The organism is Parendozoicomonas sp. 209JJ7-1 (assembly GCF_058147085.1).
Genome location: NZ_JBYVJU010000005.1, coordinates 1 through 115,343, shown reverse-complemented (window position 1 = coordinate 115,343; position 115,343 = coordinate 1). Strand labels below are relative to the sequence as shown.

103 protein-coding genes, 2 tRNA genes and 3 pseudogenes (1 of these 108 running past the window's edge) are annotated in these 115,343 nt (G+C 51.2%); 70 read left to right on the top strand and 38 right to left on the bottom strand.

Translation table 11 applies throughout. The annotated features are described in order from the left end of the window. From ACY2RQ_RS06725 to ACY2RQ_RS06710, 4 genes are all read right to left on the bottom strand, one after another. Positions 1–494, bottom strand: the 5' portion of a protein-coding gene (locus tag ACY2RQ_RS06725; protein WP_490112194.1) for a 5-oxoprolinase subunit PxpA. The gene continues 280 nt to the left of window position 1, outside the view; the window shows 494 of its 774 coding nt (coding positions 1–494); it begins with the start codon at positions 492–494; its stop codon lies beyond the left edge, outside the window. A 338-nt stretch (positions 495–832) separates the two neighbouring features. Beyond that, on the bottom strand, positions 833–1,774 hold the full coding sequence (locus tag ACY2RQ_RS06720) for a tetratricopeptide repeat protein (protein ID WP_490112193.1): 942 nt from the start codon (positions 1,772–1,774) through the stop codon (positions 833–835). Positions 1,775–1,993: 219 nt separating this feature from the next. Further along, positions 1,994–2,197, bottom strand: coding sequence for a hypothetical protein (locus ACY2RQ_RS06715; protein WP_490112192.1), 204 nt, complete (start codon positions 2,195–2,197; stop codon positions 1,994–1,996). A gap of 330 nt (positions 2,198–2,527) precedes the next feature. After that, the gene (locus ACY2RQ_RS06710; RefSeq protein WP_490112191.1) at positions 2,528–4,084 is read right to left on the bottom strand and encodes a long-chain-fatty-acid--CoA ligase; all 1,557 of its coding nucleotides are present in this window, start codon (positions 4,082–4,084) and stop codon (positions 2,528–2,530) included. A gap of 198 nt (positions 4,085–4,282) precedes the next feature. Between ACY2RQ_RS06710 and ACY2RQ_RS06705 the strand changes: the two genes are divergently transcribed. Next, a complete protein-coding gene (locus ACY2RQ_RS06705; RefSeq protein ID WP_490112190.1) occupies positions 4,283–4,867 on the top strand; it encodes a lysophospholipid acyltransferase family protein in 585 nt (194 codons plus the stop codon). Positions 4,868–4,881: 14 nt separating this feature from the next. Here the strand turns inward: ACY2RQ_RS06705 and ACY2RQ_RS06700 are convergent, their stop codons facing one another. The 5 genes from ACY2RQ_RS06700 to ACY2RQ_RS06680 all read right to left on the bottom strand — a co-directional run bounded on the left by ACY2RQ_RS06700 (position 4,882) and on the right by ACY2RQ_RS06680 (position 10,269). After that, entirely contained in the window at positions 4,882–5,532 is a 651-nt protein-coding gene (locus ACY2RQ_RS06700; protein ID WP_490112189.1) for a hypothetical protein, read from the bottom strand. A 236-nt stretch (positions 5,533–5,768) separates the two neighbouring features. Next, positions 5,769–6,440, bottom strand: coding sequence for a peptidylprolyl isomerase (locus tag ACY2RQ_RS06695; RefSeq protein ID WP_490112188.1), 672 nt, complete (start codon positions 6,438–6,440; stop codon positions 5,769–5,771). A 20-nt stretch (positions 6,441–6,460) separates the two neighbouring features. Next, entirely contained in the window at positions 6,461–7,321 is an 861-nt protein-coding gene (locus ACY2RQ_RS06690) for a CvfB family protein (RefSeq protein WP_490112187.1), read from the bottom strand. Between the two features lie 91 nt (positions 7,322–7,412). Next, positions 7,413–8,867 carry a Na+/H+ antiporter NhaC gene (gene nhaC, locus ACY2RQ_RS06685; RefSeq protein WP_490112186.1) on the bottom strand — a complete coding sequence of 485 codons (1,455 nt, stop codon included), beginning with the start codon at positions 8,865–8,867 and terminating at the stop codon, positions 7,413–7,415. A 343-nt stretch (positions 8,868–9,210) separates the two neighbouring features. Further along, entirely contained in the window at positions 9,211–10,269 is a 1,059-nt protein-coding gene (locus ACY2RQ_RS06680) for an SGNH/GDSL hydrolase family protein (protein ID WP_490112185.1), read from the bottom strand. A 144-nt stretch (positions 10,270–10,413) separates the two neighbouring features. On the opposite strand from ACY2RQ_RS06680, the gene ACY2RQ_RS06675 reads away from it, so the two are divergent. Next, positions 10,414–10,490, top strand: a tRNA-Pro gene (locus ACY2RQ_RS06675). A gap of 217 nt (positions 10,491–10,707) precedes the next feature. Here ACY2RQ_RS06675 and ACY2RQ_RS06670 read toward each other — a convergent pair. Then, positions 10,708–11,763 (bottom strand): porin, encoded by a 1,056-nt coding sequence (locus tag ACY2RQ_RS06670; RefSeq protein ID WP_490112184.1) that lies wholly within the window; start codon positions 11,761–11,763, stop codon positions 10,708–10,710. A 315-nt stretch (positions 11,764–12,078) separates the two neighbouring features. Between ACY2RQ_RS06670 and ACY2RQ_RS06665 the strand changes: the two genes are divergently transcribed. Continuing rightward, positions 12,079–13,029, top strand: a complete 951-nt coding sequence (locus tag ACY2RQ_RS06665) for a Bug family tripartite tricarboxylate transporter substrate binding protein (RefSeq protein WP_490112183.1) — start codon at positions 12,079–12,081, stop codon at positions 13,027–13,029. Positions 13,030–13,088: 59 nt separating this feature from the next. On the opposite strand, the gene pcaF is transcribed toward ACY2RQ_RS06665, so the two are convergent. Genes pcaF through ACY2RQ_RS06645 form a run of 4 tightly spaced genes read right to left on the bottom strand, consistent with a single transcriptional unit; the run spans position 13,089 to position 18,266 of the window. Further along, complete coding sequence (gene pcaF, locus ACY2RQ_RS06660) at positions 13,089–14,297, bottom strand: 3-oxoadipyl-CoA thiolase (RefSeq protein ID WP_490112182.1); 1,209 nt, start codon at positions 14,295–14,297, stop codon at positions 13,089–13,091. 2 nt (positions 14,298–14,299) lie between these two features. Further along, positions 14,300–15,490, bottom strand: a complete 1,191-nt coding sequence (locus ACY2RQ_RS06655) for a CaiB/BaiF CoA transferase family protein (RefSeq protein WP_490112181.1) — start codon at positions 15,488–15,490, stop codon at positions 14,300–14,302. Between the two features lie 8 nt (positions 15,491–15,498). Continuing rightward, positions 15,499–16,707 (bottom strand): acyl-CoA dehydrogenase family protein, encoded by a 1,209-nt coding sequence (locus ACY2RQ_RS06650; RefSeq protein ID WP_490112180.1) that lies wholly within the window; start codon positions 16,705–16,707, stop codon positions 15,499–15,501. Between the two features lie 17 nt (positions 16,708–16,724). Then, positions 16,725–18,266: a class I adenylate-forming enzyme family protein gene (locus ACY2RQ_RS06645; protein WP_490112179.1), complete on the bottom strand. Its 1,542-nt coding sequence runs from the start codon at positions 18,264–18,266 to the stop codon at positions 16,725–16,727. 284 nt (positions 18,267–18,550) lie between these two features. On the opposite strand from ACY2RQ_RS06645, the gene ACY2RQ_RS06640 reads away from it, so the two are divergent. Then, positions 18,551–20,635 carry a 3-hydroxyacyl-CoA dehydrogenase NAD-binding domain-containing protein gene (locus ACY2RQ_RS06640; RefSeq protein WP_490112178.1) on the top strand — a complete coding sequence of 695 codons (2,085 nt, stop codon included), beginning with the start codon at positions 18,551–18,553 and terminating at the stop codon, positions 20,633–20,635. Between the two features lie 55 nt (positions 20,636–20,690). Further along, entirely contained in the window at positions 20,691–22,139 is a 1,449-nt protein-coding gene (locus tag ACY2RQ_RS06635) for a sulfatase family protein (RefSeq protein ID WP_490112177.1), read from the top strand. Positions 22,140–22,353: 214 nt separating this feature from the next. On the opposite strand, the gene ACY2RQ_RS06630 is transcribed toward ACY2RQ_RS06635, so the two are convergent. Then, positions 22,354–23,319 carry a LysR family transcriptional regulator gene (locus ACY2RQ_RS06630; RefSeq protein WP_490112176.1) on the bottom strand — a complete coding sequence of 322 codons (966 nt, stop codon included), beginning with the start codon at positions 23,317–23,319 and terminating at the stop codon, positions 22,354–22,356. Positions 23,320–23,772: 453 nt separating this feature from the next. Between ACY2RQ_RS06630 and ACY2RQ_RS06625 the strand changes: the two genes are divergently transcribed. The 6 genes from ACY2RQ_RS06625 (at position 23,773) to ACY2RQ_RS06600 (ending at position 31,363) form a co-directional block, all read left to right on the top strand. Further along, positions 23,773–24,732, top strand: coding sequence for a tripartite tricarboxylate transporter substrate binding protein (locus tag ACY2RQ_RS06625; RefSeq protein WP_490112175.1), 960 nt, complete (start codon positions 23,773–23,775; stop codon positions 24,730–24,732). Next, positions 24,729–25,232, top strand: a complete 504-nt coding sequence (locus ACY2RQ_RS06620; RefSeq protein WP_490112174.1) for a tripartite tricarboxylate transporter TctB family protein — start codon at positions 24,729–24,731, stop codon at positions 25,230–25,232. The genes ACY2RQ_RS06625 and ACY2RQ_RS06620 overlap by 4 nt, the downstream gene beginning before the upstream one ends. A 10-nt stretch (positions 25,233–25,242) precedes the next feature. Further along, positions 25,243–26,760: a tripartite tricarboxylate transporter permease gene (locus tag ACY2RQ_RS06615; protein ID WP_490112173.1), complete on the top strand. Its 1,518-nt coding sequence runs from the start codon at positions 25,243–25,245 to the stop codon at positions 26,758–26,760. Between the two features lie 177 nt (positions 26,761–26,937). Continuing rightward, the gene (gene ydiJ, locus ACY2RQ_RS06610; RefSeq protein WP_490112172.1) at positions 26,938–30,006 is read left to right on the top strand and encodes a D-2-hydroxyglutarate dehydrogenase YdiJ; all 3,069 of its coding nucleotides are present in this window, start codon (positions 26,938–26,940) and stop codon (positions 30,004–30,006) included. A 2-nt stretch (positions 30,007–30,008) separates the two neighbouring features. Next, complete coding sequence (locus ACY2RQ_RS06605; RefSeq protein WP_490112171.1) at positions 30,009–30,899, top strand: amidohydrolase family protein; 891 nt, start codon at positions 30,009–30,011, stop codon at positions 30,897–30,899. A gap of 44 nt (positions 30,900–30,943) precedes the next feature. After that, positions 30,944–31,363 carry a hypothetical protein gene (locus ACY2RQ_RS06600; protein WP_490112170.1) on the top strand — a complete coding sequence of 140 codons (420 nt, stop codon included), beginning with the start codon at positions 30,944–30,946 and terminating at the stop codon, positions 31,361–31,363. Here the strand turns inward: ACY2RQ_RS06600 and ACY2RQ_RS06595 are convergent. After that, positions 31,308–32,303: a LysR family transcriptional regulator gene (locus ACY2RQ_RS06595; protein WP_490112169.1), complete on the bottom strand. Its 996-nt coding sequence runs from the start codon at positions 32,301–32,303 to the stop codon at positions 31,308–31,310. The two genes, ACY2RQ_RS06600 and ACY2RQ_RS06595, sit on opposite strands and share 56 nt — an antisense overlap. Before the next feature lie 35 nt (positions 32,304–32,338). Between ACY2RQ_RS06595 and ACY2RQ_RS06590 the strand changes: the two genes are divergently transcribed. The 3 genes from ACY2RQ_RS06590 (at position 32,339) to ACY2RQ_RS06580 (ending at position 35,009) form a co-directional block, all read left to right on the top strand. Continuing rightward, the gene (locus tag ACY2RQ_RS06590; protein ID WP_490112168.1) at positions 32,339–33,061 is read left to right on the top strand and encodes a sulfite exporter TauE/SafE family protein; all 723 of its coding nucleotides are present in this window, start codon (positions 32,339–32,341) and stop codon (positions 33,059–33,061) included. A 95-nt stretch (positions 33,062–33,156) separates the two neighbouring features. After that, positions 33,157–34,275, top strand: a complete 1,119-nt coding sequence (locus ACY2RQ_RS06585) for a beta-ketoacyl-ACP synthase III (protein ID WP_490112167.1) — start codon at positions 33,157–33,159, stop codon at positions 34,273–34,275. 98 nt (positions 34,276–34,373) lie between these two features. Beyond that, positions 34,374–35,009 (top strand): AMP-binding protein, encoded by a 636-nt coding sequence (locus ACY2RQ_RS06580; protein ID WP_490112166.1) that lies wholly within the window; start codon positions 34,374–34,376, stop codon positions 35,007–35,009. Between the two features lie 39 nt (positions 35,010–35,048). On the opposite strand, the gene ACY2RQ_RS06575 is transcribed toward ACY2RQ_RS06580, so the two are convergent. Next, entirely contained in the window at positions 35,049–35,549 is a 501-nt protein-coding gene (locus tag ACY2RQ_RS06575) for a hypothetical protein (protein WP_490112165.1), read from the bottom strand. A gap of 786 nt (positions 35,550–36,335) precedes the next feature. Between ACY2RQ_RS06575 and ACY2RQ_RS06570 the strand changes: the two genes are divergently transcribed. Then, positions 36,336–38,141 (top strand): DEAD/DEAH box helicase, encoded by a 1,806-nt coding sequence (locus ACY2RQ_RS06570; protein WP_490112164.1) that lies wholly within the window; start codon positions 36,336–36,338, stop codon positions 38,139–38,141. 76 nt (positions 38,142–38,217) lie between these two features. On the opposite strand, the gene ACY2RQ_RS06565 is transcribed toward ACY2RQ_RS06570, so the two are convergent. Both ACY2RQ_RS06565 and ppnN read right to left on the bottom strand, forming a co-directional pair. Continuing rightward, positions 38,218–39,141 (bottom strand): pseudouridine-5'-phosphate glycosidase, encoded by a 924-nt coding sequence (locus tag ACY2RQ_RS06565; protein WP_490112163.1) that lies wholly within the window; start codon positions 39,139–39,141, stop codon positions 38,218–38,220. Between the two features lie 65 nt (positions 39,142–39,206). Further along, complete coding sequence (ppnN, locus tag ACY2RQ_RS06560; protein ID WP_490112162.1) at positions 39,207–40,580, bottom strand: nucleotide 5'-monophosphate nucleosidase PpnN; 1,374 nt, start codon at positions 40,578–40,580, stop codon at positions 39,207–39,209. Positions 40,581–40,823: 243 nt separating this feature from the next. Between ppnN and yfcD the strand changes: the two genes are divergently transcribed. Next, positions 40,824–41,321 (top strand): NUDIX hydrolase YfcD, encoded by a 498-nt coding sequence (gene yfcD, locus ACY2RQ_RS06555; protein ID WP_490112161.1) that lies wholly within the window; start codon positions 40,824–40,826, stop codon positions 41,319–41,321. Positions 41,322–41,396: 75 nt separating this feature from the next. Then, a complete protein-coding gene (locus ACY2RQ_RS06550; protein ID WP_490112160.1) occupies positions 41,397–42,017 on the top strand; it encodes a riboflavin synthase subunit alpha in 621 nt (206 codons plus the stop codon). 34 nt (positions 42,018–42,051) lie between these two features. On the opposite strand, the gene ACY2RQ_RS06545 is transcribed toward ACY2RQ_RS06550, so the two are convergent. Both ACY2RQ_RS06545 and lon read right to left on the bottom strand, forming a co-directional pair. Next, positions 42,052–46,917 (bottom strand): hypothetical protein, encoded by a 4,866-nt coding sequence (locus tag ACY2RQ_RS06545; RefSeq protein ID WP_490112159.1) that lies wholly within the window; start codon positions 46,915–46,917, stop codon positions 42,052–42,054. 379 nt (positions 46,918–47,296) lie between these two features. Then, positions 47,297–49,702 carry an endopeptidase La gene (gene lon / locus ACY2RQ_RS06540; protein WP_490112158.1) on the bottom strand — a complete coding sequence of 802 codons (2,406 nt, stop codon included), beginning with the start codon at positions 49,700–49,702 and terminating at the stop codon, positions 47,297–47,299. A gap of 266 nt (positions 49,703–49,968) precedes the next feature. On the opposite strand from lon, the gene ACY2RQ_RS06535 reads away from it, so the two are divergent. After that, on the top strand, positions 49,969–50,565 hold the full coding sequence (locus ACY2RQ_RS06535) for a chalcone isomerase family protein (RefSeq protein ID WP_490112157.1): 597 nt from the start codon (positions 49,969–49,971) through the stop codon (positions 50,563–50,565). 19 nt (positions 50,566–50,584) lie between these two features. On the opposite strand, the gene rarD is transcribed toward ACY2RQ_RS06535, so the two are convergent. Then, positions 50,585–51,487 carry an EamA family transporter RarD gene (rarD, locus tag ACY2RQ_RS06530; protein ID WP_490112156.1) on the bottom strand — a complete coding sequence of 301 codons (903 nt, stop codon included), beginning with the start codon at positions 51,485–51,487 and terminating at the stop codon, positions 50,585–50,587. Between the two features lie 213 nt (positions 51,488–51,700). Here rarD and ACY2RQ_RS06525 point away from each other — a divergent pair, with 213 nt between their 5' ends. After that, positions 51,701–52,354, top strand: a complete 654-nt coding sequence (locus ACY2RQ_RS06525; protein ID WP_490112155.1) for a MarC family protein — start codon at positions 51,701–51,703, stop codon at positions 52,352–52,354. A gap of 6 nt (positions 52,355–52,360) precedes the next feature. On the opposite strand, the gene ACY2RQ_RS06520 is transcribed toward ACY2RQ_RS06525, so the two are convergent. Beyond that, positions 52,361–52,684, bottom strand: coding sequence for a hypothetical protein (locus ACY2RQ_RS06520; RefSeq protein WP_490112154.1), 324 nt, complete (start codon positions 52,682–52,684; stop codon positions 52,361–52,363). A gap of 266 nt (positions 52,685–52,950) precedes the next feature. On the opposite strand from ACY2RQ_RS06520, the gene ACY2RQ_RS06515 reads away from it, so the two are divergent. Both ACY2RQ_RS06515 and ACY2RQ_RS06510 read left to right on the top strand, forming a co-directional pair. Beyond that, positions 52,951–53,038: transfer RNA gene (locus ACY2RQ_RS06515), tRNA-Ser, on the top strand. A gap of 410 nt (positions 53,039–53,448) precedes the next feature. Continuing rightward, positions 53,449–53,715: a hypothetical protein gene (locus ACY2RQ_RS06510; protein WP_490112153.1), complete on the top strand. Its 267-nt coding sequence runs from the start codon at positions 53,449–53,451 to the stop codon at positions 53,713–53,715. Between the two features lie 56 nt (positions 53,716–53,771). Here the strand turns inward: ACY2RQ_RS06510 and ACY2RQ_RS06505 are convergent, their stop codons facing one another. The 4 genes from ACY2RQ_RS06505 to ACY2RQ_RS06490 are packed head-to-tail and all read right to left on the bottom strand — an operon-like array spanning position 53,772 to position 56,191. Further along, positions 53,772–54,194, bottom strand: coding sequence for a hypothetical protein (locus ACY2RQ_RS06505; RefSeq protein ID WP_490112152.1), 423 nt, complete (start codon positions 54,192–54,194; stop codon positions 53,772–53,774). Continuing rightward, positions 54,191–55,516 carry a recombinase family protein gene (locus ACY2RQ_RS06500; RefSeq protein ID WP_490112151.1) on the bottom strand — a complete coding sequence of 442 codons (1,326 nt, stop codon included), beginning with the start codon at positions 55,514–55,516 and terminating at the stop codon, positions 54,191–54,193. The genes ACY2RQ_RS06505 and ACY2RQ_RS06500 overlap by 4 nt, the downstream gene beginning before the upstream one ends. Continuing rightward, positions 55,513–56,001: a DUF2924 domain-containing protein gene (locus ACY2RQ_RS06495; RefSeq protein ID WP_490112150.1), complete on the bottom strand. Its 489-nt coding sequence runs from the start codon at positions 55,999–56,001 to the stop codon at positions 55,513–55,515. The genes ACY2RQ_RS06500 and ACY2RQ_RS06495 overlap by 4 nt, the downstream gene beginning before the upstream one ends. Next, entirely contained in the window at positions 55,991–56,191 is a 201-nt protein-coding gene (locus ACY2RQ_RS06490; RefSeq protein ID WP_490112149.1) for a hypothetical protein, read from the bottom strand. Before ACY2RQ_RS06490 ends, ACY2RQ_RS06495 begins: the two co-directional genes overlap by 11 nt. Before the next feature lie 200 nt (positions 56,192–56,391). On the opposite strand from ACY2RQ_RS06490, the gene ACY2RQ_RS06485 reads away from it, so the two are divergent. The 12 genes from ACY2RQ_RS06485 (at position 56,392) to ACY2RQ_RS06430 (ending at position 66,117) form a co-directional block, all read left to right on the top strand. Then, complete coding sequence (locus tag ACY2RQ_RS06485; protein ID WP_490112148.1) at positions 56,392–57,567, top strand: hypothetical protein; 1,176 nt, start codon at positions 56,392–56,394, stop codon at positions 57,565–57,567. After that, on the top strand, positions 57,564–58,442 hold the full coding sequence (locus tag ACY2RQ_RS06480; protein WP_490112147.1) for a hypothetical protein: 879 nt from the start codon (positions 57,564–57,566) through the stop codon (positions 58,440–58,442). Before ACY2RQ_RS06485 ends, ACY2RQ_RS06480 begins: the two co-directional genes overlap by 4 nt. A gap of 163 nt (positions 58,443–58,605) precedes the next feature. Beyond that, the gene (locus ACY2RQ_RS06475) at positions 58,606–58,827 is read left to right on the top strand and encodes a DNA-binding protein (protein ID WP_490112146.1); all 222 of its coding nucleotides are present in this window, start codon (positions 58,606–58,608) and stop codon (positions 58,825–58,827) included. Beyond that, on the top strand, positions 58,818–59,039 hold the full coding sequence (locus tag ACY2RQ_RS06470; protein ID WP_490112145.1) for a hypothetical protein: 222 nt from the start codon (positions 58,818–58,820) through the stop codon (positions 59,037–59,039). Before ACY2RQ_RS06475 ends, ACY2RQ_RS06470 begins: the two co-directional genes overlap by 10 nt. Beyond that, on the top strand, positions 59,036–59,908 hold the full coding sequence (locus tag ACY2RQ_RS06465) for an ATP-binding protein (RefSeq protein WP_490112144.1): 873 nt from the start codon (positions 59,036–59,038) through the stop codon (positions 59,906–59,908). Before ACY2RQ_RS06470 ends, ACY2RQ_RS06465 begins: the two co-directional genes overlap by 4 nt. A 2-nt stretch (positions 59,909–59,910) precedes the next feature. Then, positions 59,911–60,615, top strand: a complete 705-nt coding sequence (locus ACY2RQ_RS06460; RefSeq protein WP_490112143.1) for a hypothetical protein — start codon at positions 59,911–59,913, stop codon at positions 60,613–60,615. 54 nt (positions 60,616–60,669) lie between these two features. After that, the gene (locus ACY2RQ_RS06455; protein WP_490112142.1) at positions 60,670–62,961 is read left to right on the top strand and encodes a phage/plasmid primase, P4 family; all 2,292 of its coding nucleotides are present in this window, start codon (positions 60,670–60,672) and stop codon (positions 62,959–62,961) included. A gap of 159 nt (positions 62,962–63,120) precedes the next feature. Further along, on the top strand, positions 63,121–63,498 hold the full coding sequence (locus ACY2RQ_RS06450) for a DUF6362 family protein (protein ID WP_490112141.1): 378 nt from the start codon (positions 63,121–63,123) through the stop codon (positions 63,496–63,498). Between the two features lie 181 nt (positions 63,499–63,679). Next, on the top strand, positions 63,680–65,035 hold the full coding sequence (locus ACY2RQ_RS06445) for a site-specific DNA-methyltransferase (protein WP_490112140.1): 1,356 nt from the start codon (positions 63,680–63,682) through the stop codon (positions 65,033–65,035). Further along, on the top strand, positions 65,007–65,285 hold the full coding sequence (locus ACY2RQ_RS06440; RefSeq protein WP_490112139.1) for a hypothetical protein: 279 nt from the start codon (positions 65,007–65,009) through the stop codon (positions 65,283–65,285). Before ACY2RQ_RS06445 ends, ACY2RQ_RS06440 begins: the two co-directional genes overlap by 29 nt. Positions 65,286–65,302: 17 nt before the next feature. Continuing rightward, on the top strand, positions 65,303–65,749 hold the full coding sequence (locus tag ACY2RQ_RS06435) for an N-acetylmuramoyl-L-alanine amidase (RefSeq protein ID WP_490112138.1): 447 nt from the start codon (positions 65,303–65,305) through the stop codon (positions 65,747–65,749). After that, positions 65,746–66,117: a 3TM-type holin gene (locus ACY2RQ_RS06430; protein ID WP_490112137.1), complete on the top strand. Its 372-nt coding sequence runs from the start codon at positions 65,746–65,748 to the stop codon at positions 66,115–66,117. Before ACY2RQ_RS06435 ends, ACY2RQ_RS06430 begins: the two co-directional genes overlap by 4 nt. A gap of 242 nt (positions 66,118–66,359) precedes the next feature. Here ACY2RQ_RS06430 and ACY2RQ_RS06425 read toward each other — a convergent pair whose 3' ends face one another. Further along, the gene (locus ACY2RQ_RS06425) at positions 66,360–66,782 is read right to left on the bottom strand and encodes a hypothetical protein (RefSeq protein ID WP_490112136.1); all 423 of its coding nucleotides are present in this window, start codon (positions 66,780–66,782) and stop codon (positions 66,360–66,362) included. Beyond that, complete coding sequence (locus tag ACY2RQ_RS06420; protein WP_490112135.1) at positions 66,782–67,267, bottom strand: DUF3489 domain-containing protein; 486 nt, start codon at positions 67,265–67,267, stop codon at positions 66,782–66,784. Before ACY2RQ_RS06420 ends, ACY2RQ_RS06425 begins: the two co-directional genes overlap by 1 nt. Before the next feature lie 112 nt (positions 67,268–67,379). On the opposite strand from ACY2RQ_RS06420, the gene ACY2RQ_RS06415 reads away from it, so the two are divergent. From ACY2RQ_RS06415 to ACY2RQ_RS06385, 7 genes are all read left to right on the top strand, one after another. Further along, complete coding sequence (locus tag ACY2RQ_RS06415) at positions 67,380–67,922, top strand: DUF1441 family protein (protein ID WP_490112134.1); 543 nt, start codon at positions 67,380–67,382, stop codon at positions 67,920–67,922. Positions 67,923–68,327: 405 nt separating this feature from the next. Then, positions 68,328–70,175, top strand: a complete 1,848-nt coding sequence (locus ACY2RQ_RS06410; protein ID WP_490112133.1) for a phage terminase large subunit family protein — start codon at positions 68,328–68,330, stop codon at positions 70,173–70,175. 16 nt (positions 70,176–70,191) lie between these two features. Next, positions 70,192–70,392 carry a phage head-tail joining protein gene (locus ACY2RQ_RS06405; protein WP_490112132.1) on the top strand — a complete coding sequence of 67 codons (201 nt, stop codon included), beginning with the start codon at positions 70,192–70,194 and terminating at the stop codon, positions 70,390–70,392. Continuing rightward, positions 70,392–71,933, top strand: coding sequence for a phage portal protein (locus ACY2RQ_RS06400; protein ID WP_490112131.1), 1,542 nt, complete (start codon positions 70,392–70,394; stop codon positions 71,931–71,933). The genes ACY2RQ_RS06405 and ACY2RQ_RS06400 overlap by 1 nt, the downstream gene beginning before the upstream one ends. Then, positions 71,911–72,960, top strand: coding sequence for a head maturation protease, ClpP-related (locus ACY2RQ_RS06395; protein WP_490112130.1), 1,050 nt, complete (start codon positions 71,911–71,913; stop codon positions 72,958–72,960). The genes ACY2RQ_RS06400 and ACY2RQ_RS06395 overlap by 23 nt, the downstream gene beginning before the upstream one ends. A gap of 46 nt (positions 72,961–73,006) precedes the next feature. Further along, positions 73,007–73,372, top strand: a complete 366-nt coding sequence (locus ACY2RQ_RS06390; RefSeq protein ID WP_490112129.1) for a head decoration protein — start codon at positions 73,007–73,009, stop codon at positions 73,370–73,372. Positions 73,373–73,559: 187 nt separating this feature from the next. Beyond that, positions 73,560–74,552: a major capsid protein gene (locus ACY2RQ_RS06385; protein WP_490112128.1), complete on the top strand. Its 993-nt coding sequence runs from the start codon at positions 73,560–73,562 to the stop codon at positions 74,550–74,552. A 28-nt stretch (positions 74,553–74,580) separates the two neighbouring features. Here ACY2RQ_RS06385 and ACY2RQ_RS06380 read toward each other — a convergent pair whose 3' ends face one another. Together ACY2RQ_RS06380 and ACY2RQ_RS06375 are read right to left on the bottom strand one after the other, a co-directional pair. Further along, positions 74,581–75,204, bottom strand: a complete 624-nt coding sequence (locus ACY2RQ_RS06380) for a hypothetical protein (protein ID WP_490112127.1) — start codon at positions 75,202–75,204, stop codon at positions 74,581–74,583. Positions 75,205–75,229: 25 nt separating this feature from the next. Then, entirely contained in the window at positions 75,230–75,619 is a 390-nt protein-coding gene (locus ACY2RQ_RS06375) for a winged helix-turn-helix domain-containing protein (RefSeq protein WP_490112126.1), read from the bottom strand. 191 nt (positions 75,620–75,810) lie between these two features. Here ACY2RQ_RS06375 and ACY2RQ_RS06370 point away from each other — a divergent pair, with 191 nt between their 5' ends. From ACY2RQ_RS06370 to ACY2RQ_RS06355, 4 genes are read left to right on the top strand one after another with little or no spacing between them, the layout of a single operon-like run. Beyond that, positions 75,811–76,110 (top strand): head-tail joining protein, encoded by a 300-nt coding sequence (locus ACY2RQ_RS06370; RefSeq protein WP_490112125.1) that lies wholly within the window; start codon positions 75,811–75,813, stop codon positions 76,108–76,110. Positions 76,111–76,113: 3 nt separating this feature from the next. Further along, positions 76,114–76,704, top strand: a complete 591-nt coding sequence (locus ACY2RQ_RS06365) for a hypothetical protein (protein ID WP_490112124.1) — start codon at positions 76,114–76,116, stop codon at positions 76,702–76,704. Further along, on the top strand, positions 76,685–77,089 hold the full coding sequence (locus tag ACY2RQ_RS06360; protein WP_490112123.1) for a hypothetical protein: 405 nt from the start codon (positions 76,685–76,687) through the stop codon (positions 77,087–77,089). Before ACY2RQ_RS06365 ends, ACY2RQ_RS06360 begins: the two co-directional genes overlap by 20 nt. A gap of 21 nt (positions 77,090–77,110) precedes the next feature. After that, entirely contained in the window at positions 77,111–77,848 is a 738-nt protein-coding gene (locus ACY2RQ_RS06355) for a phage tail tube protein (RefSeq protein ID WP_490112122.1), read from the top strand. A gap of 10 nt (positions 77,849–77,858) precedes the next feature. On the opposite strand, the gene ACY2RQ_RS06350 is transcribed toward ACY2RQ_RS06355, so the two are convergent. Together ACY2RQ_RS06350 and ACY2RQ_RS06345 are read right to left on the bottom strand one after the other, a co-directional pair. Beyond that, the gene (locus ACY2RQ_RS06350; RefSeq protein ID WP_490112121.1) at positions 77,859–78,425 is read right to left on the bottom strand and encodes a hypothetical protein; all 567 of its coding nucleotides are present in this window, start codon (positions 78,423–78,425) and stop codon (positions 77,859–77,861) included. Then, on the bottom strand, positions 78,422–79,027 hold the full coding sequence (locus ACY2RQ_RS06345; protein ID WP_490112120.1) for an AHH domain-containing protein: 606 nt from the start codon (positions 79,025–79,027) through the stop codon (positions 78,422–78,424). The genes ACY2RQ_RS06350 and ACY2RQ_RS06345 overlap by 4 nt, the downstream gene beginning before the upstream one ends. A gap of 119 nt (positions 79,028–79,146) precedes the next feature. On the opposite strand from ACY2RQ_RS06345, the gene ACY2RQ_RS06340 reads away from it, so the two are divergent. Both ACY2RQ_RS06340 and ACY2RQ_RS06335 read left to right on the top strand, forming a co-directional pair. Further along, the gene (locus tag ACY2RQ_RS06340; protein WP_490112119.1) at positions 79,147–82,005 is read left to right on the top strand and encodes a tape measure protein; all 2,859 of its coding nucleotides are present in this window, start codon (positions 79,147–79,149) and stop codon (positions 82,003–82,005) included. Positions 82,006–82,109: 104 nt separating this feature from the next. Beyond that, positions 82,110–82,394 (top strand): hypothetical protein, encoded by a 285-nt coding sequence (locus ACY2RQ_RS06335; RefSeq protein WP_490112118.1) that lies wholly within the window; start codon positions 82,110–82,112, stop codon positions 82,392–82,394. Positions 82,395–82,397: 3 nt separating this feature from the next. Here ACY2RQ_RS06335 and ACY2RQ_RS06330 read toward each other — a convergent pair whose 3' ends face one another. After that, positions 82,398–83,531, bottom strand: coding sequence for an ankyrin repeat domain-containing protein (locus tag ACY2RQ_RS06330; RefSeq protein WP_490112117.1), 1,134 nt, complete (start codon positions 83,529–83,531; stop codon positions 82,398–82,400). A gap of 43 nt (positions 83,532–83,574) precedes the next feature. On the opposite strand from ACY2RQ_RS06330, the gene ACY2RQ_RS06325 reads away from it, so the two are divergent. The 8 genes from ACY2RQ_RS06325 (at position 83,575) to ACY2RQ_RS06290 (ending at position 94,834) form a co-directional block, all read left to right on the top strand. After that, a complete protein-coding gene (locus ACY2RQ_RS06325) occupies positions 83,575–87,114 on the top strand; it encodes a hypothetical protein (RefSeq protein WP_490112116.1) in 3,540 nt (1,179 codons plus the stop codon). Continuing rightward, complete coding sequence (locus tag ACY2RQ_RS06320) at positions 87,114–88,178, top strand: hypothetical protein (protein ID WP_490112115.1); 1,065 nt, start codon at positions 87,114–87,116, stop codon at positions 88,176–88,178. Before ACY2RQ_RS06325 ends, ACY2RQ_RS06320 begins: the two co-directional genes overlap by 1 nt. 9 nt (positions 88,179–88,187) lie before the next feature. Next, the gene (locus tag ACY2RQ_RS06315; RefSeq protein ID WP_490112114.1) at positions 88,188–88,766 is read left to right on the top strand and encodes a hypothetical protein; all 579 of its coding nucleotides are present in this window, start codon (positions 88,188–88,190) and stop codon (positions 88,764–88,766) included. Positions 88,767–88,768: 2 nt separating this feature from the next. Then, complete coding sequence (locus ACY2RQ_RS06310; protein ID WP_490112113.1) at positions 88,769–89,185, top strand: hypothetical protein; 417 nt, start codon at positions 88,769–88,771, stop codon at positions 89,183–89,185. A 37-nt stretch (positions 89,186–89,222) separates the two neighbouring features. After that, the gene (locus tag ACY2RQ_RS06305; protein ID WP_490112112.1) at positions 89,223–93,233 is read left to right on the top strand and encodes an RHS repeat-associated core domain-containing protein; all 4,011 of its coding nucleotides are present in this window, start codon (positions 89,223–89,225) and stop codon (positions 93,231–93,233) included. A 31-nt stretch (positions 93,234–93,264) separates the two neighbouring features. Next, complete coding sequence (locus ACY2RQ_RS06300; protein ID WP_490112111.1) at positions 93,265–93,792, top strand: hypothetical protein; 528 nt, start codon at positions 93,265–93,267, stop codon at positions 93,790–93,792. Positions 93,793–94,063: 271 nt separating this feature from the next. Then, positions 94,064–94,327: a transposase gene (locus tag ACY2RQ_RS06295; protein WP_490112110.1), complete on the top strand. Its 264-nt coding sequence runs from the start codon at positions 94,064–94,066 to the stop codon at positions 94,325–94,327. Between the two features lie 261 nt (positions 94,328–94,588). Then, entirely contained in the window at positions 94,589–94,834 is a 246-nt protein-coding gene (locus ACY2RQ_RS06290; protein WP_490112109.1) for a hypothetical protein, read from the top strand. 274 nt (positions 94,835–95,108) lie between these two features. Here ACY2RQ_RS06290 and ACY2RQ_RS06285 read toward each other — a convergent pair whose 3' ends face one another. Beyond that, entirely contained in the window at positions 95,109–96,266 is a 1,158-nt protein-coding gene (locus ACY2RQ_RS06285) for an IS4 family transposase (RefSeq protein ID WP_490112108.1), read from the bottom strand. 113 nt (positions 96,267–96,379) lie between these two features. Between ACY2RQ_RS06285 and ACY2RQ_RS06280 the strand changes: the two genes are divergently transcribed. The 3 genes from ACY2RQ_RS06280 (at position 96,380) to ACY2RQ_RS06270 (ending at position 98,176) form a co-directional block, all read left to right on the top strand. Beyond that, the gene (locus ACY2RQ_RS06280; protein WP_490112107.1) at positions 96,380–96,709 is read left to right on the top strand and encodes a hypothetical protein; all 330 of its coding nucleotides are present in this window, start codon (positions 96,380–96,382) and stop codon (positions 96,707–96,709) included. A 195-nt stretch (positions 96,710–96,904) separates the two neighbouring features. After that, positions 96,905–97,735 carry a transposase gene (locus ACY2RQ_RS06275; RefSeq protein WP_490112106.1) on the top strand — a complete coding sequence of 277 codons (831 nt, stop codon included), beginning with the start codon at positions 96,905–96,907 and terminating at the stop codon, positions 97,733–97,735. Positions 97,736–97,828: 93 nt separating this feature from the next. Then, on the top strand, positions 97,829–98,176 hold the full coding sequence (locus ACY2RQ_RS06270) for a hypothetical protein (RefSeq protein ID WP_490112105.1): 348 nt from the start codon (positions 97,829–97,831) through the stop codon (positions 98,174–98,176). Between the two features lie 17 nt (positions 98,177–98,193). Here ACY2RQ_RS06270 and ACY2RQ_RS06265 read toward each other — a convergent pair. Further along, a pseudogene (locus tag ACY2RQ_RS06265) lies at positions 98,194–98,607 on the bottom strand (IS1595 family transposase); the annotation flags it as partial. A 475-nt stretch (positions 98,608–99,082) separates the two neighbouring features. Beyond that, positions 99,083–99,187 (bottom strand): annotated as a pseudogene (locus ACY2RQ_RS06260) (IS6 family transposase); the annotation flags it as partial. Positions 99,188–99,291: 104 nt separating this feature from the next. Between ACY2RQ_RS06260 and ACY2RQ_RS06255 the strand changes: the two are divergent. The 9 genes from ACY2RQ_RS06255 (at position 99,292) to ACY2RQ_RS06215 (ending at position 112,054) form a co-directional block, all read left to right on the top strand. Then, on the top strand, positions 99,292–99,636 hold the full coding sequence (locus ACY2RQ_RS06255) for a hypothetical protein (RefSeq protein WP_490112104.1): 345 nt from the start codon (positions 99,292–99,294) through the stop codon (positions 99,634–99,636). A 316-nt stretch (positions 99,637–99,952) separates the two neighbouring features. After that, complete coding sequence (locus ACY2RQ_RS06250) at positions 99,953–100,291, top strand: hypothetical protein (RefSeq protein ID WP_490112103.1); 339 nt, start codon at positions 99,953–99,955, stop codon at positions 100,289–100,291. An 881-nt stretch (positions 100,292–101,172) separates the two neighbouring features. Next, on the top strand, positions 101,173–101,718 hold the full coding sequence (locus tag ACY2RQ_RS06245) for a type II secretion system protein N (RefSeq protein ID WP_490112102.1): 546 nt from the start codon (positions 101,173–101,175) through the stop codon (positions 101,716–101,718). 34 nt (positions 101,719–101,752) lie between these two features. Further along, complete coding sequence (locus ACY2RQ_RS06240; protein ID WP_490112101.1) at positions 101,753–102,154, top strand: hypothetical protein; 402 nt, start codon at positions 101,753–101,755, stop codon at positions 102,152–102,154. A 115-nt stretch (positions 102,155–102,269) separates the two neighbouring features. Then, complete coding sequence (locus tag ACY2RQ_RS06235) at positions 102,270–109,223, top strand: toxin TcdB middle/N-terminal domain-containing protein (RefSeq protein WP_490112100.1); 6,954 nt, start codon at positions 102,270–102,272, stop codon at positions 109,221–109,223. A gap of 10 nt (positions 109,224–109,233) precedes the next feature. Further along, a complete protein-coding gene (locus tag ACY2RQ_RS06230; RefSeq protein ID WP_490112099.1) occupies positions 109,234–109,683 on the top strand; it encodes a hypothetical protein in 450 nt (149 codons plus the stop codon). 207 nt (positions 109,684–109,890) lie between these two features. Further along, complete coding sequence (locus ACY2RQ_RS06225; RefSeq protein ID WP_490112098.1) at positions 109,891–110,271, top strand: hypothetical protein; 381 nt, start codon at positions 109,891–109,893, stop codon at positions 110,269–110,271. A gap of 356 nt (positions 110,272–110,627) precedes the next feature. Further along, the gene (locus ACY2RQ_RS06220; protein WP_490112097.1) at positions 110,628–111,167 is read left to right on the top strand and encodes a hypothetical protein; all 540 of its coding nucleotides are present in this window, start codon (positions 110,628–110,630) and stop codon (positions 111,165–111,167) included. Positions 111,168–111,706: 539 nt separating this feature from the next. Continuing rightward, entirely contained in the window at positions 111,707–112,054 is a 348-nt protein-coding gene (locus ACY2RQ_RS06215; RefSeq protein WP_490112096.1) for a hypothetical protein, read from the top strand. A gap of 59 nt (positions 112,055–112,113) precedes the next feature. Here the strand turns inward: ACY2RQ_RS06215 and ACY2RQ_RS06210 are convergent. Beyond that, positions 112,114–112,719, bottom strand: a pseudogene (locus tag ACY2RQ_RS06210) (IS6 family transposase). Positions 112,720–112,867: 148 nt separating this feature from the next. Between ACY2RQ_RS06210 and ACY2RQ_RS06205 the strand changes: the two are divergent. The 4 genes from ACY2RQ_RS06205 (at position 112,868) to ACY2RQ_RS06190 (ending at position 114,608) form a co-directional block, all read left to right on the top strand. After that, positions 112,868–113,239: a type II toxin-antitoxin system RelE/ParE family toxin gene (locus ACY2RQ_RS06205; RefSeq protein ID WP_490112095.1), complete on the top strand. Its 372-nt coding sequence runs from the start codon at positions 112,868–112,870 to the stop codon at positions 113,237–113,239. Further along, complete coding sequence (locus tag ACY2RQ_RS06200) at positions 113,232–113,534, top strand: helix-turn-helix domain-containing protein (protein WP_490112094.1); 303 nt, start codon at positions 113,232–113,234, stop codon at positions 113,532–113,534. Before ACY2RQ_RS06205 ends, ACY2RQ_RS06200 begins: the two co-directional genes overlap by 8 nt. A 556-nt stretch (positions 113,535–114,090) precedes the next feature. Further along, the gene (locus ACY2RQ_RS06195; protein ID WP_490112093.1) at positions 114,091–114,243 is read left to right on the top strand and encodes a hypothetical protein; all 153 of its coding nucleotides are present in this window, start codon (positions 114,091–114,093) and stop codon (positions 114,241–114,243) included. After that, positions 114,240–114,608, top strand: coding sequence for a 3TM-type holin (locus ACY2RQ_RS06190; RefSeq protein ID WP_490112092.1), 369 nt, complete (start codon positions 114,240–114,242; stop codon positions 114,606–114,608). The genes ACY2RQ_RS06195 and ACY2RQ_RS06190 overlap by 4 nt, the downstream gene beginning before the upstream one ends. The last annotated feature ends 735 nt before the right edge of the window (positions 114,609–115,343 follow it).

Below are 115,343 nucleotides of genomic sequence, written 5' to 3'. Positions count from 1 at the left end.
TGGTAACGGCTGTTATCAACCATGGCCTGGATGATAACAGCAGGCTTACCGGGTAGAGCGGCTGCAGCGGCCAGGATGGCGATAAAGACCTGCTCCTGGTTCATCATATCGTGGTACAGGGCACCATGGGGTTTGATGTAACGGATATCTGTTCCAGACTGTGAACAGATACCCTGCAGGGCTCCTGCCTGGTAGAGAATCAGGTTGGTGATCTGTTCCGGAGTATGGGAAATAGAGCGACGTCCAAAACCGGTTTTGTCGTTGTAACCAGGATGCGCGCCAACCTGTACCTGGTTGGCTGCAGCCCAGCGTACAGTCTGAGCCATGATGTCCGGGTCTGAAGCATGAAAGCCGCAGGCGATATTGGCCATATCAATAGACGGCATAATCTGTTTATCCATGCCCATTGTCCAGGGGCCGTAGCTTTCGCCCATATCGCAGTTCAGCAACAGGCGTTTGTTACCTGGTTTTTCCGGTATAGTCATAGCCGACATTGGTTTTCTGGTCTGCTTGTATCGGGATAGCTTACCTTGTTTTTCCCGTACATGTTTAATTGTCAATACTGCCTGTGGGAACCTTTTCTCCTGGAGATCCTGGAGCAGACCACGCTTATCATTTGCTGTACAAGACCTTGTTTCATTATCGGAGGCAAAAACATGTGGGATATGCTGGCTTTTATTATTCGCTTTTCTGGCCTTGGGTGCAGGACAGCAGGCATCTGCGTATTACGCTTATTACTGCGATAATTATATTCCCCATCGGGAAATGCGCTTCCCCTGCTGCTTTAATAACTATGTGAGCAGTCAGTCTTTTATTCGTAACTCAAAACCGCTTAGGCCCCCTGTCTGGGTCTTTGGCGGCGAATGGTATCAATAATAGCCTGAGCGCTTTCCTGGGCTTCCTGGTATTCATCTTTGCTTAGCCGGACGGTCACTTTTTGCAGAGGTTCCATGGCCGCAGAGAATCCGGCTGCCAGAGCCACTGTCAGCCAGGCGGCGGCCTGTTGCAGGTCCTGGTTATCTTCACTGTACCGGGCATGAAGAATACCCAGCAGAAACTGGGCCTGGGGGCTGCCCTGAAAGGCCGCCTGACGGGACCAGTCTTTGGCCTGATCCGGGTTTACATCGGTACCCAGGCCCTTGGCGTAGGACAGGCCGAGAATAACCTGGGATTTAATATGGCCCTGCTCTCCCGCCCGGGTAAACCATGACAGGGCTTTTTGGGGGTCTGATTCCACAAGTTCACCACCGGCACGGTACATCTGTCCCATCAGGTACTGGGATTCGGCCAAGCCGTTGTTAGCGGCCTTCTTTGTCCACTTCAGGGCTGTCTGGTAATCCTGTTCAACCCCTTCGCCGTGGGCATACATCAGCGCCAGGTTATGCTGGGCGTGGATATGGTCCTGCTCTGCGGCCTTGTTGTACCAGTTCACAGCCGCGGTATTGTTTTCCTTTGTTCCCTGGCCCATATCCAGCATCACTGCCAGATTGTACTGGGAGTCCGCATGACCACTGGTGGCGGCCTGACGAAACCAGTCCAGGGCTTTGGTTTCGTTCTTCCGGGTGCCCAGCCCCTGGCTGTTCATCTGTCCAAGAAGCCAGGCTGCTTCCATATCACCATTTTGGGCGGCTGAACGGCACTGGATCAGGGCATCGGCGTGTTTGTTACTTTGAAACAGGGACTGGCATTGGTGGGTGTCACCCAAAGTCGGGGGCGACAGGGTGGATAACAGCAGGCTGGAAACGGTAAACAGGGTCAAAAAAGCATGCTTCATAACAAACTTCCTTATGCCATAGGAGGAAAAGGCTGAGTAAGAGCCTTCGGCCATAGGCGGGCACGCTGAATAATTATCTGGAGGAGGGTGGCCAGTATCGGGCTGGGTTGACAGGGCGTCCTGGCAGGAAGAGGGATAAAGCTGGATACAGGTCAAAAAAATGCCGCAGTTTTCATCACTATAAAACTGCAGTACCCACGTTCATTTCTTTTCAATCATTTATGAAATCAGGCTCTTTGCGGAAGACTCCGGGATTTTTTGCCCGGTGGAGCGGCTATTTGTTTTCAGAGCCTGCTCTCGCGGTTGAACCTTATAGATTTTGCGAAAGTATTCGGCTTCTACGCGACGAGGGTCAAGGCTGTTCAGCTTGACTCCGATACGCTGCAGATAGGCGATCATATGATTGATTTGGGGTTTGCTCATAACGGCTCCGGAAGCAGTGGTCCATTAATTAAAGCTACGATTTACTGCAAAAAGGTACCAAAAATGTGCAGGCGACAGAGCTAGCATATCCATATGCCTGTTATTTTTTGTTGATAAATGATAGAGAATCATCAACTCTCCACAGTTCATAACGATTTGTAGCAGGGCTTGTGCCAGTTTTTTCAAAAAAGATATAACGCCCCTGTCATCAGCTACGTTTTGAATGCATTATGCTGGGAACGTATTACCAGATTGTGAAAGTATTATGTTGGAAGTGTGACCCGGGTGTCACCAACAGAAACACCCAGGTAACAGAATCGCCAAAGGCTCTTAGTTAACCCTACGTTCAGAGTCATCCCAGTAGGTTTTGCGCAGATCGACTTTGCGGATTTTGCCCGCTCCGGTGATAGGGAATGGCTCTTCCCGGAACTCAATACTGCGGGGGCATTTGTACCCGGCAATCCACTCGTGGCAATGGGCGATCAGGGTTTTCTCATCCACGCTCTGACCCGGCATCAGCCGGACAATGGCATGGACCTGTTCACCCCATTTCTCGCTGGGAATACCCAGAACCACTACTTCATGAACGGCGTCATGGCGGGCCACGGCGTTTTCCACTTCCGTGGAGAAGACATTTTCGCCGCCGGTCACGATCATGTCCTTGATTCTGTCCACCAGGAACAGGTAACCGGCCTCATCCACATAACCGGCATCCCCGGTAAACACCCAGCCATCCACCAGAGTTTTTTCGGTCTGTTCAGGCTTGTTCCAGTAGCCCAGCATATTGCCGGGGCTTCTGGCGATGATTTCCCCGATCTTGCCGCTGGGCAGGGTTTTCCCCTGTTCGTCGACGATTTTCATATCCACGCCCATCATCGCCTGACCGGCGGAGCGAAGACGGTGAACCTTGTCTTTATCGAAGCAGTGATCTTCGGGGGACAACAGGGTGACAACCGGCCCCATTTCACTCTGGCCATAAATCTGGGCAAAGCTGGCGCTGGGGATCTTTTCCATGGCCAGGCGCAGGGTAGCTTCGGTAATGGGGGACGCTCCGTAACAGACCCGCTCCAGACTGCTCAGATCATGATTTTCCAAAGAAGGCTCGGTGAGCAGCATGGAGATCATGGTGGGAACGAGCAGAACGTTGGTGATCTGGTAGTGCTCAATGGCTTTTACCACACCAGCGGGAGTAAAGCCCGGGATAAAGATATGGGTGTCGCCCATGGCTGTGGCCGCGACGGACACGCAGATGTCAGCCATATGGAACATGGGGGCGGCGTGGAGATAGCGGTGTTCTTTCTCAAACTTCCAGGACACACAGCAACTGATGCTGCTGCTCCAGATGGCCTTGTGTGAGAGCATAACACCTTTGGGGAATCCGGTGGTGCCCCCGGTGTAGACAATGGCCACCAGACTGTCGACATCGCTGTTGGTTTCTTCCATGGGTTCGGCGGATTCAATCAGCTCCTCCATATGGAGCAGACCTTTCGGTGCTTTGTCGCCCATATACACCAGGGTGACCTGCTGGGGACACTCAGCCGCGATGGCTTGCCCCATCTCCAGAAAGTTGTCATCCACAAACAGGAACCGGCTTCCGGAATCCTCCATGGCATAGAGATTTTCCTTCAGGGACCAGCGGGTATTCAGGGGGACAATAACAGCGCCAACCCAGGGGGTGGCATGGAAGATTTCATAATAGTAGTCAGAGTTCAATGCCAGGATAGCGACCCGGTCACCTGGCTGAAGGTCCAGACGGATCACTCCCGCCGCAAGGCTGGCGATTCTGTCTTTGGTATCAGCAAAGGTACGTATACGGTCTCCATCTATAGTAGAGACCTTGTCCGGATGGTTCCTGGCATTCCGGTTTATGGCCTGGGTAAGACGCATGGGAAAACACTCCGTATTATTTTTATACTCGGGAGGTAAGCGACAATAGTTGTTTTTAGTGTCGGCTGACCAATTCATAACCGGTGGGATGGGCTATGTCAATAATGTTGATTATTATGTAACTAAATGTCACAGAAAGAGCAGGGGAGCAAGATATATAATTCATCTCTCTTTTCTTGGGTCACAATAAATAGAAGTATGCGACGCACGATTTTTGATACACCGGTGGTGGCACAGGCTTTTCGGATGATCTGCTGGGTGGCCCTGAAACTGACCGGCTGGAAGGTAGAGGGCAAGGCCCCCACAGAGAAAAAATATGTCCTGATTGCGGTGCCCCACACCAGTAACTGGGATTTTCCTGTCACTCTTGCTGTGGCGTTTCGCCTCAGGATAAAACTGTTCTGGATGGGCAAAGCCTCACTGTTCCGTGGACCTATGGGTCCGATTATGCGCTGGCTGGGGGGGATTCCCGTAGAGCGCAGCAAGAGCAATGGTCTGGTACAGCAGATGGTGGATGAATTTAACCGCTGCCAGGAGCTGGTAGTTGCCATTCCCCCCGAAGGTACCCGCAGCAAAGTGCAGAAGTGGAAGAGTGGTTTTTACCATGTGGCCGCTGATGCCGGTGTGCCAATTGCCCAGGGTTACCTGGACTTCAAGCACAAGGTTGGTGGGATTGGCCCTATGTTTTTCCCTTCCGGGAATTACGATAAAGACTTGGAGAAACTTAAGTATTTCTACCGGAACATTACCGGTAAGCGTGCCCATCACGATAGTACCGCTTAATTTGCTGCTGTGACTCAGGTGCGCAACAGCAGGGTATCCAACTTATGAGGGCTTTGCAGCTGCATGTGATAGTGCATCATGACAGGTGACATCAACGTCCTTGAACCAGCGGGCCTCCTGGGGCTCGCCACTGGGTAAGGGACAGTTGTGCAGTATTTTGCTTCTCTCTCACAGGTAGCGCGCTGCAATTGCTGCCAGCTTGCCATTGGATTTTCCTGGGGGCTGTTTTCAGGCGCATTTTCTACAACAGGGTCGGTGTCTGCAGAGGCAGAAATTTTCACCGGTTGTTTAGTTTCCTGTGGCGCTGATGCAGGTTGGATAAACTGATGCTCAGGCTTAATCCGACGATCCGGCAGAATCTTGGTCTCAATCAGCCAACGGGAAGAAAAAATACTGGTCAGCCAGGATGAGAGTGAGCAGATGCAGATTTTTAAAGCATACGCCATGGTCGAAGTAGTGTTATTGTCCTGGGGCAGTAAGGCCCGGGTGTATGGATACATCTGGTAGGCGACAAAAGACGCCAGTGATAAGATCAGTGTGCTTCTGACTACAGACAGTGGCGTCACCACACGCTTGTTCCATTGGCCTGTGGGGATTGCGCCTCTGCCTTCCCCTGTCACGGGAATTTCGGGGGAGGGGACCCGTACGCCTTGAGCCTTTACCATGATCTGCTTCCTTGAAATCTGTCCGTGATTATTAATTCAGGCAGTCTCCTGCTCTAATTGTTTCGATAAACCGGTAACATGCCTGTCAGACTGGCTGGCAGAGTCACGCCCCCTGGCAGATCCTGGGGTAGATACAGCCCTGGCCTTGAAAGTGACGGCGTTTTTCCCTGATGACGAAGTGGTGACAGTTATGGCACGGTTAATGGCATAACCGCCAGGAAAGTCACTTTAAAGGACTATGTATTGGGTGTGGCCTTATCTTTGCTGGCCCCTGTTGGTGTGGTCACGGTGACCCCGCGAATAATAATGGGTTCTTCAGGCACATCATTGTGCAGGCCCTTGCGACCGGTTTTCACTTTGGCAATCTGGTCAACGACATCCATCCCACTGATGACTTTGCCGAAAACGGCGTAGCCAGGCTTGCCAGGAGTACTGTCCAGCCAGCTGTTGTCCGACAGGTTGATAAAGAACTGGCTGGTGGCGCTGTCAGGGTTATTAGTACGGGCCATTGCAATGGTGCCCCGCAGGTTGCGCAGACTATTGAAGGACTCGTTGCGAATTGGAGCCTGGGTGCTCTTTTGACCCATATCCTTATTAAAGCCGCCGCCCTGAATCATAAACCCGGGAATCACACGATGGAAAATAGTGCCGTTGTAAAAGTCACTGTTCACGTATTCCAGGAAGTTTCTGACCGTTACCGGCGCTTTTTCCTTATTCAGCTCGATAACGATTTTCCCCTTGCTGGTGTCCATGGTTACCTGGGGATTTACCACTTTGACAGTTGAAGCTTTTGCATCAGCCGTTCTCTGGGAAGGTGTGGCATTTTCCGCTGCAAGGGCAGAGATGGCGAACATACTGGCCACAAGGCCGAAAACAACGGTACGAAGGGTGCGCATAGTCTGTTCCATAAATAACCTGAGTTAGGTGATTAGTGTTTATCCAGCAGGCGGATGCCCTTGTCTTCAATGGTGATTTTCCGCTCTTTGTAGAGTCCGCCAATCGCCATTTTAAAAGCTCTTTTACTGGTTTTGAAATACTGGCTGATTTCCTTCGGGGTGCTCTTGTCGTGAAGGGGCAGGAAACCTTTGTTCTTCTTCAGGACTGCGACAATCTGCCCGCCCAGGTCGGTTGAGCGGTAGTTGCTGGGCTTTTCCAGGGACAGGTCGATTTTTTTGTCCGCCCTGACCCGTTTGATATAACCTGTAACCCTGTCTCCCATGCGTACCGGGCGTTCCAGTTCGCCATGGAAAAGTACTCCAAAATGCTTGTTGTTGATAATAGCGGTGTAACCAATATCGGTACGGTCGCAGATCAGCAGGGAGACTTCATCGCCATGGTGGTAGCGGGGGTTGCTGTCCAGGAACTTGTCGATCTTGGTTGAAGCGACGATGCGCCAGTTGCGCTCTTCCTGATAAATATAAACAACGCAGCACTGGCCCGGGCGCAGGGGGTTTTTCTGTTCGCTGAAGGGAACCAGAAGCTGTTTGGGCAGGCCCCAGTCCAGAAACGCGCCGACTTTGTTGACCTCTTCCACTTTCAGGCAGGCGAACTGATCCAGGGTGGCCAGTGGCTGCTCTGTGGTGGCAATAACATCGTCGTTGGAGTCGAGGTAAATAAATACCTTGAGTTTATCCCCGGGCTGGCAGTTTTCCGGGACATAACGCCGGGGCAGAAGAATATCGACATACTGTCCACCTTCCAGAAAAACGCCGAACTCCTTTTCCCGGATAACTTCCAGGGTGTTCCAATGGCCAATCTTTATGTGAAGAAGGGTGTCGGTCGTGTTCATGGTGGCTGTATCGGCAAGGGAAATGGCCGCGGATTATAGCGCCCGCAGGTCAGACCGGAAAGCCGTGGTCTTTCCCGTTTTGAATACTTGCTCAAGACGGCTCACAGGGCTGCTTCTTGGCCAGCAGAGAGTTGTTCTGTAGATGGCTGGTATCACTGTTGTCGGAAAAGGTAGTGGTTGTGCCCTGCTTGGTGCGATATAAAGAGACACAGAATGCGAGTCCGATAGCAATCCAGGACAACCACATAAAAGGCAGGTAACTCAGTGTACTGACGCCGAGAATGCTGCTCATAAATATTCCGTTGTCGCTCCAGGGCACCATGCCAGAGGTAAGGGTGCCGCCAAACTCGGTATTACGGGACAACAGACGCCTGTCCGCTCCCAGGGCATCACTGGTACTGCTCATCAGTTTAGTGGTCAGAATCAATGAAACATACATAGCGCTGCCCAGCATGTTGCCAAGGAAAGCAGTGAGAAGAGTACAGCCGGTTAATCGGGCTTCGTTATTTATGAATTCTTTCATTTTTCCCGCCAGCATATCGACAATGCCCACCTTTACCAGCAGGCTGCCAAAGCCCAGGCCGAAAGTAATCATGGCGACTGATTCCATAATATCCTGCATACCTCCCCGGCTTAGCAGGTTGTCGATAAACTCTATGTCCGTATGCAGAGCCGGTACCTTCCAGAAGCTTCTGATCGCTTCGGGTACAGGGGAACCCTGGAGAATCACTGCGAACACCAGGCCAAGCAGGCTGGCAAAGGCAATCACAGGAAAGGCTGGTTTGCGGAAGGCCAGCAGCAACAGTACGGCAAGAGGGGGGAGAAATGCCAGGGGCGTGACGGTGAACCGGGCGTCCAGCAGGGACATGATCTGGTGGATATGTTCCAGATTATGCTGTCCGCTGAAATATAACCCTGTCATCGTGAACATCAGAGCCGTTATAACATAGGCACTCAGGCTGATGGGCAGCATACCTTTGATATGGGCGCGGATTTCCACCCCGGACGTGGACGATGCCAGCAGTACGCTGTCGGACAGAGGCGACAACTTGTCACCAAAGTACACACCGGAAAGTACCGCCCCCGCCGTTAAGGCTGGTGGAATGCCCAGACCTTCCCCAATACCCATCATGGCAATACCGGCGGTGCCGGCGGCTCCCCAGGATGTGCCCGTGGCAAGGGACGTAATGGAGCAGATCAAAAGAGTGGTAGGAAGGAAAAACACCGGATGAATGGTAGCAAGGCCGTAATAGATAATCCCAGGTACTATGCCTCCGGTAATCCAGGCACCGGTCATGGCCCCCACAGCGAACAGAATCAGCAGGGCGGGCATGCCTTCAAAAATACCGAATGTGGCTGCTTCTTCCAGTTCCCGATACCTGTAACCCAGGCGCAGACCGAGGCCGATCACCAGAAACCAGCCAATAAACAGAGCGAGTAGAACCGGAAGGTGCAGGACAGTGGTAAAGGTACAGGCCAGAAACAGGAAAGATCCCAGCACGATCAAAGTGTGCGGTATGGTGGGAGGGGACGGGTTATGATTCATGGCATATTCCTGTCCAGTGAAAAAGACCTGGGCGCGGCGCTCCATGAGTCATAGTCTGGAGTGCAGATTCTTGAGAGCGATCTGTTAATAATCGGTATACCCGGGCAGCGTGATGCAACCCAGTATCGGGAATGAACAGTGTTCCTGCCAGTCGAAGGGCGGGAAATGTCAGCGGGACAGACGGTTTGGCCAGAGTTTATAACCGGAATCATCTCAGAAAACAGAGAGTCCGGTTTGTTCTACAAAGCTTTTCAGAGCATGCATCCAAGGCAGACTCGCCGGTTTCACCGTAGGTGCTGCAGATCATCAGGGTCTACTGCGATGGCAAATCCATCGTATTAAATCACCAGACCAATTGTTTGTTGTTTACATTTTCACCAAAAATCAGCTGTAGTAAATCCATAGCGAAGATAAAGTTGGTCCGTGAACTGGGATGCATGCTGTCGAAGAACATATGGTCTTCAGGGTTGGAGCACAGGTTCAGAACAGTAGAGAGCCCGGAAGGGAATGCCATGGCGGGGAAATAGCCAAAGGCCGGGAAGCCATCGTTCATTGTCAGGCAGGGGGTTGTGGTATCTGCGAAAGTATAGGTCTGTCCGGCAACAGTAATCCTGCCACTCTGCTTCGCGTCTTTCCCCCTGGTATAAGAGTCATATAACCAGATACGGGCTTGGGGATATTCCTTGCGCAGGCCCGCAATATTATCCGCCAGTTTGCGGTTTTCATGGCGAGCCAGCCATCCCAGAACATATTTGGTTATAAAACCAAAGTAGCGAAGGGGCCAGGCGTGCCCGGTCGAGGTGACCAGGGGACTGACTTCAAGGGAGGGAATATTAAACACAACAATATGTCGTGCGCCTTTGGCGAGAGTGGTAGCGGTAATTTCTGTAAGGTCTTTGGCGACCTGAAGATCCGGCAGGCTGCTGATACCCAGGTGTAAAACCACGTTCATCAGGTTATCTACACCACCGTTAATGAAAACCAGATCTTTATCTGTAAATGGTCCGGGGGCAAGGGAGACTTGCTCCATGACCGAGTAGGTTTTCTGCAGCAGGGGTATACCGGCAAACATGGGATTTGTGGAACCGCTGCGAATGGTCATGGCACCACCACGGGCATAGTTATGATATTCCATGGTAAAGCCCAGAGTATTGGCCAACCGGGCCAGGTATCCGGGCATAACATCCCCGTTGGTGTAATTTCCGTTGTGGTACCAGGGGGCTGGTGCTATTTCATCGGGCGAGAGCCTGTGCATATTGTTACCGTCGAACAGGCTGTCCCCAAACACCAGCAGGCGGTTAAAGTTCGGCTGCTCCGTTCTGGCAATTGTGCTCAGGCAGAGCAGCATTAGTAGACAGAAGAAACTGCAATAACGGATGATATTGGTGGGAAAGAGAATCATGGGTAGTACATCTGGAACGGAGGTTAATGTTGGCAAGTCTAGTTCATTCTGCCGGCGGGGTCGGGGCAGCGTGTTGCATTAACCATAACGAATATGTAGTATGCGCTCCGCATCGACGCAGGACACTGCGCCACGTCGGTCATTCGGCGAGTAGCGCAGCCTGGTAGCGCACAACATTCGGGTTGTTGGGGTCGGAGGTTCAAATCCTCTCTCGCCGACCAAATACAGAAACCGTAACCATCTTTTATCTGGTTCAGATTCAAGAGGTTGCGGTTTTTTGCGTGGCTGTTATACAGAGCATGTAGTGAGCCAGATAGTTAAGGGTGAAAACATCTGGCGTGCCAGAACAACGACTTCAGGGCCTCAAAAAAAGCAGCGCCATAAAGGCGCTGAAAAATCCCATGAGAGGAGTCACAAGCATGGGCAGGAAAGTAAAGCTCAGAATTTAAAACGGATGCCTGTGGTGGCAACGGTAATATCATCAAAACTGGAACCGGAACGATCCAAGGAATGGTGGGCATATCCGGCATACAGATCGATCATTTTATAGGGGGTGTAGACGTAGCCTGCCTGAACACTGCGTGCTTTATCACCTTTCTTAACGAAGTCATCGCCCAGAGAGTAGGTGAGAGAAACTGCGTGATTACCTTTCTTATAACCCACTTTAACGGATTTGAAGGTAGAGTCCGGGTTGGCTTTGTTGCTGTCACTGACCCGGGAAATTGCACCGGTCAGGTTAAAACCGCTGGTATGCAGCCAGGAGACAGAGCCGCCAATGGTTTTTTCGTCTCCGGTTACACCTCCCTTGTTCTCGTTGGAGAAACCGGCAGCGGCTACCAGCTTACCATTCAGAGAGAATTTGCTGCGAACCCCCAGTTCGGTGACATCATTATTGTCTTTCACGCCGCGGCTGACAGAAATAACTGCAGGCCCCAGGGAGGGGGAATCATAACGTAGACGTTTATAGCGGCTTTCAAAATCCTGATCGGTAATGGCTTTACTCAATGTTATTGTTGAATTGCCAAAAGTGCTGGCACCACCCAATAGTGACGGATTGGTAAAAGCAATGACTTTTGTACCGGAAAGGTCGCGTTCCACATTACCATTGGCTGCGCCATCGCCCTGACCCAGGGATAATTTACCGAAGGGGACTTTAACAAAGACATTGAGATGTCTTTCTTTGAATTCTCCTTTGATTGATTTTTCTGAAGGCTTAACTTTATTGGAGGGGTTGGACTGCCACTGGTACTCTATATGGGCACCAACCGTCAGTTTATCACTGAATTTATAGGAGGGTTTAATACCCAGCCTTGTTGCACTGTTGGTGTTGTCGACAAAATAGGTTTCATTTTTATCACCATTATCGACAATCATTAAAGCCTGATTGATATGGCCATAGAAATTAAGGTCTATATCTGGAATCTGAATTTCTGCGGCCTGGGAATAACCCGATGTAAGAAGAGCCAGCGAGCCAATAGCTGTTTTTATTTTCATAATGCGTATCTGCTGTTATTTACTGTTTTTATTAATGTTTGAGCATCGGTCGAAATCCTATCAGGAGAGGTTTGACGTAAGGAAAGACAGTATTTCTATTGCTGCTATATCGTTTTTTTATAGCGGAATGGACAGGAAGTTAGTGGTAGATCAGGCAGTTTTCTGTCCAGATTTTTTCTTTTTATGTGTATATAAAAAAAAGATAGCCAGAATATGAATATACTATTTCTTGCAGTGTCTCTGTGTTTGTTATGGTGAAAATGGATATTAAATGCTTCTACTTGAGCCATTACAAAAATAATTCAGAGGCAAGCTATGAAATACCGTTCCCGAATTACATCTTTTACGACAGCTGTCGCTCTGGCAGTGTCTTCAGTCGTTTCCCTGGCAGCAGAGTTTCCTACACGTCCTATTAATATGGTTGTGGGCTACAAGGTTGGTGGTGGTGTGGACTCCTATGCCCGCGCATTGTCCAAGGTCGCACCTGAGTACCTGAATGATCAGCCTTTGGTGGTGGTGAACAAGCCTGGCGCTGGTGGCCTGATCGGCGGTCGGTTTGTGGCCAGTCAGCCGCCCAATGGCTACGCCCTCTATCTGGCCTCGGCAGGTTCCATGGTACTGCGTAACCTGGCCAAACCTCAGGTAGTGTCCAGCAAGGACTTTAAGCAGGTAGCGACGATTGGTGAGCTGACTGCTGGTTTGTTCGTTCCGGCCAGTTCCGATATTAAAACCCTGGATCAGCTGATTGCGAAGCTGAAGGAAAACGGCAGCCTGCGCTGGGGCCATACCGGCCGTGGTAATACCTGGCATGTGGCCGGTGTTGGCCTGATACAGAAGAATGACCTGAAAGCCAAGGATATTCCCTTTAAAGGCGGTGCCGGCGTACGTTCTGCGCTGATCAGTGGTCAGGTGGACTTTGCGGTAATGGGTGCCCACCTTGGCCGTGGTTTTGAAAAAGATATTCGCCAGCTGGCGGTGCTGTCCGACGAACGTCACCCGGCGGTACCGGACATTCCCACCGCTGCAGAGCTGGGTGTGGAGTTCTCTAAGGTCTCCAGCCCCATTGTGGTTATGGCTCCGAATCGCCTGAGTGACGATACTGTGCAGAAGCTGTCCGCAGCCTTTACTGAAGCGGCCAAAGATAAGCGTTATCTGCAGGTGCTGAATAACTCTGGCCTGCCCGGCAGCAGCCTGGATGCCGGTGAAAGCGAGAAGTTGATCGCCAATATGCGTGACACCTGGAAGCCTTTGGTCAACACGAAGTAACATTCAAGATATAAAAAAACCGGCGAAAGCCGGTTTTTTTATATCTTGAGAAAGGCGAATTACATCCTCTCAATAACCAGTGCAATACCCTGACCGACACCGATACACATGCTGCACAGGGCATAACGGCCATCGGTCTGTTCCAGCTGATGCAGAGCCGTCAGTACCAGCCGTGCACCACTGGCTCCCAGAGGGTGACCAAGGGCAATAGCCCCACCGTTGGGATTTACCCGGGTATCGTCGTCCGCCAGTCCCAGTCCCCGCACACAGGCCAGACTCTGGGAGGCGAAGGCCTCATTCAGCTCAATCACATCCATTTGCTCCAGGGACAGTCCGGTACGCTTCAGTAGCTTCTGTACCGCCAGCACCGGACCATAACCCATAATACGGGGCTCCAGGCCGGCACAGGCCATACCAGCGATTCTGGCTCTGGGCTTCAAACCATACTGCTCAACAGCTGAGCCACTGGCCAGCAGCAGTGCTGCCGCGCCATCGTTAACGCCAGAAGCATTACCGGCGGTGACTGTACCACCCGACCGAAACGGGGTTTTCAGCTTGGCCAGTGCCTCAAGAGTTGTGTCCGGGCGCAGGTGTTCATCCTGGTCAACAACTACCGCCTCTCCCCGGCGTTGAGGAATGGTGACCGGAACTATCTCCTGTCGAAAACGACCGGCTTCCTGGGCCACTGACGCTTTCTGCTGGCTAACCAGAGCGAAACGATCCTGATCTTCCCGGCTGATGTTGAATTGCTCGGCAATGTTCTCGGCGGTTTCCGGCATGGAGTCCACACCGTAGGTCTGTTCCATTTTCGGATTGATAAAACGCCAGCCAATAGTGGTGTCGTAAAGGCCGTTAGGGGTACGGGAGAAGGCTGTTTCCGCCTTGCCCATCACAAAAGGAGCACGGGACATGGACTCACAGCCACCGGCAATCATTAACTCCGCCTCGCCGGATTTAATGGCCCGGGCCGCGGTTCCAATAGCATCCATACCGGAACCACACAGGCGGTTGACGGTGGAACCGGACACATCACAGGGCAGACCCGCCAGCAGGGCGGACATACGGGCGATATTACGGTTATCTTCGCCGGCTTGGTTGGCATTGCCGTAAACGACATCGTCCAGCTGTTTCCAGTTCAGTTCAGGGTGGCGTTCCATCAGGGCTTTAAGAGGAACGGCACCCAGATCATCGGTGCGTACGCTGGCCAGGCTGCCGCCGTAGCGGCCAAAGGCTGTGCGAACACCGTCGCAGATATAAGCTTCGGCCATGGTCAGATAATCTCCTGGTTGCGTAGCTTTGCGATAGCATCCTGATCCAGCCCCAGGCCTTCCAGCAGCTCATCGGTGTGCTCGCCTTTATTAGGGGGAGGCAGGCGCAGATCATCCAGACCGGCAGAGAATTTCACCGGGTAGCGTACCTGGAAGGTTTCATCTTTACCGTCATGGCTGGGTAGAGAACGCATCAGGCCGCGTGCCTGAATATGGGGGTCGTCAAAGAAGCGCATATCCCGTAATACCGGTGCCCATGGCAGGTCGGTGGGACTGAACAGCTCATCCCACTGGGCCAGGGTTTTGCTGGCAAACACCTCGGAGAGCAGGTCATTCACTTCCTGTTTATGCTGGTTGCGCAGTTTAGTGTTAGCAAAGCGTGGGTCAGCAAGGGCAGGGAACTCTTCAGACAGCAGTTCCACCATCTGTTTCCAGAACTTGTTCTCAAACAGGCCAATCGCCAGATGCTCACCATCTGCGGTAGTGAAGATATCGTTATCGGGCATTACAAAAGGCATACGATCAGGGTCGCCTTCGCAGACTTCATGGGCCACCCGCAGCAGCGGGGCAGACCAGGCACTGATGGCATCCAGAATCGCCACATCCAGGTACTGACCCACGCCGGACTGTTTGGCGCTGGCCAGGGCCACGCTCAGGGAGAGGGCGGCATACATGGCACCGGCATAGTCGCTGAGGCGCACCTTGGGGCGGGCTATCTTGTCATTCACCTGAGAAGGAACGCCGAAGTAGCCGGACAGAGCCAGAAAGTCGATATCGTGGCCGGCACGGTTAGCGTAGGGACCGGTCTGGCCGTAACCACTCAGGGAGCAGTATACCAGGCTGGGGTTGATCTCTTTCACCTGTTCGTAGGAAAAACCGAGGCGTTCCATGGCACCGGGGCGAAAGCTTTCTACCAGGCAGTCGGCACTGGCCAGCAGCTGGCGCAGGATATCTTTGCCCTCTTCGGTTTTCAGGTTCACCGTCAAAGACTTCTTGTTGCGGTTCAGGCGGGCAAACATATCTTTACCCAGCACTCGACCTGTGTCGCCTTCTTTCGGTTCTTCAATCTTGATCACTTCTGCGCCCAGATCAGCCAGCAGCTGGGTGGTCATCGGCCCAGGCAGAAGACGTGACATATCGATAATGCGGATATTGTGCAGGAACGACCAGTTATTGTTCATCATGTTATTCATCGATGGCCTCAGACTTCGGTCTGGTTGGCGGTTTTCCAGGCTTTATTAATGCCCTTGGCGATGGTGTTGCGCTGCACTTCGCTGGAGCCGGTCAGCACCCGGAACATACGCAGACGACGGAACACCCACTCCACCGGGTCACCTTGAGTCATACCGACAGAACCATGGATCTGTACAGACTTGTCGGCAATCTGGAAGGCGTTTTCACCGACGAAAACCTTGCACATGGAGGCTTCATTGCGAATATCTTCGCCACGGTCGGCCTTGGCGGCAGTGGCTTCAATCATACTGCGGCAGGCATAGAGACTGGTCTGCATATCCGCCAGCATATGCTGAATGGCCTGGAACCGGGCAATCGGGCCACCGAACTGCTCCCGGCGGTTGGCGTAATCCACTGCCCGTTCAAAGGCGAACTGTGCATGACCCAACATAGTGGGGCACTGCAGCAGACGGTTGATATTGATGCGGCCCATACCCAGCTTAAAGCCGTTGCCCAGACCACCCAGAATATTACGGGCCGGTACACGGACGTTATTCAGGTGAATATCATTATCGATATGCTGGCCGGACATGGGCAGGTATTCGCCAGCAATCTCATAACCATCCGACTTGGCATCTACCAGAAAAGCGGTAACACCATCGGTACCTTTCTCCGGATCGGTGACGGCCATGACAATGGCGTAGTCAGCGGTGCGGGAGGCGGTGATAAAACGCTTGTGTCCGGTAATTAAATAGTCATCGCCGTCTTTGACCGCACGGGTCTGAATGCGGGTGGCATCGGAACCGGCCTGAGGCTCGGTCAGGGCAAAACAGCCGGCACGCTCACCACGGCCGGTGGGCAGGAAGTATTCGTCCAGTTGCTCCTGGGTGGCCTGGCCAAGGATATATCCGATACGCATAGGGCCGCCGTTCTCACCCAGTACACAGCCGTAGAGGGCGGCATTGGAGTGGGTAGCGTCCTCTTTCAGGATACAGAGCTGGCTGATGGAAAGGCCCAGCCCGCCAAACTCCTTCGGTAGGTTGCAGCCGTAAATACCCAGCTCGTGGGAGCGTTTCCAGATTCGTTCCAGTTGTTCCCGGCTGAAGCAGGTCTCCGGGGTCAGTCCCTGCTCTTTCTCCAGGGGAATCAGCTCGTTATAGATAAAGTCGTGCATGGTCTGTCGCAGGGCGGCAAACTCAGCATCCGGAATTCCGGCATTGGCTTTGTTCAGTTTCATTTTCTCTGCTCCTGCCCTTAAACCTGACGTTCCTGGCCCGCCCAATAAGGGTCGCGGACGGCCTTGCGCTGAATCTTGCCGCTGTTGTTCTTGGGCAGTTCGTTGACAAAATCGATGGAATGGGGTTTCTTGAACTTGCCCAGTTCCTGGCCACACTGTTTCACCAGTTCCTCTTCGCTGGCAGAGTGGTTCGGCTTCAGCACCACAACCGCTTTAATGGCTTCACCCATATCAGTATCGGGTACGCCGACCACACAGGCTTCAAATACTGCAGGGTGGTGGTAGAGGGCGTTTTCCACTTCGGTGGGATAAACATTAAAGCCACCGGAGACGATCATCTCTTTCTTGCGGTCGACGATAAACAGGTAACCTTCGTCGTCGGCATAGGCGATATCGCCGGTGTGGTAGAACCCGTTTTTCAGGGCTGCGGCGGTCAGGTCCGGGGCATTCCAGTAGCCCTGCATCACGTCCTGGCCGCGAACCACCAGCTCGCCTTGCTCACCCACAGGCATTTCATTGCCATGGTCGTCCACCACCTTGACTTCGGTATCAAACATCGGGCGGCCACAGGACTTCAGCAGCTCGGGTTTGTCGTTCAGGGCTCGGGCGTGGTCGGCTTCGGTCAGCAGGGTCACGGAAGAACACATCTCACCGCCACCATAGGCCTGGTTCAGAATCGGGCCAAAGAACTCAATGGCTTCCCGCAGGCGGGTGGGGGAGATAGGCGCAGCCCCGTAGCGAATCATGTTCAGGGTGCTGATATCGTACTTGTTCCGATTGGGGGAGGTGACGATACGGTTGATCATGGTCGGCACCAGATAGGCCTGGGTGGCTTTTTCTTTCTCCACGGTTTCCAGGAAGTTATCTGCATCAAACCGGGGCAGAATCACGCTGGTGTCACCCATCACCATCAGTGGCAGCAGGGACATGCCGGACACATGGGTAATTGGGCCGACATGAATACAGACCTGATGATCATCGGGGCTGAGTTTGTTACGGAAAATCAGTTTTCGCAACAGAGTCTGGCGGTTACCGACTGAATGCACCGCGGCTTTCAGTACGCCGGAAGAGCCGGAGGTGTAGTGGTGCACCGCCAGATCATTGAGCTCCATTTCTACGGGTTTGAACTGGCCGTCGACAGTGTCCAGCATCCGCTCGTAGCAACCCTCGTCACCCATCACCAGAAGCTTTTTGATCTGGTCGCACTCGGCCATGGCCTGGCGGGCAGCATCTTCGTGTTCCGGGTCAACAATCAGGGCCTGGACATTGGAATCTTTGCAGGTATGGATCGCTTCTTGAGTTGAGAGCCGAGCGTTCAGGGGGACACGGACAAAGCCGCCTTTAAGCAGGGCGACTTCCACTTCCGCCACTTCATTACGGTTCCATGCGAAAACTGCGACTCGTTGTCCTTTCTTTACTCCCAGTTCTGTCAGTACCTGGGCCAGACGGTTAGTGCGGTCATCCAGCTGGGTAAAAGTCAGGGTGGAGCGGGGATCTTTCAGAGCGATGCGCTGGCCCCAGAAACGGGCGCTGCGACTGACAAGGTTGCCCAGGTTCATGATAAAGCTGTCTCCCTAAGAGTTGTTATTGTTGTGCAGTCATTGGTGACAGGCTAAGTGAAGAGGGGTGTATATGAAAAATAGAAAATAAATCTTTTAGGTATATTAAAAATATATAGCCTGACGGGTGGTTTCAGGTTGCTGTTTCGGTGGGGGGGTATAACGAATGCCGATAGCTGTCAGCAGAAAAAACTATTTTTTTGATAACCGGCGCTTTGTTAATTTCGCTGTTATTCCTGCTGATACCAGCAATCCGGCATACAAAAGCAATAAAGAGACAGGTTATGGCCGAAGTTCAGCTCCAGACAGACGGCGAAGTCGCACTGATCCGTATCAGCAATCCTCCGGTAAACGCCATTTCCCGCAGTGTGCGGGCCGGGCTGCTGGATGCCGTTCACCGTATTCAGCAGGACGACCAGATAAAGGTCGCTGTTTTGTACTGCGATGGTCGTACATTTATGGCCGGTGCCGATATTCGTGAATTTGGCCAGCCAGCCCAGCCCCCCTCACTGCCTGACGTCACCTCCGCACTGGCTGAAAGCGGTAAGCCGGTGATTGCCGCTATTCATGGCCAGGCTTTGGGTGGTGGTCTGGAAATTGCCTTGGCCTGCAGTGCCAGGGTGGCCACGACCAAAGCCCATTTAGGGCTGCCGGAAGTGAAGCTGGGTCTGATTCCCGGGGCCGGTGGCACCCAGCGCCTGCCTGCCCTGGTGGGGCTGGAGAAAGGCCTGTCGATGATCACTAGCGGTAAGCCTGTCAAAGCCCCTGAAGCCATGGTTTCAGGGTTGGTGGATCGTATTGCTGGCACCGGTGAAGATCTGGAGGCTCTTCTTGCTGAAGCCCGCAGTTATGCCGATGAGCTGGTCAGTGGTGGGCAGGCCATCCCGAAACGCACTTGTATCAGTCGCCTGACGGAACAGGCCAGTGAAGAGGTTTTGAATACCTGGCGCAGCAAGTTGAAAAAACGTTTCCCCGGTCAGCCGGCACCGGTGTCAGCCCTTGAAGCGGTCTTTACCGGCGCACGACAGGGGCAGGATTCCGGTCTTAAAGCCGAGCGCAGTGCCTTTCTTGAGCTGCGGGAATCCCCCCAGGCCAAAGCTTTGCAGCATCTGTTCTTTGCTGAGAAAACCGCTTCAAAGCCTGTGCAGAAGCCTGAAGGCAAGGTGATTGATATCCGTCGTGTAGCTGTTGTCGGTGCTGGCACTATGGGCAGTGGTATTGCGCTGGCTTTTGCTGGTGCTGGAGTAAACGTTCGACTGCTGGAAAATTCAAAAGATGCCCTGCAGCAAGGTATGTTCAACATTCAGGGTAACCTTGATAAAGCCGTGCAGCGCGGCGTGTTTGCTCAGCAGAAAGCTGACCAGATACTGGCCCTGATCAAGCCGGTGCAGGACCGTACCGATCTGGCTGCTGTGGATATGGTGATTGAAGCCGTGTTTGAGGATATGGCCGTCAAGCAACAGCTGTTCCGGGACTGTCAGCAGTTCTGCCGTGAGGATGTGATCTGGGCGACCAACACCTCTTATCTCGATATTAACCAAATGGCTGAAGCTGTTGAGAGTCCGGAGAATATGCTGGGCGTTCACTTCTTCAGTCCCGCCAATGTGATGCCCCTGGTGGAAGTGGTGCGGGCTGCTAAAACCAGCCCGGAAACCCTGGCAGCTGTTCAGAAGTTGCTTAAATCTATGGGCAAAACCAGTGTCGTCAGTGGTGTTTGCCATGGTTTTATCGGTAATCGCATGTACCAGTGCTACCAGCGGGAAGCCGGCCTTCTTTTACTGGAGGGCGCCACTCCCAGACAGGTTGACCGTGCCCTGACTGCGTTTGGCATGGCGATGGGTCCCTTTGCGGTGGCGGATATGTCCGGTCTGGATATCGGTTATATGATGCGCCGTTCATTGCCGGAAGGAGCCTATGAAAAGCGGGCTTTCCTGGTTCATGACCGGCTGGTTGAATCCGAGCACAAAGGGCGCAAAACCGGACGTGGCTTCTACAACTATGGTGTCGAGGGTGCCCTGCAGGATGATGCGGACACCCTGGCATTAATCACACAGGTGGCAAAAGAGCAGGGCGTAACCCAAAGAAAAGTTTCTGACCAGGAAGTGGTGGATCGTTGCATGTTGGCACTGGTGAATGAAGCCGGTCATATTCTCGATGAGGGCATTGCTGCCCGGGCGTGGGATATCGACGTGGTATTCACCAACGGCTACGGTTTTCCGCGGGTTCAGGGTGGCCCTCTGTTTTATGCCCAAAGCCGGGGCTTATCCGGCTGTCTCAACAAAATTGAGAGCTATGCCAAACAGCATGGTTCACGGTGGTGGCAGGCATCCGTGTCTTTAAAAGCCGCTGCCGAAATCGGGCAGTGGTAACATGCCTGAATGTGTTGAACCTGATAGACCAATAAATATTTACTCAGGTAATTTGATGAGAAAAGCCAAGAATATCCTGTTTATTATGTCCGACGAGCATGCCGCCAAGGCGTCAGGCTGCTATGGACACCCCATGATTAAAACGCCGAACATTGACCGACTGGCCGCTGAAGGCTGCAAGTTCAATGCGGCCTACACCAACTCACCTATCTGCCTGCCGGCAAGAGCGGCGTTTGCTACCGGCCGCAATGTTCATGAAACCAGTTATTGGGACAACGCCCATCCCTATGAAGGTGCCTTTGAAAGCTGGGGGCATGTACTTAAGCGCAAGGGTATGAAGAGTGTCTCTATCGGCAAGCTGCACTATCGCAGTGATGAAGACGACACCGGTTTTGATGAGCAGATTCTGCCCATGCACGTTGTAGGTGGCCGTGGTGATCTGCTGGGTTCTGTGCGGGATGATCTGCCCCGCCGTCTCAAGTGTAAGGCGCTGTCAGACCAGATTGGTCCGGGTGAAAGCTCCTACACCCGTTATGATCGTAATATCACCGAGCTGAGCTGCAACTGGCTGAAGGAGAATGGCAACGGTGAACAGGGCTGGCTGCTGTTTGTCGGTCTGGTGGCTCCTCACTTCCCGCTGATTGCACCGGAAGAGTTTTATAATATGTACGCGGATCTGGATAAGATCCCCATGCCCAAGGCCTATGCCATTGAAGATCGTCCCAGCCACCCCTGGCTGGACCAGTGGCGCAAATGCTGGATCTCCGATGAGTTCTTTAACGCCGAGAAGGTGAAGATTGCCACCGCCAGTTACTATGGCCTGTGCTCCTTCCTGGATGACAATATCGGTAAGATTCTTGCGGCTCTGGATGAGAGCGGTATAGCTGGCGATACCCAGGTGATTTATACCTCTGACCATGGTGACAACCTGGGTACCCGCGGCCTTTGGGGTAAATCTACTTTCTATGAAGAAGCTGCTGGTATTCCCATGATTATCAAGGGGCCGGGTATTGATGCAGGCAAGGAGTGCAACACCCCTGTAACCCTGTTGGACGGCGCCGCCACCATTACCAGTGTGCTGGCTGATGAAATCCCGGAGAAATGGTCCGGTGAGTCCCTGAACGAAATTGCTGCCAACCCGGATGATGATCGCGTGATTTTCTCAGAATACCATGCCGCCGGTGCCATCAGCGGTGCCTTTATGCTGCGCAAAGGCTATTTCAAATATGTTTATTATGTCGGCTTCCCGCCCCAGCTGTTTGACCTGAAGAAGGACCCGGAAGAACTGCAGGATATTGCCGGCGATCCGAAAATGGCCGATATGCTCACCATGTTTGAGGCTGAACTGCGGAAGATCTGTGATCCGGAAGAGGTAGATGCCAGAGCCAGGTCAGAACAGGCCAGGCTGGTGGAAGAGAATGGCGGTCGTGAAGCTGTAGTGGCTCGTGGAGGATTTGGTGCCACTCCTGCTCCCGGTGAGAGCGCTGTGTTCAAATCCGAGTAAGGAAAAATCTATTCAGTTAAGTGCATGTGTGATCTGGATGGATTTGAAACCTTGTTCATTCAACTCTTGTTCATTCAGCTCTTGTTCATTCAACTAAGGCAGTCGTTGACTGCCTTAGTTATTAGAGGGAGACAATGCAGACAATAAGAAAAAAGGGCACCCCGAGAAAGTAGCCATGTCAGTTGGTGAAGCCGACCTTGGCTGCGGATAGCAGTCATGCTTCTTCAGTTTCAGTTTCCGCAGTAATTATTTCCTCCCCTAGAATAATGCCTTCTTCATGGAGAGTGTGGACTTCCCGTATCAGTAATTCCTTAACGATGGAGGATGCGGTATTGAGAGGAGTATTTTTCAGCCACAGCAGAAAGATTGTGCGGCGAATATCAGGCTGAACAATCGGCCGGGTAATAATCTCACCGGCCTTATACATGGAGTGAATTGAGGGCCAAGGCATCACGGAGTCGGCGACACCATAGCGAATATAGCTGCGAATCAGCGCCGATGATTCATTTTCCAGAGTAATATTCAGTGGTTGTTTCTTTTTCTCCGACGCTTCTTCCAAAGAGGAGCGCATAGCGTGTTGTTCCTGGCTCAAAGCCAGGGGTTTGCGGGCCAGATCACGAAACCGAATGGGTTTCATATGTTGTTTTTCGGTACTCGGGTTTTTCTGGGTGATATAGAACAGCGGCTCTTGATAGAGCTGGCAGCTGTGCAGATGGCTGGGAGCAGAAGTTTTGGCGCTGGCCACCAGGCCAAGGTCTACCCGGCTGCTTTCAACCAGAGTAAAGCCATCCAGGCTGCGGGCCTCCAGAACCCGCAGACGAATCTGGGGATATTGTTTGCCAAGCAGGGTTATCAATCTTGGGGCCAGATGCACTGACAGCATCGGGGGCAGGGCGAGGGCCACTTCCCCTTTTGGAGTATTGGATTCCAGTCGTACGTCATCCTTCGCCTGCTGAAACTGTGCGGTGATTTTGCGGGCATGCATCAGCAGCACTTCGCCGGCGCTGGTGGGAGTAATACCCCGGGGAGTTCGAATCAGAAGATGGGTACCCAGCTCATCTTCCAGATTGGCAATGTGTTGGCTCAGGGCTGGCTGGGCAATCCGAAGCACCTTGGCAGCCTTTAAGAAACTTCCCTGTTCAACAATGGCAATAAAATAGGTGAGCTGGCGCAGATTCACGGATTGAATACCTTTTCTGGTTCTTGTTTGTCGGCATCTTAGCACCCGGATTTACAAGAATCCTTAGGTGTTCTCACGCAGGCGTTTTTTAGAATGTCTGCATTTTCACGAGAGTTCCAGAGCTATTTTCGGTGACCGTGGGAGGTGCTACGGTATCGGGTGTGTTCCCATAGTTTTTGGCCGTTTCGTTTTTACTCATACTTTTTTCTTATAGTTGGGATAGTCATATAGTATTTCTTTCGTATTTTTGTCCTTTGTTACTATCCCGACAACAGAAAAACAATTGCTTCTCTAATTGAAAGGGTTGATGAGTCCACTAACTGGGCTTAGTCGCCCACCCAAAGCCACCGCCGTTGATGGGATCTGTCCTTTAGGTGTTCTGATACACGACCCGGTAAGGGTCATTTGGACACGGCTGGTTCCGATGGATGGCCCCGGATGAGGATAATAATAATGTTCCGATACCTTCGAACCTGGTGTTCCCGTATTTCACTACTGTTGTTTGCCGTTGTTTCCGTTTCAGCTTCTGCAGCAGACTTCCCCAGTCGCCCGGTCAACCTTGTCGTCGGCTACAAAGCTGGCGGCGGAGTTGACACCTACGCTCGCGCGCTTTCCAAAGTCGCTTCCAAGTACACCGATGGTCAGCCTGTCGTGGTCGTCAACAAGCCTGGTGCCGGTGGTCTTATTGGAGGTCGCTTTGTGGCAGACCAGCCGCCCACTGGTTATGCGTTGTACCTGGCTTCTGCCGGTTCAATGATTCTGAAGAATCTTGAGCACAGACAGGTTGTGGGCAGTGATAACTTTAAAATGGTGGCCACGGTCGGTGAACTGACCGCCGGCGTGTTTGTCCCTGCCTCTTCTCCTGTTAAAACCCTGCCGGAGCTTTTTGAGAAAATGAAACACTCCCGGCTCAGGTTGCGCTGGGGGCACAGTGGTCGAGGGGGTGTCTGGTATGTTGCTGGTCTTGGGTTAATTGACAGCAATGGTGTATCTGCTCGGGATATACCTTTTAAAGGCGGGGCGGCTGTGCGTTCAGCACTGGTCAGTAAACAGATCGATTTTGGCATTATCAATGCCAATATGGGCAGGGGCTTTGAGAAGGATCTGCGCCTGTTGGCGGTGCTCTCTCCTGAGCGCCATATTGCCGTACCGGATGTTCCCACCGCTAATGAGCTGGGAGTTAAATATACACAGGTGAACTCCCCCATTGTGGTGATGGCTCCCAAGCGTATCCGTGAAGACACCCTCAAGACATTAGAGAGGATGGTGCTGGATATGGCTAATGATCCAGAATATAAGGGCTTGCTCACGGCCGCTGGTCTACCTGGCGAAAGTTTAGGTTCGGAAATGACCAAAACTCTGTTACAGCAAGATAAAGTCAGTTGGAGTTCATTAATTGGAGCAGGCAAGTGACTGCCGAAAGCGCGACTACCGCGCGCCACAATCTGATTGCCGGCCTGGTTCTGATGGGGCTGGCGGGCTTTTTGTTCAATGCCTCCTTCTCTATCCCCATGGATAGTTATGATGAGGGCATTGGCCCCCGTTTCTTCCCGCAGGCGGTCTGTCTGCTGCTGGAACTTCTGGGCTGTATTATGGTGGTCCAGGGTGTCAAAAAGCAGGAGGCTCCCGGTGATATCAGTATCTTTAAGGGGGGGCTGTTTCTGCGCAAGGTTGTGCCGCTGGCGCTGACCTGTGCTCTCTACCTGTGGCTGTTTAACCTGTTTGGTTATGTGATTTCGACTGTGGTTGCTCTGCTGGTCGCCTGCTTCCTGTTTGGCGTTCGCGGTATCGCCCTGTTCGTGTTGCCGGTTGTTCTGTCTCTGGTGTTTTACTACCTGTTCTTCGGTCTGATGGGGGTGTTTGAGCCGCCGGCAGAGATTTTCAATCTGATGAATCTGTTCAGGGATCAGTGAGGGAAACATCATGGAACTTCTTAACGGCTTTGCAGCCATTTTTTCCCAGCCCATCACTCTGCTGTTTATCGTTTGTGGTGCTTTGCTTGGGGTTGTTGTCGGTGCTATTCCCGGGTTAACCGCTTCGGCGGCTATCGCCATGCTGGTACCGATAACCTATTACATCGATCCTCTGTCTGCGCTGGCTTTCCTTTATGTGATTGGTAAGGCTGGCCGTTTTGGTGGCTCTATCTCCGCCATCCTGTTCAATACACCAGGAACCACGGCGGCAGCGGCCACCATTCTGGATGGTTACCCGATGACCCAGAAAGGCCAGGCGGGTAAAGCCCTGAAAACGGCCTCCCTGGCATCGGCCATTGGTGACTTTACCGGTGAAATCCTGCTGATCTGTGGTGCTCTGGCTATTGCCAGCTTTACCCGCCAGCTGGGGCCGCCCGAGTACTTTGCCATCTACGTGTGTGCCTTCCTGATTATTGGCAGCGTTATCTCCAATTCCATCGTCAAGGGTATCGCTTCCACGCTGCTGGGTGCCATGCTGGCGATGGTGGGTATCGACCCGATTACCTCTGAGCCCCGTTTTGACTTCGGCATGATCGAACTCTACAACGGCTTCTCCCTGGTCCCTCTGCTGATCGGCCTGTTTGTTATCTCCGAAGTATTTACCCAGGCGGTGAATAATTTCGGCAACAGCAGCGCTCATGATGAGGTTAAGGCGAAGAATCCTGATGACGACAAGCTGACTGCTGCTGAAGTCAAGCGTTGTCTGCCGTTTATCGGTCGTGGTGCGGGCATTGGTGCGGTTATCGGTCTGCTGCCGGGTATCGGTTCTGCGGTGGCCTGTTTTGTGGCCTACGGCTCTGGCCGTAATAAAGCCAAGAACGGCGACAAGTGGGGAACCGGTGTCGTAGAAGGTATCGCAGCTCCGGAAGCTGCCAATAATGCGGTATCCGGTCCCAGTATGATTCCTCTGCTGGCTCTGGGAGTACCGGGCAGTACTATTGCCGCGATGCTGATGGGTGTATTTATGATCCACGGTATCCAGGTTGGCCCGCAGATCTTTGAGACCTCCGGTGATATTGTTTACGGTCTTTTTGCCGCGGGTCTGATCGGTATTGTCCTGTACTTCCTGATTGGCTGGTTTGGCAGTGCTTACATTGGCCGGATTATCGACAAGATTCCCCCCAGGATGATTTATCCGTCTATTCTGGCGATCGCTTTTGTTTCTGCTTACACCGCACGTTCCAGCCTGTTTGATGTGCTGGTGGCCTGTATCTTCGGTGTGGTGGGTTACTTTATGCGAACCCTGAATTTCAGTACGGCGGCCACGGTGATTGCCTTTGTTCTGGCCCCGGGAGCTGAGCAGGCCCTGCGTCAGTCCCTGCTGCTGACTGACCAGGGCGGCATGGTGTTCTTTGACCGTCCTATCGCTCTGGCCTTCTTTGTGATTCCGGTACTGGCCATTGTGATTCGACTCTATGCCAGACTGAGAACCCGTGATCCCCATCCTGAAATTCTGGATACCCCTTAAACGCCTTTCGGGCACCTGGCTTGACCAGTGTGCCCGGCCTAACACTTGATGTTCCGTATGCTGGCGCAGCTGAGATTGTGCCAGCAGGGGACTCTCTGTCTGGCTCTCTACCTATCTGAACTCTCTGCCTCCGGTTGTGTTGCGAAGTGGTGGTGAGTGTTCGGGATGAATATAACCATGATACCGAAACTGGATAAAATCGAAGACACCCGGCGCCTGTATCTGGAGTTTATCGAACAGCTGAAAGTCCGGGGATTCACAGGTGATCTCAGTGCTGACTACGGCGAGCGGACGGTTCTCTCCACCGATAACAGTATCTATCAGATTCTGCCGGAAGGCGTACTCTACCCGCGCAACATTGATGATCTGCAGCTGATTGCCCGTCTGTGCAGTGAGCCGGAGTTTCATACTGTGGAGGTTTCCCCTCGAGGAGGAGGCACTGGCACCAATGGTCAGTCTTTGACCGATGGTCTGGTGGTGGATATCTCCCGGCATATGAACAATATCCTGGAGATTAATGCTGAAGAGCGCTGGGTACGGGTGCAGGGTGGTGTAGTTAAGGACCAGCTCAATGCTGCCCTGAAACCTTATGGGCTGTTCTTTGCCCCGGAACTCTCCACCAGTAACCGGGCCACCGTCGGCGGCATGATTAATACCGATGCCAGCGGTCAGGGTTCCTGCCTGTATGGCAAAACCCGGGATCATGTTCTGGAACTAAACAGCGTACTGCTGGACGGTACCCTGTGGCACTCGCAGGCCATAGAACAGGCGACACTGAAGGAGTATCAGCAGCGTCAGGACCTGGTAGGTGAGCTGCATCGGTTGGTGGATGCTATTCACCAGGATCACCACGGGCTGATTGAAAGCCGTTTCCCCAAGCTCAATCGCTGCCTGACCGGATATGACCTTGCTCATATCTATGATGAGAGCGGCCGTTTTAACCTTAACTCGCTGCTGTGCGGCAGTGAAGGCACTTTGGCGTTTATTGCTGAAGCCAAGTTGAATGTGCTGCCGATTCCCAAACAGTCGGCCCTGGTGACGGTGATGTATGAAAGTTTTGACGCTTCCCTGCGGGATGCGCAACAGCTGATGCAGGCCGGACCTACCTCTATTGAAACTATCGACGCCCGGGTTCTGAACCTGGCGATGAACGATATTGTCTGGAATACCGTCAGCGAGTATTTCCCTGAAGTTCCCGGTTACACCACCCAGGGTATCAATCTGGTGGAATATACCGCTGATACTCCGGAGCATCTGGCACAGAAGCTTAAGGTTCTGACAGAAACACTGGACCGAAGTACGGGTTCTCCGGGCAAGTGTTTTAGATACACCCTGGTGCATGGTGCGGACAATATTAAAAAGATCTGGGGTATGCGCAAAAAGGCTGTTGGCCTTTTGGGTAACAGTGCCGGTGAGAAACGACCAGTGCCGTTTGTGGAAGACTGCGCTGTTCCTCCGGAAAACCTGGCGGACTTTATTGCCGGGTTCAGGGCACTGCTGGATGCCCGGGGCATGGATTACGGCATGTTTGGTCATGTGGATGCCGGTGTGCTCCATGTGCGGCCGGCTCTGGATATGAAGGATGAGCAGCAGGTTCAGGAAGTTCGTTTAATTACCGATGGCGTAGTAGCCCTGGCGAAAAAATACCACGGCCTGCTGTGGGGTGAGCATGGTAAGGGTGTGCGTTCAGAGTACGCCCCGGAATTCTTTGGTCCTGAACTCTATGGCTGCCTGCAGCGTATCAAAGGGGCGTTTGATCCTCGTAACCAGCTGAACCCTGGCAAAATCTGCACCCCGGCTGAGCGCGATGTTCAGCTGCTGAAGATTGACGGTGTTCCCACCCGTGGAGACCATGACCGTATTATTCCGGCCCCGGTGCGGGTGGAGTATCACGATGCCATGCACTGTAACGGCAATGGCGGCTGTTACAACTATGACCCTGATGATGCCATGTGTCCTTCCTGGAAGGGCACGCGACAGCGGCAGCACTCGCCGAAAGGCCGGGCTTCTCTGGTCAGGGAGTGGCTGCGTCAGTTAAGTGAGCGGGGCGCTGACCCTCAAGAGCTGCAAAGTCAGCTACGCACACAGAATGTTCTGAAAGGGTTACCTTCCCGCATTAAAAATACCCTGGCCAGAAACCGTGGTGAGTATGACTTCTCTAATGAAGTCCATGGAGCCATGATGGGGTGCCTGGCTTGTAAGGCCTGTGCTTCTCAGTGTCCGATAAAGGTCAATGTTCCGGATTTTCGTTCCCGGTTCCTGGAACTCTATTACAGCCGCTATCTGCGCCCGCTGAAGGATTATCTTGTAGGCAGCCTGGAGTTTACCGTACCCACGCTGGCCCGCTGGCCCTGGCTGTATAACGCGGTGACCCAGTCTACACCGGGTAAAGCCCTGTTCCGCAAACTGCTGGGCATGGAAGACAACCCACCTCTGTGCAACCACAGTCTGAAATCCGGGCTGGTCGCTCTGGGAATTCCATTTGCTGACCCGGCTCAGCTGGCCTTTCTCTCGAAGGAGGAGAAAAGTCAGTCAGTCATTATTGTTCAGGATGCCTTTACCAGTTATTTTGAAACCCAGCTAGTGCTGGACTGCGGTGATCTGCTACAGAGGCTGGGCTTTAAGGTGTTTGTGGCACCCTTTGTCGCCAATGGCAAGGCGCTGCACGTCCATGGTTTCCTTTCCGCATTTGAGAAAACCGCCAGAAAGTCTGTTGAGCAGATTCAACAGCTGGCGGAATTTGGCGTTCCCCTGGTGGGTATTGAACCCACCACAACACTGGTTTGGCGGCAGGAGTATATAAAGGCCCTGCCCAAGAGCGATATCCCCCAGGTTCAACTGCTGCAGGAATGGTTGTCGTCTGCCGGGGCGGCATTTCTGCAGCCCCTGGGGGACTCCAGATTTCAATCATCGTTCAAGTTGCTGACGCATTGTACCGAGAAAACCAGCTACCCCGCTGCCGGTGGTAACTGGCAGAGTATTTTTCAGGCTTTGGGGCTAAAGTTGGAGACTGTAGCCACCGGTTGCTGCGGTATGGCCGGAACCTATGGTCACGAAACCCGTAACCTTGAAACCTCCCGCACTATCTACAAACTGAGTTGGGATAAGGTGCTTCAAAATCCTGAGAACCAGGGACGACTGATGGCTACTGGTTACTCCTGTCGCAGTCAGGTGAAACGGTTTGCTCAGTACCCGTTGCCCCATCCGGCTCAGATGCTGCTGAAGATTGTGAAAGAGAGCACTTAGCAATGAATAATTCAAGCATTCCCGTATGTGCAGGCCCGCACTGGCCGTTTACGCCTTCTGCTCTTTCTGTACCCCGTGGCAGTTGTGACTGTCATGCCCATGTCTTCGGCCCCCTGGAGAGTTATCCGCTGGTGGAAAACCGGACCTACACTCCGCCTCCGGCTTCATTGGAGAAATATCAGCGAATGCTCTCCACTCTTGGTTTTGACCGGGGAGTGATTGTGCAGCCCAGCGTCTATGGCACCGATAACCGGGCTACGCTGGAAGCGACAGTTGCTGGCGGTGACAGTTTTCGCGCCGTAGTTGTGGTGAATGAAGATGTGACCAGGGATGAGCTGATCCAGATGCATCAGCAGGGTGCGCGAGGTGTGCGCGTGAACCTGTTGTTCAAATCGGATGTGCATGTCTCGGATATAAGCCGACTGGCAGATAAAATTTCCGAATTTGGCTGGCATCTGCAGCTTTTGATTGATGTTTCAAGTTTTCCTGATCTCTACAAAAGTCTGATGGAGCTGCCGGTCAATGTAGTGTTTGACCATATGGGCCATATGCCAACTTCTGAAAGCATGGATCACCCGGGCTTTCAGGACATGCTCAGGCTGATGTCGGAAAACAAGGCCTGGGCTAAACTTTCCGGTGCCTATCGCTTTACCGGAGAGCAACAGGCTCCCTATCACGATGTAACACAGGTCGCCCAAGCCATTATTGAAGCGAACCCGGAGCGGGTGGTATGGGCGTCCGACTGGCCCCATCCCCATATTCCGGTTGCCATGCCTGGCGACGGCAGTCTTCTGGATATGCTGGAACTCTGGGCTCCGGATAAACATCTACAACATCAAATCCTGGTGGCCAATCCGGCCCGGCTTTATGGATTTCCGGATGCTTTAAAATAGTCACCGAACACACTGATAATAATGAACAGAATAAGGATAACTGGATGACTGTATTTACTTGCCCCCCTTCCTGCGAACAGTATCAACCGGCGATTGCTGGAGCCCGAAAGGCCATGGAGCGTCACCTGGAAGGGCTGAATAACGCTGACCATAGAACGCTGGCGGAATCCCTGCACTTCCCCCATTACCGCCTGACTAATGGTGTACTGAAAACCTGGACCAGTATCGAAGAGTACTTTGAGGATTTTCATAAACGTGCCGGCAGCGAGTGGCATCACACCCACTGGGGAGAAATGCATGTGATGCATGCATCAGACGACAAGGTTCACATGGATATTCGCATAGATCGGTATCGGGTTGACGACTCGCTGCTGGCCAGTTTCCGTTCCCTGTGGGTGATCGCCAATGTTAACGGCAAGTGGGCAGCTCAGATGCGCTCATCATTTGCGCCAGATCCTCGCTGACTGAGGATTCCGGTGCCATCCACTGCCCTTTAATAATACCAGTGTCAAACAGTTCTCGAACCAGCTCCAGGGCCAGGTCCCGGACAATGGCGGAGGCGGTGTTCAAGGGATAGTTTTTTGCCCAGACCAGGGAAATGGTGCGGTGCAGTTCCGGGTTTTCAATCTGTCGGGCAACGACTTCTCCCCGATGGACCATTTTATGAATGGAAGGCCAGGGCAGAATGGCACAGGCCAGGCCGTTGCAGAGGTAAGTGTTTAACAGCCGGGAGGACTCAGTCTCCATTCGGATATTCAGAGATTGCTTTCTGCTGTTCGCGGTTTTCTCCACCAGTGAGCGCAGGGAGTGGGATTTATGGCTTAATACCAGAGGTGCCTGGCAGACATCCTGGAAGTCGATAGGGCTGTTCTGCCCGTAGGTGTCATATTCACTGCTGGTGACAAAATAGATGGGTTCGCGGTACAAAGGGATAATATTGCCCTCTTTGGGCAGGGAATGGCTCGCCAGCAGCCCCAGATCCACCCGGCCGGTTTCCACCATGGTGTGACCTTCCAGGCTGCGGGGGTCAAACAGATGCAGCTGTACCTGTGGGTAATACTCTTCAAGGTGAGAAATCAGCAGAGGCGCGATATGATCTGAAAGCATGGGGGGAATTACCATGGCGACTTCCCCTTTTGGACTGTTGCCCTCATGGCGGACATCATCCTGAGCCTGGCGAAGCAGGGCGGTGATTTTCCGGGCATGCATATAGAGCACGTCTCCGGCTGGCGTAGTGGATACACCCCGGGGGGAGCGGATCAATAACTGGGTGCCAAGAGTATCCTCCAGATTGACTACCTGCTGGCTCAGGGCCGGTTGGGCAATACGCAGAGTCAGGGCAGCTTTGGAGAAGCTGCCCTCTTCGACAATCGCAATAAAATATTTGAGCTGTCGTAAATTCACCAGGGTTCCCAAATGGAGTAGTGGGCAAGGAAGAAATGATAACACCCGAGATACTGTTGCTTTTGTCTTTGATCAGTTTTTTAGCGGCGCTGGTCTCCACCATGATTGGCTTTGGTGGTGGGATTATTATGCTGGTGCTGCTTTCCTTTCTGGTACCCGCCCCGGAACTGGTGGCGGTGGTAGGACTGGTGCAATTTGGTGCTCTGTGCAGCCGGTTTTATATCTTTCGAAAGGATATTGATTATCGGTTGTGTGGCCATTTTGTGCTGGGGGCCATTCCGGGAGTTGCTGTCGCCGGTTTTATTTTTGCTGGTATTAACAGCCAGCTGCTGTCTGTTGTGCTGGGTATCTATCTGATCTTTTCCGCCTGGAAGCCGGAAGGCCTGCCTGTCCACAAACTTCGCGGCGGGTTACTGATTCCGGGCGCAGTCATTGCGTTTATCTCATTTTTTGTGGGGGCTCCCGGCCCCTCCATTGCCAGTGTGCTGAAGAACCTTATTACCCGGAAGCGGATGCTGATTGGTACTCTGACCGGGTGTCTGCTCGGGCAGAATATCGTCAAGATGGTGGGTTTTTATTCCGCAGGTTTCCCTTTTCAAAGCTGGATCATTCCCGGTGCCGTGATGATGGTGACCGGACTACTGGGTACAATGCTGGGTTATCGCTTGATGAACAGGGTCAGTGATCAAGCCGCCCACAGAGTGGTGCGGGTGGGGATGGCCCTGGCAGGACTGAATATGTTTCTGGTACTGATCTGATGGTTTTCATGGGGAGGAGGGTGCTATACCATCAACGGGATAATAAAAGGCTGACCGTACAAGAGGCCAGTTGTGATGTTTCGAAGGGGATTGATTTGACTGACGCTATTTTGACCGGCACCGGACTCTACACACCCACCCATTCCATTAGCAATGATGAACTGGTTACCTGTTTTAATACCTGGGTAAGCAGAGAAAATGAACGCAACCGTGCCGCTATTGAAGCCGGTGATCTTGAACCGCTGCAGGAAAGCAGCAGCGCGTTTATTGCAAAAGCCTCCGGTATCCACAGCCGTTATGTGATGGACCGTGACGGTATTCTTGATCCAGGGCGGATGATTCCCCGTATTCCGGAACGCACCAACGATCAGCCTTCAGTGCAGTGTGAAATGGCCCTGGGGGCGGCACGGCAGGCTCTTGAGCAGGCTGGTTTGAAGGCCGAACAGCTGGATGGTGTAATTGTTGCCTGTTCCAATATGCAGCGGCCTTATCCGGCAGTAGCGGTGGAGCTGCAACACTTTCTTGGGGCAGGTGGTTTTGCCTTTGATATGAATGTGGCTTGTTCTTCTGCCACCTTCGGACTGCAGACTGCCTGCGATATGATCCGCTCCGGCAGTGCCGGGCGGGTATTGATGGTGAATCCGGAAATCTGCAGTGCCCACCTTAATTTTCGTGACAGGGACAGCCACTTTATCTTCGGTGATGCCTGTACGGCTGTCGTTGTTGAGCGTGCTGACTTGATCCGGGTTTCTGGCTGGAAAGTGCTGGGTTCAAAGCTCTGGACCCAGTTTTCAAGCAATATTCGTAATAATTTTGGTTTCCTGAACCGTGCTGACGAAAGTGGCATAGGTCAGCCAGACAAGCTGTTCGTGCAGAATGGCCGAAAAGTCTTTAAGGAAGTCTGCCCCCAGGTGGCCACCCATATTACTGAGCATCTGACAGCACTGGATATACCCGTTACTGATATCAGCAGACTGTGGCTGCACCAGGCAAATCTCTCCATGAACCAGTTGGTGGCCCGTAAGGTACTGGGGCGCGAGCCTTGTGGCGATGAGGCTCCGGTGATTCTCAATGAATATGCTAATACCAGTTCTGCGGGATCAGTGATTGCGTTCCATAAATATAAAAATGACCTGCCTGCCGGAAGCCGTGGTGTGCTTTGCTCTTTTGGAGCGGGTTACTCTGTGGGCAGTGTGGTTTTCGAGAAACAATAATCAAATCAACCACATGCAATTCTATGGCAGGAATCTGTTTTTTTGATAGTGTCTGTTACCGATGATGATAAAAGACAACTCTAATAAAAGTGACCGATATGGAAGCAAGAAGCCATCAGGTAACGGACAGCAGTTTTTATGGGGACATTTCCGGTCTGACATTTGACTCCCTGTTGCAGGCGGTGGAGTACAGTCTTGATCGTTACTGTGAGGATACGGCCCTGACCCTGGGTTCCCGGGAAATCAGTTTTTATCATCTGGATGAATACAGCCTCTGCTTTGCAGTCTGGCTGCAGCAGGGGATGAAGCTGCAGCCCGGTGAAGTGATAGGTATTTCCGGCCTGGCAAACCCCGGTGGTGTGGTGGCTTTTCTAGGCGCGATCAGGGCCGGATTGATGATTATGCCCATCCACCCCGGGCAGGATATTGTGACCCGGCAAAAGCTTCTTATTCAGCGTGGTGCCTGTGTACTGGTTGAAGCGGAACCCTGTTCCAGATCACCGCGAAATCTGTTCCGGGCGGATCTGTTGACACTGTTGGGGAATGATGTACAGGTTCCTTTTCCGCAGGCTTTGTCTTTACATTCCTCGGGGCAGTGGCGCAGGCCTGTTCTGGCTGATCAGCAGAAAGCCGGTATTCTGCATAAAGATGGGAGCCTGGTTGATCTGGATTTACCTGCCTGGGTTGACCAGCTGGGCAGGGGAGCAGATAAGGCTTTTGACTCATTCAGTTAATCATTTAGCTAAAGATATTCGTTGTATTGGATTAAGGCGTTAATAAAGAGGCACTAGGAATTTCCAGGAATACCCTAAAGGAATAAACCCGGCTCCTGATACCGCCCCACCCAGGGTAAACAGGTTCAGCGCAGCGGCCAGCCCGGCGGCTTTGCGCAACAGGCTCTGCTGTTTGTATTCGTGAAGCAGGCGGGGCTGGCTGGCAAAATGTTTATTGATCTGTTTTCCGATAAACAGCCCGGGAACAGCCCCCAGAATAATATTGGTGGCGGTATAACCAGAAAACCCTATAGAAGGCGGGATAAAACAGATAGCCGGGGTAAGCAATATTGGCACTGCCATCCATAGTACAGTCGCTCCTGCCGCCAGGAACCCTAAGCCGATGGCATCACTGGGGCATTCCTGACAATGACGGATAACATTGGGGACAACCTTTACCGACCATTTCAGCCAGTATTTTATTTTACCTGCTGAGAGCAGCGGTAAGCAGCGAGCTTCACCTGTTGACGCATGATTACCATTGAGTGCTTCTGTTCGCATTGTTCCGCTCCCTGAGTATCAGTTTTACCTTTATAGAGTATGCGCAGGCAAGGGAAGTTCTAAGGTTTAGACCAAAGTCGTAGCGGGAGGGCTACATATACAGGTTCGATAAAGCGCCTGATAGCATGCCGTTCTATTTTACCTGCAGCCGGAACCCTGGCATGGAAAGCCTGGGAGCATCTGGACGTTATTGAAGATGCCTGTCACATAGCTACCCATTCCGGACTGTTTGTCGGTGCAGGGGTGGTATCTGTTGCTAATATTGCGGTGGCAGACTCTGCACGGCAACATGGGTTAGGGAAGCTGTTAACGGCGAACACTTACCGTATGGGGCGGGGTTCCGATTGCAAAGTGGGCACGCTCTGGGCTTCTCATGCGGGTGTACCCGTGTATCGTTCATTAAGTTTTGAGGAATTCTGTCAGGGATTGGTTTATCTCTGGTTGCCGGATGAGAATACGGTGGCTGATTTTTTTGCGACAAACACATCCAAAGTCGTTTATAGGTAGTCATACCTCGTGATTGTTGAAAATACAGCTATTAATGTTTTTTAGTTGCTGATTGATGTTGTTGTGTTTCAACTGGTTCTTAAGTACTTAAAAAAGTCAGTGACCCGCGTCGATTCTGCCTTCACAATAGGCGGGCGTAAACATCAAGGGTGTAATCGGGGCGATTTATTGAAAACAGGTTGCCAATTATGTGACTTTGAACGATTTTCAGTAGCCAGCGATCAGTTTTTCCCGTTAGAATCGCCCGTTTTTTGTAATTCCCTACAGGCGCACATATTCATGCCCGAAACCCAGACTGAACTAGCGACCGCTTTTGACCAGCTGCCACTGGCGGAACCCATACAGCGTGCTGTGCGTGACGTGGGTTATGAAACCCCTTCACCCATTCAGGCCCGCAGTATCCCCCATTTGCTGGAAGGACGGGATCTGCTCGGTCTGGCCCAGACTGGTACGGGGAAAACAGCAGCGTTTGCTTTGCCTGTTCTGTCACGCATCGATGTCACAGTCAGTAATACTCAGGTACTGGTTCTGTGTCCGACCCGTGAGCTGGCCATCCAAGTGGCTGAAGCCTGCCAGACATATGCCAAGCATATTTCCAACTTCCATGTACTGCCTATTTATGGCGGACAGGATATGCGCGGCCAGCTCCGTGGACTACACCGTGGTGCCCAGGTTGTTGTAGGTACCCCAGGTCGCGTTATGGACCACTTGCGCCGTGGCAGCATGAAGTTGGAAGGCCTGCAGACCGTTGTGCTGGATGAAGCCGACGAGATGCTGCGTATGGGGTTTGTGGATGATATCGAGTGGATTCTTGAGCATACCCCCTCTGAGCGTCAGACGGCCCTGTTCTCGGCGACTATGCCCCCGGCTATCCGCCGTATTGCTGACAAGTACCTGAAAGATCCTGTTTCTGTCGAGATTCGTGCGAAAACTGCAACAGTAGACACCATTACCCAGAAGGTGTGGATGGTCAGTGGCTTGCACAAACTGGATGCACTGACCCGTATTCTGGAAGTCGAAGACTTCGACGCCATGATTATCTTTGTGCGTACCCGTTCCGCCACAGTTGAACTGGCCGAAAAGCTGGAAGCACGTGGTTTCTCCGCTGCAGCCTTGAATGGCGATATGAGCCAGGTGCTCCGTGAGAAGATGGTGGATCGCCTGAAGAAAGGCTCTCTGGATATTCTGATTGCTACCGACGTTGCGGCCCGTGGCCTGGATGTTGAGCGTATAAGCCATGTAGTGAACTACGACATCCCCAACGATACGGAAGCTTATGTCCACCGTATCGGCCGGACCGGCCGTGCCGGACGACAGGGTACGGCTATTTTGTTTGCCGCTCCCCGCGAACGTCGTATGCTCCGCGCCATTGAACATGCCACGCGCCAGAAGATCGAACCCATGCGCCTGCCGTCCCAGCGTGACGTGCGGGATATCCGCATCAAGAACTTCAAGGAGCAGATTGCCCTGATTATCGGTAAGGAAGAGCTTGAGCCTTACCGGGAAGTTGTTGAAGAGATGGTGCAGGAACAGGTCATCGATATGGAATCCGCCGCTGCAGCCCTGTGCTACCTGGCCCAGCGTGAGCGTCCGTTCCCCGACCCGAACGAGCCCGAGCCCCGTCAGTGGGAAGAGCGTGAGCGTCGTCCCCGTCGTGATGACCGTGAGGATCCCCGCAATCAGGGCAAGAAGCGCTACCGTATCAGCGTTGGCCGTGACCATGGTGTCAGCCCCGGTGAGATTGTGGGTGCTATTGCTAATGAAGGCGGTATATCCGGTCGCGATATTGGCCATATCCGGCTGTTCGACAAGTTCTCCACTGTTTATCTGCCGGAAGAGCTGTCCCCCGCTGTTCTGAGTACCATCAGCGAAGCCCGTATACGTAACCAGATTCTGGAACTGCGTGAGTGGAAAGAGCGTGAAGGTGGTGAGCGCCGTGGTGATCGTGGCGGTTACCGTGGTGATCGTTCCGACCGCCCCCGTCGCCGAAGCCATGATAGCAATAGCAACCGTCGTGGTGGTGATCGTGGTTACCGTGGCAACGGCAAAAACTATCGCAATGATGATAATCGCGGTAATGAGTAATCAGCATTACCTGAACATCGCCTGATATAACATCAAAGCCCTGGAATAAGCATTCCGGGGCTTTGTGTTTATTCGGTTACTTATTTGTTATGTGGCTGAAAGCCAGCGCAATATCCGCCGCCAATTGGGCATTGTTTATGGCTATGGCTTTATTAGCCTGAATGCTGTTTCCTCCGGTCAGCTTATGCAGGCGTTTAAGGAGAAAAGGCGTAATGTCCTTCCCTCGAATATTATGTTGATTCATCGACTTTAGGGCGGCCTGAATGGCCTCCTCCAGTTGCTCTGAGGGCAGGGCGTACTTTTCAGGAATGGGATTGGCAATTACCATTCCGCCCCGTAGACCAGTATGCCACTTGGCATCCATAATCGCGGCAATATCCTGCGGGTCATTGGAGCGGCTATCTATCGGAAATGGGGTACTCTGGCAGTAAAAACCGGGCATGGCGTCGGTCCGGTAGCCAATAACAGGAACCCCTTGGGTTTCCAGATACTCCAGGGTCAGGCCAATATCGAGAATGGATTTACACCCGGCGCAGACAACGGCGACATTGGTGTGGGCCAGTTCTTGAAGATCGGCAGAGATATCAAAGCTATGTTCTGCGCCCCGGTGTACGCCACCAAGACCTCCGGTAGCAAAAACCTTGATGCCCGTCATGGCTGCGATGATCATGGTGCCGGCTACAGTGGTGGCACCATGCTGTTTGCGGGCAATAATTATCGGAATATCCCGGCGGCTGGTTTTGATCAGCTGGTTCCCGTGTTGGGCAATAAATGCCAGCTCTTCCCTGTTCAGCCCGACTTTCAAACGTCCGTCAAGAATGGCGATGGTGGCAGGTGTAGCTCCTCTGTCTCGAATGGTGTCTTCAATCTGGACCGCCACTTCCAGATTGTCGGGCCAGGGCAGGCCGTGGCAGATTAATGTGGATTCCAGGGCGACAACAGGCTCGCTTTTGCCCAGGGCCTGTTGCACATCAGTGTGAATATCCAGGTGGGTTTTCATTCTTCCTCCCTCAGGTCGGGTTAAATACCGATTCTTTGGGAGGAGAGCTTAGCTGTGAATATTAGCTAGTGGATAATTTCGTAGCAGGGTTCGTAATGGCTGCCAGGTAGTTTCATCCGCTTCTGCTGGACGAATGAGGTCAGTAGTTTATCAATGCGATGCATCAGTTCCGGATCTCCGTGGAGTTTGAATTTGCCGTACTTCTGGATATTGGCTACGCCTTCTTCCTTGATGTTACCAGTGACAATACCGGACATGGCCCGGCGCAGGTTGGCGGCCAGCTCTTCGGAAGGTAGTGAGCTGTCCAGTGTCAGTCCGGCCATATTTTCATGGGTAGGCGTGTAGGGTGCCTGAAAGGTGTGCTGGATATGCAGTTTCCAGTTGAAGTAGAAAGCATCATTAATTTTTTTACGGTACTCCGTAACCTCCCGAAGCCCTTCCTGCATCAGGTCGGAGACGGTTACCGGATCGTCGATAACGATTGTGTAGAGTTCCTGAGCCTCCGGGCCAAGGGTATCGCCGATAAAGTGATCAATCTGCTCAAAATACTCCTGGGAGGAAGCCGGTCCGGTGAGGATAAATGGATAGGGCATATCCAGGTTGCGGGGGTGTAGAAGAATACCGATCAGGTAGAGAATCTCTTCGCAGGTGCCTGGGCCTCCGGGGAAGGCGATAATACCGTGGCCAAGGCGGACAAAACCTTCCAGCCGTTTTTCGATATCCGGCATGATAATCAGTTCATTGACAATCGGGTTTGGGCTTTCTGCGGCAATAATCCCGGGTTCGGTCAGGCCGATAAAGCGTCCCTTGTGAATACGCTGCTTGGCATGGCCGATATGGGCACCTTTCATGGGACCTTTCATTGCCCCCGGACCGCAGCCCGTACAGATGTTCATACCCCTGAGGCCCAGCTGATAACCGACATCTTTCGTGTATTTATACTCTTCACGGCCAATGGAGTGACCGCCCCAGCACACGACAATGTCTGGCGTTTGTCCGGGCTGGTAGGCATTGGCATGGCGCAGCATTTCAAAAATCAGATTGGTGATGTCCTGGGAGTCATCCAGATCAAGCAGGCCATGGGCTTCTATCTCGCTGTACAGGTGAAGAATATCCCGGACTACAGAGAACAGATTTTCCCGTACTCCCCGAATCAGCTCACCGTTCACAAAAGCGACGGAGGGGGCGTTGATCAGTTCCAGCTGCAGACCACGGTGCTCCTGGAGAATATGAATATCAAAGTCGTGGTAGAGTTCCATCAGTTCCCGGGCGTCATCCAGTTCCGTGTCGCAGCTCAGAACAGCCAGGGCGCACTGCCGGAATAGCGTGTACAGCCCCGTGTGGCTGGTGTCCTGGAGTTTGCTGACTTCATGGGCGGAGAGTACATTCATGCTGCCGGCCGGGTTGACCAGGGCATTAACGGTAAGGCTGTGGGTCATCAGGCAGTCCTTTTGCGTTTGAAGGGAGACCTGACCTTTTGTTCTTGCTGCCAGGCTCTTCCGTAAGTCGGTGTCTTTGAGTCATGTGACGAATAATTCTGCACATTACAACAGTATAGGGCGTACAGGCAGTTCACTGTTCCGGCCTGCCTGTTTTGCTGAAAGCGGGCCGGAAAGAGTGAAAACCCTGCTATTGTCATCATACTTTTACAATAATAATTCCTGTATGTGGAGTTTTGAGGTATGGCAGAAGAACAGGTCATTATTGTTGACGAAGACAATGAGGTGACGGGTACCGTGCCCCGCAGCCGTATGCGGAGAGAGAGGCTCTGTCATCGGGCCGTGTATGTGTTTGTCTTTAACAATGAAGGGGAACTCTATATCCAGGAACGCACAATGACCAAGGATATCTGGCCGGGATGCTACGACCTCGCGACTGGTGGCGTAGTCGCGGCCGGGGAGGATTATGATACGGCGGCGGTGCGGGAGCTTGGTGAAGAAATGGGCATATACGGTGTTCCTCTGGAGAGCCGATTGCATTTTTATTATCAGGATGAAACCTGCAAACTCTGGGGCAAGCTCTACAGCTGCCAGTGGGATGGTGCTATTGTACCCCAGCCGGAGGAAGTCGCCCGGGTTATTAAAGACCGTCCCCAGCATGTGTTGGAAAATCGTACTTTCCGCCCTTATACCCCTGACAGTCTTGTGGCACTGGAGAAACTTCAGGGACTGGCCGTCTAAAACCTTACCCGGCGCGTTGTCCGGATATGTTCATAGCATCTTTCTTGTGTCCACTATTCGCTATTAAGGGGTTGTATGTTTACCGGTATTATTCATGGAAGCAGGCAGGTTGAATCTGTAGAAAGCCGTGAGGGTTTTGCCATCCTTACCATTCAGCTGGGCAATGACCTGTGCCATGGCTTGAAGCCGGGTGCGAGCGTGGCCGTGAATGGTGTCTGCCTGACGGTGACCGAGTGCAGTGATGAAGCCGCCCGGTTTGATGTGATGCAGGAAACCCTGCGGGTAACCAATCTTGCTGAACTCCGTGAAGATGTCATGGTGAATGTTGAGCGGGCAGCCCGCTTTGGCGATGAAATCGGCGGTCACAATCTGTCTGGCCATGTCCATGATATGGTGACGGTGGACTCCGTAGAGAAAACCCCGGATAACACCACCATTACTTTTGAGTTTGACCCCCGCTGGGAAGATTATCTGCTGCCCAAAGGCTATGTGGCCCTGAATGGCGCAAGTCTGACCATTGGCGCGGAAGTAGCGAATAACCGTTTTTCTGTTCACCTTGTGCCCGAGACTTTAAGGATGACAACCTTTGACCGGATAAAGGCAGGGGATCGGGTTAACCTGGAAGTCGACAGTCAGACTCAGGCAATTGTGAATACAGTTAAAGCGATTATGGCGAAGCATCTGGCTGATGCCTGATTAACAATGATAAATGCTGATCAGAAAACAGCACTCACATAAAAATATGTTCCAGGCCGGGTGTATGTCCCTGTATCGGGCTGTATATCTTCTGAAGATTTTTCTGGATTTTCTGGCAGGCGTATTGAAGCCGTTGCTGCTCTTTCCGCGATATTTGATACCCGGTTTGATTCCTGGCTTTGTCGGTGAGTTTTCTAGCCGTTTTCCAGGCGTCTGTTGAGGTCAATCCGTCAGCCGCTTTCCCGGCTTCCAGCAGTAAACGGCTGCCTTTGTTTATACCGGGGGTTGATGACAGGGCATTCTGCCACTTTCTGACATGCTCAAGGAGCATGTCAAGATCTTTGGCGATTTTGGTCGGGTCAAGCTTCTTGTCTTTTCTATCGGTTTCCACTCTTTGGTGTTGAGGTTTGGGCGGGTACTTATGTTTTTTTCTTTGATTCTGGGAACGTGCGTGTTCGTGAAGACCAATCTGCTCTCTGGCTTCCTGTAACTCTTCAGCCAGCTTCTGATGTTCCTGATTGTTGATTGTGGTGGTACTCAGGCGGTACAGAACCGCTAATGGTGTTGCCGGGTCTGAACGGCGCAGTTCATCCTGCAGGGCTGTGAGATGCTCTTCAAGCCTGTGGAATTCTGCCAGTGTCTGGGGATAAGGGTGGTCAGTCAAAAAAGAAGAGAGCAGCTCCTGTTTCTCTGCATCGCTTGCTGCTGTTTCCAGGTCTTCCTGGTGCCAGCGCAGGCTGTTAATACGTTGTGTCAGGGCAGTGTCGTAAAGTTCCTGTGTCCATTGTTCCGGGAGGGTTCTGGTTAGCTGGAGAGCAGTACGGGCATCGTTCAGGATATTGCCTGTCTGGGGAATTTTTTTAACGGGAAGACTTTTGCTGGATGTTAGCTGAATACTCTTCGTGGCCTGTTGAAGTATTTTGCCCAGGGGAATCTCCCGGGTCTTCCTGTCCAGTAAATCAAGCCGCTTCATCACGGGCGCAGCCAGCAGAGGCATGATCCAGGTAATGGTTCCCTGGGTGCAGAAGGCAATAAACCGGCTGAAGACACCGTGTTCGCTGGTAATGGTAATTTTCAGGCAGCTAAGGAAGTCCTGCATATTGATACGGGAATTGTGTACCGGCAGCTGGTCAATCATCACGCCAAAGTCCAGCCTGCTGGTCAGCAGATTGGTGAGATAAATAAAGAACCGGCCCGGACGGCTGCTGGTGACGGACATCAAAAGTTTCAGCAAAGGTGACAGGGCACCACTGGCTGAGAGAGTGATTTTCCCTGACAGGTTGCCATCCAGCTCCGGCGAGATTTTCAGGTCACAGATTTTCCCCAGGGCACTGCCGGATATCGTGTTCTTCTGGCAGATGGCCAGCAACTCTCCCAGCGGGTCACGGAATTTGATCAGTGTTTTTTCACTGTTGACCCGGGTGTTGAGTCTGGTGCCCTGCTGGTCGTGAATAACCGTGGTACCAATATCATGGGCCCGGATTTTGCCGTTGATATCCCCTTCAATATCAAAGCTGGCTGAACGGGCCTCCACATCAACACGTCGGCTGCTTTGAGTGCTTTCTATGGCAACTAAAGCGTCTGTGGCTTTGGCTTTAACATGGACGTCTATACCCAGTTGGTCCTGCAGCTCATCGGCTTCCAGTGCCAGTTCTCCGCCCTGGGCGATAACCTCTGTGGTTTCTTTGTTTGTCTGAATATCAACAGAGCCTCTGGTCAGGGACGCGATAATATGTGCCGGTTGCAGTGATCTGTACTGGTTTTCTCCATCGTCAGTGGGTGTCTGTCCCTGCAGTCCTGCCATCACATCCGCTTTCGCTTTGCCAACCGAGGCATGAATTGTGGATTCAGACGCACTCTGTTGTATATCAACAGTAAGATCGTTGATAAGAGTTGGACCTTTTTGTTCCACAAGCACAGGCAGGGGAAAGGTCTGAGTGGTTTTCGCCTGGTGCAATGCCACTTCTCCGACTTGTGTCTTATAGCGACTCCGGCTTTGGCTGCGAGTGCTTTTGGCAACAATATCTGCAAAGGAGACGCCTGCCTGCACTGCTCCCCTGCACTTCAGGTTGGTTTTATCGGTGGTCAGAGAGAGGTTTTCCTCGCCCTGACTGTTTTGTTTCAGGGTTGCGGTTACTGCATCGGTGGACAGATCCAGAACCAACTCCACGGATTTATGATCTGTAGAGGTGGCATGTTGTTGCTCTGCCGCAGCACGTATATGTTCCATCAGAGGGTTGGCATCATCAGGCAGATAACTTTTCACAAGGTACAGTTGTTGTTGGATAGATGGCGGAGCCAAGGCTTCAGGCTCTGCTTTTATTCGGGCTTCAATATGGCTTTCCTGCAGGTCAACGTCTGCTTTGAGTGTTGTTTCTGGTGAGGATGGCTGTTCCGCCTCCGCACTGGTGGTTTGAGTGCTGTCTATATGGGCAGATAAACCTTTCAGTGATATATCAGCACTTCCGGTAATACCGGCCGGTATAATCGTGTTCTCTGGCGCTATACGACCACGGACTTCTGTACAGCTGATATCAATGTGTTGATGTTCCTGGCCCACCTCACTTTCATTGTTGAACTCTGTGACCAGTTCTGTTGCCGTGATTTCCGCAGGTACCGGGCCATAAGCTGTTGCGACAGAGGTGCTGTCTGAAGTAAGTCTGGCATGGTGCAGCCCAAGGTTGGCATCCTGTTGGAACTCCAGCTGGGTGTTTGAGCTGCGGAAGTCCGAGGGAATAAACTGCGCTGGAGGTGATGTTTCCGAGTCTTCTCCACTGATTTTCACTGTACTGCTTCCCCCGGCACCTTTGAATGATACGGTACCTTCCATACCTACGACTTTGGTGACTGGTTGCTGCCAGGTTTCTACCGGAGCGGGAGATGAATAAAGGTGCTCCTCCAGTTCCTTCTGGATAGCAGGGGCTGCGAGGATGCGGGCGTCAAAGGTGATATCCTGGGCCTGTATCTGGTCGATATCCACTGCTACAGGAAGTGGAGCCTGGTCGTCTGTAGCGGGGATGGTCCGAGCTTCGGCTTTATCAATGCTGGCTTTGATGTGGGTACTCAATGGGTCCGGCGCGGATATCTCAAATGCCAGCCCTTTCCCTCTGGTTTCGCGGGAGCGCACGAGACCATCAGCATCGTGGATATTAAGGTGTTGAAGATGGATTCTGGTGGTTGGCATGTCTGTGTTTTCCTCCGGGCTGACCGTCAGAGTCATGCCCTGCACGTGTCCATGGCCAGAGGTGATGCGTGTGTCATCAGTAATGCTGTTGATACCACCGCCTATATCAAAGCTCTGAGCGTTTACTTTGTTTGCTGTAACTGTTGCCACCTGAGTGTCTGAGTCAAAGTCAACACCGACATCTTTTACCGTGCCGCTGAAGGACATACCACCATCCAGTTCGGTCTCAATATTCCGGATATGCCCGTTAAAACGCACGACAGCCGGATGCTCTTTGGTGTCCGGTGTTTCCGTAACTTTAAAGAAACCATCCTCAAGCCGGGTATGGCCCTGGATATCCCAGGGTAGTGTCAAAGTGGCATGGGATACATCTATGTCGGTGTCCATTTCCCTGAACGTCAGTTCGGTTGTTGTTACCCCTGTCTCCTGCTCTTTTTCCCTGGCCATATGCAGCCCGGAAAGGGTGTTGGGGTAATCACCGGGTGTTTTTTCTGTGGCCAGTTGAAGATGGGGACACTCCATGCGGAGCTGACCTTCTGTGGTGTCCATGGTGAGCTGGTCGGTTTTCAGGTGTAGCTCGGATTGGGCAAACACTGCGCAGGGCAGCAGCTTGCTGAGGGTGTTCTTCAGATCTTCCGGTATAACCTGCTCAAGGCGGTCACTTTCAAGGCTGGCATCTAGGTTGGAGAGTTGCAGCCTGTTGCCATCTTTTGTGTCTGACTCTGTTGCGAACTTTACCTTGTTATGTTGGATAGCGCAGTTATTAATACGTAGTATCGCAATATTGTCTGCCCTGCCGGGAGCTTGCAGGGCAAGCTCGCCCTCCTCCATTTGGCAGGATATAGATGTCGGGCTGAGGTAGTCCTGGGCGTTGAATATCAGGCTGGGCCAGCTCCAGGCAGTGCTGGGAACCGTACCGTTTTTAAGCAGGGCATTGATAACATCTCCCCGTTTGAAATCCAGCTCCAGATTTACCGAGGGTAGATGGATAGTGCCATCGTAAATATTTCTGTTGGCCAGATACTGAGCCTGGCCTGAAACACTGATTTGAAGTGACAGGCGTGTGCCTGTTTCTGTTTCTTTCGTTTCGACCTTGCTCAGGGAGATAGCCAGATTCCGGAGGGAGAGGTTAGCCCCGGGGATAAGCAGCTGGTCAAGATAAATAAACTGAGGGAATGTTTTTCTTTCGCTGGGTGTTTGGTTATAGGCTCGGGACAGGGTTTTCAGTATACCCGACAGAGATTCTGTATTCAGGCTGGGGGTAAAGGTAGTAATGCCAAAATGATTAATCAGGAAAAGCAGAATTTTGTTGGCAAAGGCTGAAAGCGTTGAGAACTGAGGGCGAAGTGTGACTTTCCTCTCGCTGGTGGGTTTGGAAAACCAGTTGCCAGGATTCAGGTAATTCAGCCAGCCGCTTTTTGGCTGGTCTTCTGCTGCTTTGCGCTGCTCAATGGAGAGAGTGTGTGTTTTTTCGGTCTTTGGAAGAGCTTCAGGTGTAGGTGGTGTCAGGCTCTGAGTTTTTTTCTGATGTATAGAAAGATTGGGAGCTTCAGCAGTAAAATCACTGTGCGTGTTTGTCTCGGAAGGAAAGTGTTTTTTACCCTGGGTGGATTGTGGTCCATCGGTATGCTGCTGGCCGGTGTTTCTAGCAGCAGGATGTGATGGTATTGAAGGTGACTGGGCTGAGATGGGACGCCCTGAACCATTGACGGGCATATTTGGCTTCCTGCCTTGAAATTCCTGTATATATCTTGATTTAGTTTAGGTGTTTCCGAGGCAGATGTTTGCGGGTGGTACCACTATTTCTATATAATTCCTGTGACACTCGTTACTATTTATTGTTCTAAAAACAGGGTGGACAGTCAGAGTCCTGACGGGTATAAATAAAGTGCTCACAAACATAAAGTGTCCAAGCGTGGGTTGCCTACGCTGCTTGAGCGAGCATAGAGTAAAAAGCTGCTTCATCCGCAACAGATAAGCAGCTTTTTTTATACCCGACATTCCTGCCCCCTTGATCAGAAATCCATTCTTTAAACTGGTAGAAAAATGCCAGCATAAAGGCTGGCATTCAGTCGTGCTGTGGCTTTAGCGAATATTAAAAGAGGTGTTTCTCTACATCGCTAAAAGTTTTGGCAAAGTAAGCTGTCATCCCTTCACGAATATAATCTGGCAACTCGTCATAGTCACTGCGGTTGGCTTCCGGCAGGATTACAGCTTTAATATTGCTGCGTCGTGCAGAGATAACCTTTTCCCTGATTCCCCCAACAGCCAGAACATGGCCGGTCAGGGTGAGTTCCCCGGTCATGGCCAGAGACTTGGGCTTGCGGCCTTTGGCAAGGCTGAGCAGGGCACTGGCCATAGTTACGCCAGCACTGGGGCCATCTTTTGGGGTGGCACCTTCCGGTACATGGAGGTGGATGAAGGATTTATCAAAGAAACCTTCTGGCGCGCCAAAGCGCTTCAGGTTACTCATGATATAGCTGTAGGAGATTTCTGCTGACTCCTTCATGATTTCCCCCAAGCGTCCTGTCAACTTGAATCCGGGGCGCAGAGTATGCACCTTACTGGCTTCCACAGGAAGTGTCGCCCCTCCCATGGCTGTCCAGGCCAGGCCGGTAATTACCCCAACACCATGCAGCACTTTTTCTTTGCAGAAGTAGGGCTGGCCAAGATAATCCTGCAGGGCTTTAACACCGATTTTTATTTTCAGGTCACGGTCATCAAGGATCTTCAGCACAGCTTTGCGTACTAATCTGGCCAGGAGTTTTTCCAGGTGCCGAACGCCGGACTCCCGTGCGTAGCCTTCAATCAGTGCTCGCAGGGTGACATCATTGACTTTCACCTGAGACTTTTTCAAACCAGCCTTGGCCAGCTGTTTGGGCCAGAGATGGTTTTTGGCAATGGCGATTTTTTCCTGGGTGATATAACCGGAAAGACGCAGGGTATCCATACGATCCAGTAGAGGTCCGGGAATGGTATCTAACTGGTTGGCTGTGCAGATAAACAATACCTTGGACAGGTCAAGGCGCATATCCAGATAGTGATCGAGAAACTCGCTGTTCTGGGCCGGATCCAGCACTTCCAGCAGAGCGGAGGCCGGATCGCCCCGGAAAGAGGCACCGATCTTGTCGATCTCATCCAGCATTATTACCGGATTAGTGGTTTCTACCTCTTTCAGGGCCTGCACCAGCTTGCCGGGCAGGGCACCTACATAGGTGCGGCGGTGGCCTTTAATTTCAGCTTCATCCCGCATACCGCCCAGGCTGAATCGATAGAATTTTCTGTCGAGGGCGTTGGCCACTGATTGCCCGATAGAGGTTTTACCCACGCCCGGAGGGCCGACCAGCAAAAGGATGGAGCCGGAGACTTCCTGCTTGTAGGCACCTACCGCAAGAAACTCGATAATGCGGTCTTTTACATCATCCAGCCCGTCATGGTCTTTATCCAGTACAAGGCGGGCGTGTTTCAGGTCGAGGTTATCTTCTGAAACCGTTCCCCAGGGAATGCTAGTGGCCCAGTCCAGATAATTGCGGGTTACGCTGAACTCCGGTGAGCCAATCTCCAGCATGGAGAATTTGTTCAGCTCTTCGTCAATCTTCTTGCGGGCAGCAGGGGGAATGTCCAGGCTTTTCAGGCGCTTTTGGAACTCTTCCAGCTCTGCGGTCTTGTCATCTTTGGCGATGCCCAGCTCTTTCTGGATAACCTTGAGCTGTTCCCTAAGAAAAAACTCCCGCTGGTGTTTGTTGATCTTGAGGTTAACTTCCTCACTGATTTCACTTTGCAGGCGGGCGACTTCCTGTTCCTTGCGTACCAGCACCAGAACCTTCTCCATACGTCGCTGGGTGGAGATGGTTTCCAGCACTTCCTGCAGCTCTGGCCCGGGAGCGGTGGTAATTGCCGCAGCAAAGTCCGCCAGGGGGGAGGGTTCCCGGGGGCTGAAGCGGTTGAGGTAGTTTTTCAGCTCTTCACTGTACAGGGGGTTGAGGGGCAGCAGCTCCTTGATTGCATTTATAAGAGCCATGGCGTAAGCCTTGAGGGTATCTTCGTCCTCTTCCTGGTCTCTGGGGTATTCGACCTGTACCAGATAAGGAGGACGACGGCGCAGCCAGTTTACAATACGGAACCGTTGAACCCCCTGGGCAATAAACTGAATCTGGTCACCCACTTCGATAACATTGTGGATTTTCACGGCACAGCCTATTTCCGGGAATTCTTCCGGTTCGGCAATCTCGTTCGTGCCTTCTTTTATAAAAGAAAGCCCGAGAACCTTGTGTTCTGTCTGGCTGACGCGCTTAAGGGTCTCTTCCCAGGGGGTGGCTCCAAATACCAGGGGCTGAACCTGGGCCGGAAAGAAGGGGCGATTAGTGGCCGGAATCAGGTAAAGCTTGTCCGGCAAGGCCAGGTGGGGGAGAACCAGAGCTGTGCTGCTCTCATTCTTGTTTTCGGTATTGGAGATAATTTCTCCGCTCTCATCATGGGCTTCGTCGTGTTCTTCGTTCATATCAATCTGTTCGCAAACGGTCTGGGCACCTGTTACAGATTAGCCATTGATGGGTGGCGGAAAGGTAACAGTCTGCGGTTTTGGAAAGTGATATTGTCCAACTGGACGTATGTATGGAGGCGGTTTGCTGATTTTAAAAGGGTATGGAGGGATTATGGCTAAAATTGAACCGGGTGAAGGCAGCTCAGATGGGCGTGGTTGATTTACATGCAACAGGGCGGTTAAATGATCTTGCGACAACATAATAACAATAAAAGGATTTTCCCATGAGTTTTTTTCGTATTTTGACGATATTGTGCGCTTTTCTGGCGTTTAACAGTTCTGCTCTCGTACTTAAGGGTGTTGAAATTCCCGAAGTTATCCCAGCCACCAAAGAGCGACCCGAACTTAAGTTGAACGGTGCTTCTGTGCGGGTGATGTACCTGATTGTGAATGCTTACATTGGCCAGTTGTACCTGGAGAACCCCAGCAGTGATCCTGAAAAAATTTATACCGATGACGGTTACAAGAGAATGGTCTTCCATTTTATGGCCCGCAAGGCCAGTGGACGACGCATTGCCAATGTTATGAATGAAGCGCTGGAGTTAAATCTGACACCAAAAGAATATATGAGTTACCAGGATAAGCTGGAGCAGTTAACAACAATGTTTAAAGGCCGCCTGACCCGGGGAGAGGTAGGCATGGCAGAATATATTCCCGGTGTTGGCACTCGTATTGTGGTGAAAGGCGAGGAGAGGGGCATTATTCCCGGTAAGGACTTTTTTAATGCCCTGCTGACAGTATGGATTGGTGAGAATCCGGTCAGCCGTGAATTCAAGCAGGGCATCCTGGGCCTTTCTCTGCAGAAAGGCCCAGAATCATAAGTGCATAAAGTAGAGCGGGTCAGGCTTTTTTTCGTCGTTCTAAAGCTGCATCTGCGGAGAAGAGCAGCAGGGCCAGCCAGATAAAGCCGAAACTGATCTGCATATTGGAGCCGAAAGTTTCTCCGTAAACCAGAACCCCCAGTATAAGAGACAGTGTAGGGGCCAGGTACTGCATAAAGCCCAGGGTGGTAAAACGCAGCTTTGTGGCAGCTGTCGTATACAGTAACAATGGCAGGGAGGTAACTATACCGGCCATAACCAGCCAGCCGCTGGTGGCCGAGTCCTGCAGGCTCAGTGACGAACTTCCCTGATGACCAAGCCAGAATATCCATCCCAGGGCCAGGGGAACCATCATCATGGTTTCCAGTAGTAACCCGGAAAGGGCCGGAACCGCGATCTTCTTGCGTATCAGCCCGTAAAATCCAAATGAAGCAGCAAGCAGAAGTGATACCAGGGGCAGGCGGCCAAGAACAGCTATCTGCCAGGCAACACCGGCGGCAGCCAGAATCAGAGCCAGGGTCTGCAGCCGTGAGAGTTTCTCCTTCAGGAAAGCCATGGCAAGTAGAACATTAAAAACCGGGTTCAGGTAGTAGCCCAGGCTGGTATCGACAATACGGTTATTGGAGATGGCCCAGATAAATGTCAGCCAGTTTACGCTGACCAGCAGTGCGGAAATAAACAGCCGTGTACGGTGTTTCGGGTTTTGAAAAATGTTCCGGGTGTGCTGCAGCTGTTTGGTCAGAAAGGCAATAGTAGCCAGCAGCAGGAATGACCAGAGTATACGGTTGGCCAGCACTTCTGTGGCGGGTACATGGGCCACCTGTTTGAAATAGAGTGGGCTGAGGCCCCAGATGGAAAATGCGCCGACTGCCGAAAGCGCAGCAAAAGTGTTTGAGCTGGAAGTGCTGTGTGTATCGCTCATTATCTGCCAGATGAAGGAGATGAAAAAACCTTTCCAATAAAGATGGAAAAGTATTGAAATTGGTATTCACTGCCGGTATATAACCGCTCGTTATTGTATTAGTTCCTAGTCTTATACAATAGCCCAGTAGTCTGTTTTTATCGGCCACACTTTCCTGTTATGCCGGTTCTGGACCCTGTTTTTCCATATTTTGTTGTTTTGGAGATTGTGTTTATGGCGTCATCCTTGGTGGAGTTCGGGCTGCTGTGCCTGACTTCGCTGTTTACCATGATTAACCCTGTCAGCATTGCCCCGATTTTTCTTTCCCTGACTGCGGGGCTGGAGTCCAGCCAGCGTCGGGATGTGGCAAGACGGGCGACTATTACCGCGTTTGCCATTCTGGTGTTTTTCGGACTTACCGGCTCGGTGATTTTTAAGGTGTTTGGTATTTCAGTGCACGGCTTGAGGATTGTAGGTGGCGTGCTGTTTTTTATGATGGGTTATGAAATGGTCCAGGCACGGTTAAGCCGTACCCGCTTTGATAAAGAGGAAGAACTGGAAACCATGGACGCCTATTCCAGTGATGTGGCGTTAACGCCCCTGGCGATTCCACTGATCTGTGGGCCGGGCGCTATTGCCACTGTAATTATTCTTATGCAAGAGCGGGATCTGGCACATCAGCTTATTCTTTTGGCTAGTGTGGCAGTGGTGTGCCTGGTGACCTGGGTCGCGCTGTTATTTGCCAGCCCGATTATGAACCGCCTGGGCGAGAGCGGGAATAAGGTGATGATGCGGGTAATGGGATTGATTGTGATGGTGATTGCTGTTGAGTATTTCTTTGCGGGGCTTGGTCCCATTGTGCAGGGAATCCTGAAAATACCAGCCTGATAAACGTCAGGCTGGTATTATTTTGTATTCATCGTCTGATGATGAAGTATTCCCAGGCTGGTTGACAGGGTTTGCCTGTGTCGCGTTTGGGCATATATTTTCCAGAGGTTGATCGTGAGCTTTGGTGTCCAGCCAGGTCAGGGCTTCATTCAAAGATAGAAAACGCTGGCAGTGGTACCTGCTGGCACTGTATTTGTCCCGGTATTCCATATAAATAAAATAGCAGGATTGAATTTTGTGGTTCTCGCTCCGCAGGTAGCCTTCAGCCATCCAGCAGTAGATCGGAGCCTGGTAAATCGTATGTTGAATAATACGGGTGAAATGATCCATTTTGCTGATCCCGCTACTTTGAATAAGGCGAATAGGGGGGCGGTAAAAGATAAAAGAGCTGGAGATGGTTCCCATAGCTATTGGACAAAGCAGGCTGATAAACAATTCCTGCATTTAAGCAGGTAACGAAAATACCGACAAGAGCGGGGAGTCCCGAAATCCTGACGATTGGCTGTTGCCAGAGCTGGGCGGCTGTTATACATTACGCCCCGCTTCGCAGGGATACATTGACGGAGTGAAAAACTTCTCGGTAATACGAGAGATTCGGTGAGGTGTCCGAGTGGCCGAAGGAGCACGCCTGGAAAGTGTGTATACGGAAACGTATCGAGGGTTCGAATCCCTCCCTCACCGCCACATATCAAAAATCCCGCACAGACCTCTGTTGCGGGATTTTTTGCGTTTATAGCCCTTGAAAAGCCCTGTGTCTGCGGGGTTCTTTACCTTGCCGGAAGCGTACGTTTTCGGTTCCGTAGGCACCTGTATTCCCCCCTCAAAATGCCGTTTTTGGCGGTGTTCTCTGTTTTGTCCGTTCATAGAGAGTCACTCGCTACGCTTCCTGAAAACCTGAATAAAATCATAAAGCTACAAAGGTCGTCTTTATGCTTGAGTCTTTTCGGGTTCGTGAAATAAAGGTGGTGGGCAGATTAAGGGGTAAAAGGTCGATTTCTCTGTTTTTAACGAAAAGCTGCAATAGAAAGCGGTGTCGTTTGATGTCTGGAAAAATGCTATTTTATGCCCCTTTTCAAGAGATGGGAGAACAGTAAATGATTGAAAATGATGAACTGATCATGTCTTCATTGTGTCAGAAAGTGGAACAAAATCATCGTACCGTTGAAGTTCTCATATACAAAGGTGCCAGCGATAAAGAGTGGGTTCTGGAGCTGGAGGATGAATACGGTAATTCTACAGTTTGTGATGATCGTTTTGCGACCGATAAGGCAGCGTTAAATGCGGCTTTGGAAGCCATTGATGATGAGGGGATCGAATCTTTCATTGGTGAGCCTCCAGCATCAGGCAAGACTCGCTTCTGAAGGTTTGAAAAATGATAGAAGCTTCTGGGTGTTTTGAGGTAGGTTCCGTTTCACCTTTACTCCCATCGCAACAGTTTTAACTGATCTTTCCATAGCGCTGGCACGCCATCCATAAAATCCGCCAGTGTCCGGCCGCCGATGCTCTCGCCGTTGAGGATCTTCTCCTGCAGTAACGGGGAGAGCATGGTCAGGCGCAGGATACGGGACACATAGCTTTCGTTCTGCTGGTAGTGGCTGGCCAGTACCTTCACGTTTTTAAACTCCCCGCCTTCCAGCTTCTGCAGCCAGAGGTGAGCCTGGGCCAGCGCCCGCATCAAGGCGGTGTCTTCTATGGGTTCCAGGTTGAGAGGCTCACCGTCGTGGGTCTGGATATGGGTACGGCCGCCCCGGCGAAGCAGCCGGATGGGGATAAACACTTCCAGAATTTTCTTGTCCGGGTGGCAGGTTCTGCTTTTCTGTCCGGTGACTTCCATGGTCATGCGGCGTCTCCTGTCATCTCGTCCGTGATGGTGGGCAGCCCTTTGCTGTGAAAGCGGAGAGTTATCCCGGTTTCCCGGATATCAATGCGGTCAATCAGCAGCTGGGCGATACGCTGCTGTTCATTGGGGAACAGTTCCTGCCAGACAGTTTTTAGCGCCTGTATGGCCTCAACGGTTTGTGCGTAAGTCAGTGATGCTTCGTCTTCTCTGGCCTGTTGATAGACCTTCAGCAGCAGTTCAGGCTGGTTGATCAGCTCGCTGACTTCCTGAATCACCAACTGCTCCAGGGGTTCAGCAGGGAGAGGAGGAATGATCTTGTTTCTGTAGCCTGCCTTGAGGGCCGTGCTGGCGGTGTAGTAACGATAACGTTTGCCCCGACGTCGGCCGCTGGTGGGCACTAGGGCGATACCGTCCGGCCCAAACAACAGCCCCCGCAGAAAGGCCGGACTGTTCCAGCCTCGGGAGGCTGTGCGCCGGTTATTCCGGTGGCTGCTGAAGACGTTCTCCGCTTTGTCCCAGAGAGCCTGATCCAGAATGCCGGTATGCTGGCCCGGATACCACTCGCCCTTATGGTGGATCAGACCCAGATAAATTTTGTTCTGGAGCAGCTTGCGCAGGGTGCTTTTCACGAAGGGCTTGCCGCCCCAGGTGCTGCCATCTTTGCGCCGGTAAAGCTTGGTACGAAAACCCATATCATTGATGCGGTAGCAGGTCTCGGTCAGGGAGTGGGTTTCGATAAAGGTTTCAAAGATAATGTTAACGGCCTTCTTCTCGCCCCGGTTCACCATCAGTTTGCGGTCACGTACCTCATAACCCAGCGGCACGGCTCCCCCCATCCAGATGCCTTTCTTCTTGGATTCGGCAAACTTGTCCCGAATGCGTTCGCCGGTAATCTCTCGTTCAAACTGGGCAAATGACAGCAGCATATGCAGTGTCAATCGTCCCATGCTGTCAGTAGTGTTGAGGGGCTGGGTTACGGAGATGAACGACACCTTGTGTTCGTCCAGTACACCGACCAGTTTGGCAAAGTCGGAAATAGAGCGGGTCAGGCGATCTACCTTGTAAACAATGATGATATCGATATCGCCCCGTTCGACGGCCGCCATCAGGCGCTTCAGCCCGGGGCGGTCAATATTGCCACCTGAGAATCCGCCATCCTCAAAACGCTCGTCCACCAGCTGCCAGCCCTGATGCTTTTGTGAGGCGACATAAGCGACTCCGGCTTCCCATTGGGCATCGAGGGAATTGAATTCCTGCTCCAACCCTTCTTCTGAGGATTTGCGGGTATAAATGGCGCAACGTTGAATTGGGTGGGTGCTCACTCGCTGTTCCTCTTGCGGCTGGCTTTCTGTTGCTCTTTTCTGAGCCCAAAGAAGGCTGGACCGTTCCACTGGCTGCCAGTGATTTTTTTGGCGATTTTGGTCAGGCTGCTGTAGACCTCACCCTGATATTCGAAGCCTTCGGCTGTGACAATGACTTCGTGCTCTGCGCTCCGAAACTCCCGTACCAGTCGGGTACCGGGCGGCAGCTGGCAGGTGCGCTTGTTGCGGATGCTTTTTCCCTTGATAACCGACATTTTCAGTTGTTGCAGGCGCTTTTTGGCTTTGTCACTCAAGCCGCCCAGAGCCTGTTCCTGAACTTTCCAGGCCAGCCTTTGGCGCAGGATTTTGGTATGCAGGGGCGGCGCGTCGGTACCAAGCAGCTCTTTCCAGGTCTGGCAGAGCTGCTTGTTATTCAGGGTCATGATCCTGGCCACCTGGGCTGCCAGTGTCTGCTCACTTCGACTGCTTTTTGGGTTATCGGGCATTGTCTGTCTCCTGTTGAGAGGGGACGAACATACACGCTCTGTCGTCGGAGGACGTCCAGTCAGTTTCTCTGTCTGGGTTGTTTTTCTCGGACAGACGTCGGTGGTAGCGAATCACGGCCAGCGCAAGCAGACGGACAAGCTCGCCACAGGGTGACGGCAACTGACGTGGGTTGGAGAGTTGTTCGTCCATGAAACCACCTGACCAGATTGAGAAGGACTTCTTTTGTTGTACGTCAGTAAATGGAGTGATGCGATGAGGAGGTATCCGGCTCTGTTTGGGGGATGCGGGCAAATGGGGACGCCTTGACAGGCTGTCATGTCGGGCGCAGTATCTGGTTATTCATACAGTAGTACAGGGAAGTACAGACTTTATGACAGGGATGATAAACCATGCCAAATCTGGCCAAGGTGGTACGCCATGCCAGCCCGAGGGGATTGCTGCAGTTTTGTGAAACTGTGGGAATTGCCTTGCCTTCTGTATCCAGTGAAGACTTTTCTCTGGAGCAAAGCATTGATGTCCCCAGTGTTATTTCCACTCTGCGGGAAAATGACCTGAAGCTTTATCAACATGCTGAACAGCAGGCAGCCAGAGTTGTGACTATGGCGCAACCCGGTGCTCAGCAGGTATTGGTTCAGCAACTGGAAACCCAATACACGAACAACCCCTACGATAATGTTGTCGCACTGATGGCGGCAGATAATGGAAAACTGGCTCAGGGGGAGTCCAGTCGGTTTGCCAGTCATTATCGCTATGGGCGGATGTGGGACTCTTACAAGCTAACACCAGCCGTTGATCCCGTGGATAACCTGGAGCTGGATAGCTTGTGCCAGAAATTGTCTCTGTCCTGTCAGAACCAGCGTTTTCGGGCCGATGGTTTTTGTTACCAGCGTCGTAACCATCGGGGCGATATCAAACGGGTGCAGCATATTGCCCTGATGCGCCAGGGGCTTCCCCAGTCTGTCAGTGAACTGGATGAAAAGGCTCGAGTACGCACCATCACCATTTCACCGGCGAAAGAGTATGCGCTCACCCATGAATGGGGAACCGGGGTTATCGAGGTCGTGGCCAATACCCGAGACATTCGTGATCTGGTCAGTCAACTCTATACCAGGCATGTGTTGGGTCTGGAGCATGCACCGGAGCGCATCACGCCCCGCCAGTTCGGGCTTGACCCTTTCCGCCAGGCTCCCGCTTTCCAATACTCACTCAATGATGGCATTGCCCAGGTGCACGTTGTGGCCTTGTCGTTTCTTTCACTGCGTAATAACCAGCCTATGAACCTGGAGGTACCTGAGGGACTGCGGTTTGTGAACGATATTTATCAGGTCTCAAAAGAAAACGACATGTTAGGCATGGTGATCGAAGATGAAGAGAGCTGGAGGCTGGTTGAAGCTGTCGTCGGTGCCCAGAAGCGCCAGATAGGTTCATCACCCCGGCGTCCGGAGATATTCGTCACCCTCAAACATCCCAATAGTTGTACCCTGCGGGAGCTGACACCGGATGATCGCCGGTTAATGCAGCGGGTGCTGGTGGAATCGGGCCTGATTGATGAGGACAATCTGTGAACACGATGTCTCTCAAGGCTTTTCTGAAGCTGGCTTCCTGGTGGGAGGCTGGGATATCCCATCGCAGTGGTTCACAGATGCACTTTGAATGCCCATCGCTGGTGGAGGAACTGATCGGCAGCGGAGTCCTGCAGCCTGACCAGTTTGATAGCTGGTACACAGACCCTGCCGGGCAAAAACATCCTGTGGTTGAAGTGTCTCCGGGCAGATTTGAACGGGAGTGTCTTGAGTGCAACTCCGTGCCTGTTCCGGAAGCCATGTTACGCCGTTACCGGCTGACAAAGGATTGGTTGCCTCATTATCTGGCTGAGCAACTCACAGCTAACCGATTGGAGTGCTGGTCACCGGGAACTCTGTGGTTTGCCGGATTTTACCAGCGCCGAAAACAACGCTGGCCGGTGTGGCTGGCCCGCCGTCTGCAAACCGAGGAGAGTTTTGGCAAAGTGGAAGCCAGCCTGAGCAGTCATGTTTTCCCAGCAGGTTTTATCCTGGCATTGAGGCCGCCCGAACGTTCAGCCTGCCTGCGGTTGTCCAGTAAGCATCGCGTCATTGCCCTGCAGGATGTGTTGGCCAGTAACCCGGTGCGCCTTACCATGGATCAGGTGCTGGAAGAGTTGCCCATACGATGGGATGAAACGGCAGGTGTTCTGCAAGTTGATGGTTTGCCAGACTGGCTGGTGGATGGCGCAGGACAACGGACTGCTGTCTCACTGCTGTACGAGGCTTGGCTCAATAATCGTAAAGGTGTGGCTCGTGAAGTTTTGCAGGAAGCAGGCATCACGTCAAAAACACCCCAGCAGTTGTGGGGCAGACGAACAGAGTGGAAGTCCTATATCGATAACGGCAGTAATCGCTGGTGGCTGATCGAACCCTGATCCCGACATGAAAAGAGCAGAACCGGTCTCGTGCCGGTTTTTTTTCGTCTTTTTTCCAAAAAGAGCCCATATCTAACTCTCATCTAACTTTGTCTAACTCTGCCCTAACTCGCTTTCTCCATGATGAACCTGCCACAGGACAAAACATCATGGAGGCTGACCGATGGCGACAGAACATCTTTCACAGACACAGCTGTCCAGGCGGTGGGGCGTCAAGCCCTGCACCCTAGAACGCTGGCGGCAAAAGGGCATAGGGCCACTGTTTCTCAAGATCAACAGCAAGGTGATGTACCGGCTGGAGGATATTGAGGCGTATGAGCAGTCCCACCATTACCAGGGCACCGGCCAGCCTGCTGGGAACAGGGGGGGTATGCCATGCCAGTAACCCTCAAAGATCTGCGCGGCATGACGCTGTTGCAGACCATCACCATTCCCGATGGCGAGATTGATCGTTTGTCCCGGGAAGCCCTGGATGAGCTGAACCATGCCAGCCGCTGTATCCGCAGGCTGCGCAATGCCCGCTACCTGCGTCGCATGGCCAAGGCCCGGGAAATGGCCTGTTCTCTGGCGGAACAGGACGACGGAGGTGATGTATGAGCCTGCCCATTATCCCAGCCAATCAGCGTCAGCAGGAAGACAAGGGTGTGAAAGCGGTTTTGCTGGGCATCAGCGGTGTGGGTAAAACCTCTCAGCTCTGGACGCTGCCACCTGAAAGCACTCTATTCATGGATCTGGAGGCCGGTGACCTGGCGGTTCAGGGCTGGACAGGTGATGTCCTGCGCCCCAGAACATGGCCGGAGTTCCGTATGCTGGTGGCCTTTATTGGTGGGCCAAATCCGGCGCTGGAGAATGATCAGCCTTACTCTCAGGCCCATTATCAGGCGGCGTGTCAGCAGTATGGCGACCCGGCAGCACTCGATAAATACGGCATTTATTTTATCGACTCTATCACTGCCCTGGCACGTCTCTGCTTCCAGTGGTGCAAGACGCGGCCTGAAGCCCGCAGTGAACGTACTGGTAAACCCGATACCCGTGGGGCTTATGGCCTTCATGGCCGGGAGATGATCGCAGCCCTGATGCACTTGCAACATGTGCGTCACAAGCATGTGATCTTTGTCGGCATTCTGGAAGAGCGGGTGGATGACTTCAATCGCCGGATATTCCAGCCCCAGATTGAAGGCTCCCGTACTGGGCTGGAGCTGCCAGGCATTGTTGATGAAGTCATCACCATGGCCAGTCTGCCCAATGAACAGGGTGAGCTGCAGCGCAGTTTTGTTTGTCAGACCCTGAATCCCTGGGGTTTTCCGGCCAAAGACAGAAGTGGCCGACTGGCCCAGACAGAACCGGCTCACCTTGGCCAACTTCTAGACAAGATCAATCAACCCCTTACGGATGGCAGACAGCTGCAGTACGCCACCAGCACTTCCGCACAACCAGCTCTTAACATTGAACAACAAGGACAGTGACGATGAATCAGCAGCAAAACCAGTACCCAAGCCAGCAGCAAAATCAGCAGCAGCCAGCGACCAATAACGAGTGGACGGATTTTAACAATGCCCAGGTTCAGCAAGACTATGACCTGATTCCCAAAGGCACCCTGGCCAAAGTACGCCTCACTGTAAACCCCGGCGGTTACGACGAACCCCATATGGGGTGGACGGGTGGTTGGGCCACGCGGGGTGACAGCGGCGCAGTCTTTCTGAAGGCCGAGTACACAGTGCTGGCTGGCCCTTATGCCAAGCGCAAAGTGTGGAGCCTGATTGGCCTGCACAGCCCAAAAGGCCCCAACTGGTCAAACATGGGTCGCAGCTTTGTGCGCTCGTTGCTGTGCTCTGCCCGTGGCATTCAGCAGGAGGATAGCTCGCCCCAGGCGGTGCTGGCCCGAAGGCTGCGGAACTTTGGCGAGATGGATGGCATGGAGTTTGTCGCCCGCATTGATGTAGAGAAGGATTCTGATGACGAGCCCACCAATGTCATCAAGCATGTAATTACGCCAGATCATAAGGAGTATCAGGCGTTGATGAATGAGGTGGCCGCTGGGCAAGGGCAGGCTCCTCAGCAAGCAGCTCCACAGCAGACTTACCAGCAAACGGGCGGTTATCAGCAGCATCCGGACTATCAGTTCCAGCAGCCTGCACACGGTCAGGCTCCTCACAACAACTGGCAGGACTAAGCCAATCCCCCTGACGCTTAAACGCGTCAGGGGAATTTTTCAGGATGAAAGAACATGACTGATTATTTGGATTTTAATGATGCTCCTATCGCCCAGGAGCCGGTACAACGGCTGTCGGTGGCAGAGGTCAAAGACAAACTGCTTGAACGGCTGCCGCAGTATATTGAATACCTGTTGCCTCAGGCGGAAAAACACACTGACCACTATGCGGTGGGGGATTGCCGCGGTGTTGTGGGGCAGAGCCTTAAGATCACCATCACTGGTGATAAAACAGGCCTGTGGCATGATTTTGCCACCGGGGAACATGGCGATATGTTCCACCTGACCCAGGCTAACCAGCATATCGATTTTCCCGAAGCGCTTCAGTTTGTGGCTCGCTGGTTGGGTGTGGAAGCCAGGGTTCCCAGGCCTGTGAAGCCGAAGGCTAAAGCGTCTGCAGAAGATCTTGGCCCGCATACAGCCAAGTGGGATTACTACAACAGTTCCGGTCAGCTGGTGGCCTGCGTTTATCGCTACGATACTCCGAAGGGAAAAGAGTTCCGCCCCTGGGATGTGAAGCAGGGCAAGTACCGCGCGCCTTCACCACGACCACTCTATAACCAGCCCGCTATTGGGCAGGTGAAAGCTGTGGTGTTGGTGGAAGGAGAGAAGTGTGCCCAGGCGCTGATTGAAGCAGGGATTTGCGCGACAACGGCCATGAATGGAGCCAAGGCTCCAGTGAATAAAACCGACTGGTCTCCTCTCAAAGGTAAGCAGGTTTTGATCTGGCCGGATAACGATCAGGCCGGGCGGGAGTATGCCCAGGCTGCAGCTCAAGCGGTTCTGAAAGCCGGTGTCCAGTCCTGTGAAATTTTGATTCCTCCCAAAGACAAGCCGGAGAAGTGGGATGCCGCTGATGCCCTGCAGGAACGGGATGCTCAGCAGAACCCCTTTGATGTTCAGGGTTTCCTGGCAGCGGGAGAACGGACACCCATAACGCGGGACACGACGGCCGGAGAATTAGTGTTGCCGACTGGCATCGACATATTAACCGACGACGGTGTAACAACCGCATTTAACACCTTATTTAAGAATGACTGGCGTTACTGTGACCAGTGGGGCAAATGGTTTACCTGGACTGGCCAACGCTGGAGTCAGGATCAGGTGCTGTATGTGTGTCATCTGTCTCGTGAAATTTGTCGAGCCGCAGCCGAACAGGCTGAAACCGGTCGCCAGCGCACGCGTTTGGCTTCCACCAGCACTATTCACAACGTAGTCAAACTGGCCCGGTCTTCCCCTTGCCATGCGACGCTGTCAGAAGAGTGGGATCGTGATCCCTGGTTGCTTAATACCCCGGAAGGTGTCGTTAATCTCAGAACTGGAGAACTACGGGGACACGATCGCAGTGACATGATGACCCGCATGGCTACCGCCTCCCCTGAGGGGGACTGCCCACTGTGGCTGAGTTTTCTGAATGATGTGACCGCCGGTGACAAGACGCTGGTGGATTATCTGCAAAAGGTGGTGGGTTACTGCCTGACCGGCGTGACTTCCGAGCATGCCCTGTTTTTTCTTCATGGTGGCGGGGCCAATGGTAAATCCGTGTTTATCCATGTGCTGATGTCGATCATGGGCAACTATGCCGTGAATGCTCCGGTGGAAACCTTTATGGAGTCCAGGCACGAAAAACATCCTACGGATTTAGCAAGCCTTCAGGGAGCAAGGTTTGTCTCCAGCGTGGAAACGGAGCAGGGCAAACGCTGGAATGAGTCCAAAATCAAGACCCTGACCGGTGGCGACAAGATCTCGGCCCGGTTTATGCGCCAGGATTTTTTCGAGTACACACCCCAGTTCAAGCTGGTGATTGCCGGGAACCACAAGCCATCCATCCGCAATGTGGATGACGCCATGAAACGGCGACTTCATTTGATTCCCTTCACTGTGAAAGTGCCCGATGCCAAGAAGGATCGGGAGCTTCCCAATAAACTCCTGAAAGAACGGAACGGCATCCTGGCCTGGGCCATTGAGGGCTGTTTGCGCTGGCAGCATGAAGGTATTCATCCACCGACGAGTGTTGTCAAAGCGACTCAGGAATACTTCGAGTCAGAAGATTGTTTGGGGCAATGGCTGGAAGAGAGGTGTGAACTTCGCCGGGACAAGCGTGAAGGCGTGACTCAGCTTTACTCGGATTGGCGCACATGGTGTGAAGAGCAGGGCCAGTATGCCGGATCAGTAAGAAGCTTTTCAGAGTCTCTGCAAGCGCGGCAATTCCAAAAGTGCCGAATGACCACCGGGCACAGGGGGTTAACAGGGCTCAGCCTGCGACCTCAGCCATATGTGAAATATGGAGGCTATCGTCCTGATTAATAAAGCAATCATAAAACGCCCTGACGGTTTCGACATGTTTGCCGGTAACTCCTTATACGCGCGTATACGCGTACACGCACATGTAAGAGTAACCGGACGGGTCATCAAAACCGTCAGCCGCATTTGATTCGGGCAGAACAAGGCTTTTGGGGGAACTCCATGACACCAGAGATTGATTACCTTGCGAACCGTTATCGGGAGGCCTGGCTAACAGCTCGACGACTGCCAACGGGAATTCAGCTGGGCCATGGTTCCAGTTGGCCTGAGATGGTTTATGACCAGCGAGAACAGGTACGCCGGGCCGAGCGGGAAGTGATTTACGTGCGGCCAGGGGCAGTACAGGAGGACAGGCTGGTGGAGTGTATCAACTGGCTGACCCCACTGGACGTGGCTGACCGAAAACTGGTCTGGTTGCGGGCTTCCGGGGTGACCTGGCGAGAGATCGCCCGTCGAACTGGAATCCCTCGGACTTCAATTCAACGACATTGGCACAGAGTTTTGCTGTGTATCCAGTTGTCCATTTCCAAAGGGAGTTAAGGGGAGTTAGAGGGTGTTGCAGATTTAAAAGGTCTATTACCGTTGAATACTGATTTTGAGGTTGGGACAAAATTGCCATTTTTGGATTATATTTTCTGTACGCTCGTGCAGCGCTATGCCCAAAGCCCCTGAACGCCCCGGTCTCTCCAGCCGGGGCGTTCTCATTCCAGGGATGGAATCCATGTCCGAAGACTCACAAATTCTCGTAGAAAATCTCGAACACTGGCCGGTGGCTGAGCTGGTGCCCTATGCCCAGAATGCCCGTACTCATTCGCCGGAACAGGTGAGCCAGATTGCCCGCTCTATCGAGAGTTTTGGGTTTGTGAATCCGGTGCTGGTGGGCGATGACAAGGTGATTGTGGCCGGTCATGGTCGTTTGCTTGCGGCACAGCAGCTTGGCATGGGTCGGGTGCCTGTGATTGTGTTGGCTCACCTTGATGAAGTTCAGCGCCGGGCACTGGTGCTGGCAGACAACAAACTGGCCGAGAACGCGGGCTGGGATGAAGACCTGCTGAAAGCAGAGTTGCAAGCGTTGGAAGACCTGGACTTTGACCTGGATATCACCGGCTTCAGCCTGGATGAGCTCAATGACCTGCTGGTGGAGGAACCCGCCGAAGGCAACACCGAAGACGACCAGGTGCCAGAGATTCAGGAGCAGCCAGTCAGCCAGACCGGAGACCTGTGGGTACTGGGCAATCATCATTTACTGTGTGGGAGTGCTACAGAGTCGGCCGATGTTGAGAAACTCATGGCAGGCCAGCTGGCCGACATGGTGTTCACAGACCCACCTTACAATGTCGATTACGGCAGCCCTTCTAAAAACAAGAACGCCAAGGACAAGCTCCGGAGCAAGGATCGCCGGATCAAGAACGACAACCTGGGCGATGAGTTTCATTGTTTCCTGAAAGCCGCCATGACCAACATGCTCACCGTCTGCAAAGGGGCTGTGTATGTGTGCATGTCGTCGTCTGAGCTGGACACCCTGCAAAGCGCCTTTCGAGAAGCCGGTGGCAAGTGGTCCACATTCCTGATCTGGGCCAAGAACACTTTTACTCTTGGTCGTGCTGATTACCAGCGCCAGTACGAACCCATTCTCTACGGCTGGAAGGATGGCTCTGACCACTTCTGGTGCGGTGCCCGTGATCAGGGGGATGTCTGGTTTTTCAACAAGCCTGCCAAAAATGATCTTCATCCCACCATGAAACCGGTGGAGCTGGTGGAGCGGGCTATCCGTAATTCTTCCAAGACCCAGGATATCGTTCTCGATCTGTTCGGCGGCTCCGGCAGCACTCTGATTGCCTGCGAGAAAACCGGGCGGCAGGCACGGCTCACAGAACTCGATCCCAAGTATGTAGATGTGATTGTCCGGCGCTGGGAAGAGTACACCGGGCAGGCAGCTTTCCTGGAAGAAAGCAGATTGACCTTTCACCAGGTGGCTGCTGAAAGAGGAGTCAGATATGTGACCGCCAAGGATGGCGGAAATATCGGCAATGCAGGAGCAATTGACGATGACCGAGATCATTCAACAGCGGCTTGATCAGATCGACAACAAGCTCGACAAACTCTCCGATGCCGTGACCCGTTTGGCGATGATTGAAGAGCGGATGATGCACCAGACCTCCACGCTCGCAGGTCTTAACCGCAAGCTGGAAGATTCTGAAAAAAGGATTCGCTCACTGGAGCGTCAGGCCAGCGCCCGGGGCGTGGTGCTGGCTTCTGTGGAACGCTTTGGCTGGCTAATTCTGACCACGGTGATTGGCATTGTTGCCTACACACTCAAGGACTGATTCCAGGGAAAAGACAGATGGGAAGGCGTAAGGAAACCAACACCATTGTCGTTCACTGCTCCGCTACCAAACCGGATCAGAATGTCACCTTCGATACCATCAAACGTTGGCACCTGATGGAGCGGGCCTTTATCGATATTGGTTATCACTGGGTCATTGAGCGGAACGGTGTCGTTAAACAGGGGAGGGCGCTGGATGACTGGGGTGCTCATGTCAAAGGCCATAACCATGAGAGTGTGGGTATCTGTCTGGTAGGCGGTTTGGACGACGAGGGGCAACCTGATGATAACTTCACTCAATTGCAGAAACGAATGTTGAAGTTCCTGGTGACAGGCTGCCAAAGCTTGTGGCCGGAAGCGGTGGTAAAAGGGCATTACCGCTTTGATGGGGACAAGGAGTGTCCCTGCTTTAATGTTGAACAGTGGCTGTACGACGAGGGATTTGTCGAGGAAGTGGACGCATGAGCTGGGTGGCTGCGGTGCCGGTGGTAGGGAAGATCATCGACAAGGTCTTTCCTGATGCCGCCCAGGCAAGCAAGGCCAAGGCCGAACTGGCCAACATGGCGATCAGCGGCGAGCTGGATGAACTGGCCCAGCGGGCGGGCGTGATCAGGGCCGAGGCCCAGGGCGAGAGCAGGTTGCAAAGGAGCTGGCGACCCATTGTGATGCTGGTGTTTACGGCGCTGGTCGTGTGCCGGTGGATGGGCTGGGCCTCACCGAATCTGAGCGAGGCGCTGGAGTTAAAACTGTTGGGAATTGTTCAGCTTGGGATTGGTGGTTACATAGCCAGCCGAGGCGTGGAGAAAGTGGTATCAAACCTTCGTCGTCAATAGTGTTTGTCGCCGTGTAAGCGGCCGTGGACGATCTTTGTTATTTACTCGAGGTGGCCCTTGAAGATCAATGCGCAGCGTCACACAAGCCCACACACGGCCTCTGCCGGGGGACCCTGGGAGACTGCTGGGATTGCGGGTGCCCATCACCGCCAAAAAGCGCTAGCGACAGGTTGAAAATCGGGGTTGACACAGGTTGACATTTTGGTTGACAAAAACCGGAAAACCTTAGTAATAACAAGTGATTAGAGTGTCAACCACAGCTCCGTCCAGCGCCCCTTGATGGTTGACGTTTCAGGTTGACAACCGGGTTGACACTTTTCTCCTCCGGCAACCACAAGAGAGTGCCAGAACAGCCTGACAATCTTCTGCTCTTTGGCCCAGCGCCCCATTTCCTGAGAGCTGCGCAAGAACCTAGGCTGATGTTCTGGCCAAGGCTCACCACAATCCCGGTGCAGGGCAACAACGCCACGTCCGGCTATGTAATCCAAGTTGCCTTTCTGCAGCAATGCCAGAGCATCAATAAATTGCGGATACCAGCGGTTTAAAGTGCCCAAAGTCTGGGTGTCGGTACGGTCGACCCGACTAATCATCAAATGACCGTTGGTCAAAGTCAGGATAAGAAGAGCCGGTCTTTCACCGGCTCTCATAGGTTGGAAAGAGGGCATTAAGCGGTCTCCAGTCCTGCGGTGATGCGGTAGACCCGATCCTGACCTTCCGGCTTTTCGGATTCGATGGTCAGGCCCAATCGTTTTTTCAGAGCCCCGGCCAGGGTGCCGCGCACGGTATGCTGCTGCCAGCCGGTTTTAGCCATCATCTGGGAGATGGTGGCTCCCTCGGCGCGAGAGAGGAGTTTGATCACCTGATCCAGCTTGCTGCCAGGACGGGTTTTGCTTTTGGGCTTGGTGATTTCTTCGCCTGACGGCTTGGGAGGTTTGGCTCCGATGGCTTCATATCCAGACGCTGTCAGTGCATATTCAAATGTGGCCCCACTGCGATTCACCGGTTGAATCAACATTCGGTTCAGCAGGCTGTCGATGACTTTTTTACAGGCACCGCCATTCAGTGGCACATCGGCGGACGTGAACGTTTGTTTTTCGTGCCCCAGATTCAGAAACTGGATTTGGCTTTTGCTGAGTTTGCTGTTTTTCATAATGGCTCTCCTTCAGGTTTTCTCGGGTATGCTCTTACATCTACGCTCTTATCTGGCTCTTTATCAAGATAATATTTCGATAATAATCAATAGGTTATAGATAGGCTGGGGTATGTCTGGAGAGCGTGTCTCACAGGCCGAATTTGCCCGCCGTCACGGCTGGACGCGGCAATATGTGGCCAAGCTGGTCAAACAGGGCCGGATCAAAACAGAACGCGGGAAAATCGACCCTGTGGCCGCCAAGCGGGCTATTGAACAGTTGGCTGAACCTTCCACTGTTCTGAGAGAAACAGGGAGTCATCGCCCTTCGAACGAGGATGCTCAGGGAGGGGCGATGACAGTATCAGCGCCTGTTCAGGTTTCACCTCCTGAGAGCCGTAAAACAGTAGATTATGCTGCCGCCCGCACCATGCGTGAGGCTTATCGGGCCAAGATGGCACGACTGGATTATGAGGAGCGGGAAGGACTACTGGTTGAGGCGCGGCAAGTGTATGAAGAGGGATATCAGCTTGGACGACAGGTGCGGGATGCCCTGTTGGGGATTCCAGATCGTCTGGCCGATATCCTGGCGGCAGAGAAGGATGCACGGGAAGTTAGGAAGCGGCTCATGGATGAGCTGGAGGAATCGTTGAAGGCATTAACACAGGCCAGATAAACAGAACCCCGCAGGTGCGGGGATTCGGATTCTCGGTCAGCGTTTTTTCTTATTATTATTTTTCTTCTTCTTCTTCTTCTTCTTCTTCTTATTGTTATTCTGTTTTTTATTCTTGCTTTGGATCTTGTTGCTCGGGTCCTGCTCTTGGAGAAGCTTTTTTTGTTACCCGTCTGGCAAGATTCTCTTCCGGAATCTTTTGCCTGTTTGTACTTGGGTTATTGCAGGCGGTGTGCCAGAAATTGACTTTCCTTTGATACCAAGGCCTTCCGCCGAACATCGCACCATTCTGGTATCAGGGCACTGTTACATAGCCTGCAAAGTGCTACCTGCGTGTTACACGACACAGGTAACCGGTAACACACGAACGTACTCATTCTGGCAAAAACGCCCTGAAGATCTCCCCGTATGAAACACTATGCCGATGGTCTGCTGGTCGGGTTACAGCCTGATACCCGTCTGACTGTGTCTGAATGGGCGGATGAGCATCGTATCCTGCCGATGAAAGCCGCCAAGGAGGCAGGCCGTTGGCGCACCGCCCGAACACCGTATTTAAAAGCGATTATGGACTGCCTGTCGCCCAGCTCGCCGGTGGAACGTGTTGTTTTTATGAAGGGTGCCCAGGTGGGCGGCACCGAATGCGGCAATAACTGGCTGGGGTATGTGATTCATCATACACCGGGCCCGATGATGTATGTGCTGCCGACTTTGGATATGGCCAAGCGGACCTCCAAGCAGCGAATCGCTCCCATGATTGAGGAAATGCCCATCCTGAAAGAGCGGGTTAAAGATGCCCGCTCCCGGGATTCCGGCAATACCCAGCTGGTGAAAGAGTTTCCCAATGGTGTGTTGATTATTGCTGGAGCCAACTCGGCGACCGGCCTGCGCTCTATGCCCGCCCGGTTTCTGTTTCTCGATGAAGTGGATGCCTACGACGATGATGTGGATGGAGAAGGCAGCCCTATCAACCTTGCGATCAAGCGAACGGCGACCTTCTCCCGCAATCGCAAGATTTTGATGGTGTCCACGCCCAATATCGCGGGCAGCAGCAAGATTGAAACGGCTTATGACAATTCAGACCAACGCCAGTATCAGGTGCCTTGTACCCGGTGTGGGCACTATCAACCTATCGAGTGGCCGCAAATCAAATTTGAAGACAACAATTCTGATACCGCTTGCTTTGAGTGTGTCGCCTGTGAGCATCGCATGCATGAACACGACAAGCCCTGGTTGCTGGAAAATGGCAAATGGGTCGTGCAGAACGAGGAGGCTGATGGCAAAACCGCTGGCTTTCATTTGAGCTCCCTTTACAGCCCCAATGGCTGGTACAGCTGGCGTGATGCTGTGGCGGACTTTCTGGCAGCAAAGGATGATCCCGTCCTTCTGAAAGACTGGACGAACACCGTTCTGGGCCAAACTTGGCAGGAACAAGGGGAGTCGGTGGATTATGAGCTGCTCTACCAGCGTCGTGAACATTATCAGGCTGAAGTGCCCTGGTTGGTGGAAGTGCTGACATGTGGTGTGGACGTGCAGGATGATCGCATTGAGTTTGAAGTGGTGGGCTGGGGAGCAGGAGAAGAGAGTTGGTCGATTGAGTACTACCGACTCTATGGTGACCTCTCCCGGCCGGAAATCTGGAAGGTGATAGCTGAGAAACTACGCCAGACCTACAAGCGCCAGGATGGGGTGATGATGAATATCGCCCAAATCTGTATGGATTCTGGCGGGCACTACACCGATGAGGTCTATGCCTTTAGCCTCAAAATGGGCATCGACTGGCTGATTCCCATCAAGGGAGCCAGCCAATCCGGTAAACCCATCGCTAACTTTCCCAAAACCAAAAACAAGAAAGGTATCTATCTCACTCTGGTGGGCACAGATACCGCGAAAGAGCTGATCTACCAGCGTTACCGGGCGCTCGAACCGGGGCCAGGCTACTGCCACTGGCCTATCAAAGACTGCTTTGATGAAGACTATTTCAAACAGGCGACAGCAGAAGAGAAAGTGCGCAAATACCGAAAAGGTGTTGCCTACTTTGAATGGGATGCCAAAAAGAAGCGCAATGAAGCCCTGGACTGCCGGGTGTATGCGTTGACCGCTGTGCGTATTCTGCAGCAGCACCGGGGGATCAATCTGGAACAATTGGCTGAAAAGAGGCCTCAACCGGATTCAGCGGATGTGATGGCAGAAACAGCTGCCCTCATCGAACAAAAGCCCCGCCCTCGCCGTTCTTCACGCAGTACTTATCTGGGATAGCTCTTCAAGGACAAGCATGATTACTGAAGCCGAATATATCGCTCTCAAGCGAGCTGTACTCCTGCGTGATACCCGCACGGTTGAATTTGAAGGCCGTAAAGTGGAGTACACAAGCTTCTCGGAAATGGAAAAGCGTTTGACGGCGATAGAACAGGAGCTGACCAAGCAACATAAACGCCCCCGGCAATATGGCATCACCAGTTCCAAGGGGATCTGATGGCCTTTGCCCAAAAGCTCAGAGCCAAGCTTCGAACAAGAGTGGCCAACTACCTGCTGAAACGCATCATCAATCAGGCTTATACCTCCGCTGGCCATGGTCGTAGAGCGTTCAGTTGGCTGGCTCCCAGCACTGGCCCCACCTCAGGCCTGACGGGTGACCTTGGCACGCTGATTAACCGCAGCCGCGCAGCTTTGCGGAATGATCCCTGGGCTGCTGCCGGAATTCAGAAACTGGTGGCCAATATTGTCGGCACCGGCATTAAGCCCAAAAGCGAAGCCGCTGATGATGGTTTTCGTAAAGAGCTACAACAACTGTTTCTGGACTGGACCGATGAATCTGATGCTGATGGGGTGTTGGACTTCTACGGGCAACAATCACTGGCTGCCAGAGCCATGCTGGAAGCGGGGGAATGTTTTGTAAGGCTGCGTATCCGAAAGCCAGACGACGCTTCGGGCTCCTGCCCTCCCGCGTCACTTGCACATCCCTGTGCGGCGGATGGACTCTCAGTCCCTCTGCAAATCCAGATTTTGGAAGCTGAGTTTGTCCCTTGGGGTTATAGCGACCAGCTGGCTAATGGCCACACTATTCGGGCAGGCATCGAGTTTAACCGGATCGGCCAGCGTGTGGCCTATTGGATGCATAAAGCCCATCCGGTGGACGAGTTTTCCATAGAGACCGCTGACCTGCACCGGGTACCTGCTTCAGAAGTACTGCATCTATTTGAGCCCTTGCGGCCTGGGCAATTGCGAGGCCAGCCGGTGCTGGCGACTGTGCTTTTGCGGATGTTTCATCTGGACAAGTTTGATGATGCCACTCTGCTTCGGCAGGAAATCGCCAACCTGTTCACCGGCTTTATCACCAAGACCCATCCGGAACAGGAGCAGGTTGATCCGATCACTGGTCGTCCCATCCAGTCCGGTTTTGAAAACATCCCTATGGTGGCCATGGAGCCGGGCACTATGCAGGAACTGGCTCCTGGTGAAGACGTTGAGTTCAATACACCACCGGGTTCAACAGCCGGTTACCCGGAGTTTATGCGCCAGCAACTGATGGCTTCAGCCGCTGGAATGGGTCTGCCGTTTGAGCTCCTGTCCGGCGATATGAAAGGCGTCAGTGACCGGGCACTGCGTGTTGTGCTCAACGAATTCCGTCGTCGTATTCAGCAGATCCAGCATAACCAGATTGTGTTTCAGCTTTGTCGGCCCGTGTGGAATCGGTGGTTGGATCTGGCGGTGCTCTCTGGTGCCATCAACGCTACAGACTACAGCAAGAAAGTATCAACCTACCGCCGTGTGAAATGGATTCCCCACGGCTGGGCCTATATCCACCCGGTGCAGGATATGCAGTCCCAGAGCCTGGCGGTACGCAACGGATTCAAATCACGTTCCGAAGTGGTGTCGGAGCAGGGTTACGACAGCGAACAGATTGATGATGAGATTGCCGCCGATAATCGGCGGGCAGATGAATTAAAGCTGCAGTACGACAGCGACCTTAGACACAAAACAGGGAAGGCAAATGGCAACCGCAAACACACCTAAAGGCAAGAACAAACCGTGGTTTAGGCTCACCAATATGGCCAACCAATCGGTGGAGCTGCTGATCTATGATGTGATCGGTGACTGGCAGGGTCTGTCTGCCAAGCAGCTGGTGACTGATTTGAAAGCTATCAGTGTCAATGACATTACCGTGCGTATCAATAGTCCCGGTGGCTCTGTGTTTGATGGTATTGCTATCTACAATGCTCTGCGCTATCACCCCGCTGATATTCATGTGCGTATTGAAGGTGTCGCCGCCAGTATTGCCAGTGTCATTGCCATGGCAGGCGACAGTATTACCATGGCAGAAAACTCCCTGATGATGATTCACAACCCTCTGGGGTGGGCCAGCGGTGAGGCGGACGATATGCGGCGCACGGCGGATATGCTGGATAAAGCCACAGAAGCCATTGCCCTGTCGTATTCTGCCAAGTCCGGTCGGCCAGTCGATGACATCACCCCCATGATGGAACAGGAAACCTGGATGACGGCCCAGGAGGCCCATGATCATGGGCTGATTGATGTGGTGGATAAACCGGTGCAGTTGGCCGCAAGCGTTGATCTTTCCATGTTTGCCCATGCACCTCAGGCACCACAAGCCAGCGTGCCAGAGACGGTAGTCTCCCCACTTCCCGTACAACCACAAGCATCTTCATTAAAACCTGCTGGTCAGGCATCAGCTCTAGCCATTGTTCAACTCTGCAATCAGGCCGGTTACCCCGAGCTGGCCGAGTCGTTTCTGCGCACCAACGCCACTGTGGAGCAGGTGCAAAAGAAACTGGCGGATTGCGATACCATCAAAACCCTCTGTGCCGCAGCTCACTCTGATCAGGCTGCGGTCTACATTGCTTCAGGGCAATCCGTGGAACAGGTGCGAGCGGCTCTGTTTGAGAAACTCACTGCCCAGCAACCGGTTATCGAGAATACCTTAACGCCCGAGCAGCAACACCAGCTCCATCCCTCGGACAGCGGCACCGTAACAATGGACGTGCAGGCGCTCTATGCCAAACGCAATAAAAACAGTTACTGACCACAAACACTCCCATAGACCCACTGTCCTTCAAAGGAACTGAAGAATGACCACCTACCATGAATCCGTGCACACCGGAGAGTTTCTGGTGTCCGAAGGCAATAACAGCATCAGCCGGGAACAGGTTGAGCTGGCTCCCAGTTTAACCCTCAAAGCCGGAACGGTGCTGGGCAAAAAAACGGCCACAAGCGTGTATGGGCCTCTTGATACAACCGCCGACGATGGGCGGCAGATGGCTGCCGCTGTGCTCTACAGCAATATCACAACCGATGCTACCGGCGGTGAGGCGGTGGTGATTGTGCGAAGCGTGGAAGTGGATGGCAGCCTGCTGGTATGGCCGGAAGGAATAGCCGACGCAGACAAAGCATCCGCCATCCAGGAGCTGGCAGGCCTCAATATTATTCTGCGATAACTCTCCACCGTTATTGGGCCATGCATACGATATTGGAAAGACCGGGCTTTGGAAGGACTCTGCCAAAGGCCAGGATGGCCTGAGAGCGACCCAGACCAGGGATGGTCTGATGGAGCGGGAAGAGTCCTTCCAAATCCCGGGCTGAAAACGAATAGACCCACTTCCCAACTTATAAGGACATAGACAGATGAATCTTCTCGATATCTTTGGCAATGATGCCTTCAGTATGAGTTCGCTTACCGCCACGATGAATGATGCGCCCCATAAACCTGGCCGAATCGGGGATATGGGGCTATTTATTGATGGCGGTATCAACACCACCACCGTGAGTGTGGAATCCAAAAACGGCACCCTGCAGCTATTGCCTACCAAAGAACGTGGCGCGCCCGCGACCCAGGCCAAAGGGACAAAACGTGCGCTGCGGGATTTTCGGGTCACCCATATTCCCCATGATGGCACCATTCTGGCGGATGAAGTCCAGAATGTACGGGCCTTTGGCTCTACGTCAGCGCTAGCGGGTATTAAAGCTGTTGTAAATCAGCGGCTGACGGATATTCGTGCCAACCATGAAGTTACTTTGGAACATCTGCGTTTGGGGGCGCTGAAAGGACAGATTCTGGACGCCGATGGCAGTGTGATTTACGACCTGTTTGATGAGTTCAAGGTTGATCAGCAAACCCACGAGTTTGCATTCAGCAACGATGATCTGGACGTGCGGGATAACTGCGTCAAAATGCGCCGCAAGGTCGATGACGCTCTGGGCGTGACTATGTACTCCCGGCTCCATGCCTTCTGTGGCGCAGAGTTTTACGATAGCCTGATTGGCCACCCTTATGTGAAAGAGTCTTATCAGCGCTATCAGGCGGGAGCCATGCTCCGTAATGATTTCAAGGAAGGTTTCCACTACTGCAACACCCTGTGGGAAGAGTATATGGGCCAGGTGGAAGGCGTACCCTTTATTGAACCTGATGAAGCCTATGTGTTCCCCATTGGCTCCAATATTTTCCGCACCTGGTTTGGTCCGGCGGATTTTGTGGAAACTGCTAACCAGATTGGTCTCCCTCTCTATGCCAAGCAGAAGCCTCTGGATTTTGATAAAGGTATTCAGCTGCATACCCAGTCCAACCCGCTTCCCCTGTGTCTGAAGCCCCGGGCGGTGATTAAATGTACTCTCTCATAGCGTCGTAAAAAGGTGGCTGATGATCTTTCTAGAGGGAGTTGATGAACTCATCTTCAACAATATCCTCTATTGACGTCATATCTTGTGCCTCTTCTTCCAGAGCCCGGGTATAGGAACTTTGGCATAGGTGGAATTGTTTCTGGAAGTCTTTCTCTGTCAGGCTCTGGCCGCGCATGAAATCAGCAAATTCATCAGGGTTCCTGTCGTGGTTAATCATCAGGCACAGTGCCTGAACAAGTGACTGACGATCATTCTGGTTGTTACACACCCAGGTCAGACGGTCACGGATAACATCAAAAACTTCGAGAATGGCGACCCTTCCTGTCTCCGTTTCTATGGTTGTCGGAGTTATGTTGGTTTCATCGGCGATATTCAGAGGTGCAGTGGGGAATTCAACAAAGTAGTCTGTTGTCTCATTGTAAAAATGACGCCCTTTTTTATGGAATCCCAAATCGGCCATAGCCCCCGCCAGTGCTTTTGTTGAATCTCGAGAGGTGTTCACCATATCGATATCGCGGGTTTGATACCGGTTAAACGTATAGATATTGACAGCCAGGCCACCTACGACAACAACCTCTATATCTTGCTCTTTCAGGTGTTGAGAGATGGTCGTCGCCACAGAGACGATATCCATGCCACTGAAATCTTTCATGGGTGTATCCTGAGTGTTGTGGATTTTAGGCTTTCGGGTTGACGTAACTCACAGGCTTTCTGGAGTGGCGGGGTCGGTCACGTTTCATGACCAGGGCTTTTTTCAGTTCAGACGGGTAGGCTTTCAAGGCCGCTTTCAACAGGGTTTTCAGGGGTTCAAGAAAGGGATAGCGAGGATTGAACTCGAAACACAGTGTTGTCCCAATCGGTTTGCTGATCAGAACGCCGGTGTCTTCGAGCTTAAGAAGCTGCTTCTGAAAGGGGGTAACGGGTTGATCATAGAAATCCGCGATCTCTCTCCCGTAGCCCTGTTCCCGGACAAGAATGTAGATCAGGGCTTTTTCCTGGCTTTCTGCTTTGAGAATTCCCTGAAGAATAAACATAAATTCACCTTCACTGTTGTAGTTGGCATACATACCGACAGAGAGCCACGATATTTCTTCCGAACCATAATGTAAGTCACTTGAAATACATTGTAGGTCAATAAAGGGTTTTTATAAATCAGTTGACATATTATATGTGTCAACTGAACTATTAAGTGGGTCATTCGGCTCTTAAAAGTCATCGCATAGGAGAACTGCTGATTGGCTTCTTCAGAATTTAGATTATGGAAAAAGCGTTTACTCAGCTCGATCAGGTAGTGTTGAAAACATTTGGCAGGGTTTACACTTTGATCCGGGCCGATGGCGGTGAGGAACCTGTAGAAGGTGTACTGACCCGGGGTGTAAACACTGTCGGGCCACACGACGCGGTGAACCAATCACAAACAGAGTTCACTGTGGCCAGTCACCTCTTACTTCAGCGCAATGATACAATCCGTACACCGTCAGAAAGCTGGAAAGTGGATCGTAAGTTAAAAGACGATGGGTCTTTCGCCCGCTGGCGTCTGTTTCCGGATAAAGGCTAATCCATGCAGATGGATATTGCCCTGGATGGCCAGATTCGGGCGCTGGTCAATGATTTTCAGAATGCCCCCGGGAAAACCGATACCGCTATTCGCAGAGCCATGACCAAACTCTCCCGCTTTGCAGAGCGCCAGGTACTACGAGCATTGGCCAGGGCAACCAAACTCTCCCAGAAAAAGATTAAGGAACTGGGACGGGTCAGAGTCACGCTCCATAAACCGGGTGGTCGTTCTGAACACTATGAGTTGGTGATCTGGATTGGGCTGAATGATATTCCCGCTCACTATCTCGGACGACCTGTCCAGACCGCCAGCGGCGTGCGTATCGGGCGTTATCACTGGGAGGGCGCGTTTCTCTTCCAACCAGTCGGAGCCCGGCGGGCCATGGTGTTCCAAAGAGCCCCCCAGTGGAAGCACAAAAAACAGGTGTCTTTGAAAAGCGGCCGCACTTTGTGGATGGGGCTGCCCATTGAAAAAGTCTCTTTGCCTATAGCCAATGCCGCGAGGCAAGCTGTCAACCAACTGCAACCACAGCTTCTGGAACGCTTTACCACCTTGATGCAACAGGAATTGAACTATGCCTACCGCATCGAATGAAGAAGTGATAGTTGATGCCTTGAAAGCGAAACTGGCATCAATTGCTGAAACCAGGCTGGGCTATTCCGCCACAGGCTTGAATGATGACCTGCCGACACCCGCTATTCTGGTGCAGCTTGAAACCCTGACTGAAACCAGCCGTCAGGGGGACAAGGCCCGGTTTGAGCTGCAATTTACTATCAGCGGTGTTGTGGCCACCACCGACAAGACAACGACGGATCTGATTTCCCTGACCCGCAATATACGTTCAGCGCTTAATCCGACAGAGCGTCTATGCCCGGCCAGTCGCAAACATACGCTCAGTGATACCCGTTTTGACATTGCTCCAAGCCATGGGCAGCTGTCGTTTGCTGACAGCACCCTGACTGTAGAAGCCATTCTTTAACCCCAAATCAAGGATGAATCCATGATTGATTACAGCTTTATCGGCGCAGGCGCTGTCCATATTCAACCTTATGCCAGTAGTGACCCTCTGTTACCTATGGGTAATATCAGCGAGTTTTCGTTTGGTTTTGAAGAAGAGAAGAAAGAGCAAAAGAACTTCATGGGTGGTGGCGGGCTGCGGAATGTGGTGTCACGTATTTCCGGCATTACTGCCTCCATCAAAGCCCATGATTTCACCCCTGCCAATATTGCTCTGGCGCTGAGAGCCTCACTTATCGATATTGGAGCTACCGCTCTGACCGGTGAGGAACTGGCCGTTCAGGGTGATGAAAATGAGCTGGTGCCGTTTAAGCACTTGCCCGATATGTCTCAGACCATCACGGTCACCAAATCTGATGACTCGGCTCTGGCTGCAGGCTCTGATTATCAGCTGACAAAATCCGGCCTGCGAGTCGCGGCTGGCGGCGATATTTCAGCCGGGATTCTAAAAGTGGATTACACCCCACTGAAAGGCAATGCCATTCAGGCTCTGGTGCAATCGGGCAAAGAGTTTTCCCTGTTTATGGAAGGTTTGAATGATGCCCAGGAAGGTAAGCCTTTTGCCATTCGTGTGCATCGAGCCAAATTCTCACCGGTACAAAGCCTTGGATTTATTTCCGAAGACTTTGGAGAAATTGCTTTGGAGATGGATATTCTGGCAGATCCTCGGGTGACAGGCTCTGGGTTGAGCCCGTTTATGCAGCTGGATGTGGTTGAGTAATCAATAAAAATCATACCGGTTCTGGTGCAAGGTTCTCACTAAAAATGATTCCCTTAAGATCGGCATCTTGACAGGCTTTTGCAAAATCATCTTTGCAATACACCATTTGATAGTGTGTATTTTCAGTCCGGAATAGAGCATGTTCAGTCAGTTTTTCAGGATGAAACTCCAACCAGGTGATATCTCCCCATTCATTCTGTAAACAGCGGTCAGTGTTCAGAGCATTATCCGCTAAAGGAAAAATGTTAAACAGCCATCCGTTCCCCGCTTGCTTGAAATCGTCTGTATATGTGACTGGGAGTAATTCGCCACACCCCTCAAGCAAAGGGCGTAGAGCATTCAAAGCCTTTTCTGTTAAAAACAGACGCCCGTTCTTCTGGGTTATATCCGGTATAGGGATCTTCTTACCGGATTCGGAATAAAGATCAACCTTAAGAGTTTGCCACTGCTCTTTGTAAGTCACAGGCGCAGAGCTCATATGAAATATCGTATCCTCGCCCAGTGCTTCTTCAGCATTATCAGCAAGAATGGCGAACATCTGGAAATGCATATAATCAGGGTGAATAGAAAAAATCATCGTGGTAAGCCAACACCCTTTCTGTTCATGACATATCGAGGCTGCCCTCCTGCTTGAAGGCGCGTTTCAATCTGCTGCAGCTTTCTCTTTAATTGCTGTCCACTCTTCACACTGTCCATGCTGATTTCTTGGTCTAGCCAAAAATAGTAGTTGTACCTATGTATTCTGCTATGAGGAACAGCATTCTTAAGATACTGAGGCATATTGGCTTTGGCTGCTGTATTGCGAGGTAACCAACATCCATTGACAGGGTCGTCAATGCGCAACTTGTACCAGGCAATCACGGCACGCTGTCTGGCAGCACCTTTATGTGCTCCCGACACAATCGCATGGGCATGACAAAGAGAATGAGGGCGTGGATCACTGGCGAGCTCCATGAACTGCGCTAAGCGCTTGGATTGATGATCTTCTAACTCAAGCTCTTTGCGATTCATATCTTCAGCTGAAACTCGATACAAATCCAGCTGTGTTTCCACCTGAGAGATGGCCGTCACCCTTTGCATATCTACAGGCGTAGGATTTTTTATCTGGGCAAAGGCACTGACTGAACGCTCAACATGATCTTGTTCGTGCAGTTTTTTATCCCTGACCGGTTTGGGCATGATGATGTCCTTTCATCGTCGCTTGGTTCTTGTTTTACAGGCGAGTCTATTGAATTTTTCTCCCTGTTGGAACCTTTGATTCTTAGGGATCTTCTTATTCATTCACGTGATAACCGCTTATGAATAGTGTGCGTAACTCTGCCATACAACTCACCCTCAAAGCACGCGACCTTCTCTCCCGTATAGTCCGTAAATCCAGCACATCCCTTGAGGCGTTGGAAGCACAAGCAAAAACCCTCAAATCCCGCCTCACGACCCTTCAGCAGCAATCCCGCCTTATTTCCGCCTTCAAAACTCAGGCTTCAACCGTCCAGTCTGTTAGCCGTGCTTACCGGGAGGCACGTCAAAAGGTAGAGGCATTGGCCCGAAAGCAGGCCGATGCCGTCACGCCATCCAGGCAACTTGATCGTCAGCTGGCGGCTGCCCGTAAAACCGTCTCAGGCCTCTCTCAACAGTTTCAGAAGCAGAAGAACAGGCTGGCGGGGTTACGGGAAGAGCTGACAAAGAGTGGCCTTTCCAACCGCAAACTCTCCCAGCAACAAAACAGGCTGCAGGCAGAGCTAAAACAGACCTCTGCTTCATTGGAGAAAGTGCGGGCGACTGCCCGCAAGTCCCGGGAGAGCCTGAAACGGGCCGGATTCAAAAAGGCTGCGCGGGACGCGGATCAGGCCAGCCGTAGTGTTGGAGGACTGGGGCAGTCTTTACGCAACCTTGTTCTTGCCGGTGCCGGTTTCTACGCCCTGAAACGAGCGGTACAGGGCGTACTGGAAACCGGAGACAGGTTTGAGCGCCTGAGTATTCAGATGCAGGCGCTAATGGGCTCCATGGAAGCCGGTGATCAGGCTACCGAGTGGATCAAACACTTCACCGAAACCACACCGTTACAGCTGGATCAGGTTGCTGAAGCCTTTATCCGGCTCAAGAACTTTGGTATCGATCCCATGGACGGCACGCTGCTGTCACTGGTGGATCAGAATGCGAAGCTCGGTGGTGAATTTGAACGGCTGCAACGGATATCTCTGGCGGTGGGCCAGGCTTTCGGTAAGCAGAAACTGCAAGGCGAAGAACTCCGGCAATTAATAGAGGCCGGTGTTCCGGTGTGGCAACTTTTGGAGCAAGCCACCGGGAAGAATGTCAATGAACTGCGCAAATTGTCGGAGGCAGGCAAGCTCGGCACCGATGTGATCAAGGCGCTGGTTGCCGAGATGGGCAAAAGCTCCCAGGGCGCAGCGCTGAAAAATATGAAGACCCTGTCCGGTCTTATCTCCAATATGAAAGACCGCTGGCAGCTGTTTCAAAAAGCTGTCAGTGATGCGGGCTGGACACAGTACATCAAAGCCCAACTCACAGCCTTGGGTAATAAACTCGATAAACTGGCCGAGAACGGCAAGCTGCAGAAGCTGGCCACCAATATTTCAGCAACGTTTATCGGCATAGCTGAAAGCCTCAAAGCCTTTTTCACCAAGCTGACCATTGATGATGTGGTCAACAGCACCACCACCGGTTTCCAAAGAATCGTTGATACGGCTGGGAGCGTTATCACCACCTTTCAGGTTTTAGGCAATGGTGTGCAGGCATTATTCAACAGCTTGTCTGTTGTTGTTAAAGGGGCTGCGACGTTTATTACCGGAGCCATTGCCCAGATCTCTTCTGTTGCTGCCAATATCGTCGGTGCTCTTGGCTTTGACGAGCTGGAAGGCAAGATTCGTTTCTTCAGCGAAGGCACCCAGGCGGTGATGACCGCCTTTGCAGATGGTGTTGCCAAGGATGCCAACAAGGTTAAAGACAGCTATGTCTCTATAGGGGATGCGCTCACCACAGAGTCCCCGAAGGTTAAAGACATCATCCAGGATGTGGCAAAGACGATTGAGGAAGAAGCCACCCATATCGAGCAAAGCAACAAGAAGGTCGAGGACAGCCAGAACAAGCGACAAAGCAACACCATTGAAACCACCGAGTCCTCAAAAAAACAGTACGAAGAACTCGCCAAAGAAACAGACAAAGCCAGCCAGGCCATAAAGGATGTGGGTGATGCCTCTGAAACCTCTGGCCAGAAAATGGCCGGTGGCACAACCATCGCACAGGCCATGGCCGACCATATGACCGCTCTCAAAGATGAGATGGCCGGTATGTCCGGCGCAGCCCTGGAAGCCTTCGAGAACCTGAACAATATCAGCCAGGCCGACCCCCGTACCGTCACCGATGATGTTGAAGCCCTGAAGAATAACCTGGCCCAGACCAATGAAGAGCTGACTGAGATGGGACACCGCTTCCAGCAGTTCGACAGCACAGGTTTGGGGGAGTGGATGTACAACACCCGCAAGACCTCTCTGGAAGTGAAAGAATCCTTTCTGGAACAGAAAATCGCCTTTGAAGATCTGATGCAGGCATGGGAAGACGGCGAGATCACCGCAGAGTCATTTGCCAGCTCCGCTCGTAAAGCAGCCGACGAGATGGATCTCCTCGACCAGCAGGATATGGACAAGCTGAACCGGGCACTGGCACAGGCCGAGCGCCGAATGGAAAGCCTGCAGAACAGCACCCGCTCAACCCTCGATAGCCTGCGTGATGAACTGGATCGCCTGGAAGGCAATACCGAGGCTATTGAACGTCGCCGTTATGAGAGTCGTCAACGGGATCTGGAACAGAAACTCAAAGAAGCCAGGGCCAAAGGGGACGGCACCTCCATCTCCAACCTGCAGGAAGCATTGCGCCTGAACAGCAAGGTATTTTCCAAAGCCTCGAGAAAGCGCAAACGGGAAGAGTACGAAGCCTCCCAAAAAGACCGGGAGAGCAGAAAGAAAACGACAATCGTCAACGAATCCCAAAGGCAACGCACTGATTCGCCCAGCCCTGCCTTTCCAAACAAGGTGATTCGTCTGGAGTATCCCGGTGGAGCCGTGAATGTGGGGGTGCATGGTAGTGATGAAGCGAAGTTGCTCCGGGCACTGAAAGCAGCAGGAGCGAGGGCAATTTAATACAGCTCGACACACTCACCTTATCCGACAACTTCCTGTGGATCAATGAGTTTGACTGGTCACCTGTCGCTCAAAGCAGTGAGCGTACCCTGACCGGTGCATTGATGGTTTCCGAGCAGGCCAAATCCTATGGCCGTTCGATTGTGCTGGGGGATGGTGAAAACAGTTGGATAAGTCGGTCCGATCTTGACGCACTGTTTGCACTGACGGAAATCGTGAACAAGAAAATGGCACTCACTGTACCGGACGGTCGCCAGTTCACGGTGATTTTTGACCGGCAGGACGGCTCACCCATTGAAGCCCAACAGGTGCTGCCTCTGAGCAAGCCCGAAGACACCGACGTCTATGCCGTGGTTATTCGGCTGCTGACTGTGGCACCCAGATTATAGTGCTTAATGGTGCTTACCATGAATAGACAGCCGCCCCATACCCGATAATAAAGGTGTTGTTTCAGATGCCTCAGAAGGCATACTCTCAAGGCCAGTTTCTATGATTTTTTTTGTTCGTAAGTGTAATTTTTTCCTCTGCCTCCAGTTTTTTACTGCGGGATTCAAGATATTGATTATCGTTTGGAAATTATCAAATTGTTCAGGATTCTTTTTCCTCCGCAAAGGCTGTTTATACTTGGCCTCTTCTAGAGGGCTTCTGGTGAAAACTAAAGAGCAAGGCCATTTTATTTTTGGATCAGCCCCGGCTTCAACAAGTATGCGGACAACCTCGGCATGGCCTTTCTGACTGGCTATAAACAGAGGCGTTGCACCATGCCTGGCTTGATTCAGATCAGCTCCGGTATCAACAAGTATGCGAACGACCTCGGCATGGCCATACTGACTGGCCTGGAACAGAGGTGTGGCTCCGTCATTACGGGCCTGATTCACTGCAATCCCTTCGGCAGCAAGAAGAAGACTGACCACCTCGGTATGACCATTCTTACTGGCCTGGAACAGAGGTGTGGCTCCGTCATTGCGGGCCTGATTCACTGAAACCCCATCGGCAGCAAGAAGACGCCTGACCACCTCGGTATGACCTTTCTTACTGGCTTTAAACAGAGGCGTTGCACCATGCCAAACTTGATTCAGATCAGCCCCGGCATCAACAAGAATGCCAACAACCTCGGTATGGCCATTCTGACTAGCCAGGAACAGAGGTGTGGCTCCCTTCAAGGTTTGATTCACATCAACCCCATCGGCATCAACGAGTATACGAACGACCTCAGAATGACCACAATTAACCGCCATATACAGACCTGATATCTTTTCCTTGCTTGCGCCGCTGACAAACTCCTCATTGGGGTTAAAACCCTCCTGAGCCAACCAGTATTCCACAATATCAACACGCCCTTGCCGACAGGCGGCCAGGAACTGGTGTTCTTGAGGGTATGTCTGATTGAAATCAGGCTCCCCTTCCCAATCTGGCGCACCCCTCCAGTCGGCTCTCCCAAGCCCGGCCTGCATCAAAAGAACCACCAACAGGCTGAGGAAAAATAGTGCATAGGAAAATGCAGCCTGTGAACCAACTCTTTTCATAGAACTCTTCCTCACCACAATTATGTTAAAAGGGACAGAAGGTATGGCCATCAATCAGGAAAATATCAAGTTGTTTGAATCCCAAAGGCTCTCCGACGAGGACGATGGAGGGGGCCGGGCCACCGGTGACGCGGTGGTGGATGGACAGGTGAATAACCTGTTTCGGGATATCAGCCGGATCGACCGGACTGTGGGTGATGTCTCTATGCGCAAAGTCTTTCTCGGCGTGGAAACCGACAACAACGATCCTTACCTAGGTGCCCATGCCATTCTCACGGTCGCCCCGGAAGATGAGCGTGTGGGCGTGGTGCTGTTCAACACCGAAAGTCAGGACGACGAACGCAGTGATGCCCGCAACCGGATAGAGAGTTATGTGGTGCCCGCCACCGATACCAGCTGGCAGCTGCTGGGGAATCAACTGGTGGGCCAGCGCAGCCTTCTGGCCATTCAGCGGGAAGAACAACGGCTGCCGGAAATTGGCGAGGTGTACCGGATGCTGAATCAAGCCACCGGCGATGAACAGTATGTGCGTATCACCAAGGTGGAAGGCAATGTGGAAACCTTCACCTATGCCACCGACTCCCAGACCTATGTCGATTTTGAGCGTAGACGACTGGCTTTAGGTATTTCCGCTCCCCTGAAGGTCACCTTCCCAGGCGGTATCCCCTCTCCTCGTGGCACTGAAAAACAAAGCAGTATAGAAAATACCCGTATTCAAACCACGCAGGTCGCCGATGCCGCCAAGTACTACGGCATCCAACGGCTGACCGCAGCGGCGTCCGCCAATGACCTGACTTTTAAAGTGAAGAGTGTGTACGGGGAGATCGTGCCCAGTGCCCGTTCGGAAACCCCACTTATCAACCAGGATGGCGCGGGCATAGGGCGAGTGATGCGCCCCAGCTCTACCGATAACCGTAATGTGACACTGTCTTTTGGCTTGATTGCCGGAAACCAGTCCCGGGCCTTCCTGCAAACAGGCGCTTTGCCTCGCTCGATCACGTTGAGCATTGGTGGCGGGACTTATACCGATGCCGGTGACGGCACCTTTCAGCACAGTGGTGGCACCAACCCCTTCGAGAAACTGACTGTTGATTATGAAAGTGGCCAGATTGATGCCTGGAAAACCACTGGCAGCTTTACCAGTTCTGCCTCTGCTGTTTACCGGCCTGGCGCTGTGCTGGTGGGCAGTCTGGAATCCGGTGAAGTGCCTATCACCATCCAGAACCGGGGACTGAATTACACCTTCGACTTTGGCTCGAATGGAGGCAAACCTTACCCAGGCACATTGCGTATCAGCTATCTCGCTCTTGGCAAATGGTATGACCTAAAGGATGCAGGCAACGGCCAGTTGCAGGGGGAAGGCACAGGCACTGTGGATTATGCCACTGGCGCAGCGCAGGTCACCCTGAAGGCCATGCCTGACCCGGATAGCTCTCTGGTGGTCATCTACAAACTGCAGGTCGATGATGAAACCACGGTGCGGCAAGGCAGCCTGCTGTCACAAGAGCATCCAGGCAAGTTTGAAATACGCCATGTGACGGATAAGCCGGGCCTGAAACCCAGCAGTTTAACTATCACCTATCTGGTGGGCGGGCAGACCAAGACCATCACAGACAATGGTCAGGGCGTCCTGGAAGGCGACGGCGTGGGCACTGTATTTTATGCCGATGGTGTGCTCTCTGTTGTGCCGGACACTATTCCCGATAACGGCACCAGCCTGACTCTGACCTATGAAGAAGGGGCCGTGGTCAACACCACGATTGATGGTCAACCCGATGGCGCGGGCGTGTTCACCGGCACCATTCCTGGTGCGCCTTTGCTTCCCGGCAGTGTTTCCATGGAATGGATAGTCAGCCGTAAGGGCAACACCTCTCTGAGTAGTACGGGAGGCACAGACTCATCAACCTATAACCTCACCCGTAAAGCCTACGACAATGGGCAAGGCGGCTGGCATGGCTATACCGGCTCCGTTGACTATCAAACCGGAGCCTTCTCCCTCAAGGCCACAGCCAACTACAGCTATTCCCACCACATAAATCGGCGAGTAAGTTTCTGCTACAAAAGGTCAGAAACAACCACCTTTCAGGCCGTGGAAGACTTCGAGGGCAGCAGCCTGATATGCCGGGCACAGAGCAATAGCCTGAGTCATGTGGCGCACAACGAAACCCTGCAAACCCCAGAGATGACTGTGGATTTACTGCCCCTTGTGGAAGATCCCATTCTTCCCGGCAGCCTGGTGTTTACATGGGGAGGCAACACCCACTTTGACCGTGACGGTACTCTGTATAAAAACCTCAGTACCCAGACCAATGCAGGTACAGCTGTTGGCTCCATTGATTACACCGGTGGATTAGCGACATTTACCTCCTATCCGGATGGAGCCAATGGCACCCTCACCATTGATGCTATGGCCACCACCCGGGCAAAGCATGGCACCAATCATATCACCTTCCGCACACCGGGCGCGCCCCTGCGCCCTGGTTCTCTGCAAGTCTGGGCAAACAGGATGGATACCGGAGAAAGGATATCAGCGCAGGCGGACTTTAACGGCAATATTGATACCGATGAGATGCAGGGTAAGGTCAGCAGCCAGAATGGCTGGTGCACCATCAACTTTGAAGATGAAAACGGTGATCCCATCGATGTGATCCCGTCCTCGGTCACCTACAACACCATTGTGCTCACCAGCATTCCCATGGACGCCCGGCTCATTGGCCTCGACCCTGTGCGTTTGCCCGCCGACGGTCGTGTACCCATTTACCGGGAAGGGGATGTGGTGGTGCTGGGCCATACCCAGGAGACGGATATCGGTACACCCACCGCTGGGCAGCTGGTCACTGTCAACCGGGATCATCAGGTCAGTATGGATGTGGTTGACAGCAATGGCACCGCCATCAAACCGGATCAGGTCACTATCAACCGGGAAGCGGGCAGCCTGCTGTTTGCCGACCCTCTGGTGCTGAACGATGCCAGTGATGCCGCTCTGGTGCCGCCTCTGAAAGTGGTCGACCGCATCGAGCAGATGAGCGTAATCAGCGATGTGCAGATTAATGGTGACCTGTCGATTATCGCGCCCCTGGCCTGGGACTTTCCGGCAGGAGCAACAGTCAGTTCATCAGTGGTGTACGGTGACCTGCAGGCTCGCACTAAACACAACTTCACCCAGCGTACCTGGGACAGCAGCAACCCCAACTGGCGTCCGGTGGGCCAGGGAGCCGCCACCACCGCGCAATACAATCTGGTGAACTATCCCATCGTGATCAACAACAAGGGCGCTATTGAGGGCAAGTGGGCGCTGGTGTTTACCGGCACCACCACCTTCCAGATTGTGGAAGAGAAGCTGGGCATCATCGGCGCAGGATCAATAACCTCCGATACCTCACCCACCAACCCGGAAACCAATACCCCTTACTGGACAATCGATCAGAACGGCTGGGGGACTGGCTGGGCCGCAGGCAATGTGCTGCGGTTCGATACCGAAGGGGCACTGGCACCGCTCTGGCTGGTGCGCACGACACTGGCGGGACAAGGTACACGACAGGATGACAAATTCACCTTGCAGGTGAGAGGAGATGCGGACTGATGGCTTTTACAGCCCCTATGGGAACAGGTTCTGAAGCTGATCCCTGGTTAATCACCAGCGAACAACAGCTCTTTGATTACTACAAAGATCCCAACTGGAAGTGGGTGAGGCTCACCCGGGATATGGATATGTCGTTAATTGACGGCACGTTCAGCCCTATGAACCGGTCATCTATCCGCATGGATGGCGCTGGTTTCAGGATTCTTAATGCCCGGTTTCATAACGACCCTTTTTATGGCAGTTCTTCCGGTACATCCCATTTTAAAAACATTGCGATTTATGTGCAGACGGGTTTTCTGAATCACGGTTATTACTACGATGCGTTAGAAATGACCAATGTGCGTATGCACTATGAGCATAATGGGACGGTGAATCTCAGAACCGGCAATGGAGACAAGGCAACATTTCAAACTGTTGTTATTTCCGGGGGATGCACCTTTGCCGGTGTCTCAGCAAAGACTGTCACTGACTTTTATGTTGTGTGTGGTGCTACGGAAAGCGTGATAAATAATGCCAGATATACAGTTGTTCCTGCGAATGAAAGTCTGCAGGCCAGTAGCTATCCCGGGCTGGATGCTGAGAAGTGGGAGGTGAAAGAGGGTGTACTGCCCCATTTAAAAATCCAGCCCCACGATTACTCGCGTTTCACCCATGTCAAAGGGACGACACTGGTGGATGGCCAGCCGGAATCCCGCAGCGTGCGGGTTTTCGATGCCCGTTATCACGGCCTGCTGGGCGGTATGGTATCTGACGGTGATGGGCTGTTCGATATCATCACCCAGCCTTATAAGAACCCCATGCTGGTGATGGCTTATGACGATATTGGCAAAGTCCTGGAACCCGCCAAAGCCTATAGCCTGAATGATATAGCTCACCCAAAAAAGGGTAATGGCTACCGATATATCTGTATTCAGGCGGGGACAACCGCAGACCCGCCGCCTGATTTCCCCTGGCCGACTGATAAGTTAACAAGCGGTGATGCCATCTTTGAAGCCAGAAAAATACGCCAACCCATTGTTGAGGGGCCAGTGACACCCGCCCCGGTTATTCCACCACCGAAGTAAGGAGACTTTATGGCTACTTTTTACATCCGTGATAGTGGTGATCTTGTCCTGGCTGGCCCATCGACCAATACACCACCGTCAGCCACCAATGTGGTGCTCGACGTCCCTTCCGGTGACGACATCCTGCGTTATGTCGCAGGCACAGTAGAAGTCTCCGGTTTTCCCGCAGCCCGGGAGCTGCTGGCGGTGTCTTACCTGAAGCAGGACATACCTAACGAAGGGCAGAAGCGTGTGGTGCTGGCCAGCGGCACCAGCCAGGCAGCTAACGGAGCGTTCGCTATGGATGTGGGTTATTTCTCCGAACCGGTGCTGGTGATTGCCCTGGATGATTACGGCAGCACATGGACACCCAATACCAGTTATGCCAAAGGCGCGGTGGTGCACCCGGCTGACCCGGAGCGGTACAAAGGCTTTGTGTACGAATGCATCACCGCCGGGATTTCCGGAGGGGATGAGCCGGACTGGTGGATTGATAACGGCAGCGCCAACACGGGAAATAGCGGAACAGTGACGTTCAGGGCCAGACAGTATTACCGGCCGATCTGCCATGGGCCAGTGCGACCCAAGCCCAAACCTGCAGGCGATTAAAGGTGTACACCTTTCCTGCGGGTGATGCCCTGATCTTCTCATTTTCCGGGCGGGCCTATACACCACCCCGGGATGGTGCTGACCTCGAGATGTTCTTTACCACCAGGAAAAACATCAACTACCCCGTTCCTCCCGCACTGATTATGCACGCATCAAGCGGCTGGGAGCGTGGTAGCGGGGTTTCTGTGGGGACTAGTACTCTCTGGCAAGATGGTCAGGGCCGAGACAAGCAGAGTCAGGTGATTTACCAGCAGGCCGAACCGGTGCCAGCGAAGAACCAGGATCTCGCCTGGGACAATGTGCCTGTCAGAGATAACGGCGCTGGCTCCACTTGGGGAACTCCGGCTCCCGAACTCTTCTGTTTATACCAAAGGCTCCGGCGCGCCTCTGAAGCGCTGGGGCACCTGCCTGAATGGTAAGTGTTCGCCGGTGTTTGATTTAGCTGGGCCTATGTATGTGGTTAAGTCCGTGGCCAGTAGTGCGCCCAAAGCCTCTGGCAATGGTATTGATCGCCATGCCATAAGCCGTATCAACTACCGCTATGGCGAAGCACGGATGCAGAGTGGTGGTCGCGGCTTCCTGGGCTTTGGCACACTCAGCACCACCGATGCCCAAACCGGTGTAATCACCGAAACCACTTACCGTCAGGATTTCCCCTTTACCGGCTCTCCTGCCCGTACAGTGGTGAAAACCGCCAATGGCACTGTGCTGTCTGACAGTACCAACGAGTGGGCGGTGAAGGTGGATGGCAAGATCCGCCAGCCCTGGCTGAAAGGCTCGGTGGAGAAAAGCTACGATCTGGCCACCAAAGCCCTGCTGAATACAGTCTCCACCCAGCAGACCACCGATAGTTACGGCAATGTGCTGACTGTGGCCACAACCACTACCGGTGGCGGGCTGAGCCAGACCAAAACCACCGTCAGTGAATACGCCAACGATGCCACCAAATGGCATCTGGGTCGATTACTGCGCAGCCAGGTGACCACACAGCAGGGTGGTCAAACGCTGGTACGCAAATCTGCCTTTGAATACCACCCGGTTAACGGCATGTTAACCAAGGAGATTGTGGAACCGGACGATCCCACGTTCCGCACAGCGACCACTTATGTGTATGACAAGTGGGGCCATAAAACCAGCGCGACGCTGAGTGCCCAGGATGTACCGGACCGAACCACCCGCACCACTTATACGGCTGATGGCCGCTATATGGTCAGCCAGACCAACGCCCTGAACCAGGTCACCAGCCGCGTGCTGCAAAGGGATGATTTTGGCCGGCCTCTGCGGGTGGCGGATATTAATGGTGTGGAAAGCACCGCCGCGTACGATGCCCTTGGCCGTAAGGTGAGTGAGCGCCATGCCAGCGGTGCCGGTAAGGATTACAGTTTTTACCGTTGTGGTGCTGGTGCGCCCATCAGTTGCCCCACCTCCGGTGCCTTGATCACCGAAGTCCGCCCCCTTGGTGGTGCACCGGCCTGGGAGATTCAGGATATTCTCGGCCGCAGTCTCCGCAAAGTGGCCACCGGCTTTGATGGCCGCAAGATCTATGCAGACACCCGCTACGATAACCTGAGTCGCCCAATTCAGGTGAGTGAACCTTACTTTGCTGGCGGAGCGGTGTATTGGAACACCAGCGAGTACGATATCCTCGGCCGCGGCGTCAAGGTAACTCAGGCCAATGGTTCGGTGGGCACCACCGCTTACCAGGGCTATAAAACCGTCTCCACCAACCCTGAAGGGCAGACCAAAACCGAAACCCGCAACGGCCTGGGTCAGCTGGTTGAGGTGAAGGACAACCTGAATAACACCATCCGTTACAGCTACGACCTGCTGGGCAACCTGACCAAAACCGTCCAGCGTGCCGCCGATACCGGCGCTGAAGCTGTTACCACCATCACCTACGACCGAATGGGCCGTAAGGTGGCCATGGATGATGCGGATAAAGGGCAGTGGCAGTACACCTATAACGTACTGGGTCAGCTTACCGAACAACGGGATGCCAAAAACCAGCGCCGGGTCATGACCTACGACCTGCTGGGTCGCATGAAAACCCGCAAGGATTACAAAGCCGATAACACCCTGGAAGGGGACACCGTCTGGACCTACGACTCCCACCCCAATGCCCTGGGCGCTTTGCACACTGCTGCGGATAAGGTGAGTAAGTTTGGCCGGGTACTGGACTACGACAGTTATGGCCGCCCGATTGGTGTGGGGACCACCTTTGATGATCGCAACTTTATCCAGCGCACGGTGTACGACCAGTTTGGCCGTTTGTCCGAACGCCGGGATGCGGCCGGTGACAACAGTGGTGTCCGTTACGGCTATAACAGCCAGGGCTTTCTGGAAACCGTCCGTGACCTGACCGGCAACCGCCTGTGGTACCAGGTCAAGAAGATGGACCAGCGCGGGCAGGTGGTGGAAACCAACCTGGGCTCCCACACTCTGCGCAAAGCCTATGACCCGAAAACCGGCTGGTTGCAAACCATTGAAGCCGGTGTGCTCAATCTGAAAACCATTGACCAGAGCTACAAATGGGATGCCCTGGCCAACCTGACCGAGCGTACCGACAGGTTTGATAACAAAACCCGGACCGAAACCTTTGGTTACGACGGCCTGAACCGGCTGGCGTCCTCGGCAGTGGCCGGGCAGACCGACCAGTACCGTTACGATGGCCTCGGCAATATCACCTTTAAAACCGGGGTGGGCGACTACACCTACGGCCAGAATGGCGCAGGCATTCATGCCGTGACCCATACCTCCATCGGGAATATGAGTTACGGCTACGATGCCAACGGCAATATGCTCAATGGTGATGGGCGGGTGCTGGAATACAGTACCTTTGATAAACCCACCAAAATCACCAAAGCAGGCCATACCACCGAGTTCGTATACGATATTGGCCGCAGTCGCTTTAAGCGCACCGATACCGACAAGCACAATAACACCACCATTACCCGTTATCTGGGCAATGTGGAGTTTATAGAACTGCCCGGTGGCGGCACCGAAGTGAAGCGGTATATCGATGGCATTGCCATTGCCAGTGAGAAGGTGAGCAACGGCAAAACCACGAAAACCAATCAGTATCTGCTGAAAGATCATCTGGGCAGTATCAGCGCCATTGTGAATGCGGATAGTGGTGCGGTGCTGCAGCGGATGAGCTTTGATCCCTTTGGTTTGCGGAGAAACACCACAGACTGGAAGGATTTGCTGACCCAGGACCGGCTGGCCTTTGCTACGCCGTTTACCACCCGGGGCTTTACCGGCCATGAGCAGCTGGATGCGGTCGGTCTGATTCATATGAACGGGCGGGTGTATGACGCGCGGTTGGGGCGGTTTTTGCAGGCGGATCCGTTTGTGCAGGCGGCTACTAATACACAGAGCTTTAACCGTTATAGTTATGTGTTGAATAATCCGTTGAATGCTGTTGATCCTAGTGGGTATTTCTTTAAGTTTCTTAAGAAGGTGTTTAATAAGATAACTCGCCCGTTTAAAAAACTGTTCCGAGGGGCAATACGGGCCGTCGCTAAAGTTCTTGGGCCAAAATTGACCCACATCATAGGCAGTGCATTATCTTCTATTGGAGGGTCTGTTGGGGTTGCAGCTTGGACTTATGAATTCAATCGGGCGATGGGAGTTCGGCCTGGACAGGCATTCAGGTCGGCAGCCATAGCAGGCGCATCGGCATTTGCTTTCCAAAAGATTGGCCAGCATTTCAAAAGTGCATCTGCACAGAATCTTCAAGTCGGGCCTCCAAATCCGAATGAACTGGTGAACTTTGGTGGCAACTGGCTAACACCTGGTCAAATCGCGGCGCAAGTAACAGCTCACGGCGTGACCAGTGGTGTCGTGTCGAAGTTGCAAGGTGGTAAGTTTGGACATGGCTTCTTATCTGCAGGTGTTGCTAAAGGTGTGATGGGGGGGAGCGGGTTTAACTATAGCAATACGAATGTCTCTGCGATCGCAGGGAGAACGGCTGTAGCTGCTCTTGTTGGTGGTACTGTTTCAGAGCTAACAGGTGGTAAGTTTGCTAATGGAGCTATGACGGCGGCTGTTGCCCATCTTATGAATGCAGAGAATGGAACAAAGAAACTTAAGGAGAGATATGTCTCTAATCAGGAGCAAGCTAGAAAAGCTTTCAAATTTTTCTTTGATTTGGAACCATCAGTTGTTGAGAGTAGACACATTGAGTTTGCTAATAACTTGATGGTTAATGCGGCAGATTCATCACGTTCATATGGTAGGGTCAGTAGGTTATTTTCAGTTGTAGGTGTTTCTGGATTTCATGCTACGAGCATCAAAGATGTTTTTGTAAATGTAGGCTCAGATATGGTTACTACTGGGGGAGATGTTAGTGAGTGGCAGATGGTTTTTTTTGGACAAGATCCAAACAATCCACTTATTTTTGAAGGTGTTCGTGATAGAATAATTGTTAATTTTAAAAGTAATTATGCGACTGATTATCATAATTAATAGTTCTCTCTTATTATTTAGGTGTTTCCTAATGCGATCTGTTTATAAATACTCTTTGGGAACTTTGTTTGCCTTTCTTTTGATTTCGTACTTTATTTTATTTAGGTATGCTCTTGTTTTAACAACATCTGATAATTCTTTTATTAGTGATTTGGCATACCAAGCTGTTAAGTATGAAGTTGTGGATTATAACTATCAGTATACTTATGGTATGGAGAAATTGGATTTTCTGCTATTTGAATACTCGAAAGGAAAAAACAATGCTAACAGCGCCTATGATAGATATTTTAATTTAGCTTGCAGTTATAGGGATAAAACGAATATTGAACATCTACCAATGGATAGAATTAAAGCATTTAAAAATGCATTCGTAGATGATGATCTTGCAATAGTCAAATTTTATTTATCAGTTAATAGTAAGCCAGAAGGCGTAGAGGATTATATTGTGAAGTTGAAGCCTAATTTTGGCCATAATAAGAGCATTGTATTTATTGATAAGTACTTATCTGGTAGTGAATTAATAATTGATCCTTGTGCTATAAAGTATAAAGGACAATGATTGGTTCTGTTGCAAACTCAGATAAAGCTACACGAGGACGAGGAAAAAGGTCAAAGCGAGGAAAAGTACTAAGGACTAAGGAAAGTCAAAGGAAAGGGGTCAGGTCTTGCACCGTGCATAATCTGAGTTGAGGTCTACTTTTGCTCTTCATCTTTCGATTTAGTTGGAGAGCATTTTGTGGAGGAAGGAAAGGGGTCAGGTCTTGCATCTTGCATAACCCCGTTTGATGTCTAGTCTTGCTCTCCATCTGTTATCAGGTGGAGAGTTTTGCATGAGTCGACCTTTACGTTTGGAGTATGCTGGTGCGCTGTACCATATCACTTCCCGGGGGAATGAACGCAAGGCGATTTATCGAGAGGAGCAGGACTTTGAGTTGTTTCTTGACGTTCTTGCTGATGTTTGTGTGCAGTGTAATTGGGTGATTCATGCCTGGTGCTTGATGACCAATCATTACCATTTAGTTGTTGAAACACCTGAGGGGAATCTCTCTGAAGATATGAGGCAGTTAAATGGTATCATTTTCCCTGGGACGTAAGGCCTGATCTACTCATTCTCTCTTTTATAAAGTTTTTGCTGATGCTTGTGTCCATTTTTAATGCCTCACATCAAAAGTAGAAAAGCTACAAATTATGGATGACTTAATCTGAGTTTGCAACAGAACCTATTTTGAGTCTTACACAATATCAAACGTCAGGGAAAATCTGCAATTTCGGGGCTGCTTTCCTTTTTGTGGGCTTAATTCCCTGTAATCTATAAAGAGCCATTTTTAATATTTTTTTTGAAGTGGAGAAATGTTTTGAATCTTAAATCAATCGGAATGTTCTTGTTCTTTTTATCACTTGCAGGTAATGCTGCAGCTGCTACTCAGTGGTGTAACGGCACAATAAATGGCGTGTATTTGCAAAATGATGGAAATCTTTATATGACAGGTAGTTGGAGGAATGAATGGACAATGGTATGTAAAATAAAAGAAGACTGGAAAGGTGTCTCGCCCGAGATTTATAATCTGGTGGGTCTCGTTAGCTCAAACGGCACAAACTAAAAAATCCAAGGTTGTTGTGCTCTATGAAAAAGATGTTTCCTCATGTAATACGATTCCTGCTTATGACGCTGCGCCTTCTCCCAAATATATTATGTTAGCTCCTTAGTGCGGGTGTCTTTCATGACGTAAACGGGGTTGTGTTACAAATTTTTAAATCTCAGCCCATGGGAAAGCTCAATGCTAGCCCTGCAGCATTACCGACGCAAATCAGAAAAGCGCCGTAGTTTAATCTTAAATTTTAAGGAAGTATGTATATGAAGACACTACTGTCCGGTTAAGCATAACCCAGCTCCAAGGTTCCCTGATTCTGGGGCAGGTCAGTCCTTTTTACCTGAGGTGGGTCGCCGAACAGTTCCAGTAGCGGACGGCGACTCGTCAGGTTGAGACTGACCTTCCTGGCTATTTGCTGTAACGATAATTTCGAATAGGTTGTGATCCGAGTTAGTCGCAGCAGCAGATAGGCAATCATGGCAACCAGTACCTGAATTTTGACGGCGTTTTCGTTGCGCCCCAGGAAGCGTTTGATCTTCAGGTTCTGTTTAATCCATTTAAAAAACAGTTCTATCTGCCACCGGGCTTTATAAAGGTCGGCAATCTGCTGGGCTGTACGCTCAAGGTCGTTGGTAATAAATGAGAGTACCTTCTGGTCTTCCTCCCTGCGGATCGTGACGCGTCTGAGATCGGTTGGGCAGTCCTTTTTCGCCTGTACCGATGAGAGGCGAATCACCTGATCTTCCAGTATGTGTTCTGCTGTGGTTTCACGGGTTTCCACAACCTCGTAAACCGCATTCGATTTCATACGTCCAACGAAGCGTGTGCCCTGCTGTGTTAACTGGAAATACCAGTCATAGTCATTGTAGGCGCGGTCAAAAACGTAGGTGGCCTCTGGCAATATGGGCAGTTTCTGTGCCGCCTTTCGATCATTCACTTTGGCGTGTGTCATCTCAAAATAGGTGGGCGTATCGGCATCAGGATCGTAGACCGTATGGAGCTTGATACCGGATTTTGTGCCTCGGAATTTGGCCCATTCAAACTGGTTGATGTTGAGGTCAATGGTTGTGGAATCAATCAGCCGTACCAGTTCTGACGCAGCCTTGGGAGGCAGAGCCCCTCTGACCTTCGACAGGAGATAGTAGAAGGCTTCCATGAAGATGGCAGCGGATCGATTGCTGTTGGCATCCGACAGGGATGACCGTCTGATCTGTTCAACACCAAGGTGGTAATGATGATTGCGTTTGGTGTTGAAGTTCTCCTCCAGATCTCGCAGAGAAGAACGGCCTGTCAGCTGGGCAAACATCATGGCGACAAGCTGTGTCCAGCACGACAATGTCCGTATGCGGTAATCTCCATTATGCCGATCAACAGCTTTCTGGAATTGGTGATTGGGCAATTCTTTGAGTAACTGATGAAAAACGCTGTTAAGATGCTTCATGCCTGTTCTTTTTGGTTGTTGAAATAGCTGTCTCGACAACTGCTATTTTACCGCAGACCAATGAGAACAGGCACTTCCCGCCTCTTCTGAATTTTTAACCGGACAGTAGTGATATGAAGAAGGTATTCAGAACAATATTATTGATTTCGATATGTCTACCCTCATCCGTATTAGCGTTTACATGGGGACAAAAAACGAAGATAACAGGGTACTATGTTTATAGTAATGGAGATGCTGTTATAAACCTTCAAAATAAACAAAACCCAGATAACTGTACAAATGGGCGCTATTTGATTCTGGATAGCGATAGCAAAAATTTTTATGCGTTGTATTCTTCAGTACTTGCAGCTTACAAGAACAATTCTGATGTTACTGTGAATTATCATGGTTGTAAGGGGGGGCATCCACTGATTAATTCAATTGCTACTCCTGGTGTTTGGTAGAAGGAAAGGGGTCAGGTCTTGCACCGTGCATAATCTGAGTTGAGGTCTACTTTTGCTCTTCATCTTTCGATTTAGTTGGAGAGCATTTTGTGGAGGAAGGAAAGGGAAGAGGAAAGGGGTCAGGTCTTGCATCTTGCATAACCCCGTTTGATGTCTAGTTTTGCTCTCCATCTGTTATCAGGTGGAGAGTTTTGCATGAGTCGACCTTTACGTTTGGAGTATGCTGGTGCGCTGTACCATATCACTTCCCGGGGGAATGAACGCAAGGCGATTTATCGAGAGGAGCAGGACTTTGAGTTGTTTCTTGACGTTCTTGCTGATGTTTGTGTGCAGTGTAATTGGGTGATTCATGCCTGGTGCTTGATGACCAATCATTACCATTTAGTTGTTGAAACACCTGAGGGGAATCTCTCTGAAGGTATGAGGCAATTGAATGGTATCTATACCCTCCGCTTTAACCGTAAATATCGTCGGGTGGGGCACCTCTATCAAGGCCGCTACAAGAGCATCTTGGTGGATAAATCCGCTTATCTGCTTGAGTTAAGTCGGTATGTAGTGCTGAATCCGGTACGGGCTCGCATGGTGGGTGCTCCGGATGAGTGGGAGTGGAGCAGTTATCTTTACACTTTGGGGGTTAAGGAATCTCCTGCCTGGTTGGCGACTGATGCTATGTTGTTGCAGTTTTCTCGTAATCACGAGGAAGCTTGTGCACGGTTTCAGGTGTTTGTGGCAGCTGGTGTGGGGAAGCATCTTTGGGGCGATCTGCGTCAGCAGGTTTTTCTGGGAGATGACGCTTTTATCGCAAAACAGCAGGCGCTTCTCTCTGATAACCTCTCTGAGGTGCCCCATAGCCAGAAGCGCCTGCCTGCAAAGCCACTTTCATACTATGAAGAATCTGCTGACAGCCGACATCAAGCGATATGGAATGCTTGGCAATCAGGTGGGTATTCCATGAAGGTGATATCTGATTATTTTGGTGTTCATTCTTCTACTGTAAGCAGGGTTGTTGCGCGGTACAAGACTTGATCCTGTCTTCTTGTATTGCCTATGTGGATTTAAACTCGGTGCGTGCCGGGTTACCTCTATTTTAGTTTTTGTTAATGTTCTGAATAGAGAAATATGCTCAGGAAATTATTTGTGATTGCCGGTATGCTCTTTTGCACAAATACCGCTATAGCAGCTACAAAATGGATTGGACCCTATACCGTTGATAATGTCTCCGTCCATTATAATGGCTCATCGTATGGTGTTTATTTTGATGTTAAAGAGGACGTTATAGATGCATATTGTGCTAAGGGAAATGAGCTTGACTCTTTTGGCTACGATGCAATAACTGATAATTCGAGATCAATGTTATCCGTCTTGTTGAGTGCACAGGCTCAAGGCAAGAAGATTAAGATTTATATCCCATCAAGTTGTAATTCTGAATCACAGGTGTTCTGGGGGACTAAGGTTCAAAATGACTGATGCTTATATTGCCTGGGCTAAGTTGCCTTTGACGGTTGTTTACACCAGTGTCCAGCAATCTGATTCATTAGTCGTACGGGCGTAAGAGAAACTGCTTCCGTCAAACGACGCCTCCAACCGAGATAATGCACCAGATATTTCGTTGACACCCCGTGAAAAACACCACCAATCCAGCGTTTGAGATGGCTGTGGTAGGCGTTGACATGCTGAATGTGGAACACACCCTCAAGAACATGCTGGCCCGATGAGGTCACAAGCTCTTTCAAGGGAAAACCAAGTCTTGCGACAGCCGCTTCATGGGCAAGGCTCGCATCAGCGCAGACCACAGCCTCTACGGAAATACGGCCTCTCAAGTGGCGCACCAGTTCATCCGCACTTTCATTTTGAAGGATGCCATCGGCCGTATTTGTTCGTCGATCTCTGGCGACCAGATATAAAGGACAGCCAATGATTTGTTGCAAAATTTTCAAGAAGCAAAAGTCGTGATTCTCCAGACATAGCTATGTTGCTAGGGAGTAGAAATACTCCCACGGTGCTGTTGATTCAGAATCTGGATATTGACCCTTTCTCAGTATACGGGAAAGCTCAATGCCTGTCAGTCTCGCTGAGGCAGAATCAAGGGTAGGGAAAACGGATGAAACCCCTTGGTATCACTGGAATTGAGGGACATTTAAACGCTGAAAAGAACAGTGATTTCGCATTGATCAGGTTTGAAACCTGTTTTGGAGAAATATCTTATGAGCGTGTGCTGGCATTGCGCAGGTGAGTAGTACCCGCCTATCCCTTGCTATATAAGGGATAGAGAGAGTTTTGAGTAAAATTTAAACAGCTCGGTGCTTGCAGGATTCAAAGCCATGAAAATCAGTTTGAGCCCAGTGGTGGCGCGGGGTTTCATGCGTTTTCCCTGGTCAAAAGCTCCTCAATCATGCGATAGCTGAGAGAGTAGCTGACATACCAGCGAACAGTCTGGAGAATGATGTCTTTGGGAAAGTGGCGGCCGGAAAACTTCATTCGTGAAAACTCAAAAGATAGAAAAGTCGCGGATTCTGTATAAACACAAATCTTTCTACGCCGCTTAGCTTTACGTTATGTTTACTTATAAGTTGAATTTAATTATGAAAAAGATCTTATGTTTTTTGTTACTTGCATTTTCAAGTTTTTCTTATGCAGCAATCAATGATCTATCTATTGGAAAAATCTCTGTTTACAAAAATAAGCAATCGATTCCAGAAGAAATTATTGGAAATAAAGGCTCTGCAATACCATTGGATACTCCCATCGTAACTATGACTACAGAAGGTAGAACTTATTCGCATTGGACATTTGTTGCTTATGGAGAATCACTTGATCATATTCTATCAGTATGGCTTACAGCACAAGCGTCAGGTAAAACTGTTGGTTGCGTAAGCAAAGATAGAGGTAATTATTGGGTCGAGTGTGTCGGAACTTGGATACGATAAACATAACAAGGCGCTTAAGCGGACTTCAAAAGTTTGGCTTCACTCCTTGGTTGTATTGCAAAATTTCAAATAAACGAAAAGCCAATATCCCCCGGACGCAGCTATGCCGCCAGGGAGTAGAAATACTCCCACTGGGCTCTATTGTGAACAGAGCCCTCCCACGGCGTCGTTGATTCTGAATCTGTGTTTAGAAAACGATGAATGCGGACACGAGTGGAACTCCAAAAATGAAGATAAAAACTCATAACAAAGACAGTCATTGGGACGCAGTAAGCTGCGCCCCTGCTGGCAGGCGTTATAATTTTAAGGAAGTATTATGATCAGAAAGATAATTTCAATAAGTGCTTTAATTTTTACTAGTAGCTACTCATTTGCTGCTGGCTGGACTGGGGAGTTGACGGTTAATGAAATCTATCCAGCTCCTAGATACAAAGGTGTCCTAGTAAAACAAAGTTCAATGACTAATCCAGATAATTGTGCTAGTTCAACCTACTATGTGTTAAAAAAAGAGAATTTAATGTTCAATGAACTTTATTCATTGCTCATGTCAGCGCAAGCCAGAGGGTCAAAAATAAATCTACATCTTCTGACGTGTCAAGGTGTTAATGATACTGACAACACTTATCCATATATTTATCAAGCAATTTCTAAATAATTAGTAACTATTCAGCGCCCAACAAAGGCAACTTGTTGTAATTCCCAACACTCAACATCTATAAGAAGTAAAAAAAGTGTCAGGTTCATTTAAATGCTTTTCTGTCTATAAAACTATATAGAGATATTTGGATTTCCCTTGAAAGGCTAAACTATTTAGGGCTGATTATTAAAATGGTAGTAAGTGAAGTTATTAGGAAGCTGGGTTTAAAATCATTTCTTTTTTTTATGTTGATCCCTAATTGGGTGTATGCAAATACGCTGGACGCAGTTACAGCACTTTAATAAACCTAAATGACTGACTCAAATAAACGAACCACGTTCTACGAACGTGGTTCGTTTATTTATATCAATGAAATGTGTGGAGAATATTTTCCAATGTTAAAGTTTCTGAAAATAATATTACTGTTCTTTTTTGCTTCTCCATTATATGCAGGAGTCTTTCACTGTAGTGGTGAAATTGGTAGAGTCCTTGTATATTCTAACGGGGGTGTGAATATTCATGGTTCATGGAGAAATACGTTTACATATATCTGTAACCTCAATACTACCAGGCTGGGTGTAAGCCCTAGTGTGTAGAGGGTGGCTTTCTGTAGCTCAGTCCGCCAGGAGTTTCGAAAACTCCTGTTGAAATTTATTATGACACTCCAGGAGCCATGTCATGTAGTACTATACCCCACTATACAAGTTCCCCGGCTCCGATATATTTTGGCCAGTAACCTTTTTTATTTTTAATGCACTTGGTGATTTTAGTGGTTAAGTAGCTTCAGAATGACGTGTTACATTGCTTCTCATATTAATAAGTAAAGTGATGGGGGAGCTCTTTATTAGCTTTATTAGCAGGTGCTTTATAAATTGAGAACTCTGCAATGGCCTTGGCTTATGGCAATAGCTCTGGTTGTTTTAGTTATAACAGGGTTACGACTGCATCAGTTTTATACTGAGTTTGTAGATTCTCCACTTGAGGCTCTCGCTTTTGAAAATAGCCTTCCGCAGCAGCATGTTGAGCTACAAAGAGAGGTTTCAAATCATGTTATCTTACCGTTTTTTGGTGAGAAACAGGAGGTCTCTCCAGTTATTCCGGTTGATCCCCCGGATACAACCCTGCCAGTCACTTTGCAGGCCATACTCTTTATGGAATCAGGGGACAAATCAAGTGTGATGATTGACGCAGGATATGGAACCGTTCTGCTCAGCCAGGGTGAAGAAATTTTACCCGGAGTTTATGTCGAGCGTATTTTTACAGGTCATATTGTTTTACAACGTGATGGCCAACAGGAAAAACTGGTTCTGGTCGATGGGTTCATCAAGGGAGTCCGTAGTAAGAAAAAACTCCAGCTTGGTGATCATATGAGCACAGAAATGCTCTCTTTCAAGCAGAGGCTGGAGCAAAGCCGAAAAGAAATGGGGGTTAATCCCGGAACATGAATATCAACAATATGGAAAGACAAAAAGGTGATATATGAAATCGATGATTGCAATTGGCGTATTGTCGCTTGTTGTAGGAGCCTCCTGGTATTACTGGCATTCTGAAGGAACACAGCAAAACCAGGCTGCTGAGAGCACGGTCGTTACTGATTCCTCTCCCCCAAAAGCCATAGAACCAGTGAAATCTTTGATTCCGGATGCAATTGGCACAGCCAATGGGCATTCTCCTGAGAATATTTATTATCAAAAGCAGCTTTCCAGTTTGAAAGGTGAGTTGGCTCAACTTGATCAGGAAAACCTTACAGAGAATCTTGAAAATCAGGCAACACGTCTGTTACAGGGGCATGTTCCTGATAATCTCAAACAAGGTTTTGATAGCAGTCCCTCTGAAGCTGCACTGTCAAAATTGGAAGATGCATTAGCGAATGTTCAGTGAATAAATTTTCTACCCGCAGTATGGCTCTCAATTCAATGGTGTTGAAGTCGTGATGTAACGACACACCTCCGAGTACTGTTACCTTTTCTCTCAGTAGTTCTGTTGTATTAAAATAATGAAAAATAAATCTCTACTTGCTGCAGCGGGAATGCTATTGGCATCCTCTGTTGCGGCCAGTCCGTTCTCGCACCAGCTTCATCGGCTGGGTGATGACTATTTTATGCGTGTACCGGATAACCTGGTACTGATTCATGGGGATGTCGCCGTTCCCGTGCCTGTCCGCTCAAACTATCACTTCAAGTTGAAACGCTCGGGTGATACATGGGCGCTGGAAAAAATCTCTGTTGCTGATTATAACGCGGCGAAAGGCTCTTTTCGTTTATCCAAATATAATGCCCATGTCGGTGACTTTGATGGGGATGGTCGTCGGGATGTACTGTTCCAGGGCAGCCGGGTTTATCAGGACAGCTTCCTGGTATCCGATATCAAGGAAAACGGCCAGCTTTCAGTTCTCCAGGGCTCGGGTGCCAACAATATCTCCGGTGATCGCTCTCTGGTCCAGATCCGCGATACCAATGGGGATGGCCGGGACGATATTCTCTTTAACGGTTTCGCACTATCTCTGAATGCTAACCAACAAATTGCCGGTGTTCCGGAAAATACTAATGCTAACCTCGTGGGGACTTTGTCCGGAGCGTTCCGTATACAACAGGGGCGGCCGGTTTATGATCTTCCCCTGGATTTGGCTGCGGGTATAAACGGCTTAAAACCTGATCTGGCTCTTACTTATCAGGGCCAAAGCGGCAGTGGTATTTTAGGTGCAGGCTGGCGTCTGAAGGGCCTTAGCAGTATCAGCCGCTGTAGCACCACCCTGGAACAGGATGGTAAGAAAGGTGGCATACTGTTTAATGCAGACGACCGCTTCTGTCTGGATGGTAAACGTCTGAATGCTGTTAATGGCAGCTATGGAGCCAATGGCACAGAATACCGCACGGAGGTGGAAGGGTTTACCAAGGTTGTTTCTTACGGTGCTGCCGGAAGTGGCCCCCAGTCGTTTAAAGCCTGGACCAAAGCTGGCCATATTATCGAATATGGTGTCAGCACGGATTCCCGGATAGAAGCCCAGGGCAAGCCTTCGGTGCGCACCTGGGTGGTCAACAAAATCAGTGACCGTGCCGGTAACGCCATTAACTTCTCCTATCTGGAAGATAATGCCAAAGGTGAATACAGCCTGAGCAAGGTGGCCTATGGGGCTACTGCAGTTGACTTTATTTACCAGCAGCGCCCCGACCTGTTTCTGGGGTTTACCCAGGGCAGCCGGGTGCAGCGTGAACGACGCCTGTCTCAAATTGCAGTCAAAGTCAGCGATGTTAAACAGCGCCGTTACGCGCTGACCTATCAGCAGAGCAAACTCACCCAGGCTTCACAGCTGGCCTCTATCCAGCAGTGTGATGGTGGTAATAATTGTTTGCCCGCCACCCGCTTTGAGTGGAGTCAGCCATCGCAACATCTCTCCCCGCAGCATAAAAAACTGGTGGCCAGTGACCAGTGGCGTTCTGGTGATTTTAATGCCGATGGGATTGCTGATTTGATTATGGCGACCTCCGGCAATGATTACCATGTAGCGCTGGGTACACCCAATGGCTTTGCGCCGGCGGCTTTGTGGGCTGACCATGGAGGGAGCTTAAGTGGACATGAGTGGAATCTGGGTGACTTTAATGGAGACGGTCGAACCGATCTGATCGTCGGCAATTCTGACAACGATTATTATGTGTCTCTTTCCACTGGCTCAGGTTTTATTAATAATCAGAGGTGGCTGGATCATGGAGATACTTCAAGTGTTGCCGATTGGAAACTGGGTGATTTTAATGGAGACGGAAAAACGGATTTTATATTCGCAAGTCGTGAAAATGATTATTACGTGAGTCTATCCACCGGGGCTGGCTTTACAACGGGAAAGTGGGTTGATCATGGTGGATACCTGAAGGATCATAAGTGGAATCTTGGTGATTTTAATGGTGACGGTAAAACAGACCTTGTTATCAGTAATCAAAGTCGTGAGTTTTATGTGTCTCTTTCGGGAGGTAATAGCTTTGTTCAAAGCAGCGCATGGCTTGGTTGTCATGTTCAGCAGCAACAATGGTGCTCAACCCGGGTTGAGTATGTAAAGTCATACGAATGTACTGGCCACTCTGGTGATGAAAGAGAGTGTAAAAAAGTTTATGTTCCTCGAAACGTCACAGAAGCCCCTAAAGTTGTTGATTGGCGGCTGGGTGACTTCAATGGTGATGGTAAAACAGACATTATTGCCGTTGATGATAAGCTTAATTACAGAGTGAATGTTTCTTCTGGTCGTGGGTTTAATACTGGTGTGTGGGTATCCCATGGAGGAAATACTTCCGGCCATGAGTGGAAACTGGGAGATATTAACGGCGATGGTCTGACAGACCTTGTCGTAGGTAATCCCAGCAATGATTACTATGTATCCCTTTCAACCGGTACCGGTTTTGTTAAGAACAATCGCTGGGCTGACCTCGGCGGTAATGTCAATGATCACCAGTGGCAGTTGGCAGATTTCAATAATGACGGCAAAGCCGGCCTGATTGTTGTTAACTCTTCCAATGATTATTACCTCTACGAAACCAAAGCGGATAACAACGGTTTCCGCCATATTCAAACCGTTAACCATGGCGGTAATCTGAGGGACTTCCGCTGGCAGCTGACCGACAGTAACGGCAGTGGGCGCACGGATCTGGTTGTGGCCGACAAACATGGCAACTACTACACCTCCCATGCCAAAAACGCCCCGATAGACCGACTGGTGGCCATTACCGATGGTCTGAACCAGACCACTGCCCTGGAATACAAACCGCTGACGGATGCCTCTGTGTATACCAAGGGTTCAGGGAAGACCTGGCCGGTACGGGATATTCAGGCACCTATCTATGTGGTCAGCCAAGTGACCATGGATAACGGTAGCGGTGGTCAGCGTAAATACAGCTATCGCTATGGCCAGGCCCGCACCCACTTGCGTGGACGCGGCTTCCAGGGTTTTGGCTGGGCGGAAGTGAAGGATGAACTGACCGGTATTACCACCCGCCGTGAATATGCTCAGGACTTCCCCCTGACGGGGCGTTTGACCCGTGTGGCCCGTACCCAAAGTAATGGTTCTCTGATCAGTGAAGTGGTCAGCGCCTGGGCGTCCCGTGCGCTCCATGGCGGAAAGAGTCAGTTTGTGTATAAAACATCCAGTACCGCTAAACAGTGGGAGCTGGACGGTGCTCTGGTGAAAACCACGGTTACCGAAAACCGCAACTGGGATGACTACGGTAATCTGAGAGAGCAGCAGGTATCCACCCGTAAAGGCAGTGCAGGGGAGACCTTTGGGCAGCGCCGGGTGCTGGCTTATGGCCAGGAAAACCCGGCCCAGTGGTTGATTGGCCACCCTACCCGGACCGAAATTACCTTTACCGCACCCAATGTTCCCACTCAGACCCGTACCACCACCTTCAGCTATAACAGCACCACCGGTTTACTGGCCAGCCAGACGGTGGAACCCGGTAACGCCCTGGCGCTGACCACCGTCACTGAGCGAGACAGCCATGGTAACCCCACCAAGATGACGGTGACCGGTGAAGATGGTGATTATGATGCCAGCGGCAATCTGGTAAGTAGCCGGCAGGTGTCTCGTTTTGCCACCACAACTTACGACAGCCTTGGCCTTTATCCCAACACCCAGACCAATGCCCTGAACCAAAGCTCTCAGTTTACTTATCACGGCCTTTGCAGCCAGCCTGCAGAGAGTCGGGATATCAATGGTGTGCAGACCCGCTGGAGCTTCGATGCCCTCTGCCGCCTGAGGGAAGAGCGCAGGGCTGATAACAGCAAAACCACATGGCGTTATGCCTGGGCAGCGAATGACAGCCATGCACCCCTTCTGGCCAAGTACAAGATTGTGGAACAACAGGATGGCCAGGGGGCTGTTACCACGTACTACGACAGCCAGCACCGTGCTCTGCGGACCATGACTCTGGGCTTTGATGGCACGCCGGTGTACACCGACAGCCGTTATAATGCCCGAGGCTTGGAGGTGGCCACCAGTCGTCCCTATTTTGTGGGGGACCAGAGTTACTGGATTGAGCGGGAGTTCGACCTTCTTGGTCGTTTAATCCGCAAACGCAGCCCGGCAACCCACGGTGTAGGCACTTTGGAGGAACTTACAGCTTACAAAGGCTTGTTGCTGGAGGTGACCGATGCCAAGCAGCGAAAAACCTCAACCCTCTCTGATGCTCTGGGCCGGATTGTTCATGTAGAGCAGCCGGAAAACGCTTTTGTTAAGCATAAGTATGATGCTCAGGGTAACCTGATCCAGACCAATGCCAATGGTGTGATCACGACTCTGGGGTATAACCTGCTGGGTCAGCGCACAGCGTTAAATGATCCTTCCAAAGGCAACTGGCAGTACCGCTTTAACGGGTTTGGTGAACAGCGCTGGCAAAAGGATGCCAAGGGTCAGGTCATCACCGAAACCTACGATCTGCTGGGCCGTATGGTGAAGCGGAACGAAGTGGAAGGTGAAAGCCGCTGGCATTGGGACAACGCCACCAACGGTAAAGGCCTGCTGGCTCAGGTGACCGGCCCCGGTTATCAGCGCAGTTTTGGTTACGACACCCTCTCCCGTACCACAACCACCACCCAGACGGTGGATAACCAGACTCTGACCCTGGGTGTGGAGTACGACCAGTACAGCCGACCGGTGACGGAGATTCGACCTGGCAACTTCCGGGTGGAGAATGTCTTTAACCAGTACGGTTATCTGAAAGCGGTGCGCAGTCCGGCCAATCAGGTGCAGGACTATAACCGCAGCCATTTGAATGGTCTGATTAACCAGACCAAACAGACGGCACAACAGGCCATTGATAAAGCTCGGGAACTGGCTGGCAAAGCCGCAGGCTACCGCAAAATCGTGCGCAAGCTGGAAGAGGCAGATGACCAGAGCGAACGCGATGAGATTATTGATGGCCTGACCGGCATAGCCAAACAGCTGGCTGACCAGAGTATTAACTATCTCACCCTGGCTAAAAAACTGGTGGCACTGGCAGAAACCCTGGATCGGCAACGCCGGGTTCAGAGTGCCTGGGGCGCAGATAAAGATGCAACGGCACTGACCGCAGCGGCAGGCAATAGCCAGTCTGTTACCTGGTGGACCGCCAAATACCGGGACGCGGAAAGCCGTCTGGGTGCTTCACTGCTGGGTAACGGTTTAACCAACCTTCGCAATTATGATCCGGCCAGTGGTCGACTGCTGATTGTTGAAACCGGGTTGTTCCAGGGTGACCTGGTGCGCAAGCTGGAGTACCAGTTTGATGCCATGGACAATGTCACCACCCGCTATGACCGGGTACAGGGGCTGGAAGAGCACTTTACCTTTGATAATCTGGACCGGCTCACCAGTGCCAGAGTCAATGGCAAAATTGGTAACACGCCTTACAGCGCAAACACCAACTACAGCTACGATGCCCAGGGCAATATCACCAACCGCAGTGATAAAGGCAATTACCGTTACGGCAATATCAACCGCAGCGAACACAATGCTGGCCCCTATGCGGTATTGGGCGTAGGCAGTACCGATGACTTCACCTACGATGCCAACGGCAATATTGTCACCGGCGGTGGTCGAGTCGTAGAGTGGTCCTCCTATGATCTGCCCACCCGCTTTGAGCGCAATGGCAAAAGCGTAAGTTTTGCCTACAGCCCGGATCGCAGCCGCTTCCGTAAGCAGTCAGGCGTCAGCACCACCTGGTATCTGGATAAACTGTTTGAGTTGGAGAAAACCACCGAAAGCGGTAAGGCCGTTGTACGGCAGAAGCACTTTATCTATGCCGACGGCCAGATACAGGCTATTCAGGTAAGAACTCTTAAAGATGGTGTAGCCCAGCCGGATAACACCCGTTATCTGCACCGGGATGCACTGGGTTCTATCGATACCATTACCAATGCCGTAGGCACGGTAGTGGAACGAATGAGCTTTGGACCCTTTGGTGAACGCCGCGCTGGTGACTGGCGTTCTGCCAGTGCGATTGGCAGCCCGATTCTGCCCAGCCTGACCAAACGTGGCTTTACCGGCCATGAGCATATTGATGAAGTTGGCCTGATTCATATGAATGGTCGGGTTTATGATGCGGAGATAGGGCGGTTTTTGTCGGCGGATCCGATTGTTCAGGATCTTTATGATAGTCAGACGTTTAACCGGTATGCATACACTCGGAATAATCCTCTTAAATATACGGATCCTAGTGGATATTCTTGGGGTGATTCCATTGGGCGAGGGCTCGACGCTATAGGTAGGGGCTTGAGTTCTATCGGTAGAGCTATTGGGAATGCATTTTCAGGACGATCCTCGAACCGTCAAAGTAGGGATAGAGAAACGAGATGGAGTGGGTGGTATCGGAATGAAGAAGGTGTAGTACAACGGCATGATTTAAGCGATCCTTCCAATGTTCAGGCCTCTCGTAGTGGTCGTGATGTAGATCACTCAAGAGAAGGAGGGCGGGACCATGTTGGCAGTAGTCTTATTTCATCCAGAAGCGGAAAGGACATCAGTAGTTTCACGCAGAGCTACGAGTGTCCAAATGGCGACTGTTCTATAGAGAGCATAGCCATATATGGAATGGCTCCAGACCCAACACTTTCTAGAAGTATTGCTCTGTTCAGCTTTAAAAAGGCTGCCCAGCATTCTGTCATAAATACACTCAAAAATTTCAGACCTAAAACGTATCAAGTTGGTCAATTCAGCTTTAGACTTGACAAGAAGGCTATGAAACATATTTTGGAACGACATCATCCTTCGTTCTGGAATGGAACTACTAAAGCAAAGCAGTCGTTTTTTCCAAAAAATATGTCTCCGAAAGATATACAGGCTGCTATCAGTAGTGTTTTGAAGCAAAATAGGGAGACTTTAGCAAAGAGAGGGACGACGAGTATGTACCAAGTCGAGGGGAAAGTTAATGGGGTTGGATATGTACTTGGTGTTAATAGAGGGCGTATAGGCCAGTTTTATTCGAAATGAGAAGGTTGCAATGATATCTATTATATCTTTTTTAAAAGATGGGGATGATTTTTTTCCTGTTCGTGAATATAAGGGCCCTCTTCCTGATGAAGATTATATTGAAGGTGCCGTTGAAATATCAATTAATGGTGTTTGTTTGATTGATAAACGGATGTGGGACTATATTGATCAGTTGTGGGCCTATATTGTTGAAGGTGTTTCAACTGTCTCTTCAGGGGAAAATTATTCAGTGTTTTTTCCTGATCAGCCAATAAAGCTATCGCTGTCGCCTACTTGGGGAGGCAATGTTAAATTTGAAGTGGAGTGTGATGAAAAGGCTTATGCCATTGTTGAAATGGAAGAATTTGCACAAGAAATCAAACGGAAGGGGAAAGAATTTTTTCATACTATGAAGGAGTTAGCTCCATCAAATGAGGATGTCTATGAATCTCTCCTGAAGAAATTGGAAGTCATTTGTTGAAGATAAGGAGGAGGGTGTCAGGTCTTGCATCTTGAAAACCTTTTTCTCGATTCAATTAATCTCTAGTTTTATTAAAGATCAGTGCCGGTAATGTTGATTGCCGGTACCCTTAGTTTTCCTATTAGTCTAAATAGAGATGTCTATATCTAAAGGTGGACTTTTTTATTCGGACAATAGATTTAGTTTGTTGTGGAGTATTTAAAATTTATGTTTAATAAAAAATGGTTATCTTGTTTTGTACCTGTTATTTGTCTAATTTCTATGGAAGTTAATGCATCAGACTTTGATACAGGCTGGAGCAACCCTACAAAAATAACCAGCCTTTCTGCTTTTACTCAAGGTCAAAACGATACAGTGGGGATTGAATTTTCTGGTAATAAAGTGACTTCCAATCCTAACAACTGTAGTAAGAAAGATATGTACCTTCTACACGTGCAGGATGTGAGTGCAAATAATATTGGTAAAAACCTTATGAGTGTTGCATTGGCTGCAGGGGCTCAGGGGTTAAATGTAAGGTATAAGGTTCATACAACGTATTGCCATTTAGGACGTCCATTAGTTTCTGAATTGAAAGTAGAGTTTCAATAAATCATAAGGCTAGCTGACGTACAGTGGTAATCAGGAAAAAAGATTTTAGTGCTGTTATAATGTTATTGATTTTTAATCAAGAGGTGGCTTATAAATTAAAGAATGGAAATAAATTTTCAATAATCACGGTGACTCTAAAGAAATGATGGATTCAAGCAACAAGTTCAAAAGAACTTTATAGGTAGGAAGTTCTGGGTCAGAGGTTGCTGGTTTTTTGCAATTATCAATATGTATAAATGACTTTTAATAGTGAGGAGTAATATGAAGAGATTTTTTTGTCTGACTACTTAACTGTTCAAAAAAAGTATGGCAATTTACCCAGAAGACGGAAACAGACCTGATGTTTGGACACAGCCTTGGCTTTCTTTGATTCTTTCAGCCCAAGCTCAAAAAAAGCGGATTCAGCTTTATGTGGTAGGTTGCTTTGCCGGAGCTATTCATATGCATGGCGTGAGAGTTGTAGCCGATTGATTTTACAAGGTTGTATCTGGTCATATTTACTTTTGATTGTAGAGACGATTGAGAAAAAAGAGATAGATTGTATGAATGTTAAAAAAGTAGTGTGTTCTGTTGTATTTTCATTATTGTCGACCTTTTCTTTTGCCGCAGAACCACCTCCTGGATTTGTGGGTAAAGTGGCTTCTGTGGCCGTTGGTCCGGGTGTCGGGGATGTTGTTTTGGTTCGTGTTGAAAACCACTCAGCGAATGCCGTATGGTCTACTGGCTGTTCCACAAATACTTACTGGAGCTTTGAGTTCGATATAACAGATGCAAAGGGCATGGCCACTTACTCGCTACTTCTTACAGCGATTGCTTCTAACAGGGTAATTACAATACATGGGGCTGGGACTTGTGGTGGAAATAATATCCAGGATTTAAGTTATGCCCGTTTTTAATTGAGGCACTATATGTGCTGATGATGTTCTATAGCTACAAAAAACGAAAAAAGTGGTCGGAGTAAATAAAAAGGTAAATAATTGGCAAGCCTTGTATTTTCCCCTTATTGCTCTTGAGGATTACGGAAAAGTCCCTTTTTAATTAGCTGATCAGTTTTTCTCTGTAATAAGATTTCTACACGTTATGCAATATTTGTTCATTCGAGTAAGTGAGCCGATCTTATTAATGGAACGAAGGGGGAGTCTTTGTTTTTATCTAAAGAAATTTGCGGAATAATTGATTTGGGTACAATTAACTCAGCGATTGAAAGTTGGATAATTCATTGGGGTGCCATCTCTAGTCAGAAACTCATCAATCATGCGATTGCTGAGAGGATAATTGAGATGCCAGTGAACAGTTTGAATAATGAAGCCATTTAGGGGAATGGCGATCAGAAAAAATTATCTGTGAATGCCCGAAAAAAGAAAATTTACGATTTTTGGATTGGATAGTCTGAATTTGTAACACAACTCTCTACATAGATACTTTAGGCATGGTTATGAAAAAAATTCTTCTAAGTGTTTTAGGCGTCATTATGGTTAATAATGTATATGGTGAATACTATGATGGTAACCTGTCAATCAACCGTATTCGTATACATTCTGAATATGCTTATATTGGAGTAAACCGTACGCTTGAAACAGCCTGTAATAATTTTGGAGAACAGATACGATTTAAGCACACAGAGATTCCAGGGATAAATTTTTTAGCTGCCATTCTCACGGCTAAAAGCAAAGGTGCCACGATTGATGTCTGGTATACAGCAAGTTCAGCACCTAGAACAGATTATGAGAATGGATGCAATGATAAAGCGATGTCAACTTTGACAGGGATTGCCATTAAGTAACCTGTGAGGTTGTGTTGCAAAATTTTCAAGAAGCAAAAGTCGTGATTCTCCAGACATAGCTATGCTGCCAGGGAGTAGAAATACTCCCACTGCGTCGTTGATTCTGAATCTGGATATTGACCTTTTCGCAGCATATGAGAAAGCTCAATTCCAGTCAGAGTCGCTGCGGCTGAATCAAATACTTGCTCTGATAGATAGTGATTGTCGGATTCCCATCCTTAAGTTCGACGCTGATAGAGGTGAGTGCGCTTGTGTTGCTGCCACTTTTATCAATGGCTACTTTATCTGGCAGGGCATGTAGGCGAATCACCTTGTTGAAAAAGGCTTTGGCAGCTTTCGTATCACGCTTTTCGGTTATAAGGAAATCAATGGTATTGCCTTCTTTATCGACAGCGCGATACAGGTAGCAGTCACGGCCTTTAACCTTGATATAGGTTTCATCCATACGCCATGAAGCTTTCACCGACGGCTTGTTTTTCCGATGCAGGGCTTCCAGTTTTGGCGCATATTCCACAACCCAGCGGTTTGATGGTGGTATGATCGACTGGAATCCCACGTTCAGTCAAAAGCTCCTCAATCATGCGATAGCTGAGGGGGTAGCTGACATACCAGCGAACAGCCTGAAGAATGATGTCTTTGGGAATGTGGCGGCCGGAAAACTTCATCCGTGAAAACTCAAAAGATAGAAAAGTCGCGGATTCTGTATGGACAGGCCTGATTTTGCAACAGAACCCAATCTTGTCCTGATCTTGGGATTTGAGTATTGTATTGCACTAAGTGCTATATTTGTTGTCAAAGGAACTGCCCAGAGTGATGAGAGTCTTTAAAACCCGTTGGTTTCAGCGCTGGGCGAAGAAAGAAGGCTTGTCCGACAAAGCTCTTTTGAGGGCGGTGAGTGAAATTGAGCAGGGGCTGGTAGACGCGGATCTTGGAGGTTCTGTTTTTAAAAAGAGGATTTCTCTTCCCGGTCAAGGAAAGCGTGGAAGTACCAGAACCCTATTGGCGTTTCGCATGGGCCATAGAGCTTTTTTCATCTTTGGTTTTGCCAAAAACAAGCAAGCTAATATAAGCGCCAAAGAGGAACGAGCCATAAAATTGTTGGCTAATGAGTTTTTGGGATATACGGAGCATGCTCTGAGAAAAGCGCTGGATGCAGGAGAGTTGGTGGAGGTGATGAATGAGTGACTTACTGGATGCTGTTCATGAAACAGCCAAAGGTCTATACGATGCCGGGGTGATGGATGCTACAACCATGCACGAGTTTGATGCGCTATGTCTGCCTCCGGTAAAAGAGTTGAGTTCTGGCCAGATCAAGACATTGCGGTTGAAATGTAAAGCCAGTCAGTCCGTATTTGCAGCTTTTCTGAATGTCAGCCCTTCTACAGTACAGAAGTGGGAAAGTGGACAAAAACGGCCAAATGGCCCCTCACTAAAGCTATTGAATTTAGTCAGAAACAAGGGACTGCACGTGCTATCCTGAGCGCGAAGAAGGGGGGAAGAAGAGAAACTGACCTCCCTGAGTGGCCCCACCACCGCCAAATATTAAAAATCCCGCACAGACCTCTGTTGCGGGATTTTTTCGTTATAAGCCCGCCTGTTTCCCCCGTTCCAGAGAGGTTTCACCCTGTCCGGCAACGTACCTGCTGTTTTTGATTTCTCCGGTTATCCTGCCTTTCAAAACCCTATTTTTTCCCTGGTTCTCCGTTTTCAACATAACAGAGAGGATTTTGAGGTACGTTTCTTGAAAACTTTTTAAGAATCAGTTAATTACGTATTGCGAGAATTGTCGTTTATCGCAATGTTTCTTGCTCAGGACTATGCGGGGCAGGTTCAGGGTAAAAGAAACGATTTCTCTGTTTTTTCGTGGTTGATTCTTGCTGGAAACAGGGCCTTGAATCAGCTTACCTACAGCCACTCCCGTTGTTCAAACCATTCACTGGATACGCCCCCCATAAAGTCTGTGAGGGATCGGCCTCCAAGATGGGCTGGACAATGATGGTCAGCCGGAAGACAACTTCACGCACTTACAAAAACGGATGTTGAAGTTCCTGCTGGCAGGCTGCCAAGGCCTGTGGCCGGAAGTGGCGGTAAAAGGACATTACCATCTGGATGGGGACAAGGAGTGTCCCTGCTTTGATATTGACCAGTGGCTGTACGACGAGGGGTTTGTCGAGGAAGTAGCCGCGTGAGCTGGGTGGCTGCAGTACCAGTGGTAGGCAAGATCATCGATAAGATTTTTCCGGATGCTGAACAGGCCGATAGAGCTCGGGCCGCTCTCACCCAGATGGCTATCAACGGTGAGTTGGATGAACTGGCCCAGCAAACCGGTGTGATCAAAGCCGAAGCCCAAGGTGAAGGCTGGTTGCAGCGGAGCTGGCGGCCCATTGTGATGCTGGTGTTTACGGCCTTGATCGTGTGCCGCTGGATGGGCTGGGCCTCACCGGATTTGAGTGAGGCACTGGAGCTAAAACTGCTGAGCATTGTTCAATTGGGCATTGGTGGTTACATTGCCAGTCGAGGTATAGAAAAAACAGTCCGCGTTTTTAAAAACTAATTCTCTACCATGTGCAGGGCTGATCCCCCCCAAAAGACCCATCAGGGTTGATACATATACAACACTCTCCATGCTCCGACCTGCATTGGGCAGGGTTCATACATTGTGTAGATATACATTTAGGACAAACATAATAATCAGGCTTGGTGCTGCCTGCGACTTTGCAGCAACAGCCTTTTACAAAAGCTATACCGGCGCACTCTTCGAGAGTCATATGAAAACCACATACGTCACTGTTTAAATTATCGACCAGCTGATGCAATTCCTCTGTCGTTTGAGCGGATTTCTTTAGAGAGGAGCATACTTGGGTGTATTTATAATAATCTGAGGGTTTTTCCTCTTCCCCTGCTAGAGCAAGCATTGCCAGGGAATATAAGACGCTGAACAAAAGAAGGCTCAGTTTTTTCACACTTTATACTCACATGCCGATGGCTTATCCAACATAGTTCAAGATGGAAAAAATCTCACATCATAGCTACAAACATTCTATATCTGGCTGGCAGTTGCTGTGCCGGGGACCCTGGGCGCCTTTCTCTATTGCGGGTCCACATCACCGCGGAAAAGCACTAGCGCCAGGCTCAAAATCGGGGTTGACTCTCAGGTTGACTTTTTCACAGTAAATCCATAAATAACAAGCAGTTAGCGGGTCAACCACAGCTCTATCGTAAGTATTCCGTGAACCCATGCTCCAAGCCCCCCCCTTTTTCTTTCCAAGGGGCTATAGTCTTCTCATGT

Excerpts from the sequence above, each read along its gene's own strand:
- ACY2RQ_RS06690 (WP_490112187.1), bottom strand. The coding sequence starts at position 7,321 with ATGAACACGACCGACACCCTTCTTCACATAAAGATTGGCCATTGGAAC.
- ACY2RQ_RS06335 (WP_490112118.1), top strand. The coding sequence starts at position 82,110 with ATGGTTTCCGAGCAGGCCAAATCCTATGGCCGTTCGATTGTGCTGGGG.
- yfcD (WP_490112161.1), top strand. The coding sequence starts at position 40,824 with ATGGCAGAAGAACAGGTCATTATTGTTGACGAAGACAATGAGGTGACG.
- ACY2RQ_RS06215 (WP_490112096.1), top strand. The coding sequence starts at position 111,707 with ATGAAAAAAATTCTTCTAAGTGTTTTAGGCGTCATTATGGTTAATAAT.
- ACY2RQ_RS06455 (WP_490112142.1), top strand. The coding sequence starts at position 60,670 with ATGACTGATTATTTGGATTTTAATGATGCTCCTATCGCCCAGGAGCCG.
- ACY2RQ_RS06415 (WP_490112134.1), top strand. The coding sequence starts at position 67,380 with ATGTCTGGAGAGCGTGTCTCACAGGCCGAATTTGCCCGCCGTCACGGC.
- ACY2RQ_RS06680 (WP_490112185.1), bottom strand. The coding sequence starts at position 10,269 with ATGATTCTCTTTCCCACCAATATCATCCGTTATTGCAGTTTCTTCTGT.
- ACY2RQ_RS06420 (WP_490112135.1), bottom strand. The coding sequence starts at position 67,267 with ATGAAAAACAGCAAACTCAGCAAAAGCCAAATCCAGTTTCTGAATCTG.
- ACY2RQ_RS06320 (WP_490112115.1), top strand. The coding sequence starts at position 87,114 with ATGGCTTTTACAGCCCCTATGGGAACAGGTTCTGAAGCTGATCCCTGG.
- ACY2RQ_RS06375 (WP_490112126.1), bottom strand. The coding sequence starts at position 75,619 with ATGTATGCCAACTACAACAGTGAAGGTGAATTTATGTTTATTCTTCAG.
- ACY2RQ_RS06225 (WP_490112098.1), top strand. The coding sequence starts at position 109,891 with ATGTTTAATAAAAAATGGTTATCTTGTTTTGTACCTGTTATTTGTCTA.
- ACY2RQ_RS06395 (WP_490112130.1), top strand. The coding sequence starts at position 71,911 with ATGGCAACCGCAAACACACCTAAAGGCAAGAACAAACCGTGGTTTAGG.
- ACY2RQ_RS06410 (WP_490112133.1), top strand. The coding sequence starts at position 68,328 with ATGAAACACTATGCCGATGGTCTGCTGGTCGGGTTACAGCCTGATACC.
- nhaC (WP_490112186.1), bottom strand. The coding sequence starts at position 8,867 with ATGAATCATAACCCGTCCCCTCCCACCATACCGCACACTTTGATCGTG.
- ACY2RQ_RS06285 (WP_490112108.1), bottom strand. The coding sequence starts at position 96,266 with ATGAAGCATCTTAACAGCGTTTTTCATCAGTTACTCAAAGAATTGCCC.
- ACY2RQ_RS06270 (WP_490112105.1), top strand. The coding sequence starts at position 97,829 with ATGCTCAGGAAATTATTTGTGATTGCCGGTATGCTCTTTTGCACAAAT.
- ACY2RQ_RS06365 (WP_490112124.1), top strand. The coding sequence starts at position 76,114 with ATGCAGATGGATATTGCCCTGGATGGCCAGATTCGGGCGCTGGTCAAT.
- ACY2RQ_RS06345 (WP_490112120.1), bottom strand. The coding sequence starts at position 79,027 with ATGCCCAAACCGGTCAGGGATAAAAAACTGCACGAACAAGATCATGTT.
- ACY2RQ_RS06300 (WP_490112111.1), top strand. The coding sequence starts at position 93,265 with ATGCGATCTGTTTATAAATACTCTTTGGGAACTTTGTTTGCCTTTCTT.
- ACY2RQ_RS06665 (WP_490112183.1), top strand. The coding sequence starts at position 12,079 with ATGAAATACCGTTCCCGAATTACATCTTTTACGACAGCTGTCGCTCTG.
- ACY2RQ_RS06405 (WP_490112132.1), top strand. The coding sequence starts at position 70,192 with ATGATTACTGAAGCCGAATATATCGCTCTCAAGCGAGCTGTACTCCTG.
- ACY2RQ_RS06625 (WP_490112175.1), top strand. The coding sequence starts at position 23,773 with ATGTTCCGATACCTTCGAACCTGGTGTTCCCGTATTTCACTACTGTTG.
- ACY2RQ_RS06490 (WP_490112149.1), bottom strand. The coding sequence starts at position 56,191 with ATGGACGAACAACTCTCCAACCCACGTCAGTTGCCGTCACCCTGTGGC.
- ACY2RQ_RS06565 (WP_490112163.1), bottom strand. The coding sequence starts at position 39,141 with ATGAAAACCCACCTGGATATTCACACTGATGTGCAACAGGCCCTGGGC.
- ACY2RQ_RS06485 (WP_490112148.1), top strand. The coding sequence starts at position 56,392 with ATGCCAAATCTGGCCAAGGTGGTACGCCATGCCAGCCCGAGGGGATTG.
- ACY2RQ_RS06430 (WP_490112137.1), top strand. The coding sequence starts at position 65,746 with ATGAGCTGGGTGGCTGCGGTGCCGGTGGTAGGGAAGATCATCGACAAG.
- ACY2RQ_RS06195 (WP_490112093.1), top strand. The coding sequence starts at position 114,091 with ATGTTGAAGTTCCTGCTGGCAGGCTGCCAAGGCCTGTGGCCGGAAGTG.
- ACY2RQ_RS06635 (WP_490112177.1), top strand. The coding sequence starts at position 20,691 with ATGAGAAAAGCCAAGAATATCCTGTTTATTATGTCCGACGAGCATGCC.
- ACY2RQ_RS06640 (WP_490112178.1), top strand. The coding sequence starts at position 18,551 with ATGGCCGAAGTTCAGCTCCAGACAGACGGCGAAGTCGCACTGATCCGT.
- ACY2RQ_RS06655 (WP_490112181.1), bottom strand. The coding sequence starts at position 15,490 with ATGAATAACATGATGAACAATAACTGGTCGTTCCTGCACAATATCCGC.
- ACY2RQ_RS06280 (WP_490112107.1), top strand. The coding sequence starts at position 96,380 with ATGAAGAAGGTATTCAGAACAATATTATTGATTTCGATATGTCTACCC.
- ACY2RQ_RS06255 (WP_490112104.1), top strand. The coding sequence starts at position 99,292 with ATGAAAAAGATCTTATGTTTTTTGTTACTTGCATTTTCAAGTTTTTCT.
- ACY2RQ_RS06425 (WP_490112136.1), bottom strand. The coding sequence starts at position 66,782 with ATGCCCTCTTTCCAACCTATGAGAGCCGGTGAAAGACCGGCTCTTCTT.
- ACY2RQ_RS06340 (WP_490112119.1), top strand. The coding sequence starts at position 79,147 with ATGAATAGTGTGCGTAACTCTGCCATACAACTCACCCTCAAAGCACGC.
- ACY2RQ_RS06720 (WP_490112193.1), bottom strand. The coding sequence starts at position 1,774 with ATGAAGCATGCTTTTTTGACCCTGTTTACCGTTTCCAGCCTGCTGTTA.
- ACY2RQ_RS06700 (WP_490112189.1), bottom strand. The coding sequence starts at position 5,532 with ATGGTAAAGGCTCAAGGCGTACGGGTCCCCTCCCCCGAAATTCCCGTG.
- ACY2RQ_RS06205 (WP_490112095.1), top strand. The coding sequence starts at position 112,868 with ATGAGAGTCTTTAAAACCCGTTGGTTTCAGCGCTGGGCGAAGAAAGAA.
- ppnN (WP_490112162.1), bottom strand. The coding sequence starts at position 40,580 with ATGACCCACAGCCTTACCGTTAATGCCCTGGTCAACCCGGCCGGCAGC.
- ACY2RQ_RS06325 (WP_490112116.1), top strand. The coding sequence starts at position 83,575 with ATGGCCATCAATCAGGAAAATATCAAGTTGTTTGAATCCCAAAGGCTC.
- ACY2RQ_RS06520 (WP_490112154.1), bottom strand. The coding sequence starts at position 52,684 with ATGGATCATTTCACCCGTATTATTCAACATACGATTTACCAGGCTCCG.
- ACY2RQ_RS06250 (WP_490112103.1), top strand. The coding sequence starts at position 99,953 with ATGATCAGAAAGATAATTTCAATAAGTGCTTTAATTTTTACTAGTAGC.
- ACY2RQ_RS06650 (WP_490112180.1), bottom strand. The coding sequence starts at position 16,707 with ATGAAACTGAACAAAGCCAATGCCGGAATTCCGGATGCTGAGTTTGCC.
- ACY2RQ_RS06350 (WP_490112121.1), bottom strand. The coding sequence starts at position 78,425 with ATGATTTTTTCTATTCACCCTGATTATATGCATTTCCAGATGTTCGCC.
- ACY2RQ_RS06450 (WP_490112141.1), top strand. The coding sequence starts at position 63,121 with ATGACACCAGAGATTGATTACCTTGCGAACCGTTATCGGGAGGCCTGG.
- ACY2RQ_RS06505 (WP_490112152.1), bottom strand. The coding sequence starts at position 54,194 with ATGACCATGGAAGTCACCGGACAGAAAAGCAGAACCTGCCACCCGGAC.
- ACY2RQ_RS06535 (WP_490112157.1), top strand. The coding sequence starts at position 49,969 with ATGAGTTTTTTTCGTATTTTGACGATATTGTGCGCTTTTCTGGCGTTT.
- ACY2RQ_RS06245 (WP_490112102.1), top strand. The coding sequence starts at position 101,173 with ATGGCAATAGCTCTGGTTGTTTTAGTTATAACAGGGTTACGACTGCAT.
- pcaF (WP_490112182.1), bottom strand. The coding sequence starts at position 14,297 with ATGGCCGAAGCTTATATCTGCGACGGTGTTCGCACAGCCTTTGGCCGC.
- ACY2RQ_RS06370 (WP_490112125.1), top strand. The coding sequence starts at position 75,811 with ATGGAAAAAGCGTTTACTCAGCTCGATCAGGTAGTGTTGAAAACATTT.
- ACY2RQ_RS06240 (WP_490112101.1), top strand. The coding sequence starts at position 101,753 with ATGAAATCGATGATTGCAATTGGCGTATTGTCGCTTGTTGTAGGAGCC.
- ydiJ (WP_490112172.1), top strand. The coding sequence starts at position 26,938 with ATGATACCGAAACTGGATAAAATCGAAGACACCCGGCGCCTGTATCTG.
- ACY2RQ_RS06600 (WP_490112170.1), top strand. The coding sequence starts at position 30,944 with ATGACTGTATTTACTTGCCCCCCTTCCTGCGAACAGTATCAACCGGCG.
- ACY2RQ_RS06440 (WP_490112139.1), top strand. The coding sequence starts at position 65,007 with ATGACCGAGATCATTCAACAGCGGCTTGATCAGATCGACAACAAGCTC.
- ACY2RQ_RS06670 (WP_490112184.1), bottom strand. The coding sequence starts at position 11,763 with ATGAAAATAAAAACAGCTATTGGCTCGCTGGCTCTTCTTACATCGGGT.
- ACY2RQ_RS06390 (WP_490112129.1), top strand. The coding sequence starts at position 73,007 with ATGACCACCTACCATGAATCCGTGCACACCGGAGAGTTTCTGGTGTCC.
- ACY2RQ_RS06545 (WP_490112159.1), bottom strand. The coding sequence starts at position 46,917 with ATGCCCGTCAATGGTTCAGGGCGTCCCATCTCAGCCCAGTCACCTTCA.
- ACY2RQ_RS06510 (WP_490112153.1), top strand. The coding sequence starts at position 53,449 with ATGATTGAAAATGATGAACTGATCATGTCTTCATTGTGTCAGAAAGTG.
- ACY2RQ_RS06435 (WP_490112138.1), top strand. The coding sequence starts at position 65,303 with ATGGGAAGGCGTAAGGAAACCAACACCATTGTCGTTCACTGCTCCGCT.
- ACY2RQ_RS06705 (WP_490112190.1), top strand. The coding sequence starts at position 4,283 with ATGCGACGCACGATTTTTGATACACCGGTGGTGGCACAGGCTTTTCGG.
- ACY2RQ_RS06400 (WP_490112131.1), top strand. The coding sequence starts at position 70,392 with ATGGCCTTTGCCCAAAAGCTCAGAGCCAAGCTTCGAACAAGAGTGGCC.
- ACY2RQ_RS06360 (WP_490112123.1), top strand. The coding sequence starts at position 76,685 with ATGCCTACCGCATCGAATGAAGAAGTGATAGTTGATGCCTTGAAAGCG.
- ACY2RQ_RS06550 (WP_490112160.1), top strand. The coding sequence starts at position 41,397 with ATGTTTACCGGTATTATTCATGGAAGCAGGCAGGTTGAATCTGTAGAA.
- ACY2RQ_RS06475 (WP_490112146.1), top strand. The coding sequence starts at position 58,606 with ATGGCGACAGAACATCTTTCACAGACACAGCTGTCCAGGCGGTGGGGC.
- ACY2RQ_RS06605 (WP_490112171.1), top strand. The coding sequence starts at position 30,009 with ATGAATAATTCAAGCATTCCCGTATGTGCAGGCCCGCACTGGCCGTTT.
- ACY2RQ_RS06385 (WP_490112128.1), top strand. The coding sequence starts at position 73,560 with ATGAATCTTCTCGATATCTTTGGCAATGATGCCTTCAGTATGAGTTCG.
- ACY2RQ_RS06495 (WP_490112150.1), bottom strand. The coding sequence starts at position 56,001 with ATGCCCGATAACCCAAAAAGCAGTCGAAGTGAGCAGACACTGGCAGCC.
- ACY2RQ_RS06710 (WP_490112191.1), bottom strand. The coding sequence starts at position 4,084 with ATGCGTCTTACCCAGGCCATAAACCGGAATGCCAGGAACCATCCGGAC.
- ACY2RQ_RS06570 (WP_490112164.1), top strand. The coding sequence starts at position 36,336 with ATGCCCGAAACCCAGACTGAACTAGCGACCGCTTTTGACCAGCTGCCA.
- ACY2RQ_RS06580 (WP_490112166.1), top strand. The coding sequence starts at position 34,374 with ATGGAAGCAAGAAGCCATCAGGTAACGGACAGCAGTTTTTATGGGGAC.
- ACY2RQ_RS06645 (WP_490112179.1), bottom strand. The coding sequence starts at position 18,266 with ATGAACCTGGGCAACCTTGTCAGTCGCAGCGCCCGTTTCTGGGGCCAG.
- ACY2RQ_RS06330 (WP_490112117.1), bottom strand. The coding sequence starts at position 83,531 with ATGAAAAGAGTTGGTTCACAGGCTGCATTTTCCTATGCACTATTTTTC.
- ACY2RQ_RS06465 (WP_490112144.1), top strand. The coding sequence starts at position 59,036 with ATGAGCCTGCCCATTATCCCAGCCAATCAGCGTCAGCAGGAAGACAAG.
- ACY2RQ_RS06295 (WP_490112110.1), top strand. The coding sequence starts at position 94,064 with ATGAGTCGACCTTTACGTTTGGAGTATGCTGGTGCGCTGTACCATATC.
- ACY2RQ_RS06470 (WP_490112145.1), top strand. The coding sequence starts at position 58,818 with ATGCCAGTAACCCTCAAAGATCTGCGCGGCATGACGCTGTTGCAGACC.
- ACY2RQ_RS06695 (WP_490112188.1), bottom strand. The coding sequence starts at position 6,440 with ATGGAACAGACTATGCGCACCCTTCGTACCGTTGTTTTCGGCCTTGTG.
- rarD (WP_490112156.1), bottom strand. The coding sequence starts at position 51,487 with ATGAGCGATACACACAGCACTTCCAGCTCAAACACTTTTGCTGCGCTT.
- ACY2RQ_RS06235 (WP_490112100.1), top strand. The coding sequence starts at position 102,270 with ATGAAAAATAAATCTCTACTTGCTGCAGCGGGAATGCTATTGGCATCC.
- ACY2RQ_RS06575 (WP_490112165.1), bottom strand. The coding sequence starts at position 35,549 with ATGCGAACAGAAGCACTCAATGGTAATCATGCGTCAACAGGTGAAGCT.
- ACY2RQ_RS06355 (WP_490112122.1), top strand. The coding sequence starts at position 77,111 with ATGATTGATTACAGCTTTATCGGCGCAGGCGCTGTCCATATTCAACCT.
- ACY2RQ_RS06525 (WP_490112155.1), top strand. The coding sequence starts at position 51,701 with ATGGCGTCATCCTTGGTGGAGTTCGGGCTGCTGTGCCTGACTTCGCTG.
- ACY2RQ_RS06445 (WP_490112140.1), top strand. The coding sequence starts at position 63,680 with ATGTCCGAAGACTCACAAATTCTCGTAGAAAATCTCGAACACTGGCCG.
- ACY2RQ_RS06460 (WP_490112143.1), top strand. The coding sequence starts at position 59,911 with ATGAATCAGCAGCAAAACCAGTACCCAAGCCAGCAGCAAAATCAGCAG.
- ACY2RQ_RS06380 (WP_490112127.1), bottom strand. The coding sequence starts at position 75,204 with ATGAAAGATTTCAGTGGCATGGATATCGTCTCTGTGGCGACGACCATC.
- ACY2RQ_RS06590 (WP_490112168.1), top strand. The coding sequence starts at position 32,339 with ATGATAACACCCGAGATACTGTTGCTTTTGTCTTTGATCAGTTTTTTA.
- ACY2RQ_RS06715 (WP_490112192.1), bottom strand. The coding sequence starts at position 2,197 with ATGAGCAAACCCCAAATCAATCATATGATCGCCTATCTGCAGCGTATC.
- lon (WP_490112158.1), bottom strand. The coding sequence starts at position 49,702 with ATGAACGAAGAACACGACGAAGCCCATGATGAGAGCGGAGAAATTATC.
- ACY2RQ_RS06315 (WP_490112114.1), top strand. The coding sequence starts at position 88,188 with ATGGCTACTTTTTACATCCGTGATAGTGGTGATCTTGTCCTGGCTGGC.
- ACY2RQ_RS06275 (WP_490112106.1), top strand. The coding sequence starts at position 96,905 with ATGAGTCGACCTTTACGTTTGGAGTATGCTGGTGCGCTGTACCATATC.
- ACY2RQ_RS06615 (WP_490112173.1), top strand. The coding sequence starts at position 25,243 with ATGGAACTTCTTAACGGCTTTGCAGCCATTTTTTCCCAGCCCATCACT.
- ACY2RQ_RS06200 (WP_490112094.1), top strand. The coding sequence starts at position 113,232 with ATGAGTGACTTACTGGATGCTGTTCATGAAACAGCCAAAGGTCTATAC.
- ACY2RQ_RS06230 (WP_490112099.1), top strand. The coding sequence starts at position 109,234 with ATGATATCTATTATATCTTTTTTAAAAGATGGGGATGATTTTTTTCCT.